General features: G+C 38.9%; 94 protein-coding genes, 1 tRNA gene and 1 riboswitch (1 of these 96 cut by a window edge). Of the genes, 47 read left to right on the top strand and 48 right to left on the bottom strand.

What is annotated here, in order from left to right; translation table 11 throughout:
- Positions 1-76 precede the first annotated feature (76 nt).
- Genes HMPREF0014_RS18535 through HMPREF0014_RS18525 form a run of 3 tightly spaced genes read left to right on the top strand, consistent with a single transcriptional unit; the run spans position 77 to position 1,829 of the window.
- Positions 77-973 (top strand): alpha/beta hydrolase, encoded by an 897-nt coding sequence (locus HMPREF0014_RS18535; protein ID WP_004711915.1) that lies wholly within the window; start codon positions 77-79, stop codon positions 971-973.
- Positions 974-1,411 (top strand): thioredoxin TrxC, encoded by a 438-nt coding sequence (gene trxC, locus HMPREF0014_RS18530; RefSeq protein ID WP_002051446.1) that lies wholly within the window; start codon positions 974-976, stop codon positions 1,409-1,411.
- A 1-nt stretch (position 1,412) separates the two neighbouring features.
- A complete protein-coding gene (locus tag HMPREF0014_RS18525; RefSeq protein WP_002051216.1) occupies positions 1,413-1,829 on the top strand; it encodes an acyl-CoA thioesterase in 417 nt (138 codons plus the stop codon).
- 66 nt (positions 1,830-1,895) lie between these two features.
- On the opposite strand, the gene HMPREF0014_RS18520 is transcribed toward HMPREF0014_RS18525, so the two are convergent.
- The 3 genes from HMPREF0014_RS18520 to HMPREF0014_RS18510 all read right to left on the bottom strand — a co-directional run bounded on the left by HMPREF0014_RS18520 (position 1,896) and on the right by HMPREF0014_RS18510 (position 3,496).
- A complete protein-coding gene (locus HMPREF0014_RS18520; RefSeq protein ID WP_002051498.1) occupies positions 1,896-2,402 on the bottom strand; it encodes an ester cyclase in 507 nt (168 codons plus the stop codon).
- A gap of 75 nt (positions 2,403-2,477) precedes the next feature.
- Positions 2,478-2,972: a DUF4442 domain-containing protein gene (locus HMPREF0014_RS18515; protein WP_002051154.1), complete on the bottom strand. Its 495-nt coding sequence runs from the start codon at positions 2,970-2,972 to the stop codon at positions 2,478-2,480.
- 35 nt (positions 2,973-3,007) lie between these two features.
- Entirely contained in the window at positions 3,008-3,496 is a 489-nt protein-coding gene (locus HMPREF0014_RS18510) for a YajQ family cyclic di-GMP-binding protein (protein ID WP_006580288.1), read from the bottom strand.
- A gap of 91 nt (positions 3,497-3,587) precedes the next feature.
- Between HMPREF0014_RS18510 and HMPREF0014_RS18505 the strand changes: the two genes are divergently transcribed.
- Positions 3,588-3,902, top strand: coding sequence for a rhodanese-like domain-containing protein (locus tag HMPREF0014_RS18505; RefSeq protein ID WP_002051246.1), 315 nt, complete (start codon positions 3,588-3,590; stop codon positions 3,900-3,902).
- Positions 3,903-3,953: 51 nt separating this feature from the next.
- Here HMPREF0014_RS18505 and mnmC read toward each other — a convergent pair whose 3' ends face one another.
- The 4 genes from mnmC to HMPREF0014_RS18485 are packed head-to-tail and all read right to left on the bottom strand — an operon-like array spanning position 3,954 to position 7,284.
- Positions 3,954-5,825 carry an FAD-dependent 5-carboxymethylaminomethyl-2-thiouridine(34) oxidoreductase MnmC gene (gene mnmC, locus HMPREF0014_RS18500; RefSeq protein WP_020992286.1) on the bottom strand — a complete coding sequence of 624 codons (1,872 nt, stop codon included), beginning with the start codon at positions 5,823-5,825 and terminating at the stop codon, positions 3,954-3,956.
- Between the two features lie 23 nt (positions 5,826-5,848).
- Entirely contained in the window at positions 5,849-6,328 is a 480-nt protein-coding gene (locus HMPREF0014_RS18495) for a hypothetical protein (RefSeq protein WP_020992285.1), read from the bottom strand.
- 4 nt (positions 6,329-6,332) lie between these two features.
- A complete protein-coding gene (locus HMPREF0014_RS18490) occupies positions 6,333-6,635 on the bottom strand; it encodes a YciI family protein (RefSeq protein WP_002051453.1) in 303 nt (100 codons plus the stop codon).
- A gap of 34 nt (positions 6,636-6,669) precedes the next feature.
- Entirely contained in the window at positions 6,670-7,284 is a 615-nt protein-coding gene (locus tag HMPREF0014_RS18485; protein WP_002051143.1) for a septation protein IspZ, read from the bottom strand.
- Between the two features lie 44 nt (positions 7,285-7,328).
- On the opposite strand from HMPREF0014_RS18485, the gene HMPREF0014_RS18480 reads away from it, so the two are divergent.
- On the top strand, positions 7,329-8,180 hold the full coding sequence (locus tag HMPREF0014_RS18480; protein WP_002051475.1) for a PHP domain-containing protein: 852 nt from the start codon (positions 7,329-7,331) through the stop codon (positions 8,178-8,180).
- Positions 8,181-8,187: 7 nt separating this feature from the next.
- Here HMPREF0014_RS18480 and HMPREF0014_RS18475 read toward each other — a convergent pair whose 3' ends face one another.
- Together HMPREF0014_RS18475 and radC are read right to left on the bottom strand one after the other, a co-directional pair.
- Complete coding sequence (locus HMPREF0014_RS18475) at positions 8,188-9,099, bottom strand: bestrophin family protein (protein ID WP_004711921.1); 912 nt, start codon at positions 9,097-9,099, stop codon at positions 8,188-8,190.
- Positions 9,100-9,161: 62 nt separating this feature from the next.
- Complete coding sequence (radC, locus tag HMPREF0014_RS18470; RefSeq protein WP_082187630.1) at positions 9,162-9,881, bottom strand: DNA repair protein RadC; 720 nt, start codon at positions 9,879-9,881, stop codon at positions 9,162-9,164.
- A gap of 100 nt (positions 9,882-9,981) precedes the next feature.
- Here radC and coaBC point away from each other — a divergent pair, with 100 nt between their 5' ends.
- Positions 9,982-11,235, top strand: a complete 1,254-nt coding sequence (coaBC, locus tag HMPREF0014_RS18465; protein WP_004711924.1) for a bifunctional phosphopantothenoylcysteine decarboxylase/phosphopantothenate--cysteine ligase CoaBC — start codon at positions 9,982-9,984, stop codon at positions 11,233-11,235.
- A gap of 65 nt (positions 11,236-11,300) precedes the next feature.
- Here coaBC and secF read toward each other — a convergent pair whose 3' ends face one another.
- The 7 genes from secF to queA form a co-directional block, all read right to left on the bottom strand.
- On the bottom strand, positions 11,301-12,266 hold the full coding sequence (secF, locus tag HMPREF0014_RS18460; protein WP_006580293.1) for a protein translocase subunit SecF: 966 nt from the start codon (positions 12,264-12,266) through the stop codon (positions 11,301-11,303).
- A gap of 8 nt (positions 12,267-12,274) precedes the next feature.
- Positions 12,275-14,176: a protein translocase subunit SecD gene (secD, locus tag HMPREF0014_RS18455; protein ID WP_004711928.1), complete on the bottom strand. Its 1,902-nt coding sequence runs from the start codon at positions 14,174-14,176 to the stop codon at positions 12,275-12,277.
- A 51-nt stretch (positions 14,177-14,227) separates the two neighbouring features.
- Positions 14,228-14,557, bottom strand: coding sequence for a preprotein translocase subunit YajC (gene yajC / locus HMPREF0014_RS18450; RefSeq protein WP_000051669.1), 330 nt, complete (start codon positions 14,555-14,557; stop codon positions 14,228-14,230).
- A 98-nt stretch (positions 14,558-14,655) separates the two neighbouring features.
- The gene (gene tgt / locus HMPREF0014_RS18445; protein ID WP_000667232.1) at positions 14,656-15,789 is read right to left on the bottom strand and encodes a tRNA guanosine(34) transglycosylase Tgt; all 1,134 of its coding nucleotides are present in this window, start codon (positions 15,787-15,789) and stop codon (positions 14,656-14,658) included.
- A 243-nt stretch (positions 15,790-16,032) separates the two neighbouring features.
- The gene (locus HMPREF0014_RS18440) at positions 16,033-16,602 is read right to left on the bottom strand and encodes a LemA family protein (RefSeq protein WP_004711932.1); all 570 of its coding nucleotides are present in this window, start codon (positions 16,600-16,602) and stop codon (positions 16,033-16,035) included.
- Positions 16,603-16,686: 84 nt separating this feature from the next.
- Positions 16,687-17,715 (bottom strand): hypothetical protein, encoded by a 1,029-nt coding sequence (locus tag HMPREF0014_RS18435; protein ID WP_004711934.1) that lies wholly within the window; start codon positions 17,713-17,715, stop codon positions 16,687-16,689.
- Positions 17,716-17,868: 153 nt separating this feature from the next.
- On the bottom strand, positions 17,869-18,906 hold the full coding sequence (gene queA, locus HMPREF0014_RS18430; protein ID WP_004711935.1) for a tRNA preQ1(34) S-adenosylmethionine ribosyltransferase-isomerase QueA: 1,038 nt from the start codon (positions 18,904-18,906) through the stop codon (positions 17,869-17,871).
- A gap of 182 nt (positions 18,907-19,088) precedes the next feature.
- On the opposite strand from queA, the gene HMPREF0014_RS18425 reads away from it, so the two are divergent.
- The 5 genes from HMPREF0014_RS18425 to HMPREF0014_RS18405 all read left to right on the top strand — a co-directional run bounded on the left by HMPREF0014_RS18425 (position 19,089) and on the right by HMPREF0014_RS18405 (position 25,675).
- Positions 19,089-19,175: transfer RNA gene (locus tag HMPREF0014_RS18425), tRNA-Leu, on the top strand.
- A gap of 509 nt (positions 19,176-19,684) precedes the next feature.
- A complete protein-coding gene (locus HMPREF0014_RS18420) occupies positions 19,685-20,953 on the top strand; it encodes a HAMP domain-containing sensor histidine kinase (RefSeq protein WP_002051341.1) in 1,269 nt (422 codons plus the stop codon).
- A 68-nt stretch (positions 20,954-21,021) separates the two neighbouring features.
- Positions 21,022-23,772, top strand: a complete 2,751-nt coding sequence (gene glnE / locus HMPREF0014_RS18415) for a bifunctional [glutamate--ammonia ligase]-adenylyl-L-tyrosine phosphorylase/[glutamate--ammonia-ligase] adenylyltransferase (RefSeq protein WP_020992284.1) — start codon at positions 21,022-21,024, stop codon at positions 23,770-23,772.
- 24 nt (positions 23,773-23,796) lie between these two features.
- Complete coding sequence (locus HMPREF0014_RS18410) at positions 23,797-24,723, top strand: branched-chain amino acid transaminase (RefSeq protein WP_002051336.1); 927 nt, start codon at positions 23,797-23,799, stop codon at positions 24,721-24,723.
- A gap of 67 nt (positions 24,724-24,790) precedes the next feature.
- Positions 24,791-25,675, top strand: a complete 885-nt coding sequence (locus HMPREF0014_RS18405) for an ELM1/GtrOC1 family putative glycosyltransferase (protein ID WP_004711944.1) — start codon at positions 24,791-24,793, stop codon at positions 25,673-25,675.
- Here the strand turns inward: HMPREF0014_RS18405 and HMPREF0014_RS18400 are convergent.
- Positions 25,660-27,234, bottom strand: a complete 1,575-nt coding sequence (locus tag HMPREF0014_RS18400; RefSeq protein WP_006580296.1) for a phosphoethanolamine transferase — start codon at positions 27,232-27,234, stop codon at positions 25,660-25,662. The two genes, HMPREF0014_RS18405 and HMPREF0014_RS18400, sit on opposite strands and share 16 nt — an antisense overlap.
- 125 nt (positions 27,235-27,359) lie before the next feature.
- Here HMPREF0014_RS18400 and HMPREF0014_RS18395 point away from each other — a divergent pair, with 125 nt between their 5' ends.
- From HMPREF0014_RS18395 to HMPREF0014_RS18380, 4 genes are read left to right on the top strand one after another with little or no spacing between them, the layout of a single operon-like run.
- Positions 27,360-28,388, top strand: coding sequence for a glycosyltransferase (locus HMPREF0014_RS18395; RefSeq protein ID WP_006580297.1), 1,029 nt, complete (start codon positions 27,360-27,362; stop codon positions 28,386-28,388).
- Positions 28,385-29,140, top strand: coding sequence for a polysaccharide deacetylase family protein (locus HMPREF0014_RS18390; protein ID WP_004711949.1), 756 nt, complete (start codon positions 28,385-28,387; stop codon positions 29,138-29,140). The genes HMPREF0014_RS18395 and HMPREF0014_RS18390 overlap by 4 nt, the downstream gene beginning before the upstream one ends.
- Positions 29,137-29,901, top strand: a complete 765-nt coding sequence (locus tag HMPREF0014_RS18385) for a glycosyltransferase family 2 protein (protein ID WP_006580298.1) — start codon at positions 29,137-29,139, stop codon at positions 29,899-29,901. The genes HMPREF0014_RS18390 and HMPREF0014_RS18385 overlap by 4 nt, the downstream gene beginning before the upstream one ends.
- 11 nt (positions 29,902-29,912) lie before the next feature.
- Positions 29,913-30,926, top strand: a complete 1,014-nt coding sequence (locus tag HMPREF0014_RS18380) for a glycosyltransferase (RefSeq protein WP_006580299.1) — start codon at positions 29,913-29,915, stop codon at positions 30,924-30,926.
- Here the strand turns inward: HMPREF0014_RS18380 and HMPREF0014_RS18375 are convergent.
- On the bottom strand, positions 30,923-31,813 hold the full coding sequence (locus HMPREF0014_RS18375; RefSeq protein WP_006580300.1) for a hypothetical protein: 891 nt from the start codon (positions 31,811-31,813) through the stop codon (positions 30,923-30,925). The genes HMPREF0014_RS18380 and HMPREF0014_RS18375 overlap by 4 nt on opposite strands.
- A gap of 68 nt (positions 31,814-31,881) precedes the next feature.
- On the opposite strand from HMPREF0014_RS18375, the gene HMPREF0014_RS18370 reads away from it, so the two are divergent.
- Genes HMPREF0014_RS18370 through glf form a run of 4 tightly spaced genes read left to right on the top strand, consistent with a single transcriptional unit; the run spans position 31,882 to position 35,433 of the window.
- Positions 31,882-32,649, top strand: coding sequence for a glycosyltransferase family 25 protein (locus HMPREF0014_RS18370; protein ID WP_006580301.1), 768 nt, complete (start codon positions 31,882-31,884; stop codon positions 32,647-32,649).
- Positions 32,650-32,667: 18 nt separating this feature from the next.
- Entirely contained in the window at positions 32,668-33,444 is a 777-nt protein-coding gene (locus HMPREF0014_RS18365; protein ID WP_006580302.1) for a glycosyltransferase family 25 protein, read from the top strand.
- A gap of 31 nt (positions 33,445-33,475) precedes the next feature.
- On the top strand, positions 33,476-34,315 hold the full coding sequence (locus HMPREF0014_RS18360) for a DUF707 domain-containing protein (protein ID WP_006580303.1): 840 nt from the start codon (positions 33,476-33,478) through the stop codon (positions 34,313-34,315).
- Complete coding sequence (gene glf, locus HMPREF0014_RS18355) at positions 34,312-35,433, top strand: UDP-galactopyranose mutase (protein ID WP_006580304.1); 1,122 nt, start codon at positions 34,312-34,314, stop codon at positions 35,431-35,433. Before HMPREF0014_RS18360 ends, glf begins: the two co-directional genes overlap by 4 nt.
- A 50-nt stretch (positions 35,434-35,483) precedes the next feature.
- On the opposite strand, the gene HMPREF0014_RS18350 is transcribed toward glf, so the two are convergent.
- On the bottom strand, positions 35,484-35,699 hold the full coding sequence (locus HMPREF0014_RS18350) for a hypothetical protein (protein WP_006580305.1): 216 nt from the start codon (positions 35,697-35,699) through the stop codon (positions 35,484-35,486).
- Between the two features lie 203 nt (positions 35,700-35,902).
- Here HMPREF0014_RS18350 and HMPREF0014_RS18345 point away from each other — a divergent pair, with 203 nt between their 5' ends.
- Positions 35,903-36,931 carry a stealth conserved region 3 domain-containing protein gene (locus HMPREF0014_RS18345; protein ID WP_006580306.1) on the top strand — a complete coding sequence of 343 codons (1,029 nt, stop codon included), beginning with the start codon at positions 35,903-35,905 and terminating at the stop codon, positions 36,929-36,931.
- Positions 36,932-36,989: 58 nt separating this feature from the next.
- Here HMPREF0014_RS18345 and aspS read toward each other — a convergent pair whose 3' ends face one another.
- Together aspS and HMPREF0014_RS18335 are read right to left on the bottom strand one after the other, a co-directional pair.
- Positions 36,990-38,774: an aspartate--tRNA ligase gene (gene aspS / locus HMPREF0014_RS18340; RefSeq protein ID WP_006580307.1), complete on the bottom strand. Its 1,785-nt coding sequence runs from the start codon at positions 38,772-38,774 to the stop codon at positions 36,990-36,992.
- 169 nt (positions 38,775-38,943) lie between these two features.
- Complete coding sequence (locus HMPREF0014_RS18335; protein WP_006580308.1) at positions 38,944-39,708, bottom strand: DUF4184 family protein; 765 nt, start codon at positions 39,706-39,708, stop codon at positions 38,944-38,946.
- A gap of 125 nt (positions 39,709-39,833) precedes the next feature.
- Here HMPREF0014_RS18335 and znuD point away from each other — a divergent pair, with 125 nt between their 5' ends.
- The gene (znuD, locus tag HMPREF0014_RS18330; protein WP_006580309.1) at positions 39,834-41,846 is read left to right on the top strand and encodes a zinc piracy TonB-dependent receptor ZnuD; all 2,013 of its coding nucleotides are present in this window, start codon (positions 39,834-39,836) and stop codon (positions 41,844-41,846) included.
- 74 nt (positions 41,847-41,920) lie between these two features.
- Positions 41,921-43,384, top strand: coding sequence for a phospholipase D family protein (locus tag HMPREF0014_RS18325; protein WP_006580310.1), 1,464 nt, complete (start codon positions 41,921-41,923; stop codon positions 43,382-43,384).
- 226 nt (positions 43,385-43,610) lie between these two features.
- Here the strand turns inward: HMPREF0014_RS18325 and HMPREF0014_RS18320 are convergent, their stop codons facing one another.
- The gene (locus HMPREF0014_RS18320; RefSeq protein ID WP_002051512.1) at positions 43,611-44,057 is read right to left on the bottom strand and encodes a hypothetical protein; all 447 of its coding nucleotides are present in this window, start codon (positions 44,055-44,057) and stop codon (positions 43,611-43,613) included.
- Between the two features lie 163 nt (positions 44,058-44,220).
- On the opposite strand from HMPREF0014_RS18320, the gene HMPREF0014_RS18315 reads away from it, so the two are divergent.
- The gene (locus HMPREF0014_RS18315; protein ID WP_002051261.1) at positions 44,221-44,595 is read left to right on the top strand and encodes an RcnB family protein; all 375 of its coding nucleotides are present in this window, start codon (positions 44,221-44,223) and stop codon (positions 44,593-44,595) included.
- Positions 44,596-44,639: 44 nt separating this feature from the next.
- On the opposite strand, the gene HMPREF0014_RS18310 is transcribed toward HMPREF0014_RS18315, so the two are convergent.
- From HMPREF0014_RS18310 to HMPREF0014_RS18295, 4 genes are all read right to left on the bottom strand, one after another.
- On the bottom strand, positions 44,640-45,122 hold the full coding sequence (locus tag HMPREF0014_RS18310) for a phosphate-starvation-inducible PsiE family protein (RefSeq protein WP_004885289.1): 483 nt from the start codon (positions 45,120-45,122) through the stop codon (positions 44,640-44,642).
- Between the two features lie 118 nt (positions 45,123-45,240).
- Entirely contained in the window at positions 45,241-47,022 is a 1,782-nt protein-coding gene (locus HMPREF0014_RS18305) for an acyl-CoA dehydrogenase C-terminal domain-containing protein (RefSeq protein ID WP_006580311.1), read from the bottom strand.
- A gap of 167 nt (positions 47,023-47,189) precedes the next feature.
- On the bottom strand, positions 47,190-48,992 hold the full coding sequence (locus tag HMPREF0014_RS18300; RefSeq protein ID WP_004711974.1) for an acyl-CoA dehydrogenase C-terminal domain-containing protein: 1,803 nt from the start codon (positions 48,990-48,992) through the stop codon (positions 47,190-47,192).
- A 291-nt stretch (positions 48,993-49,283) separates the two neighbouring features.
- Positions 49,284-49,661, bottom strand: coding sequence for a hypothetical protein (locus HMPREF0014_RS18295; RefSeq protein WP_004711976.1), 378 nt, complete (start codon positions 49,659-49,661; stop codon positions 49,284-49,286).
- Between the two features lie 131 nt (positions 49,662-49,792).
- Between HMPREF0014_RS18295 and baeS the strand changes: the two genes are divergently transcribed.
- Both baeS and HMPREF0014_RS18285 read left to right on the top strand, forming a co-directional pair.
- On the top strand, positions 49,793-51,454 hold the full coding sequence (gene baeS, locus HMPREF0014_RS18290) for a sensor histidine kinase efflux regulator BaeS (RefSeq protein WP_006580312.1): 1,662 nt from the start codon (positions 49,793-49,795) through the stop codon (positions 51,452-51,454).
- A gap of 19 nt (positions 51,455-51,473) precedes the next feature.
- Entirely contained in the window at positions 51,474-52,160 is a 687-nt protein-coding gene (locus tag HMPREF0014_RS18285) for a response regulator (protein ID WP_002051374.1), read from the top strand.
- A gap of 63 nt (positions 52,161-52,223) precedes the next feature.
- On the opposite strand, the gene HMPREF0014_RS18280 is transcribed toward HMPREF0014_RS18285, so the two are convergent.
- Positions 52,224-53,666: a YdiU family protein gene (locus HMPREF0014_RS18280; RefSeq protein ID WP_006580313.1), complete on the bottom strand. Its 1,443-nt coding sequence runs from the start codon at positions 53,664-53,666 to the stop codon at positions 52,224-52,226.
- Between the two features lie 113 nt (positions 53,667-53,779).
- On the bottom strand, positions 53,780-54,952 hold the full coding sequence (locus HMPREF0014_RS18275) for an acyl-CoA desaturase (RefSeq protein WP_020992283.1): 1,173 nt from the start codon (positions 54,950-54,952) through the stop codon (positions 53,780-53,782).
- 208 nt (positions 54,953-55,160) lie between these two features.
- On the opposite strand from HMPREF0014_RS18275, the gene HMPREF0014_RS18270 reads away from it, so the two are divergent.
- Positions 55,161-55,691 (top strand): META domain-containing protein, encoded by a 531-nt coding sequence (locus tag HMPREF0014_RS18270; protein WP_002051369.1) that lies wholly within the window; start codon positions 55,161-55,163, stop codon positions 55,689-55,691.
- A 27-nt stretch (positions 55,692-55,718) separates the two neighbouring features.
- Here the strand turns inward: HMPREF0014_RS18270 and HMPREF0014_RS18265 are convergent, their stop codons facing one another.
- From HMPREF0014_RS18265 to HMPREF0014_RS18255, 3 genes are all read right to left on the bottom strand, one after another.
- Positions 55,719-56,432, bottom strand: a complete 714-nt coding sequence (locus HMPREF0014_RS18265; RefSeq protein WP_004885303.1) for a glycerophosphodiester phosphodiesterase — start codon at positions 56,430-56,432, stop codon at positions 55,719-55,721.
- A 73-nt stretch (positions 56,433-56,505) separates the two neighbouring features.
- Complete coding sequence (locus HMPREF0014_RS18260; RefSeq protein ID WP_004885306.1) at positions 56,506-57,084, bottom strand: cob(I)yrinic acid a,c-diamide adenosyltransferase; 579 nt, start codon at positions 57,082-57,084, stop codon at positions 56,506-56,508.
- Positions 57,085-57,180: 96 nt separating this feature from the next.
- Positions 57,181-59,088 carry a TonB-dependent receptor gene (locus HMPREF0014_RS18255; RefSeq protein ID WP_082187629.1) on the bottom strand — a complete coding sequence of 636 codons (1,908 nt, stop codon included), beginning with the start codon at positions 59,086-59,088 and terminating at the stop codon, positions 57,181-57,183.
- Positions 59,089-59,111: 23 nt separating this feature from the next.
- Positions 59,112-59,319, bottom strand: a riboswitch (cobalamin riboswitch).
- 126 nt (positions 59,320-59,445) lie between these two features.
- On the opposite strand from HMPREF0014_RS18255, the gene HMPREF0014_RS18250 reads away from it, so the two are divergent.
- The 5 genes from HMPREF0014_RS18250 to HMPREF0014_RS18230 all read left to right on the top strand — a co-directional run bounded on the left by HMPREF0014_RS18250 (position 59,446) and on the right by HMPREF0014_RS18230 (position 63,466).
- Complete coding sequence (locus HMPREF0014_RS18250) at positions 59,446-60,105, top strand: phosphoribosylanthranilate isomerase (protein ID WP_004711989.1); 660 nt, start codon at positions 59,446-59,448, stop codon at positions 60,103-60,105.
- Positions 60,089-61,318, top strand: a complete 1,230-nt coding sequence (gene trpB / locus HMPREF0014_RS18245) for a tryptophan synthase subunit beta (RefSeq protein WP_004711992.1) — start codon at positions 60,089-60,091, stop codon at positions 61,316-61,318. Before HMPREF0014_RS18250 ends, trpB begins: the two co-directional genes overlap by 17 nt.
- 10 nt (positions 61,319-61,328) lie before the next feature.
- Positions 61,329-61,838 (top strand): DUF1543 domain-containing protein, encoded by a 510-nt coding sequence (locus HMPREF0014_RS18240; RefSeq protein WP_002051570.1) that lies wholly within the window; start codon positions 61,329-61,331, stop codon positions 61,836-61,838.
- 152 nt (positions 61,839-61,990) lie between these two features.
- Entirely contained in the window at positions 61,991-62,203 is a 213-nt protein-coding gene (locus HMPREF0014_RS18235; protein WP_002051387.1) for a hypothetical protein, read from the top strand.
- A gap of 267 nt (positions 62,204-62,470) precedes the next feature.
- Positions 62,471-63,466, top strand: a complete 996-nt coding sequence (locus tag HMPREF0014_RS18230; protein ID WP_006580318.1) for a DUF2804 domain-containing protein — start codon at positions 62,471-62,473, stop codon at positions 63,464-63,466.
- Positions 63,467-63,474: 8 nt separating this feature from the next.
- On the opposite strand, the gene HMPREF0014_RS18225 is transcribed toward HMPREF0014_RS18230, so the two are convergent.
- Positions 63,475-64,350 (bottom strand): metal-dependent hydrolase, encoded by an 876-nt coding sequence (locus tag HMPREF0014_RS18225; protein WP_006580319.1) that lies wholly within the window; start codon positions 64,348-64,350, stop codon positions 63,475-63,477.
- Positions 64,351-64,472: 122 nt separating this feature from the next.
- Between HMPREF0014_RS18225 and HMPREF0014_RS18220 the strand changes: the two genes are divergently transcribed.
- The 5 genes from HMPREF0014_RS18220 to HMPREF0014_RS18200 all read left to right on the top strand — a co-directional run bounded on the left by HMPREF0014_RS18220 (position 64,473) and on the right by HMPREF0014_RS18200 (position 69,797).
- A complete protein-coding gene (locus HMPREF0014_RS18220; protein WP_006580320.1) occupies positions 64,473-65,522 on the top strand; it encodes an AraC family transcriptional regulator in 1,050 nt (349 codons plus the stop codon).
- Positions 65,523-65,765: 243 nt separating this feature from the next.
- Entirely contained in the window at positions 65,766-66,569 is an 804-nt protein-coding gene (trpA, locus tag HMPREF0014_RS18215) for a tryptophan synthase subunit alpha (RefSeq protein ID WP_002051145.1), read from the top strand.
- Positions 66,566-67,462 (top strand): acetyl-CoA carboxylase, carboxyltransferase subunit beta, encoded by an 897-nt coding sequence (accD, locus tag HMPREF0014_RS18210; protein ID WP_002051365.1) that lies wholly within the window; start codon positions 66,566-66,568, stop codon positions 67,460-67,462. The genes trpA and accD overlap by 4 nt, the downstream gene beginning before the upstream one ends.
- The gene (gene folC / locus HMPREF0014_RS18205) at positions 67,459-68,745 is read left to right on the top strand and encodes a bifunctional tetrahydrofolate synthase/dihydrofolate synthase (RefSeq protein ID WP_006580321.1); all 1,287 of its coding nucleotides are present in this window, start codon (positions 67,459-67,461) and stop codon (positions 68,743-68,745) included. Before accD ends, folC begins: the two co-directional genes overlap by 4 nt.
- Positions 68,736-69,797: an SPOR domain-containing protein gene (locus HMPREF0014_RS18200; RefSeq protein ID WP_004712006.1), complete on the top strand. Its 1,062-nt coding sequence runs from the start codon at positions 68,736-68,738 to the stop codon at positions 69,795-69,797. The genes folC and HMPREF0014_RS18200 overlap by 10 nt, the downstream gene beginning before the upstream one ends.
- 28 nt (positions 69,798-69,825) lie before the next feature.
- Here the strand turns inward: HMPREF0014_RS18200 and HMPREF0014_RS18195 are convergent, their stop codons facing one another.
- The 3 genes from HMPREF0014_RS18195 to HMPREF0014_RS18185 all read right to left on the bottom strand — a co-directional run bounded on the left by HMPREF0014_RS18195 (position 69,826) and on the right by HMPREF0014_RS18185 (position 72,193).
- Entirely contained in the window at positions 69,826-70,404 is a 579-nt protein-coding gene (locus HMPREF0014_RS18195; protein ID WP_006580323.1) for a dual specificity protein phosphatase family protein, read from the bottom strand.
- Positions 70,401-71,213, bottom strand: a complete 813-nt coding sequence (locus tag HMPREF0014_RS18190; RefSeq protein WP_176563846.1) for an MBL fold metallo-hydrolase — start codon at positions 71,211-71,213, stop codon at positions 70,401-70,403. The genes HMPREF0014_RS18195 and HMPREF0014_RS18190 overlap by 4 nt, the downstream gene beginning before the upstream one ends.
- Positions 71,214-71,542: 329 nt before the next feature.
- Positions 71,543-72,193 carry a peroxiredoxin gene (locus HMPREF0014_RS18185; protein ID WP_006580325.1) on the bottom strand — a complete coding sequence of 217 codons (651 nt, stop codon included), beginning with the start codon at positions 72,191-72,193 and terminating at the stop codon, positions 71,543-71,545.
- A gap of 406 nt (positions 72,194-72,599) precedes the next feature.
- On the opposite strand from HMPREF0014_RS18185, the gene secA reads away from it, so the two are divergent.
- Together secA and HMPREF0014_RS18175 are read left to right on the top strand one after the other, a co-directional pair.
- Positions 72,600-75,323 (top strand): preprotein translocase subunit SecA, encoded by a 2,724-nt coding sequence (gene secA / locus HMPREF0014_RS18180; protein ID WP_006580326.1) that lies wholly within the window; start codon positions 72,600-72,602, stop codon positions 75,321-75,323.
- A gap of 130 nt (positions 75,324-75,453) precedes the next feature.
- Entirely contained in the window at positions 75,454-75,897 is a 444-nt protein-coding gene (locus HMPREF0014_RS18175) for a hypothetical protein (protein ID WP_002051244.1), read from the top strand.
- Positions 75,898-75,963: 66 nt separating this feature from the next.
- Here the strand turns inward: HMPREF0014_RS18175 and HMPREF0014_RS18170 are convergent, their stop codons facing one another.
- Both HMPREF0014_RS18170 and HMPREF0014_RS18165 read right to left on the bottom strand, forming a co-directional pair.
- Positions 75,964-77,274 (bottom strand): MFS transporter, encoded by a 1,311-nt coding sequence (locus HMPREF0014_RS18170; RefSeq protein WP_004712018.1) that lies wholly within the window; start codon positions 77,272-77,274, stop codon positions 75,964-75,966.
- 134 nt (positions 77,275-77,408) lie between these two features.
- Positions 77,409-78,050, bottom strand: a complete 642-nt coding sequence (locus HMPREF0014_RS18165) for a hemolysin III family protein (RefSeq protein WP_006580327.1) — start codon at positions 78,048-78,050, stop codon at positions 77,409-77,411.
- 127 nt (positions 78,051-78,177) lie between these two features.
- Between HMPREF0014_RS18165 and HMPREF0014_RS18160 the strand changes: the two genes are divergently transcribed.
- Positions 78,178-79,389 (top strand): SAM-dependent methyltransferase, encoded by a 1,212-nt coding sequence (locus HMPREF0014_RS18160; RefSeq protein ID WP_031944336.1) that lies wholly within the window; start codon positions 78,178-78,180, stop codon positions 79,387-79,389.
- Positions 79,390-79,401: 12 nt separating this feature from the next.
- The gene (locus tag HMPREF0014_RS18155; RefSeq protein ID WP_006580329.1) at positions 79,402-79,821 is read left to right on the top strand and encodes a GNAT family N-acetyltransferase; all 420 of its coding nucleotides are present in this window, start codon (positions 79,402-79,404) and stop codon (positions 79,819-79,821) included.
- Positions 79,822-79,850: 29 nt separating this feature from the next.
- Here HMPREF0014_RS18155 and HMPREF0014_RS18150 read toward each other — a convergent pair whose 3' ends face one another.
- The 5 genes from HMPREF0014_RS18150 to HMPREF0014_RS18130 all read right to left on the bottom strand — a co-directional run bounded on the left by HMPREF0014_RS18150 (position 79,851) and on the right by HMPREF0014_RS18130 (position 85,688).
- Positions 79,851-80,711, bottom strand: a complete 861-nt coding sequence (locus HMPREF0014_RS18150; RefSeq protein WP_006580330.1) for a patatin family protein — start codon at positions 80,709-80,711, stop codon at positions 79,851-79,853.
- Positions 80,712-80,726: 15 nt separating this feature from the next.
- Positions 80,727-80,981 (bottom strand): hypothetical protein, encoded by a 255-nt coding sequence (locus tag HMPREF0014_RS18145; protein ID WP_020992281.1) that lies wholly within the window; start codon positions 80,979-80,981, stop codon positions 80,727-80,729.
- Between the two features lie 164 nt (positions 80,982-81,145).
- Positions 81,146-83,281 (bottom strand): 3-hydroxyacyl-CoA dehydrogenase NAD-binding domain-containing protein, encoded by a 2,136-nt coding sequence (locus HMPREF0014_RS18140; RefSeq protein WP_006580332.1) that lies wholly within the window; start codon positions 83,279-83,281, stop codon positions 81,146-81,148.
- A 20-nt stretch (positions 83,282-83,301) separates the two neighbouring features.
- Complete coding sequence (locus HMPREF0014_RS18135) at positions 83,302-84,507, bottom strand: acetyl-CoA C-acetyltransferase (protein ID WP_006580333.1); 1,206 nt, start codon at positions 84,505-84,507, stop codon at positions 83,302-83,304.
- A 170-nt stretch (positions 84,508-84,677) separates the two neighbouring features.
- Positions 84,678-85,688 (bottom strand): AraC family transcriptional regulator, encoded by a 1,011-nt coding sequence (locus HMPREF0014_RS18130; RefSeq protein ID WP_002051267.1) that lies wholly within the window; start codon positions 85,686-85,688, stop codon positions 84,678-84,680.
- Between the two features lie 210 nt (positions 85,689-85,898).
- Between HMPREF0014_RS18130 and HMPREF0014_RS18125 the strand changes: the two genes are divergently transcribed.
- The 6 genes from HMPREF0014_RS18125 (at position 85,899) to HMPREF0014_RS18100 (ending at position 93,702) form a co-directional block, all read left to right on the top strand.
- The gene (locus HMPREF0014_RS18125; protein ID WP_006580335.1) at positions 85,899-87,017 is read left to right on the top strand and encodes a CaiB/BaiF CoA-transferase family protein; all 1,119 of its coding nucleotides are present in this window, start codon (positions 85,899-85,901) and stop codon (positions 87,015-87,017) included.
- A gap of 155 nt (positions 87,018-87,172) precedes the next feature.
- A complete protein-coding gene (locus HMPREF0014_RS18120; RefSeq protein ID WP_079377139.1) occupies positions 87,173-88,405 on the top strand; it encodes a carbohydrate porin in 1,233 nt (410 codons plus the stop codon).
- Positions 88,406-88,579: 174 nt separating this feature from the next.
- Positions 88,580-90,985 (top strand): glucose/quinate/shikimate family membrane-bound PQQ-dependent dehydrogenase, encoded by a 2,406-nt coding sequence (locus HMPREF0014_RS18115; protein WP_002051504.1) that lies wholly within the window; start codon positions 88,580-88,582, stop codon positions 90,983-90,985.
- Between the two features lie 163 nt (positions 90,986-91,148).
- The gene (locus HMPREF0014_RS18110; RefSeq protein WP_004712033.1) at positions 91,149-92,792 is read left to right on the top strand and encodes a nitrite/sulfite reductase; all 1,644 of its coding nucleotides are present in this window, start codon (positions 91,149-91,151) and stop codon (positions 92,790-92,792) included.
- Positions 92,785-93,270 carry a DUF934 domain-containing protein gene (locus HMPREF0014_RS18105; RefSeq protein ID WP_020992280.1) on the top strand — a complete coding sequence of 162 codons (486 nt, stop codon included), beginning with the start codon at positions 92,785-92,787 and terminating at the stop codon, positions 93,268-93,270. Before HMPREF0014_RS18110 ends, HMPREF0014_RS18105 begins: the two co-directional genes overlap by 8 nt.
- 78 nt (positions 93,271-93,348) lie before the next feature.
- Positions 93,349-93,702, top strand: a complete 354-nt coding sequence (locus HMPREF0014_RS18100; protein WP_002051463.1) for an SMR family transporter — start codon at positions 93,349-93,351, stop codon at positions 93,700-93,702.
- 52 nt (positions 93,703-93,754) lie between these two features.
- On the opposite strand, the gene HMPREF0014_RS18095 is transcribed toward HMPREF0014_RS18100, so the two are convergent.
- The 3 genes from HMPREF0014_RS18095 to HMPREF0014_RS18085 all read right to left on the bottom strand — a co-directional run bounded on the left by HMPREF0014_RS18095 (position 93,755) and on the right by HMPREF0014_RS18085 (position 96,123).
- A complete protein-coding gene (locus HMPREF0014_RS18095; protein ID WP_006580337.1) occupies positions 93,755-94,198 on the bottom strand; it encodes a VOC family protein in 444 nt (147 codons plus the stop codon).
- Between the two features lie 125 nt (positions 94,199-94,323).
- Positions 94,324-95,499 (bottom strand): thiolase family protein, encoded by a 1,176-nt coding sequence (locus HMPREF0014_RS18090; RefSeq protein ID WP_004712038.1) that lies wholly within the window; start codon positions 95,497-95,499, stop codon positions 94,324-94,326.
- Positions 95,500-95,607: 108 nt separating this feature from the next.
- Entirely contained in the window at positions 95,608-96,123 is a 516-nt protein-coding gene (locus tag HMPREF0014_RS18085; protein ID WP_006580338.1) for a GspH/FimT family pseudopilin, read from the bottom strand.
- A 379-nt stretch (positions 96,124-96,502) separates the two neighbouring features.
- Between HMPREF0014_RS18085 and omp38 the strand changes: the two genes are divergently transcribed.
- Positions 96,503-97,555 carry an outer membrane protein Omp38 gene (gene omp38 / locus HMPREF0014_RS18080; protein WP_006580339.1) on the top strand — a complete coding sequence of 351 codons (1,053 nt, stop codon included), beginning with the start codon at positions 96,503-96,505 and terminating at the stop codon, positions 97,553-97,555.
- Positions 97,556-97,682: 127 nt separating this feature from the next.
- Here omp38 and HMPREF0014_RS26105 read toward each other — a convergent pair whose 3' ends face one another.
- The 3 genes from HMPREF0014_RS26105 to HMPREF0014_RS18065 all read right to left on the bottom strand — a co-directional run.
- Positions 97,683-97,841: a hypothetical protein gene (locus tag HMPREF0014_RS26105; RefSeq protein WP_004712046.1), complete on the bottom strand. Its 159-nt coding sequence runs from the start codon at positions 97,839-97,841 to the stop codon at positions 97,683-97,685.
- Positions 97,842-97,844: 3 nt separating this feature from the next.
- The gene (locus HMPREF0014_RS18070) at positions 97,845-99,050 is read right to left on the bottom strand and encodes an RtcB family protein (RefSeq protein WP_006580340.1); all 1,206 of its coding nucleotides are present in this window, start codon (positions 99,048-99,050) and stop codon (positions 97,845-97,847) included.
- Positions 99,051-99,327: 277 nt separating this feature from the next.
- Positions 99,328-99,533, bottom strand: partial view of an amino acid permease gene (locus tag HMPREF0014_RS18065; RefSeq protein ID WP_006580341.1) — the end only. 1,255 nt of this gene lie beyond the right edge of the window; only the last 206 of its 1,461 coding nucleotides appear in the window; the start codon falls outside the window, past its right edge — the gene reads right to left on this strand; it ends in the stop codon at positions 99,328-99,330.

Genomic DNA, 99,533 nt, shown 5'->3' with positions numbered 1-99,533 from the left:
TAAGCCCTGAAGCCTTTGAGAAGAAATATTTTAAGAATTTAGAGGGATTTGTTGTCCACGATACTGTCTAGGATCAATGCACGCTTATACGGTTGAGCCTTTATATGTTCCATGTGATCAGGAAATGATCGCAGCTGACTTTTATATTCCAAAAACAAATAATAAATCTGCGGTAATTATCATGGCACATGGTTTTGCTGGATTGCGTCAATTCAAGCTTATCCAATATGCACAGCGTTTTGCACAGGCAGGCTATGCTGTGATTTTATTTGATTATCGATATTGGGGTGGGAGTACAGGTAAGCCCCGAGAAATGATTTCTATCAATTCTCAATTAGAGGATTGGAAGACCATAATTCAATACGCCTCCACCTGTAAGCTTATCGATAATAGACGGATTGTATTGTGGGGAACATCTTTAAGTGGTGGATATGCTCTAAGTTTAGCTTCTGAATTAAAAAATATTCAGGCCATTATGGTACAAATTCCATATGTAGACGGTGCTGAAACAGCAAAACTATATCCATTACAGCGTTATCCCCAAGCTTTAAAATTGTCGAGCCAAGATTATATGGGCTCTAAGATGGGCCTTAATCCCAAGAGATTACCTGTTGTTGACCAATTTAAATTATGTTTTATGCCAACAGCAGATAGTTACTATGGATATTTGTCGATTGTGAATCCAGATTATTATTGGAGTGGCGAAGTCCCTGCGCGTGTTTTTTTTAATTTGATGCGTTACCGTCCAATTCAACTCGTCCGTCAGATTAATATCCCAGTTTTATTTATTGCTGCTCAGCATGATTCTTTAATTCCAATTGAGTCTAGTCGTGAAGCTGCGACCAATATTGCTCCTTTTGTGAGTTATCATGAGTGGGATATGAAACATTTTGATATCTATCACGGCGCATGGTTTGAAAAAGCAGTGACGACCCAATTAGAATTTTTACATCAACATATAGGAGTGATGTAAATGATTATTGTATGTGCATCGTGTGGTGCAAAAAATAGAGTTCCAGAGGAAAAACTTAGTGCGCAACCGAGTTGTGGCCAATGCCATCAGCCATTACTTCCGCTTGCACCGATTGAGTTAAATGAACAAAACTTTAGTAACTATATCACGAATAGTGATCTGCCTATTTTGATAGATTTATGGGCAGAATGGTGCGGACCTTGTAAAATGATGGCGCCACATTTTGCGCAAGTAGCAAAACAGAATCCACGTGTTATTTTTGCCAAGATTAATACTGAAGAATCTCCTCGCTTAAGCCAAGCATTTAATGTGAGAAGTATTCCTACCCTTGTATTAATGAATAAAACCACAGAAGTTGCTCGAATGAGCGGCGCATTACGTGCTCCTGAATTGCAGCAGTGGCTAGATCAACAACTTCAAACGAATTTCGGGAGCTAAGGTGTCAGAAGCTTATACCAAACCAGAAGGAATTTTATCCTTACAAACGATTGCCATGCCAGCAGATACAAACTGGAGCGGTGATGTATTTGGTGGGTGGATCGTGTCACAAATGGACTTGGCTGGAGCAATTCACGCTGAGCGTTTTAGTCGTGGACGTTGTGCCACGATTTCCATTAATCAGATGACCTTTTTGGTTCCGGTAAAAGTAGGCTTTGTGATTAGCTGCTATACCAAAATCTTAAAAGTAGGTAATACCTCTATTCAAATGCAAATTGAAGTTTGGGACAGTCATGATGATTCTCGTGCCCCAATTCGTATTACCGAAGGGGTGTTTACCTTTGTTGCTGTTGATGTAAAAGGTAATAAGCGACAAATTCCTGAAGAAGCGAAGCAGAAGTTTTTAGAAACTCAATAAAACATTTAAAGCCTGAATATCAGTATTCAGGCTTTAATTTTTTAATAAATAGTTTAATTTTTAAAACTAAAACATTGTATTAGAGTTTTTACTTTGTTCGGGAATGTTTTGTATAACATCCCAGTGCTCTACAATTTTTCCATTTTCTACACGGAAAATATCAACAATTGCTCTGCCTCTATCTTTGTCATTTTCCGTAGAGTGGACGTGTAAAACCACCAGATTACCTTCAGCGATTGCGCGCTTAATTTCATTTTTTGCTTGTGGATTTTTTTGGAATTTCTCAGTAAAGAAATTCACGAAAGGAGCCTTCCCATCAGGAACATTAGGATTGTGTTGGATATATTGATGACCAATATAACGGTCGGCATATTCTTTAACTTGATGTTTTAAAAACACACCTTCATAAAAGTCGACTACTATTTTTTTATTTTGAGCACTTATTTTATCGATTGACTCAGTTTTTGTTTGAACAATTTTATTGGTTTTATTTGTGGGTTCGGCAGCGTGAGTCGTCACAGCTGTAAATATAAAACTGGTAAATAACGAGGATAGGATCAGTATTTTTTTCATTGTGACCTCAAGATATAAAGTTATAGTTTTATATCTTGAGGTAAATATCAATCTAAAAATATTTTAGATTAGTTATCATTTCTTACGTTTAGGTAACCATGCCCACAGCATTTGACATTGAATCGGTTCATTACCCGCATCATCAATAACGGTAACCGGAATAACAAGTTCACCTTTCTCATGATCAGCAATATATTTTTGCTGTTCTGCAGAGAGAGTCGCTGTTGCTGTCAAACCACCTTCAACAACTTTTAAATAATCAACATGTAATGATTTGATTAATAAAATGCGGTTATCAGGAATATGTAAACCCGTTAAAAAACCTGTTGCAGTCTCTGCTAAAAGTGCCATTGCTGCCGCATGTACACCTTTAATATGATTCTGCATGTTTTTCTGGTTCTCTAAGCGAACAGTTACATGGTTTACATCTACTTCTAGATAGCGAATATTTGCTGTACCCACCATTGGCACAATACGGCCAAATGCCTTGCTCCAAAGCGTACTTCGAACACCTTTAGGAAATTTTGAAGTTGCTTTTACCAGTTTTAATAGTCGATTGGATTGAGACATGGGATTACCTTAACTTTGAATGTCGCTGAAAGATATTAATCTTTAAAGTTATTAAACTGTAATGGCACACCGAATTGTTGTTCACGTAAAAAAGTCATGACTTGTTGCAAAGTGTCACGCTTTTTATCAGTTACACGGATTTTGTCGCCCTGAATAGAAGATTGCACTTTAATGCCGCTTTCTTTAATGGCTTTATTAATTTTTTTTGCTGTATCAGAGTCAAGACCATCTTTAAGCTTAATGACTTGTACAAAATTTTTACCTGACGCAGCAGCTTTTTGTGGATCAAGTGCCTGCACATCAATCTTACGTTTATAAAAATGATTTTCTAACATGTTATAAACTTGTTCACACTGGAAATCACTTTCTGTGCTGATTTTAATCTCTTTATTTTTTTCATTTAATTCGATAGAAACATCGTGACCACGGAAGTCAAAGCGTGTTGCAATCTCTTTTTGTGTGTTTTGAACCGCATGATTAACTTCAAATAACTCTAATTCAGAAACAATATCGAAAGAAGGCATAGTTTAGACCTTTACAAAGTGAAAGAATATTTGAGATGCTAAGAGGGTTTTCTTCATTTGCCAAGTGTTGTTTACATCAAAGGAGTGCACAATGATCCGTAAACAAGAAATTACAACATTTGAGTTCCCAGAAAACGCTGTTATCTGGGATGTCCGTGATTCAAGTGCTTATGCAGAAGGGCATGTTAAAGGTGCGGTAAGTCGCCCGATTAATGATTTAAATGCTGATATTTTGAACCAGGTCGCTGCGGATCAGCCGATTTATATTTTATGTGGTGGTGGTAGCAAAGCTCCTCGTGCAGCTGAGAAACTAGAAGACTTAGATGCCTCGCGTGAATATGTCGTGCTGATGGGGGGGACGCGTGCAGCTCGTGATGCAGGTTTACCTCTAGAGCAGGGCGCATAAAAAAAGCACCTTCGGGTGCTTTTTTATTGGAACAAAATTTTCTCAAGTACACTATTGAGATTGGAAATAAGGTTTCTTAGGTTTAACTTTCTTTTGAAAGCGCTCGGCACTTAATTTCTTTAATAGGCTTTTTGGAACAGGACAAGCTTCACCTAAAATTTGGGCCACTAAAACTTCACTACAAAGCGGCGCAAATAAAAAACCTTTTGAACCTAGACCTGCAAAGGTAGAAATATGGCTTTCACTCTGCATTTTGCCTACAAGTGGGAAATAATCTGGACTTTGAGCACGCACAGCTGCCCGACCTTGCCATTGTTCTACAGGTGGTAATTGTTTTGCATAAGTAGGGAAGACACTGTGGATTAATTCAAAGTTATGCACATGATCGTCAAGCTGTACTTCTTGATCTTCTCGGTTCGGATAGAAAGATGCTCCTAAAATGAGTTGAGAAGAGTTAAGCTGCATGCAGTAGCCACCATAGCTATACGCTTCATGCAAAGGTAGAGGTCCAAAAGAATTATCAACCCAGCTCACTTGTCCACGTATTGGCTTTAAAGGGGGATAGTTCTCAAATAAAGCGGCACTTTCTCGGGCACAGCACACCACAACATGATCTGCCTCTGCAATGATTTCGTCATTCGTTTTTAATTGAACTTTATTTTCAAAAGAAACAAGTGCTGTGATATTGGCAATTTTTAACTCAATACCTGAATGCTGCAAAATTTCATCACGTAACTGGTGTGGAGAAACTGCTCCGGCCTCACTTAATACAATGTGTGGATAGTCCGATTCAAGTGAGCTTGTTTGATGTGTAACAATATCAGCAGGATATTGATCAGCAAGATCGAGAAGATCTTGGGCATTTTTTAATGCCATTTGCTGTATTTGAATTGGGCGAAATGCTTGAAAGTTTTTATAGAAATTCAACGCATGTTGCCAGCTTAAAGTCATTAGATGTTCATGACTTTGTTCAATTGGGCATAATTTAGGATTGAGCAGTGCTAAAGGGTTGCCAGAAGCCCCTGCTAAAGGCGCTGTACGCTCGAATAGGGTAACTTGATGCCCACGTTCGGCAAATGCCCAAGCTGTGCTTAAACCAGCAATCCCTGCGCCAATCACGGCGATATGCTGCTGTGTAAAATTGAAAGTATGGTTATCTGGTTCTAGTGCAGTGTCTTCACTTAAAGGTGCTTCCCAAACTGCTTTAAGCATTTCACGTTTATGACCGAAACCGCGAGGACGTGAAATATCAATGCCATGAGCTTTTAGTCCACGTTTGAGAATACCAGCTACACTAAACGAGGCAAAGGTAGTGCCATAGTCAGAAAGACGTACAATATTGTTTAAAACGTTTTGTTCCCACATATCTGGATTACACGAAGGTGCAAATCCATCTAGGAACCAAGCATTCACTGCTTTCGTTTTTACCATACTTGGAAAAATATCTTGCGCATCTCCTAGCCATAGATCGATGCTAAAACGTTCTTCTGGAAAATTTAAACGATGGCAACCTGCGATAGGCAAGGGATATTGTTCAATAAGTTGTTTCGCAAGTGGCTTAAGTTCATCCCATACATCGAGTGCGCGGATGAGATCTGCTTTACTTAAAGGAAATTTTTCTACGCTAATTGCATGTAAATGGCTGTGGTTATTGGGACGGACCTGCTGCCAAAGCTGCCAGAGTGCAAGAATATTTAAACCGGTACCAAACCCGGTTTCTCCTACACTAAAATATTCAAAGTCTTGTAAATTAGCTAATCGTTCTGATAGGTCATTGCCATTTAAAAATACATGTCTTGTTTCGAGCAGACCATTATCTTTAGAAAAATAGACATCACCAAATTGTTTGGAAATGGGAACCTCAATACCATCAATAGATTCCCAATCCAGCTCAGCAGTTTGTATACGGTTTGATTTGTTCATTCGGTTTAATAAGTCGCTCAGAATTACCACTGACGACGACGTTTGGTGTAAACATAACTAGCGATAAAGAAACCAAGTAGTACGCCGCCTGCTAGTGTTACTGCGCCATATAAGAACATTTGAGCACTACGTTCACTTTGTAAAACTTGTACCTGAACAGACAAGTTATCGTTCTTTAGCTGTAACTCTTGGTTTTGTGCAAGTGCTTCAAGATTTGCATGTTCTAGCTGTTTAAGACGAGATGCCTGATCTTGAACTAAAGCTTTGATTTTTGCATCTTGCTGTTGCTTATTTTTTGCGATTTGTTCTGCGGTAAGTGGCTGTGATGTAGTTGCCGCCGTTGTAGCGGTCGGTTTGGCTACAGTTGCAGAAGTAGGCGCTGGTTTAGGCGCCTGAGTTGAAGGCACAGTAGACGGTGTTGCTGGCGTCGCAGCAGGTTCAACTGCTCCGGCAGTTGAACATATCAAACACAAGCCAAGAAAGCTTTTGGTTGCAAACTGCATGCGTTTACCCTTTTGGAAATGCTTTATTAAACGGTTTGACATCAATATGGCTATAAATGCCTTCTTTCAAAAATGGTTCTTCTTTTAACCATTCATCTAAAGCTTCACGGCTATCAAACTCTACAATCATAGTACTACCGTAAAAACCAGCCTGTGGATCATTCGGATCTTTTGGCATAGCTCCAGCGGCAACAAGACGACCTTCATCATCAAGTTTTTGTAAACGTTCGATATGTTGAGGGCGTACTGCTAAACGTTTCTCTAGAGTTCCTTCGTTATCGGTACAGCTTAGAACAAAAAAAGGCATGTCATCGTATCTCTATAATCAAACCGAAATCACATTAAGCATCTGTTGACTTAAAATGTTTGCGTAAAATAATGAACTGAATAATGATAAATGAAAACATGACGATCATGTCACCAAATGCCGTAAATTCACCCCAATATTTTCCGCCATGAAATAAAAACGCGAAGAAGATATGTAAACCGGACATGACGACAAACATAGCTGCCCAAGCGAAATTTAAATTTTTCCAACCTTTTTCACTTAGCTCTAAAATTGGATCGAATAAACGTTTAATGAGAGGTTTACGTTCCTTACCAAACCAAGGTGAAACTAAGAAAGCACCAGCAAATACTAAGTTCAAAATTGCAGCTTTTAAACGAATATAAAAATCATCGCTTAACATGAGTGTAATGCCACCAAAAATAACTGTCATAAACAGTACAATCCACTGCTGTTTATCTAGGCGGAATTTTTGAATGATGAACAAAGCACCATACACGATAAGCATTGAAATAATTAAGCCTGTTGTAGCGACCAGAATATTATTGTTATTTACACCGCCAGCGGAACCGATCAATTTTAGCAACGGGTGATGAGCATTCGCAGGATCAACGGTTTTATATAAATAGAAGAAAATAATTAATGGAACAAAGTCCAGAAGTGCTTTCATGTTAGAGTATCTGATCAGGTTTGGTGAATGGCATAGTATAAAAGATGCAAGGCATAGATTTACATACACATAGCAATATTTCTGATGGAACTTTGTCTCCGGAATTGCTGGTGCAAGCTGCTGTGGATGTGAAGTTGCATACCTTGGCGCTTACTGATCACGATACAATGGATGGCTTGCAGCGTGCAAAGAAAGCAGCACAAGCCCATGATTTAAAAATTATTTCTGGTGTCGAGATCTCAAGCCAATGGTCTAGACCAAGCACAAAAAAAAGCTATGGCGTGCATATTGTGGCTTTAAACATGCAAGATGAAGCACCAATTTTGGAAGCATTAGAACAACAAAAAAGAATTAGAGCACAAAGAGCAGAAGTTATTTGTGAACTATTAAAAAAGTGTATTGGCTTTGATATTTATCAGGATGTGCTTGATAAAGTTGAAAATCAACCAGACCGTATTACCAGAACACACATTGCCAAAACCTTAGTTGAAAAGAATGTAGTGAGTCGTCCTCAACAAGCTTTTGACCGTTTTTTAAAAGAAGGTAAGCGTGCTTTTGTAAAGTTTGAAGGCTTGGGCTTAAAAGAAACGATAGAGGTTATTCATAATAGTAAAGGCTTGGCAGTTTTAGCTCATCCAACTCGTTATGATTTATCTGCAACTAATACACGCTATTTGATTGAGTTATTTGCGAGTTGTGGTGGCGACGCCGTAGAGTTGCCGCCACCTGTAGATCCTTTATCTACTCGCCAAATGATTGATCGTATGATTGATCAGCATCATCTGGCGGTTTCAATTGGCAGTGATTTTCATGGTGAAAATATGCCATGGATTAAATTAGGTAATACGCCTAAGCCAAAAAGTGATCAGTTGGGTATTTGGGAACGTTTTCTCTAATAATGTCCTAGAGTAAGTTGTTATCTTGAGCTTGAATTGGAGGAGGTGTTGGTTTACCCAGCGTTCCTAAAAGTTCAATTTCGATACTCCGGACCATTGCATCTAATGGTAAATCATTACTTTGAGTACCAAAAGGTTCTTCAATTTCAGAGCTTAGAGCATCTAGACCTAAGAAGGTATATGCCAAAATTCCAACCAGTAAAGGGGTTGCTAAGCCAAGCAAAGAACCTAAGCTAAATGGCAACATAAAACAGAAAAAGTAAACAGTGCGGTTGAGCAAGACTGAATAAGCAAAAGGAATAGGAGTATTTGCAATACGGTCACAGCCAGTCTGTACAACACTTAAATCTGCAACATTTTTATTCATTTGAGCATAAATAATATCTGAGATTTCACCTTCTTTAAGCGCTTGTAATAACTCCCATTGAATAAGACTGAGCGTATATTGCGGCGCATTATTTTGTTGGTATAGCTGAGTCAATGCTTGTTGACTCATACCACTGGTTTGTATTAACTCGGTTGGGTTGGCCGTTTGGCGGCGTAAACGGTCACGTAACACATTTGCAAACACAATAACGTGATGAATGACTCGTTCACGACGGGCTTGAGTTAAAATACGACAGTCGCGGTCAAAGTGACGTGAAGTCGCAATGAGTACACCCCATAGTTTCCGTGCTTCCCACCACCGGTCATAACACGCCGTATTTTTAAAGCCTAAAAAAATAGAAAGTACAACGCCAATTAAGGTGAAGCCAACTAAAGGAATTTCTGGAAAACGGTAGAGATTAATATATTCAACCCCACCAATGATTGCCGAAATCAGCATTACCACCCCTAAAGAGGGCAAAATTTTTGGTAATATCGTCCCTCGCCAAGAGAATAAAACTTTAAAAATACTGGGCTGTTCACGAACAATCATTTTATTTTAAACGTCGCTATTTTTGTTTTTGATATTCTAAGCTTAGTGATGCTTTGTCAATATCATTGAACGGCTATTGAAGTAGGGTTGAGCAGTTGTTGTTCAGCAAATGAAAAGCTACCTTCTGGCGAGATAATAAAATGGTCCAGTAGACGAATTTCTAAAAGCTGACAGGCCTGTTCAAGTTGCTTTGTGAGTTTAATATCTTCGCGAGAGGGCTGTGCGGAACCAAAAGTATGGTTATGTGCGATTACCAATTGGCAAGCATGCTGTTGTAAAGCATAACGTAAGGTTTGATTCACTGAAACGGCGCAGTGTTGAACTGAACCAAAAAATAACTTTTTAAAATGTATTTTTCTCAACTCGGCATCTAAGCAAAGTACCGCAAAGACTTCCTGTTTTTCACCTTTTAACTCATAACGCAGATAATCTAGAACTAAATGAGATGAATGAAGGCTTAGTTCAGTTTGACTAAAATGATAGTCGAGATAACGCCGTCCAAGTTCTTTTACGGCCAATAATTGGGAATACTTCGTAGCTCCAATACCATTAAATTGAGCTAATTCATTGAAAGAAGCATCGAAAACAGCATTGAGGCTTCCGAATTGTTGAATCAGTAAGCGGGCGAGTTCAACAGCCGAATGTTGACGTGAACCTGAGCGAAGAAAGATCGCGAGTAATTCAGAGTCAGAGAGACTTTGAGGGCCTTGTTGTAATAACCGTTCTCTTGGCCGTTCTTGTTCTGGCCAATTTTTAATAGAAGTATTCATATTCCCCAGCAATATTCTGCTTAAAAATTTATTTTGTTTGCCCAATCAATCTTGGGTCTGCGCGTATTTAATGCTATTGTGAGCGCCACTGCAACAGAAAGGTATCCTGTTCGTGAGCTTTGATTTAAGTGTTATTCCTCATAAAAACATTGTTTTAGCTGTTACAGGTGGGATTGCTGCCTATAAGAGTGCCATTTTGGTCCGTCGTCTTAAAGATTATGGTTTTGACGTTCGGGTTGTGATGACACACGGAGCTCAAGCATTTATTACCCCTCTAACGTTTCAGGCTCTTTCTGGAAATCCTGTACATACCGAGCTTTTAGACCCAGAAGCTGAAGCTGGAATGGGCCATATTGAATTGGCTCGTTGGGCTGATTTGTTACTGGTTGCTCCGGCAAGCTGTGACACGCTGGCTAAGTTTGCTAATGGTTTGGCAGATGACTTACTGAGTACTTTATTTTTAGCAACTAAAGCACCTGTGTGGGTTGCACCAGCAATGAACCAGCAAATGTGGGCTGCAAAAGCAACCCAGCGTAATTTGCAAACTCTGGTTGAAGATGGCGTACATGTGATTATGCCAGATTCAGGTGAACAGGCTTGTGGAGATGTTGGTTTAGGTCGTATGCCAGAACCGGAAGAAATTGCAAGGCAAGTGGCGGGTTATTTCCATCAAGCCCAACGTGCGATTGCTGAAAAATTTGGTTTGTTGGCTGGTAAGCGAGTTGTGATTACTGCTGGACCAACACGTGAAGCGATTGATCCTGTTCGTTATATTTCAAACCATAGTACTGGAAAAATGGGCTTTGCTTTAGCGGCTGCATGTTATGCGGCGGGCGCAAAAGTGACTTTAATTGCTGGTCCTGTAAGTTTAGATACGCCAAATGGTGTTCAACGTGTAAATGTTGCATCTGCACGACAAATGTTAGATGTCAGCATGAGTTCACTTGAGACCGGATGTGACATTTTCATTGCTACAGCGGCAGTAGCTGATTATCGCGTTGCTGAAGTGGCTGAGCACAAGATTAAGAAAGCAGGGGATGAGCTGAATGTTTCCCTTGTAAAAAATCCGGATATTGTGGCAACTATTGCCGCTCAGGAAAAACGTCCATTTATGGTGGGTTTTGCTGCCGAAACGCAAAATGTTGAAGAATATGCAGCGGGTAAACTGGTTGCTAAAAAACTAGATATGATTGCGTGTAACGATGTTTCTCGTGCTGATATTGGTTTTGCTTCGGATGAAAATGCGATGACTGTTTTCTTTGCCCAAAGCTACCATATGAAAAAGCGTGAGTTAGAAAAAGCATCGAAGCAAGAAATTTCTCAACAATTGGTTGAAGCAATTTCGGATGCATTACGCCGTAAATAATTTTTGCACCAAATAAAAAAAACCGCGAATAAATCGCGGTTTTTTTAATAGTCTTATTTAGACAATCAAGGAATTTCATCTTCAAATTCAGGTTTAACCTGAACGATAAAGTCCTGACGGTTAAGACCACGCCACAATGCAAATGCTGTACCGATATAAATCGAAGAATAAGTACCGACAAAGACACCTACAAACATTGCAACAGAGAACCAGTGTAAGCCATCACCGCCTAAGAACATCATTGCAAGTACTACAAGCAATAATGTCATTGAGGTATGAATAGTACGACGTAAAGTCTCAGTTAAGGCAATATCCACGATTTCACGTGGAGTCGCGCCGCGAATTTTACGGAAGTTTTCACGTATACGGTCTGATACCACGATGTTATCGTTAAGCGAGAAACCAATCACCGCGAGTACAGCAGCTAAAACTGTAAGGTCAAATGGCCATTGGAATAATGCAAAAGCACCAATAATGATGATGATGTCATGGAATAAAGACATTACAGCACCCATCGCGAGTTTAAACTCAAAGCGAATGGTCACGTAGATCAACATTAAGATAAGTGCAAGAGCAACCGCTCCAGCTGAACGAACATAAAGCTCATTACCCACTTGACCGCCTACAGAGTCCACTTTATGAACTTCGGCAGCGTTATTTGGTAATTGCACAGCTTTGGTGATCGCGTTATTAAGATCTTCAACCTTAACTTCTTGTACCGGCATACGCACGAGTAAGTCTTTATTACTACCTAGCGTTTGTACTACGGCATCTTTAAAACCAGCTTTGTCGAGAGCCTGAATAACTTCAGACTGATTTGCTGGTTGCGCATAGTTAAGTTCGGCAGAAACACCGCCTGTAAAGTCCAAACCTAAGTTAAGACCTTTAGTCGCGATAAAGAAAATACTCGCTAAAGTAATAAGGATCGAGAAGATTGCTGCTGGTTTAGCAATCTTCATAAACGGGATGATTTTTGCATCATCCGGACGACCATATTGTTTTGAAGGCTGTTGAGTCACTTTAGTCATCATAGATCTCCTTAAATGCTCAACTTTTTCAAATTACGGCGTTTGCCATAAATGATTTGTACAATTGCGCGTGTTACTGTAATTGCAGTAAACATCGAACATACGATACCAATCATTAATGTTACGGCGAAACCTTTAATCGGACCTGTACCAATTGCAAACAGAATGAATGCAACGAGGAACGTAGTTAAGTTCGAGTCAAAGATCGTGTTATAGGCTCGATCATAACCTGCCACAATGGCCTGTTTGGGTGAGGCACCCCAGAGCATTTCTTCTCGAATACGCTCACATATCAGTACGTTGGCATCGACTGCCATACCAATAGTAATAACGATACCAGCAATACCCGGTAAGGTGAGTGAAGCCCCTATCCAAGACATAACGGTTAAAATCATTGCCAAGTTAAATACAAGTGCAAAGTTCGCAATCAAGCCGAATACGCGGAAGAACACGACCATCCAGATTGCAACGAGCAAGAAACCGATTTGAGTTGAGAGTACACCTTTATCAATGTTTTCTTGACCAAGGCTTGGCCCCACCACACGTTCTTCAACGAAGTACATTGGCGCAGCTAAAGCACCAGCGCGTAGCATCAATGCAAGTTCAGATGCTTCTTGAGGTGAACTTAAACCGGTAATACGGAAAGTTGAACCTAAAACAGCTTGAACTGTTGCAGCATTAATGACGACAGATTCGGTATATGGTGTACGAACTTCTGTTTGAGCACCAGTTTTTGGATCTGTAACGTAACTAATCTTTTGCTTGTTTTCGATGAACAATACCGCCATGCGTTTACCAACAGCATTACGGGTTGCATCTGACATGAGCTTACCACCAGCACTGTCGAGCGTAATATTTACTTCGGCACCGCCAGAGTCTTGGCTAAAGCCAGAACTTGCATTTTGAACACGTTCACCAGTCAAGATACGGTTACGTTGCAACAGAAGTTGACGACCGCTATCTAAAGATTGATAAGCGAAAACTTCTGTACCCGGAGGTAAAGGTTGACCGTTATATTTACCCGTATATGGGTCAATATATTGATCATTTAAGTCAGATACCAAACGGAATTCGAGGTTAGCAGTACGTCCTAAAACGCGTTTAGCTTCTGCTGTATCTTGAACACCCGGTAATTCAACGACAATACGGTTGCTACCCTGACTTTGTACTAATGCTTCTGCAACACCAAGTTCGTTAATACGGTTACGTAGTGTTGTTAAGTTCTGATTGACTGCATATGCCTGAATTTCTTGACGACGTACATCAGTATAAGTGAGTTTTAAGGTCGAACCTGTCGCGCTCGCTAATGCCTGTTGGGTATATTCATTACCATTACGGCGTAAAAAATCCATTGCTGCATCACGATCAGCATTGTCAGCAAATTGAACAGTGATCACATTATTATTTAACGCAAGGTTGTTAAATTTAATTTTGTTTTCACGGAACTGACGACGCAAATCAGTTGCAGAGGTTTCCATACGTTGGGAAATGGCTTTGTCCATATCTACTTCTAGCAAGAAGTGAACACCACCACGTAAGTCCAAACCAAGTTTCATTGGTTTAGCCCCAATTTTTTGCAACCATTCTGGTGTAGTTGGTGCAAGGTTTAGGGCAACAACGTATTGATCACCTAAGTCACGGCGTAATACTTCTTTTGCTTTTAACTGCGCTTCAGAAGAGCTGACACGCAAGAGAGCAGCATTATTTGTAAAAGTATTATCGTGGCTTGCAATATTTGCTGTTTTTAAAATTTGCTCTGCTTTTTGCACCACACTTTGATCAATTTGGGTACCAGCTTTGGCACCGGAAATTTGAACTGCGGGCTCATCCGGATATAGACTAGGCAGTGCGTATAATGTACTGACTACCAGAACAACCAGAATCAGTAAATATTTCCATGCAGGGTAACGCATTCGCTTTCTTCTTAAATGAAAAAGCCGTGCTAAAGCACGACTGTTTTATGATTAAAGGTTATTTAGAGTGCCTTCAGGTAATACAGAAATTACGCTGGCACGCTGAATTTTTACTTCTACACCACGGTTAAGTTCAACAACCGCATAGTCACCTTCAAGTTTGGTTACTTTGCCCATTAAACCGCCAGCAAAAACAACTTCGCTACCTACACCTAAGCTTTCGATTAAAGAACGGTGTTCTTTTGCGCGTTTTGCTTGAGGGCGCCAGATTAAGAAATAGAAGATTGCAACGAATACAACAATCATCAAAATGTTTGGCAAAAGACCAGGGCTTTGGGCTGCTGCTGGAGCTGCATGTGCAGTAGAAATGAACAAGCTCATTTTAATTTCCTAAAGTTAAAAAATATGAGTCAGATATCTGACATAATCCTAATTCGTTTTGCAATTTACCTTGTCTTGAGGTTGAGCGCAAATCTCACTTATTCATCGACAGGGCAAGGTGGAACTTCTAATCCACGGCGGGCATAAAAGTCCTGAACAAATTCATCAAAAGTGCCATTATCTAATGCGTCACGCATACCTTCAGTTAAACGTTGGTAATAACGTAAGTTATGAATAGTACCGAGCATAGACGCCAACATCTCTCCACATTTTTCAAGGTGGAACAGATAAGCACGGGTAAAGTTCTTACATGTGTAGCAATCGCAGTGTGGGTCAAGTGGTCCTTGGTCATGGCGATATTTACTATTACGAATACGTACCAGACCATCAGTGACAAAATAATGACCATTACGTGCATTACGTGTTGGCATTACGCAGTCAAACATATCGACACCACGGCGCACCGCTTCAACGATATCTTCAGGTTTACCTACGCCCATTAAGTAGCGTGGCTTGTCATGTGGCATTTTGTTTGGAAGATAATCTAAAACTTTGATCATCTCTTCTTTTGGTTCGCCTACAGATAAACCGCCAATTGCATAACCATCGAAACCAACTTCAAGAAGGCCATTTAAAGACTCATCACGTAAGTCTTCATACATACCGCCCTGAATAATGCCGAATAAGGCATTTTTATTTTTAAGCTCATCGTGGTGATGCGTTTTACAACGTTTTGCCCAGCGCAAAGAAAGCTGTAATGATTTTTGTGCTTCTTCATGTGTTGCAGGGTACGGTGTACATTCATCAAAAATCATGACGATGTCAGAGTTCAATACATGCTGAATTTCCATTGAAATTTCAGGCGATAAAAACACTTTTGAACCATCGATCGGGGAACGGAAAGTAACACCTTCTTCCTTAATTTTACGCATAGCGCCAAGACTAAATACTTGGAAGCCGCCAGAGTCAGTTAAAATTGGCTTATTCCATTTAATAAAGTCATGTAATCCGCCGTGTTGCTTGATTACTTCAAGGCCCGGACGCAAATATAAATGGAAAGTATTACCTAAAATAATTTGTGCCTGAATATCTTCGATATCACGCGGCAACATACCTTTGACTGTACCGTAAGTCCCCACTGGCATAAAAACAGGTGTTTCAACAACACCATGTTCTAAAGTTAAACGACCACGACGGGCACGACCCGACTGACCTAATTTTTCAAACTTCATCTAAAAATCCTGAACAATAGCAAGCAATGCCGCAGGGCAGTGCAAGGGCGAAAAAACAGTTCGCTGCTAAATAGGGGCTGTAATATGAGGAGTTTTTAAACAGGAAGACCAATTTAAAAACACAAATAGCCCTAAAAATAAGAGGGCTATTTTCCTTGATTCTGCGACGTAGTTCTACTACTAAATGTAGCTGGCTATAAAATAGGTCAATTTCCCGATTGAATGGCCACTTTTTTATTAAGACTAAAAGTTAGGTTTGTAGTCAAAATTGTCTGTAGCCAAATTATCGCGAAAAGGACGAATTGCTTTTTTAGATAAAGTCATCGTATTAATCAGATTATTTGGAAATACTTCAATCTGGTTGTTAAATACTTCGACATTGCGGTTAAAAATGCTGATTGCAGCGCCAACATTTTCGTTTTGTTCCTGAATATCATCCATCATTTTACTATAGAGTGTATCTGCTTTTAATTCAGGATAGTTTTCAACTATAACATTTAGGCTGCGGATCAGCTCTTTGCTCATTTTTTCAATCTGCTGTAATTGAGCAATATCAGTATGATCGACATTTAAACTGAGAATTTGCTGACGTAAGGCAGTCACTTTTTCTAGAGTCGACTTCTCGAACTGAGTATATTGATTGAGAGTAGTTTCTAATGCTTCAAGTGTTTTTACTTTTTGGCGTTCGAAATTTGCAACCTCAGCCCAAGCGCGTTTGGTCGCGTTAAAATAACGCACAATGCTGTTACGAATGTGAATGCCCCATGCAATCAGTACAACGAATATCCCCAAGAAAATGAATAAACCTTTCATTTTCACTCCTCTTATTTTTATTCTCTCATTGAACCTTTTAACTTCTTATTTTTTATAAGTTGCCAGTTGGGCACTACGAGAGATTTATTTAATTAAATTAAGCATTAATTGTTGAAATTTTTCATATTGCGGCATGGTCATGGTACGTAAATGTCCACGTAATGCTGGAATATCATGAATTTCACTACGTTTGCTGGTGGTTTGAAAAAGATCTTGCTCACCGAGATAACATAATATTTGCTCTTCATGATGATAAATTAAATCACCGGTAAAATGTTGAAAAAAATCATGAAGTTTTAAAGTTAAACTTGGACTAATTTCTTTAGCTAATTGATGTTGATCAGTACCGAAGATATTGAGCTTTTGGTTAATCAGAATATCAGTACTTTGCCATTCGCTTAAGTAGGGTGCAAAAAAGCGAGAACGTTGATTACTTACAGCAATACCTAAGGCTGGCATCTGAAAAATAAAAGCACCCCATAAGTCTTTATGAATCTCTTTTACTATTTTTTTATCGCTGTTTTGATCTTGAAGAATAGGTAAATTATTTACATAGTGGTATTTAAATAGCAGGACTTGATGATCTGTAATGCCATCATTCCATGTCACTGAAGCAAACTCTGTAATTTCATTCGCTTCATTGCCTCGATTAAACAATGGGAAATATTGCTTTAGTCTGCTTAAGACTAAAATGGGTTGGGCTTGAATAGGAAGATAAGCTGGTAAATGTTGAAACTGTAGGCCATAACGTAAAGCAGTCATACGCTTTTCTAAATAGTGAATGACTTCGGCTAGAGGTTTTTGCGGTTCATAGAGCAAATAGGCCAGAAAACCCGTTAAAAATGCCCATAACAGACTCCAAATATATTGAATATGAGGATGAAGAAAGTATCCAAATAATAAAGTCGTAATACTGCAAATACCTAACAAATGCGGTAATACATTAACAAAACGCAGGTTATGATCTTCACGCCATGGATGTAATGCATTTAAGAGTTCTTGATCTGTTTGTGACTTTTGTCCCGCATCCCAAAGTCGAGCAATATTACGAAAGACCTGTGTATTTTTTTTACGTCTTATATGAAGTGCTTGTTGTACGGTATCAATTGGCATGAAGGTAATGAGATGATTATCATAAAGTGCTAAACCTAGACTATCCTTTAAATTGAAAGAGATAAATAGAAATACCAAGACTATTTTTATTTTAATTATAGATACTGGGTTAGACCTCAAATTAACTAATAAGATTTAACCCAGCTTTAATTTTTAAACTTCTAATTTATCAATCAGCATTGCATCGCCATAACTAAAGAAGCGATAGCGGTCTTTAACTGCATGTTCGTAAGCAGCCAAAATATTGTCTCTATTTGACAATGCTGAAACTAACATGAGCAGGGTAGACTCAGGTAAATGGAAGTTGGTAATTAAACGATCTACGATACAGAACTCATAACCCGGATAAATAAAGATTTGCGTATCACCAGTCCATGCTGCGATTTTTCCGCCATGCGCTTGGGCTGCACTTTCTAATGCACGCGTTGCGGTTGTACCAACAGCAATTACTTTATTGCCACGTGCTTTAGTCGCTAAAATTAAATCAATGGTTTCTTGAGGAACATCACACCATTCACTGTGCATGACATGGTTGGTAATGTCATCAGTGCGTACAGGCATAAAAGTACCTGCACCGACGTGAAGAGTCACAAACGTTTTCTTAACCCCTTTTTGATCTAACTTTGCTAACAACTCTTCATCAAAGTGCAAGCTTGCAGTTGGTGCAGCCACACTGGCAATTTTTTCTGGGTTATGGAAGACCGTTTGATAGCGTTCAGTGTCAATTTCTTCTGCTTCACGGTTAAAGTAAGGCGGAATAGGTAACTGACCATATTGCTCAAGTACAGGTAAAATTGGCTGTGAAAACTCAACGACAAATAAGTTTTCGTGACGGCCTCGCACAATTACAGGAATATTGTCTGCACCGACAAAAAGCTCAGCTCCTGCTTTAGGCGAGTTACTCGATTTAATATGGCAATACGCTGTGGTGTGGTTCAGCATACGCTCAACCAGAATCTCAATAGCCCCACCTGTGGCACGTTTTCCTTTAAGACGAGCCTTCATGACCTTGGTATCGTTGAGTACCAACAAATCACCTTCTTCAAACAGATCGATAATATCTGTGAACATGTGATCGTGATATTGACCCTTTGCGTCTAAATGCAATAAACGTGAAGCACTACGTGATTCGAGAGGGTAACGGGCAATAAGTTCATCGGGTAATTCAAAGGAAAAGTCAGACAGTTGCATATTTAGGAAAAAACACCGCAAAAATTGGGCCTAGTATAAACTTTTTCGCTTTTTTATGGCTGTGCTTCTGCCCTAAATTATGAAAAATGTTTAAATGATCTAAAAGTGAACGATAATATTCACTTAGGGTTTGACAAGTTTTACAAACGCGCTAATATACGCAACACAAACATACTTCCTCTCCCGAGGTGGTGAAATTGGTAGACGCGGCGGACTCAAAATCCGCTGTCAGAGATGACGTGTCGGTTCGAGTCCGACCCTCGGGACCAAGATTCAGAATCTTATGATTCTAAGAAAACCCCTAAGCTAACGGCTTAGGGGTTTTTTGTTGGATAAAAAAGTTCATAGACTTCAAGAAATTGTGAACTACTTACTTTAGTTCTGACGGTTGGGTTTGAATCTTTTATACATTTATAACTTAAAGATTTTTTTAATTTAAGAAGACTTTATTTAAATATGAAATGCATTTATTAAAGCTAAAATTTAAGTCGAAGCTAAGCGGTAATACTTATAAGAAGATTTAAGATAATTTTTACCTTTTTGAATCTCTATTTCTTATTACTTACAACTCCTCACCTTCAAATAATTGTTGTATTTTTCTAAAGCATACCCACTTTATGTATCTGAAAACCTTTAATTGAAACTTCACATTTCTATTTCGAAAAGAAAGTTGCTCTTTTAATGTACTGTGTTAAAGTTTGTATTAGATCATAATGATTATAAGTACATTTCTCAAAGAGCGGTTCCGACTAACAACGACAAAATCTGTGAGGCGGGCATGACACAGCGATTAGAACTACATCAGGTCGAGCAATTAAGTGCTTGTAGAATATCACTATTACTTGGATTAAATGCCGAGCAGAACTATATTGAGCAATTTTTCCGGTTTAGTGTTCGCCTGTTGAAGTGTCAAAAAGCTTTGCTCACTTTTAATCAGGAACCTTATTTCTGGCATCATTGTCCTGAAGGCATGACTGCTATTTCATTTAAACCTTCAAGACACTTAAAACAATGTTTTGCTAAACAACAGGTGATTCATCACGATCATCCTTCTTATCAAAATTTAATCAACTATTTAAAAGAGCTAAATATTGAGTGTGGTCGTGCCTTAGCTGTCCATTTGGTGCAGCCTGACCAGACTTCTATGGGGTTTGCTGTTTTCTTTGATGACGGTGAAACCACTTTTGAAAATGATCAAATTCAGTTGTTGCTCGATTACTGTTCTAGTTTTATGCAACAAATCGAGTTGAAATTTAATTATGAAGAATTAAATGAACTCTATGAGCAACAAGTCGCCCTTAATTCGAGTAAAACAAAGTTCTTTTCTATTATTTCACATGATTTGCGGGCACCATTTCATGGTTTGTTAGGTTTCTCCGAAGTGTTGGCTAAAGAGCGTGAAACACTGGATGAATCGAGTATTCAAAATATTGCCGACTATTTATATGACACTTCTCAATCGACATATAACTTACTGGAAAGTTTGCTGACATGGGCGATGGCAGAGGGTGGGCGTTTTGTTTATCACCCTATTAATTTTAAACTTAGACAAGTGAGCAATATTGTCTGTGATGTGCTGCATACGTTGGCTTTAAAGAAAAATATTGAATTGGTAAATGCGGTTTCCGAAGATTTAAAAATCTATGCCGATATCAATATGATGACTTCGGTGATCCAAAACTTGGTCTCAAATGCATTGAAATTTACTGATGTTGATGGTTCTGGCAAAGTATTCATTGAGGCTAAGCAAGCGGGCACAAATGTCGAAATCACTGTACGTGATACAGGTCTTGGCATGACCGAACAACAAATGGCAAATTTATTTCACCCACGCATTACAGCCAGTTTTAAAGGTACTGCAGGGGAAAAAGGTGCGGGCTTAGGATTGAGTCTCTGTAAGCGTTTTATTGAGATTAATCAGGGCCAAATTAGTGTGAGTTCCAAAGAAGGTGTAGGAACAACATTTAAAGTTTTATTACCTTCAGCTCAAGAAAGTCATGAGACGCTTATTGAGCATCATGATTCATCTGAAGCAAAATTGGTTTAATCCCTTTTCCTATTACTACGTGAACTGCTATAACTAAAAAGAGAGTCTGAGGAAAAGAGCTTTTTTATATGAATGCGGAGCAGTTACAAAAAACATTGCGTGCCAGCCAATATGCTGAACAAGTTTTAGGGTTACATCAGGCTGTTTTAGAACAAGATTATCAAATAGATCAATTTGCTGCACCGCTCTCAATAGAACAAATTTACCAGCTTGTAGACACCACGCTCGAAGGCATTGCCGATGAAACAACTTGGATGCGTGCGCTTCGTGTATTACGCAGTCGTTTAATGTTTCGCTGGATTTGGCAAGATGCCAATCAGCTTACCGATGTTGTGACACTCACTCGTGAACTTTCAGACTTTGCCGATGCAAGTATTTGTGCAGCAAAGGCTTTTGCTCGTGTTGCACTTGTGGCTAAACACGGCGAACCATTAAGTTATTCAGGCAAAGTTCAAGATTTGATTGTGGTTGCCATGGGTAAGCTTGGGGCACAGGAATTAAATCTATCAAGTGATATTGACCTGATTTTTGCTTTTGATGAGCAAGGCGAAACCAATGGTCGTAAATGTATTGATGTACAGCAGTTCTGTATTTTGTGGGGACAAAAACTTATTTATTTACTCGAACATATCACCGCAGATGGTTTTGTGTTTCGAGTAGACATGCGCTTACGGCCTTGGGGGGATGGCTCGGCATTAGCGATTAGTCATGCAGCTTTAGAAAAATATTTAAGTCAGCATGGTCGTGAATGGGAACGTTATGCATGGATTAAGGCACGCGTTGTCACTGGGGGTAAAGAAGGGCAAGATTTATTAGAAATGACACGTCCTTTTGTATTCCGCCGTTATGTCGATTACACCGCTTTTGCTGCCATGCGTGATATGAAAGCGATGATTGAACGCGAAGTTTTACGTCGCCATATTGAGGATGATATTAAACTCGGGGCAGGCGGTATACGCGAAATTGAGTTTATTGTTCAGGTTTTTCAGCTGATTTACGGTGGCTCTAAACGTGAGTTACAAGACCGCCAGTGTTTGGTCAGTCTAAAGCATATTGGTGAGGCAGGCTTGTTGGAAAAACAGGCCGTATTAGAGCTTGAAGATGCTTACCTGTTTTTACGCCGTGTTGAACATGCAATTCAGGCTCTTAACGATCAGCAAACGCAATTATTACCCGAAGAAGCAGATTTACGACAACGCATTATAGATACCTTGGGTTTTACGAGTTGGAATGAATTTATTGATGTTCTTAACGAGAAACGCCAAAAAGTAAAAGTTCAATTTAAACAGCTGATTGAAGATACTAGCTCTAATGCTGCAACTGAGAACTTTGGACAGTTAGAGCAGCAGTTAGATGAAGTGTTAGATGATAATGCGAAAAATCTGATTCATGAGTTTTGGCATGGTCATGCACTTAAAAAACTTCCTTCAAATGCCGTGCAGCGTTTAAAAACCTTTTGGCCTCATTTGATTGAAGCGATTTTGCAGTCCGAACAACCACAAACTGCACTGTTACGTTTAATGCCGCTGATTGAGTCAGTCATGCGCCGAACAGTGTATTTGGTCATGTTGATTGAAAGTAAGGGCGCATTACAGCGCCTAGTGAAAATGGCGACAGTAAGTCCGTGGATTTGTGAAGAGCTAACTCAGTATCCAGTACTATTGGATGAGTTCTTATCGATGGATTTTGAGTTACCAAAACGTAAGGACTTGGAAGATTCTTTACGTCAGCAATTGCTTCGTATCGAAATTGATCAAGTCGAAGATCAAATGCGGGTACTTCGCTTGTTTAAAAAGAGCAATGTGCTCACGGTCGCTGCAAGTGACGTCTTAGCTGAAAGCCCTCTTATGAAAGTATCTGATGCATTAACAGATATTGCTGAAGTTAGTGTTAATGCAACTCTCCATTTAGCTTATCAGACCGTAGCAAAACGTCATGGTTACCCAAAAGATGTCGAGGGAAAACGTTGCTCTCTTGACTATAAAGCCTTTGCTGTCATTGGTTATGGCAAAGTAGGTGGCATTGAGCTGGGCTATGGTTCTGACTTGGACCTTGTCTTTATTCATTATCTAGATGAACAAGCTGACACCGATGGAACTAAGGCTATTAGTGGGTTTGAGTTTGCCATGCGTGTCGCTCAAAAGTTTATGTCTTTAATGACCACTCAAACGCTTGATGGCCGCGTCTATGAAATTGATACACGCTTGAGACCTTCTGGTGAGGCTGGTTTATTAGTGACCAGTCTAAAAGCCTATGAACACTATCAGTTGAAAAGTGCATGGCTTTGGGAGCATCAGGCATTAGTTCGTGCCCGCTCTATTGCTGGTGATGAAACGCTTTGCCAAAAATTTGAAATATTTCGCCGCGAGATATTGACTCAATCTAGAGATGAGGCTTATGTTCGTGAAGAAGTGTTGAAAATGCGTCAGAAAATGAAAGACCACTTAGGTTCGTCTTCTGAACAAAAAAAACATGGTATTTTTCATTTAAAACAGGACGCAGGTGGTATCGTAGATATCGAATTTATGGCACAGTATGCTGTACTTGCATGGAGCGGGACGAAACCCGATCTCGCCCATTATTCTGATAATGTAAGAATATTAGAAGATGCTGCTAAAGCAGACTGCTTATCCAGTGAAGATGCCACAGCATTAATTCGAGCCTATCTTAGTGAACGTGCCGAAAGCCACCGCTTAGCCCTTGCGAATCAATCCATGCAAGTCAGCGCAGCGGACTGGCGTAGTACCCGTGAGGTCGTTTGCAATTTATGGCAAAGATTAATAGACCCAACCGCCTCGGTTGAGTTGGATAGTGAATGATTTTATAACAATTTGGAGTGTTCCATGAATTTGGCTGATCGTGATGGTTTTATTTGGCAAGATGGACAATTAATTGATTGGCGTGATGCAAAGATTCACGTTTTAACTCATACTCTACACTACAGTATGGGCGTATTTGAGGGTGTTCGTGCTTATGAAACTCCTAAGGGTACAGCAATTTTCCGTCTTCAAGACCACACAAAACGTTTGTTAAATTCAGCAAAAATTTATCAAATGAAAGTACCGTTTGACCAAGCAGCGCTTGAGCAAGCACAAATCGATGTTGTTCGTGAAAATAAATTAGCTTCTTGCTATTTACGTCCGCTTATTTGGATCGGTTCAGAAAAACTAGGCATTGCTGCAACAAATAACACTATTCATGCCGCAGTAGCAGCATGGGCGTGGGGCGCATATCTTGGTGATGAAGCAATGGCTAAAGGTATTCGCGTTAAAACTTCATCATTTACTCACCACCATCCAAACGTGACCATGTGTAAAGCAAAAGCATCTGGTAACTACACATTATCAATTCTTGCTCACCAAGAAGTTGCGCACTCTGGTTACGATGAAGCAATGCTTATGGACCCACAAGGTTATGTGTGCCAAGGTTCTGGTGAAAACGTATTCTTGATTAAAGATGGTGTTTTACATACTCCAGATATCGCTGGTGGTGCACTTGACGGTATTACACGTCAAACTGTGATGACGATTGCTAGAGATCTTGGTTACCAAGTTGTTGAGCGCCGTATTACACGTGACGAATTCTATATTGCAGACGAAGCATTCTTCACAGGTACTGCTGCTGAAGTTACGCCAATCCGTGAATACGATGACCGTCAAATCGGTGCGGGTTGCCGTGGTCCAATTACCACTGAAATCCAAAAGACTTTCTTTGATGCAGTTCAAGGTAAAAATCCAAAATATGAACACTGGTTAACTTACGTAAAATAAGTTAATCCGTTAACATGAAAAGGCGAACATTGGTTTCGCCTTTTTATTTTTTAGTTAGGGAGCTTTTATGCATATTGTCTATGTCTCTGATGGTAAAGCAGGGCATCGTTCACAGGCTTTAGGCTTGTTTCAGGCAATGCAAAGACAGCAGGCAAATGCAACTTTTGAAGAAGTTTCTATTAATGACTTGCCTATTATTTCCTTAATTAAAGCGCTTTTCTCTTCAAAAAATTCTCTACTTCAGCAAGCACCCGATTTCATATTTGGTGTCGGGAGCCATACGCACTTTCGTGTCTGGTTGCTGGGTAAAATTTTTAAAAAGGCGAAGACTGTTATTTTAATGAAGCCAAATTTACCTATTGCTTGGTTTGACTATGCTGTGATTCCAGAGCATGACGGTATTCTTTCAAATGAGCGTGTTATTGTTACGCGTGGAGCATTGAATCCAATTCGTAATGAAAACCGACATCAGGCAGGCAGAATTTTAATTGCATTGGGTGGTTCATCTAAACGACATCAGTGGAACCATGAAAAAGTATTATTAAGTGTCCAAAAAATTGTTGAGTGTAATTCAAATTCTGAGATTATCCTGACCACCTCACGTCGTACTCCTGTAGGTTTCATTGATATTTTAAAACAACAAAGCTTTGCTAAGTGTTTGCAGATATTTCCAGTGGAGCAAACTCCTCAAGGCTGGATTTTTGAGGAAATGCAAAAGGCAGAAGCTGTGTGGGTAACCGAAGATAGTGTTTCTATGATTTATGAGGCACTTACTGCAGGTTGCCGAGTCGGTGTGATTGCAATGGACAGACTCAAACAAGATCGTATTACCAATTCGGTTGATATACTGCTAGAGAAAAAGTTAATAGCAAATGTGTTTGATATAAATTTGCTTCCTGAAGGGCAGGTCCTGCAGGAAGCGGATCGGGTCGTTTATCAGCTCACTAAATGACATTGGCTGTCATCGTGACCTTTATCATAGTTGATGGTTTCTGATGTTGCTAAAATTTCTCTTGGATATGTTTTGAACTTCGAATTAAATAACGATCTCTCTTGAGAAATGTTTTTACAGTGAATACCTCTCATATCTAAGAGTGTAGGTAATATATTAATTGAGCTGATTGCACTGCTTTGTTCTTTAGAAAGAGTATTCGCCATTTCTGGATGATGTTGCTTCCATGAGTTTGAGCTCCACATAATTAACGGAACATCGAAGTTATTTTTCATGTCTAAATGCAGTGAACTATTTTCTTTACATTCTCCAAGATTAAGACCATGGTCAGATGTGTAAATTAAGTTGGCGTCCACATTGGTTGCTTTTAATTTTTGAATAACTTCACTGAGCAGATAGTCTGTATAAAGTACCGTATTGTCATAGGTATCTTTAAACTTATTAAATTGCGGTGGATAGCGTTTTGTAAAATCAGCATGTGAGCCATAAAGGTGTAACACGATGAATTTATGATGTGTTTTTTCTGCCAATGCTCGATCAAATGATTTGAGTAGCTCCTCATCATAATGAGTTTCTAGTGAGGCTGAATATGAATGTTGCGTCAAAAATTGGGTTTCTTGAGCAGAAGAGGCATACGCTGAAACAAGAGAATCATATTCTCCATATTGAGATTGTGCGCTAAACCAGTAAGTTTTGTAGCCTGCTGCATTGAAAGCATTCACAATAGAAGGGCTTAAATTATCAGTCCCGTTTAACTTTCCTGTTAATAAGGTCGGTACAGACTTACTGGTCATATAAGAGCCTGAAATCGTATTATTAAATAACCATAAATCTTTCTTATATTTTTCTAGATAAGGCGTTGTATTATTTTTGGTATAGCCAAACAAACTTAAACGGTCGCGTCGAGCACTTTCCCCAATAACTAGTACTGTAATGGTAGGGCGAGTTTCCTTAACTTGTGTACATTCAATTTCGTTTTGTGTGGCTATGAAATCTTTTACTCGATTTACTTCAAGACTCGCTGCTGGTAAACCAAGAAGTAAATTTAAGGGGTAAGATTGTTTAAAATGGCGATATACATTTAGAAACCCTTGCTGATGATCAGGTGCTTTAAGGTAGCGTTGAATTGGCGAAAAAATAAGACATAACGCTAAAATGCGTAGCCATATTGGAGTGCTTAGTCTTTGATTTGGAATGAAATAATAAAAGAAAATCAAAGGAATGATGTAAGCAATAATCAAACCAATTGCTAAAGGAAGATCTAATGTCGATAAATAAACTTTGCCTTCAGTTGTAGAGCTGCCTAAAATTGTGAGCCACACTGAAATTTCAGTTGGGGCGTTATAGGTAATTTCATAGTACAGTGCAAAAGGGCTTAAAAGATAAATAGGTAAACTAAGCCAGAAAAAACGGCGGTAATGATAAATTAAAAAAACGAAAAAAATAAGCGGATATAAAGCTTTGAAAAAACCATCACTGGAAATAATGCATGATGGAACAAGCAGCATAAAGCAATAAATAAAGAACCATAACTTTCCTGTTTTGAATCGAAAAATCACGCCAAGCTGTTCCAGGTGTAAAAGCGCGATATCATCCTATATTTTGATAACACGGTCTACATAAATTAAGGCATGATATAATATTTTAGTTCATCTCCAGAATTGATGGAATTATAGAGTTTAGAATGAAAATATTGCATATCGCAAATTTTGGCTTTAATAAACAAGGCGCGCATTTTTACTGTACAGACCGTAAAATTTCTGCCGGATTAATTGAAAATGGCCATTTCGTTTATGATTTTAGTTTTCGTGATATGGCACGAATGGGGACGATTTTTAAAACAAAAAAATTGGGTGCCAATTGGGCCAACAAAGAAGTATTAAAAGTCGTCAATAACATTGAACCCGATTTGGTGCTCATTGGACATAGTGACTTGATGAGTCCAGATGTTCTAAGACAAATTAAAGAATCTTATCCAAATACTAAAATTGCATTTTGGTATGTTGATCCGCTTTATTTAGAGAGCAAACTTGGCTTTGTAAAAGCATTCTCCCCGTATTTAGACGCTATCTTTTGTACGACGGGTGGTGAGTATTTACAGAAGTTAAAGCAGCCTCATTTAAGCGTAGCCTATCTGCCTAATGTGGGTCATCGTAACGTTGAAACACTACAGCAATTTTCAAACTCTCAAACGGATAAAACTTTTATTTTCTGCGGTGTGGTCTATAAAGAACCTGAACGTGAAAAATTCTTAAAAGATTTGGCAGATGCCCTGCAACAAGGTCATGTAAACTATCAATATTATGGTTGTTTTGAGCAACCTGGTGTTTACGGTAAAGCTTATTATAAGGTTCTGTCTGAAACAAAAATGGGACTTAATTACTCACGTCGTAATGATGTAACCTTGTATAGTTCTGACCGTATTGTACAGTTGACTGGTAATGGTTTACTCACCTTTAGTCCAAGAATTCCGGATTTTGAGAAACTCTACACTGAGCAGGAAGTGGTTTACTTTGATGATCAGTTTGACTTGGCCAAGAAGATCCAATTCTTTGATCAAAATCCAGAGCAGGCTGAAAAAATAGCGAAAGAGGGCTGGGAGAAAACGCGTAAATCTTTCAATGCTAAACGTATCACTCAATTTATGGTTGAGGTGACATTTAAGCAGCCCCTTTCAGAAAATTATGAATGGTCACATGAGGTTTATGCATGATGTGGTTTTTGTACGTTGCGGTAGGCCTATTAATACTTGCTGCACTGTTATATGTGCTGGGTAATTATACATTCTGGCTTCCGTTCCGTTCGAACAAACTACCACGCATAGTGATGTTGCATCAGGTTACCCCTAAGGATGCTGCCTCTGGTATGAACATGCCCCCTGAAAAGTTTGAACAACTCTTACAGTTGTTGACGCGTAAAGGGGCTATCTTCTGCTTTGTTTCTGAGCTTGAACAATATCGGAATCAAAAGAATGTGGTTGCTTTAAGTTTTGACGATGGCTTTATGGATAATTATCTTTATGCCTATCCATTACTTAAAAAATATAATGCAAAGGCAACCATTTATTTGGCAACGCAAATTGAAGGTATTGAAAAGCTCACTCACGATCAAATCCATGAAATGGCGAACTCTGGTTTGATTGAGTTCGGTGCGCATACTCAACATCATGTGAACTTGCTTAAGCTTGATGACCAAACGGCTTACAATGAGATGCTTCAGTCTAAGCGTGATGTTGAAGCATTAGTTGGGAAGTGCCCTAGCTTTGCTTATCCATTTGGTCGTTTTAATGAAAAGCACCAGAAAATGGCCCAAGATATTGGCTTTAAAAATGCAGTATCGACTCGTAAAAAAATCGAAGCGTATGAAGCAGATAACCAATTTAATATTCCACGTGTCAGCACGCATGGTGCCATGAATGCTTTACAGATGCGTATCGCCCTTGCTAAAGGACGTTATAAGTTATGAATAAAATTCCATGTAGTGTTTATATTGTCACTTTAAACTGTGGTGCTTGGTTAGAGCGAACTTTGCAAAGTGTCAGTGAGTTTGATGAAGTTATTATTTTAGACTCAGGTAGTACTGATAATACTTATGAAATTGCAAAGCGCTTTGAAAATACCCAAATTTCTCATCAAGACTGGCAGGGTTATGCTGGGCAAAAAAGTTTGGCCTTAGCAAAATGCCGAAATGATTGGGTACTCAATTTAGATGGCGACGAAGTCTTATCTAAGGAGTTAAAACAAGAGATTGTTGAGACTATTCAGCAGAACAAGCTTGATGCATTAATCACTCCAATTAATGATGTATTTTTAGGTGTCCCGAACAGTAAACATACTAAAAAACATGCAAAGGTGCGTTTTTTCCGTAAGTCTAAAGGGCATTATGATCTTGCCAATAAAGTCCATGAAAATGTAATTGTAGATGGTGAATCTCAGCGCGCTCAACACGATATTTATCATTATGGTGAGTCGAGTATTTTCGTTAAAGTCGAAAAAAATAACCAATATTCCAACTTAAAAGCATTAGAGAAATTCCAAAAAGGAAAGTCTCCAAGCATTGCAAAATTGGTTTTGGTGATGCCAGTGACTTTTATGAAGTCTTATTTTATTCGCCGTAGTTTCTTAAATGGTTGGCGTGGTTTCGTAAATAGTATGATTAACGCGTTTTATGCATTTCTAAAAGAAGCCAAACTGTTTGAACAGACGATGAATAAAGATAAAAAATAAGTAGGCAAGCTATGAAAATTGTTCAGATTATGGCGACAGATGGTGGGAAAATCGGTGGGTTAGAAAAGCATACTTTCCAACTCTGTGCAGAATTATCACAAAAGCAAGAAGTCCATTTATTTTTAGACTTAAACTATCAAAATACACTACCTAAAATAGAGCATCTTCATTGTCATTATTTTGATTTTTCCAAAGGAAGAATGAATATCGGTCTTCTCTATTCTCTTTTTAAAGAAATTAGAAAAATTGCTCCTGATGTTGTCCATGCTCAAGGTGGAAAAGCTTCAAAAATTTTGAGTTTTCTTCTACCGTTTTTAAAAGTACCAAGTGTGGCAACCATTCATGGTATGAAAAATAATATGCGTAGCTATCGGCATTTTAATGAGGTAATAACTGTAAGTCAGGCGGTTGCCGATAAAGTGAGTGAGTATCGACCGGTTCATGTTGTTTATAATGGTGTGGCTCAGGAAAAAAGATTGACTGCTGATATACCTAGAACAACTCTAAAAAAAGTTATCGCAATTGGCCGATTAGATCCAGTAAAAGGCTTTGATCGACTTATAGAAGCATGGCAAGGTTTGGAGATTCAGCTAGAAATATTAGGTGAGGGACCAGAGCAGGAACATTTAAGTCAGTTAATTCAAGAGCTGCATTTACAGGATAAAATTAAATTAGTTGGTTATCAGCAAGATATTTATCCCTACTTGGCAGCAAGTGATTTAGTGGTGGTATCTTCCTTGAGAGAAGGAGGGCCTTTAATTGTTGCAGAAGCATTATTGGTACATAAACCTGTAATTGCCACTGATGTTGGTATGGTAAGAGAATTTATTCCAGAAAAATATATAGCAAAAGATAATACCGTATTAGAAATTAATAATTTAATTAAAGTTGCGATTAAAAACTTTGAGCATATTCATCATGACTTTAAGCCTGCATTTGATAAAGCTGAGGCTGAATTGTCTTTAAATGCAATGGTTAATAAAACACTAGATATTTATAAATTAGCGTTGAGACAACAACGCTAATTATCTTTTTCTGTCAAACGGATCGCATCCATAACAATGAAGTTTGAATGTACATCAATAGTGTGACATCCATCATCATCTTTGTTCCATTCAGGATATATTGTTTCGTACAGTTTTTCTTCATATTCCTTTGGACTTAATTTTATGATTTCCTTAAGTTCAATATGTCCACCATAACGTTTTAGAGAGTCTTGACTTGGGCGAACCAGTTTATTCTGATAGAAAAAAGGTTTTCCAGCCATCCTAAATTGAATTTTTCCTTTACACACTGGGTTCATTGGGTGTTCTTGCCAGTTAGGATTTAAAATATCCTCGGTAAAGAATAAATCTAAACGATCACCAAATTTCTTACAGTCACGACGTGTAGAAGTAAAAAGATACCATAAACCTTCATGATAAAAGGGTGTGGTGTCAACTGCTTCAATATTCTCTAAAAGATTAGAATGCTTTTCCCATTTTAGTGGAAAATCAGTACATTTCCAAAGTTCGATTGTTTTGTTGCTAAAAGTCTCTGGTACCATGTACCAAGTATTATCTATTTTAAATACACAAGGATAAGATAGGTGATAGTCAAGCTTTAAAATAGCTTCAGGTGATGTGTATGTACCATCTTTAAAAACTTCTAAAACAGAAAGAAAGCCTACAGGATGTTCATCATCAACTTCTTCAAAAAAAATAAAATGACGATCATTTTCATAAGCATAAAAGCTATCTGCAAATGTAAATTTTCTAGGAGAGTGAATTTCAAATAGAGAGTCTAATTGTTCAAGTGATGTAAAAGGTTGTTCTAACCAACCAAAACGCATATACCAATGAGAGTCAAAAGATTTTGCTTTTTTTGCTTGTTGGTATTTGTACCATTTTTTTTGGATTAGGCGATTTAGCATTAAATTTTACACTCGATATAACTATAATTAGATAGACTATCCCTGACTCATTTTAACATTTGAATGAAATGAAAAAATATTTAATCAGTATTGAATCTACGAATAGTGAACGTTTAAAAAAGCTGTACTCTCAGCCAACATTTTACAAATACCGCGATGAATTTAAGCAATTTGGGGTTATAGGAAAAAATTTAAGTGTTAGTGAGTATTTTCAACAGGGTGTAGCAGGTAAGAAGAAACCGATGACACCGGGTGAGCTTGGTTGTACCATGTCACATATTGCTGCATTAAAAGATTTTTTGAGCTCTGACGATGAATATGCCATTATTTTCGAAGATGATGTGATCGAACGTTTTGAAGTCGATTTTAATGAATTAGAAGAACAGGTCAAAAGGATAGGGCTGACTACTCCCTTATTTTTGAGTCTCGGTGGCATCCAGATGAAAATCTGTCGTAAAGTAAAAGGGAAATATCAGCCAAATTTTTTATTAGATCAGCATGTTCTAAAAGTTGATCCTTTCTTTTATGAAAATTTGGCATATGCATATGCATATATTGTAGATCGCGAGATGGCTCAAATATTAATTGATTTCCATCGCTCCCCAAGAGTTTATGATCAATGGGCTGATCTAATAATATTTAAACAATCAATTAATATTTATGTTTCATATATATTTGATCACCCTGAAATCGAAAATGAAAAAGATAAGAGTTATCTAGAAAATGAAAGAGATATGTTAACTAAAATAACAAAAAATAAATTAGAATTTGATTTTTCTTATATTGTAAAAAAAATCAAAGGTTTTTTTCTTCAGAATTACAAATTAAATACTTAACTAAATAGGCGGTTTATTTTGAAAAAATATCTTATTAGCATTGAAGCAGATAATAGTCCAAGGTTACAAAATTTTTTTTCTCAAAGTAATTTTCAGCCATATAAGGGTGACTTTAAAAAAATAGGCATCAAGGGTAAAGAGCTTACAGTAAAAGAATATTTTGACTTGGCCGTCGCTACACAAAAGCAACCCTTAAGCCCAGGAGAGTTAGGTTGTACTTTATCCCATATGCAGGCACTTCGAGATTTTATTACAAGTAACGAAAAATATGCATTAGTATTAGAAGATGATGCTATTCAAATTATGGATATTGATTTAAATCAATTTAAGTCAGAAGTAGTAAATTTGAATTTACAGAATTGCTTCTTTATGAGTTTGGGTGGTATTCAACTTAAAGTAAATGATCGTATTTATGGAAAAATTCAGCCCAAAAAAATTTATAATAGAAATATTTTAAAATTGCATCCCTATAGTATTGCTGATTTATCTTACACTTATGCTTATGTGGTAGATAAAGAAATGGCTAAAGTTCTATTAGATTATCATCATAAACCACATGTATGCGATCATTGGGATGAGTTGTATAAGTTCTATCCCAAAATTAATTTTTATGCGACATTCTTATTTGATCATCCTGAAATCATATTTCATACTCATTCCACTAGCAGTATAGAGTTAGAACGGAAACTGCTTTCAGAAAAAAATAAAGTAGAAAGAAACATCTTCGAAAAGCTCAATCGATCCTTTAAAAAAAGGTGGTTAAAATTATTTTATGAGCAATATCGTGAATTTTAAATTAAGTGTTAAAATATAGTTAGAGTAATTTATGAAGAATTTAATTGTTGTAAGATGTGGTGATAAATCGCTGCATGAAAAATGGGTTTCAACTGATGCAAATTATGATATTGCATTAAGTTATTTTGGAGATAATCCAAAATTTGATATAGAGAAAATTAAATTTTTTCATCCTTATAAGGGCTCAAAGTGGGAAGGGTTATATAATTTTTTTACTACTACTGACTTTTGGAAAGAATATGACGCAATATGGTTGCCAGATGATGATATAGATACAGATACACAAACTATTAATCAATTTTTTGATTTATTTCACTATTATAAATTTGATTTGGCTCAACCTTCCCTTGATGAAAGAAGTTATTATTCATGGGGAATTTTATTAAATAATAAATCATTTAAGTATCGTGAAACAAACTTTGTAGAAGTTATGATTCCTTGTTTTAATAAAAAGTCTTTTGAGTCTTTATATCTCACCTTCAAAGAAAATAAGTCAGGGTGGGGATTAGATAACTTATGGCCAAAACAATTAGGAGATTCTTCTAAAATTGGTATTATTGATGAAGTAAAAGTCTTTCATACTCGACCTGTAGGCTCTGCTGGTAATGGAGTTGGTAAACAGAGTTTTAAAAAATCGTCCCTTTTTTCAAAAGCGAAATTAATTACCCCACTCGATGAACTAAATACCCTACTAAAAAAATATGATTTGAGTCAGGAAACAATTTGTAAAGGTGGCTTAGATCAACAGAATATTTATCTAAATACTGAGAATGTTGAATTTATAAAAAAAATAATTGCTGGATGTGATAGTCGTTTATTAAACGGAACATCAATTTCTTTTGGATTAGATAAAGTTGGACTAAGTAAATGAAATTTTTAATTGTAGGATGTGGATTTACAGGTGCTGTTATTGGAAGGGAGCTTGCAGAGAAAGGACACTCTATTGTTATTATTGATCAACGGCACCATGTAGGTGGAAACTGCTATACGGAACGTGACAGTCAAACAGGAATCATGGAACATGTTTATGGGCCGCATATTTTCCATACAGATGATGAGCAAGTGTGGAAATATGTCAATTCACATGGAAATTTTAAACCCTTTACGAATAGGGTTAAGTCAATTGTAAATAATGAGGTTTATTCACTTCCAGTTAATTTACACACAATTAATCAATTTTTTAAGACTAGATTTTCTCCTGATGAAGCAAAAGAATTTATTAAAAAACAAGGTGATAGAAGTATTGTTGAACCAGTAAATTTTGAAGAGCAAGCTTTAAAATTTATTGGCAAAGATCTATATGAAGCGTTTTTTAAAGGATATACAAAAAAGCAATGGGGACTAGAACCTAAATTATTGCCAGCAAGTATCTTGAAAAGATTACCTGTCCGATTTAATTATGATGATAACTATTTTTCACATAAGTATCAGGGGATGCCTGAAAATGGATATACATCAATTATTGAGTCTATTTTAAATCATAACAATATCTCAGTAGAGCTAAATAAAAGTTTTTCTAAAGATTTGGTAGCTGAATATGATCATATTGTTTGGACTGGAAAACTGGATCAATGGTTTGATTATTCTGAAGGAAAGTTAAATTATCGGACTTTAAAATTTGAAAAAAATTATTCGGAAGGCGATTTTCAGGGAAATGCAGTCATCAATTATGGGGATGAACATGTACCTTATACTAGAATTTCTGAACATAAACATTTTGCTCCTTGGGAAACGCATGAGCAAACTATTTATTTCAAAGAATATAGTGCAGATTGTACCGATGACGATATCCCTTACTATCCTGTACGATTAGCTGATGATAAAACAGTATTAGATAAGTATTTGGCCTTGGCAAAGGTAGAAAAGAAAGTAACATTTGCTGGTCGCTTAGGAACTTATAGTTATATGGATATGGATGTGACTATCAGACAGGCTTTAGATATATCAAAAGAGCTTATTAATAAAGCTCATTCTTTTGATCATTCCTAGTGATTAAAAAGGCAACATTATTTATCGAAATATTAATGTTGCCTTTAAAATTATTTATCCGCATTTCCTTTAAGCACCATATAAATGAGTGCTACAAAAATAAGTAATGCACCTGCGAGGCTGCTTACACAGAAATAAAGAATGCGTTGGTTGGTCGTTAAATTAAATAGTTCATGTGAAAGGATATAGCGCATGAAAAACCATTGCGCAAGAGAGAATACAATCACGACTAAAGCATGTCGACGAACGTCAGGACGCATTGCCATAATCAATTACCATGCGGGAGAAGAGAGCAGCTATTATGCCATTTGCCCACTGTCACCTCAATAGACTATGAATTAACGAAATTGTTTAGAAATAATAAAAATATGAAGGAATTGTGAACTTTAATTAACATTAATAAATAGTAATATCCCTCTTATTTGCTAAAACTTTCATTATCTTGTTGAATTTAGCTTAGGGGAGAATAATGCAGCCTATTGATTTTGTAATGATTTGGGTCGACTCAACTGATACTAAATGGCAGCAAGATTATAAATATTATAAATCTAAAGAAGCAAATACACAGGTGACTGAGGTCATTGATGAATGCCGTTATCGTGATTGGGATAATCTTCAATATTGGTTTAGATCTGTTGAAAAATTCTGTCCTTGGGTACGAAAAATTCATCTAGTAACTTGTGGTCATTTTCCAGAATTTTTAGTACAAAATCATCCAAAATTAAACTTGGTGACCCATGATCAAATTATAAATCCAGACTATTTACCTACTTTTAACTCTCATGCTATCGAAATTAATATTCATAAAATAGATGGTCTTGCAGAGCAATTTGTCTATTTTAATGATGATACTTTTATTAATAGCCCCCTAGAACCGGAGTTTTTCTTTAGAAATGGTCTACCTTGCGATGGAGTTAGACTACAGCCTTTAATGGTAGTGGGAGAAGAGAACTTTTTAGGTGCTGTTGCTTTGACCGATGTTGCGATTATTAATAAATATTTTGATAAGAGAAAATTATTTCGAAAAAATCCTTATGCACTTTTTAATCATCGTTATTCAATCAGTAATAATTGGGGTAACTTTTTAAGTTTATATAATCGAAAATTCTCAAGCTTTTATAGTAATCATTTACCTCAACCATTTTTGAAATCGATATTTGAAGAGGTTTGGGAAAAAGAAGAAAACTACTTAAAGGAAGTATCAAGTCATCGATTTAGACAGCCTTTAGATGTTAATCAGTACTTGTTCAGATTGTGGCAGTTATGTTCTGCTCGTTTTTGCCCCGTAAATATATTTGAGCGTGGTCAAAATTTTAATTTAAGAATCCAAAATCTTCCTGAAATTAATCATGTTATTAAAAATGAGTACCTTCCACAGATTTGTTTAAATGATGATGAGCAAGTGGTTGATTTTGAAAAACTAAAAAAAGAAATTATTCAGATTTTTGAACAAAAATTTAATACAGTTTCGAGTTTTGAAAAAGAAATATCTCATTAAAAATTATTTATTAAAAAACCCTGCATAAGCAGGGTTTTTTAATTTCACAATCTAATAATTATTTAGATTCTTCAGCTTTTGGCTTTTCACGTAAGCGGATGCCCAAGTCACGAAGTTGGTTTGCTTCAACAGGAGCAGGTGCTTGAGTAAGTGGACATTCAGCAGTTTTCGTTTTAGGGAATGCAATAACGTCACGAATTGAAGTCGCGCCAGTCATAAGCATTACTAAACGGTCAAGACCAAATGCCAAACCACCGTGAGGAGGGGCGCCATAACGAAGTGCGTTAAGCAAGAAGCTGAATTTCTCTTCTGCTTCTTCATCAGAAATACCAAGCGCTTCAAAAATCGCTTTTTGCATTTCTAATGTGTAAATACGAAGAGAACCGCCACCAACTTCAGTACCATTCAATACCATGTCATAAGCAACAGAAAGTGCTTCGCCTGGATTGCTCTTCACGTCTTCTACGCTAGATTTAGGTAGTGTGAATGGGTGGTGAACAGAAGTCCATTTGCCATCGTCAGTTTCTTCAAACATTGGGAAGTCAACAACCCAAAGTGGAGCCCACTCACAAGTTGCAAGGTTCAAGTCATGACCGATCTTGACACGAAGTGCACCCATAGCATCGTTTACAACTTTGGCTTTATCAGCACCGAAGAATACGATATCGCCATTCTCTGCACCAACACGCTCAAGTAACTTCATTACGATTGGTTCAATGAATTTAACGATAGGAGATTGAAGACCTTCAATTCCTTTTTCGATTTCATTGACTTTGATGTACGCCAAACCTTTCGCACCGTAGATGCCAACAAATTTAGTGTATTCATCAATTTGGCTACGACTTAATGAACCTGCACCTGGGACGCGAAGTGCTGCAATACGGCCTTTAGGGTCTTTTGCAGGACCAGCAAATACTTTGAACTCAACTTCTTGCATTAAATCTGCAACGTCAACGAGTTTCAATGGAATACGCAAATCTGGTTTATCAGATGCATAGTCACGCATCGCTTCGCTATATGGCATGCGGCGGAACTTTTCAAATTTTACGCCAAGCAAGTCATTAAATAGTTTAACAGTCATGCCTTCCATCAAATCCATGATTTCATCGTCATTTAAGAACGATGTTTCAATGTCGATTTGAGTGAATTCTGGCTGACGGTCAGCACGTAAGTCTTCATCACGGAAACATTTCGCGATTTGGTAGTAACGATCGATACCACCAACCATCAATAATTGTTTAAACAATTGAGGTGATTGTGGAAGTGCGTAGAAGCTACCATTTTGTACGCGACTTGGTACTAAATAGTCACGTGCACCTTCAGGAGTTGCACGAGTTAAAATCGGAGTTTCAACGTCTAAGAAACCGTGATCATCTAAATAGTTACGGATCAAGTTAGTTACTTTAGAACGGAAACGTAAACGCTCTAACATTTCAGGACGGCGAATGTCCAAGAAACGATATTTTAAACGGTGTTCTTCTGACACGTTAATCGTGTCATCATTTAATGGGAATGGAGGAGTTTCAGAAGCAGCAAGAACTTCGATTTCTTTGCCTAAAACTTCGATTTGACCACTCACCATATTTGGGTTTTCAGTACCTTCATAACGGCGACGAACACGACCTGTAATTTTTAATACATATTCAGAACGTGCTTTATCTGCAGTTGCAAATGCTTCTGGAGTATCTGGGTCAATAACCACTTGAACGAGACCATCACGGTCACGCATATCAAGGAAAATAACACCGCCATGGTCACGGCGACGATGTACCCAACCGCATAATGTAACGGTTTGGTCGATTTGGGCTTCAGTTAAAGAGCCACAGTAATGAGTTCGCATCATGATGAAGATTATCCAAACTATATTGGCTGAAAAGACGGATGCGTAAACCGCGCATCGTCAAAAAAGTAAGTTTTCGATTATGCCCTGTTGAATGGCATGCCACAAGAACTAGATCAAAAAACAGCTATAATTTAGCTAAAAATGAGCAATTTGGCAGCAAGTTTACCCTTTAGCCCATTCTTTGTTGTCGATCTAAAAACAGGAATAATAAGCACCCTAAACTAAAAGTGCTTAACCAGCCTTGCATGAATTCATTAATAGATCGACCTGTAAAGTAATAGGTGTCGGTATGCCAAACCTCATGAGGAATGTAACGGGCATAATCCCAAAGTGAAAATAAGCCCAAAAGGGTAGATAACATAAACAGAGACCATGCAAAAATTTTAATTTTATGACTTATTTTCCAGTGCTGTTTATGTTTTTGATAGTAATGAATACTCATCCAGCCTAAAAAAGGTAATGCTAGAGCAGAAGAACCGAGTTGAAGTAGTCGATGCAAAGGATAGGGACGACCAAAGAAATGAACCGTTTGGGATAAAAAATCTTGGAAGATAAAAGTTCGAAAGTCAGAATGAGTAAGACCATCCCAAATGAGATGAGTGGCAATACCGATAATGAGTGCAAATATAATTTCAATTAAAAAGTAGATAAAACGTTTAAAAGAGTCTAATTTCAAATCATGCTGAATACCAAAAAAACGGTAAACCACAGGTCGATAAAGTAAATACCAAATGACGCAAAACAATAAACCTAATGCAAGGTTTGGGTAAAGCAAACCCTTCCATTGATGAGTCAGCATACCTGACTGAACTGTAAATAAGCGGTAAAGGTCAGGTGTCATGCTGCCAATAGCTAGGGCAGCAACAGGCAAAGTGTTTCGACTTAGTTTAGCAATCGGTGGAGCAAGAACAGCATGAGAGATTGTAAAAGGCATTGGAAAACGAAGCTTCTCACATCATCAAAACAACGAGTCTAACGAAACATGCCTTTGGTTAATGTTTTTTATTGCAAAACATTTGGAATGTTATAATATAACGTAAAAAATATGGGGCATTGACTATGCAGCTCAAAACACAGCTTTTTGTTCTCTTATTATTATCACTTTCTATTCAGCAAGTGATGGCAGCGGATGACACAAATACTAAGGAAGAGAAACCTGCCGAATTGGCAACAATTACGGTTAAAGCAGAACCCACAGCACCAGCCAATAATACGTCTTTAGCAGAAGGTGCAACGAGTATTGGTAATGCCTTAAATGGTCAGGCAGGGGTTTATTCAGCTCAATATACAGGAGGGGCGAGCCGCCCTGTCATTCGTGGTCAAGACGGTACACGTGTCAAGATCGTACAAAACGGTGGAGATGTAATGGATGTTTCATCTGTATCGCCAGACCATGCCGTTACGGTTGATCCAAACTCTGCCCAAGATATTCAGATATTAAATGGTGCTGAAGCATTATTATATGGTGCAGGCTCTGTGGGGGGACTGGTAAATGTTGTTGATGAAAAAATTCCAACCAGCATGCCAGACAAGGGCTATCAAGGAAAAGCCGGTGTCCGCTACAACTCAGGTAGTGATGAGCTACTATATTCAGGGCAAGCGACAGTCGGTTTAGGGGACCATGTTGCGCTACGTGTCGGTGGTTTAAAGCGCGATGCGAATGACTATATTTTGCCTAGAGATTTACAAACAGACGAGCGTCGTCAGGATAGCACTTTTGCCGACTCTAAAAATTATAATGCTGGATTATCTTGGATTGGGGATCGTGGTTTTATCGGTGCTTCATTTAGCCAGCGTCATGATCAATATGGTATTCCTGCCGATAATGAGCTTTTTGGTTCATGTGAACGTGATGGCTTGCACCTTGTGTGTGGAACTGACGACCCATCAACCGATCATGAGCATGAGCACGAACATGATGCCTCATGGATTAATCTCAAAGAAAAGCGTTACGATTTAAAAGGTGAGTTAAGAGACCCGTTTGCAGGTTTTGCTAAAGTTGCAGCGCAAGCAAGCTATACCGATTATCAACATGAAGAAATGCATAATACTGATGTCGGAACAACTTTTAAAAGCAAAGGGATTGATAGCCGAGTTACATTAGAAAATAATGCTTGGGCGGGTTGGACAGGACAAATTGGCGCGCAATATACCCAACAAAAACTGAATATTGTTGGTGATGAGTCGATTATGGATCCAAGCAAAACCCAACGTTATAGCGTATTTGGTTTGCAACAAAAACAAATCAATAACGTCAATCTTGCAGTTTCTTCGCGTATTGATCATCAAACTATCGACATTGAGTCAGATCAAAAGAATTACACGGGTACTGGATATTCGGTTGCTGGTACAGCAAGCTGGGAATTTATTCCGCAATACAAATTGTCCCTCACAACATCACACCAAGAACGTTTGCCATTTGCTCAAGAGTTGTATTCGGACGGTGTGCATATGGCGACCAATACTTATGAGTTGGGTAATGATGACCTGAAGAAAGAGCGCTCAAATAATGTTGAGTTAGGTTTGCACTTTAATAATGATCTTTTGAAATACAACGTAAGCGTGTTCCATAACCGTTTTGATAATTTCATTTATGCTAATACATTGGATGATTTCCAAGGCTTCCGTCTTATTCAATATAGTCAAGATGCAGCTAAGTTCTATGGTGTCGATGCTGACCTAAGCTACCAAATTTCACCTGTATATAATTTAGGGCTATTTGGTGATTATGTTCGCGGCAAAATTGATAATGAAAATGCACCACGTATTCCGGGTGGGCGTTTAGGTACTAAAGTTAAAGCAGATTTTGGTGATGGATGGGATGGTTCTGCCGAGTATTATCATGTATTCAAACAAGATGATATTGCTAATTATGAAACCAAAGGGCAGAGCTATAACATGCTGAATTTAGGCGTTGGTTATAACGGCAAATATAGCAATATTGGTGATTATCGAGTGTTCTTGAATGCCAACAACTTGCTTGATAGCCGAATTTATCAACATGAGTCTTTCCTTGCAAATGTTCCACAAGTCGGACGTAATTTTACTGTCGGTGTAAACTTTAGTTTCTAAGGCCTAACACGAAACTAAACTTGAAAAATCAAGCTAAAAGACCTAATTTGGAATGATCAAGTTAGGTCTTTTTTATGCGTATTTTTCAGCGAATTCATCAAAAAATAAATTGGTCAGGGCGTCGTTATATGGCGGTATTACTTTGCGTTGTTGCTATTGCATATATTGCATCGGCAATTTACCACACAGTAAAACCATTACCACAGGGCATTAACTTTAGTGGCAAGCTTAGACATGCCGATGTCAAATTTTTAGCAGATAAAACTTATCTGGATGCCAATGGTCAACAGAAGCTTGATCAACATATTTTTGATGAAATTTTAAAAATGATTGATGAGGCAAAGACTACTATTGTGGTCGATATGTTTTTATTTAATTCAGAGGTGGGTGATTCAAAAATAAAGCAAAGACCATTGATGCAGGAACTTACTAATGCGTTGATTAGTAAAAAAAGACAAAACCGTCAAATCCAGATTGTATTAATTACTGACCCGATTAACTCAGTTTATGGCGGTTTAAGTCCGGAGCATTATCGGCAATTACGACAAGCCGGTGTTGATGTTATCGAAACGAATCTGGCACCTTTACGTGCTTCAAATCCACTTTGGTCTGGTTTTTGGTATATTTGTTGCCAAAATATCGGAAATAATCCAGACAAAGGTTGGTTACCCAATCCTTTTGGTAATGAACAAATTACATTACGCAGTTATCTGAACCTATTTAATTTTAAAGCGAATCACCGTAAAACCTTGGTTGTTGATACTGACGCTGGTTGGAAATCATTGGTCACCTCAGCAAATCCACACGATGGTAGTTCGAGACACTCTAATGTGGCGTTGGTTGTAACAGGAGCCACAGCTACTGATATTCTTCAAACAGAAGCTGCTGTTGCGCAGATGTCTGGAAGTAGCTCACCATCACTCATTTTAGGTGACTTCGAAAAAGATATAACCAAGCCTCAGGTTCAAGTGTTAACTGAGGGCGCAATCTATGAATCTGTACTGAAACTAATTAATTCGGCTAAACCCAAAGAACATCTCGATCTAAGTATGTTCTATCTATCTGAACGCAAGATTATTCAAGCTCTAAAAAATGCACAAGCACGAGGGGTTATGGTTCGGGTTCTGCTTGATCCAAATAAAGATGCGTTTGGAAGACAAAAGAATGGTATTCCAAACCGTCAGGTTGCTTCAGAACTACATACTGCTGGTATACCAATTCGCTGGTGTGACACGCATGGTGAACAGAACCATAGCAAAATGATTGTGAAATATAACGACCAGCAAGCTGAGTTGATTGTAGGTTCTGCCAATTTCACTGCTCGTAATTTAAAAAATTACAACCTTGAAACGGATATGTTGGTTATAGGCAAAGTTCAAGATCAAGTTTTTAAAGATGCTCAGGATTACTTCAATACTTCTTGGTCAAATCTACAAGGTAGACAGATGAGCGTCGATTATGCGAAGTATGCAGACGAGTCTAAAGTGAAGTATTGGATTTATCGCTTTATGGAATGGTCAGGGTTATCCACTTTCTAATTCTATTTTTTATATAAACTTTGAGCTTATCCGTTGCCGTGATTTTGTACAAAATTGGAAAGATAATTGGCGACATGGATGTCGCCGTTTCACTGTGTTGCAGGGAAGCAACATCAGTGAAACAAAGGTTTTTGTCACTTTTGACCTCTCAAAAGTGAGGCATTAGCCTATACAAAAGATATTAGAACATCACTGTAAGTAAAGGCTGTGCTATAAGTCCGATGATTTAAGGTGCTGGCGGAATCAATTGATCCAAAGCCTTATCATCTAACTTTTCTATTTCACTCAAATCAGTCTTAATCTTCCACTGCGATTCATCATCTACCGGATTAGGTAAACGTGCTTCAAGCCAATCACATACGGCATCAGGGTTAAACTCAGGATGATTACATTGAATAATCCATGACAAAAAGTCTTTTGCTTCGCCATTCATATAAGGCGGTGGTGACACTGGAAAAAATAACGTAGGTAGACGTTCATTCGTCGATAGATAGTTTAAAACATGGCCGAGTTCTTGCACGGTTTGCCATGCAAGTGGGTGTTCTACATCAATACTGAACTTAAACCACCAAGCGTGTTCGCCATCTGCTCCATGCGCCATAATGCGGGCTTCTTGTACACTTGGAACTTTGCAGAAAAATTGATGAAGACGTTCAAAACTGATTTCAGACACAGCAATTGACCTAGCTTAGAAAATGCTAATGGTAGCACAGATACAGATTCTTCATATTTTCTTTATAGTCATTACAAACAATATCAATCAAGCCGGTTTTATTCATGGTTTCTCCTTGACTCTCTTTTAATCTAGCTCTATATCAAGACAAAAGGGATGCACCATGAAAAAGCCAATCGTTCTTGTACTTTCAACTTTAATGTTGGGTATGTCTGCTACTGCGATGGCGGATTCAAATAATCGCTGGGATAACTATCACGGTAAAGACTATCGACATTATGAACAACGCTACGATCATCGTTATGATCGACGCGATGACCATAGACCACCGGTTTGGTCAAATGCAAACCGTGGCCATGAATATGTTGTGTTCAAGCGAGGGGAGCGTATTCCTGTAGAATACCGTGATAACCGTTATTTTGTTTCGGACTGGCGTGCCCATCGTTTATATGAACCACCACGTGGATATCACTGGGTGAAAACACCGAATCAATATTTATTAGTTGATTCACATCACCAAGTTTATCGTGTGCGTTAAAACTAAAATATAAAAATGAAAAGGCCTCAATATTGAGGCCTTTTTTATGCTAATTCATCATCTTGTGGTTGAGGAGTTTTTAAAGAGTTGGGTGTTTTTGAATGCTTTTCTTTCATTACAGATGGGTAGTGCCAAGAAGCAAAACGAACCACTAAAATTGAAATCGCTAAAATTAAAATTGAACCAGTAATAATCACTTGATCGATATCTGCTTTATGGTCATGTTGAATATCTGAAATCAGTAAACGCGTTAAGGCTGTAATCGCCACATAAATAAGAAAACGTACAGGCATATGATTGGTTTTAAAATAAATACCGACCATTGCGCCGAGTTCCAGATAAATAAATAACAATAAGATGTCATCGATTGAAGCATACTTTTTGACAGTTAAAATTTCATAAACTGTATGTGCTGCTGACCATGCCACCATACAACCGATAATGAATAAAGCCAAATAATGAAAAGCTTCAACGGCATAGTGACCAAACCGGTCGAGCGTTCTTTCAAACTTTTTCGGATCAGGCATAGTAAAATCTTTTTAATATGAGTATGCCTAGAAAATAAACAAATTTTATGCCAATAGAAATAGTAAATACAAAATAAAAAACGCCTGATTACTCAGGCGTTTTTTATAAAAATCTTAATTATGCTTGGTTTGTAAAGTAGTCTTCACTAAAGCCCATAATTAAGTCTGAACCAGCTTTGATTTTAGCAATACGTGCATCAATATCTGGCAAGATACGTTCAACATAGTATTGAGCTAAAGCAAGTTTGTTTTGGTAGAAATCACCAGATTTATCTTTAGCAGCAGCTGCAATTTTTGCAAACATATAAGAGAAGCTGAGTAAGCCAACTGCATGTAAGTAATCAACAGCAGCAGCATTTGGGAAATCTACATTTTCAGCAGCTTGTTCAATAATAAACTGAGTGATTGCTTCAATTTCAGTTGCAGCATCTAAAGTTGCATCTTTAATGAAGTTCAAATCGGTGTCTAAATCATTTGCAAAGTCACGGATTTCTGTAATGTATTCAGCAATGAATGCACCGCCACATTTAATAGTTTTACGACCAATTAAATCTTGAGATTGAACGCCGTTGGTACCTTCGTAGATTTGCGCAATACGAAGATCACGAATACATTGTTCCATACCCCATTCACGAATATATCCATGACCACCAAATACCATCTGAGCATCTAAAGTTGCTTGGAATGCGGTATCTGTAAGGTAAGCTTTTGCGATTGGTGTTAAAAGCGCAACGCGATCATTCGCTTTTTTCACAGCTTCTGCATCAGTTGAGAACTTAGTGATATCTAGCTGTTGACCTACATAGACTGCAAATGCACGAGAAGCTTCGTTGTTTGCACGTACATTTAACAACATACGACGTACATCACCATGTACTAAAATGCTATCAGCAGGCTTGCTTGGTGATTGGACACCAGCTGCACTACGGCCTTGTAAACGGTCAGTCGCATATTGAGCAGCATTTTGATAAGCAAATTCAGAAGCACCTAAACCTTGAATACCCATTGATAAACGTTCGTAGTTCATCATAACGAACATCGCAGCGAGACCTTCATTTTCTTTACCAACGAGGTAACCTTTTGCGCCATCAAAGTTCATTACACAAGTAGCAGATGCTTTGATCCCCATTTTATGTTCAATAGAACCTGGGCCAACATGGTTGCGGTCACCTAAAGAACCATCTTCTTTTACAAGGTATTTCGGTACGATAAATAGCGAGATACCACGTGAACCAGCAGGAGCATCTGGAGTTTTAGCAAGTACCAAGTGAATGATGTTTTCTGCTAAATCGTTGTCACCGCCAGTGATGAAGATTTTAGTACCTGTAATGTTATAAGTACCGTCTTCATTACGTTCTGCTTTAGTTTTAATAATACCTAAGTCAGTACCTGCATGTGGTTCAGTCAAACACATGGTACCTGACCATTCACCGGAATAAATCTTAGGTAAATAAGTTTCTTTTTGCTCTTGAGAAGCATAGCTACTTAAAGCCATACCAGCACCTACTGAAAGAAGCGGGTAGAGCATGAAAGATGGGTTTGTCGCAAATAACATTTCATCGGCAAGAACGGTCAGCATTTTTGGCATGCCTTGACCACCCCATTCTTCATCTGCGCCTAAGCCAATCCAACCACCTTCTGCATATTGACGAAATGCATCTTTAAAGCCAGTAGGCGTAAAGACTTCGCCGTTTTCATAGCGAGCGCCTTCTTCATCACCAGTACGGTTTAATGGATGAGTCACGTTCTGAGCAAATTTAGCCATTTCTTCTAAAATTGCTTCAGCTGTTGCAGCATCTACATGAGCGAGTTTCTCATTAGACTGCCAAAATTGTTCTGCTTTAAATACATCTTTTAAGATGAATTTCATATCAGCTAAAGGAGCATTGTAAATTGGCATAATCGTTCACCTTTTTTATGCACATCAACTTGTGCTAGATATCCTGTAAAACGAAATGGATATTGAATTTAAAGTCTAAATTTATCACTGATCTTATAAAAAAAGGACCGTCAAAACTGAGCAGTCCTTTTTTAGTTTTTAACATTGCATATCGCAACTAACTATGGTTAGAAAGCGAAATGTTCAGCATCTAATGACATCAATGGGTCTAAACCACCAGCAATAACGTCTACGTGAGAACGTACGCGTGGCAAGATTTTCTTGAAGTAGAAGCGAGCAGTCGTAACTTTCGCGTTATAGAAATCAACGTCAGTTGTACCTTCTGCTAATTTCTCTTGTGCTACAAGCGCCATACGAGCCCATAGATAAGCTAAAGTAACGTAACCAGCGAAGTAGAGGTAATCTACAGCAGCAGCGCCCACTTCATCCGGATTTTGCATTGCACGCATACCGATTTGCATAGTGAGGTCGCCCCATTCTTTGTTAAGCGCAGCAAGTGGCTCAACAAATTCTTTCATGGCAGCATTGTCTTTATTTGCTTCTACAAACTTGTGAACAATCTTAGTGAAATCACGAAGCATTGCACCTTGAGTTTGTAAAACTTTACGGCCTAATAAGTCTAGTGCTTGAATTTCAGTTGTACCTTCATACAAGCAGGCAATACGTGTATCACGTACGATTTGTTCCATGCCATGCTCAGAAATAAAGCCATGACCACCGAAGACTTGAACACCGTGCTTAGCAGACTCAGAACCTGTTTCAGTTAAGAATGCTTTTGCAATTGGAGTCAATAAAGACAAGATGTTGTCAGCAAACTTACGCTCTTCTTCAGTTTCGCCTTTTTCAACGATATCTGCATATTGAGCAAGTAAGTAAACAAGTGCACGACCGCCTTCAGCAAATGCTTTTTGAGTTAAAAGCATGTTGCGAACAGCAGGGTGAACAATAATTGGATCTGCTTCTTTTTCTGGAGCTTTAGGACCAGAAAGTGAACGCATTGCTAAACGCTCTTTCGCGTAAGCTAAAGCACCTTGGAAAGATGACTCAGATGCAGATAAACCTTGAACCGCAGTACCAATACGTGCTGTATTCATGAAGGTGAACATACAGTTCAAACCACGGTTTTCAGGTCCGATCAAGTAACCTTTAGCTTGGTCAAAGTTAATGACACAAGTTGCGTTACCATGGATACCCATTTTGTGTTCAATAGAACCACAACGTACTGCATTACGCTCGCCAATCGTTCCGTCTGCATTGACATTGAACTTAGGAACGATAAATAACGAAATACCTTTAGTCCCTTTTGGTGCACCTGGAAGGCGAGCAAGAACGATATGGATAATGTTTTCAGCCATATCATGTTCACCAGCAGAGATAAAGATTTTCTCGCCAGAGATTGCATAGCTACCATCTGCATTTGGTTCTGCTTTAGTACGGATAATACCTAAGTCTGAACCTGCATGAGATTCAGTTAAACACATCGTACCTGTCCAAACACCTGAAACAAGGTTTGGTAAGTAAGTATTTTTTTGTTCATCAGAACCATGATGTTCTAATGTACGTACTGCTCCGTGAGACAAGCCAGGGTACATACCCCATGCCCAGTTAGAGCTACCTACCATTTCTGAAATTGCGATACCTAAAGAGTTAGGTAAACCTTGACCGCCGTATTGTTCTTCTGCTGATAAAGACGGGAAGCCAAGTTCGATGTATTTTTGATAAGCTTCTTTAAAGCCTGTTGGTGTAGTAACAACACCATCATTCCAAGTACAACCTTCGCGGTCGCCAACTTGGTTTAAAGGAGAAAGTTCATTTTCACAGAAGTCTGCCGCAGCTTCTAAATATTGATCAACCAATTCACGGCTTACGTTACCTTGAAAGTCAGGTAATTTTGCATAGTGTTCTTCAGCATTTAATAATTCATGCAAAACAAATTGCATATCACGTAAGGGCGCTTTGTATTGTGGCATATCGGGTTCCTCAATACTGGTGAAACCAGAGTTATAATCCTAATCTACGATAATGTGCCATAAGAGGCACCTTGAACCATTACATCGTGCAACAACTTGCATAACTGTACAAGCACCTCAGGGCCTTTACTTTGTGACTGCAAAGTCAAGAAAAAAATACTTGAACTATGTAAGTGCTTTGAGTGTAAACACTTTTGGTGAAGTTTAGATGAGACAAATAGTCAAAATCGTAAGTAGTTATGTACACAAAAAAGGCGCCTATAGGCGCCTTTTATTGCAGTATTTTTAAAATTATTTTGCTTGTGGTGCTACTGGAGCTGGAGCATTCATTGGAGGTTGAGGACGCTTTGGCTCGAAACGAAGATTACAAGTCCCTTCAAGTGTTCTATCTCCAACTTGGACATTTACAGCTTGACCATTTGCCTTGCCTTCACATGCTTTTTGAATCTGTTCAAAACGAGCTTGACGTTCTGCGCGGTGCTGTTCCCACGCTGCTTTTTGCTCAGGTGTAAATTCACGATGTTTCATGCGGTGATGACCATCACGTGGACCATCTTTCATCATATGATGGTCTGAATTAGGCGTTTGAGGGTTTGATTGACAAGCTGCCAAACTGCCCATAGTTACAATTGCTGCACTGAATAATGCGATTTTAGCCGTCATTTTCATGTTTAAAGCCCTTTAATGTTTGTTTTAAGATGACTTAAAGATTAGATAATAAAGATGAAGAAACAATGGAGAGTTTTTCTTTTCGTTGTTGGTTACAATGCAAAATATAGGATAAAAATGAGAGAGTGCTTTTGAACGTTCTACGTGTTCCCATTGCATTGCGGCTATTTTTAACGGTCTTGCTTACCACGCTGTTAATTGCAACCGCAAGTTTGAGTGTTCTGCACTGGACAATGCAAAAGAACTTTGCCAAATATGTGGCCGATGTTGAAATGCAAAAGCTAGATCGGCTCATGACCAATCTTGGAAATGTTTATAACGTTTATCATGATTGGGGAAACGCGATTCAGGCCCAAATCTTACAAATTGAAGGAACAGCCGCTCCAGATGATTACGATCGTCTTTCACAGTGGTGGTTAAGACGCCAATATGACATTGCCATTCAGCAGCATTCTTTCGATGAACACACTCTCATTAATGTTTCTCCAGATGGTGCATCTCCAAATAAAAATTCTATTTTTAGCGATGAAGAGTTACGCACACTAGAAAAAAACTTACCTTCTGAATATCAACCATTTGAAGGTTTAAAATTCCCGTTAAGTGCTAACCAGTTTCGTCCACGTGATGACAATAAAAACAAGTCAAAAAGAGGAAGTCTCAAAGATATTGAGACACAAAATGGTAAGAAGCGCTTTATTGCTTTACCAGACCGTTTAGGCTTAAGTTCTCGTTTATCCTTATATGATGCCAAACATCAGTTTGTAGTGGGTGAACCGCCATCTTCAGATCAAATGTCGTACCGTCCCATCATCATCAACAATGAGGTGGTAGGGTACTTAGGACTAAAACCAGTCCTAGATAAAGAAGATGCTTTAAGTATTAATTTCTTTAGTAATCAAAAGCGTTATTTACTTTTAATTTATGCCTTAACATTGCTGTCGAGTTTAGTTGCAGCACTTTTAATGGCAACTTATTTTAAAAAGCCAATTCAGCGTTTATTAAATGCAACAAATGAATTAACTAAAGGTAATTATCAGCATCAAGTTGTGATTAAACGAAATGATGAGTTAGGTGACTTATCAACTCAACTAAATCATTTAGCCGAGATTTTACATCAACATGAAGAATCACGACGACAATGGGTTGCAGATACATCTCATGAGTTAAAAACACCATTAGCTGTATTGCAAGCGCAAATCGAGGCAATGCAAGATGGTATTCGAAAGGCGACTCCTGAACATCTCGATGCCATGATGCGACAAGTTTCAAGCTTAAAGAAACTCACTCAAGATCTTGCAGACTTGGCACAGGCCGATGCCCAGCAACTTAAATGCTATTTAAGTTCGGTCAACCCTTGGGATGTTGTACTGCAAGAAGTCGAAAATTTCAGACCTAAACTCGAACAGGCAGAGCTGGAAATTGAGGTGGAAGGTGAGGGCGTTCCATTATTATTAGACCGTGATCGCTTTAAACAAATTATTGTTAATTTAATTAGTAATAGTATTCGTTATACCGAAACAGGTGGAAAGATTCATATTCATACAAGTCAAACGTCTCAGGAGTGGACTTTATATGTCGATGACAGTCCGTTTGGTTTAAGTGATGAGCAATTATCACGTTTAGGTGAACGTTTTTATCGTGTAGATGATTCGCGCACACGTAGTACAGGTGGAACAGGACTAGGCTTAGCTTTATCTTGTAAAATTGCGCAAGCGCTTGGTGGTACACTAAGTTTTGAACACTCACCATTAGGTGGTTTACGTTGTGTACTTACCTTTAAAAAGCAGAGTTAAATAAAAGGAAAAATGGCCCATGAAACATGTAATGTTGGTTGAAGATGAAGTCGAGTTAGCGCATCTGGTGCGTGATTATCTTGAGGCTGCTGGTTTCGAAGTAAGCATGTTTCATGATGGTCAAGATGCTTATACGAGCTTTCAACAACGTAAACCTAATTTAATGATTCTGGACTTAATGGTTCCAAGAATGGATGGTTTAACGATTTGCCGTAAAGTACGTGAACAGTCAGACTTACCAATTATTATGGTAACTGCACGTACTGAAGAAATTGACCGTGTTTTAGGGCTAAATATGGGAGCAGATGATTATGTGTGCAAACCTTTTAGTCCAAAAGAGTTAGTTGCCCGTGTACAAGCAGTTTTACGCCGTTTGGAACGTAAGGCTGAGCCAGAACAAAATGATTCGTTCCGCATCGATAAAGCCCAACAAAGAATTTGGTATCAACAAAAATCTTTAAGTTTAACGCCGACAGAATTTCGCCTACTTGAGCTATTTTTAGAACATGTGGGGCAAGTTTATTCACGTGCACAATTATTAGACCATATTAATCCGGATAGCTTTGATGTTGCTGACCGAGTTATTGATAGTCATATTAAAAACTTGCGTCGAAAAATCACGGAAGTGGCGGAAACTGGTAACCGTCATGAGTGGATTCAAGCTGTTTACGGTGTAGGGTATCGCTTCGAATATCCTGAAGAATAATTGCTTAGAAAAGTTATTCTGTGGATAACCACAATGTTATCCACAGAAAATGTGGATAAAAAATTAAGACGAACAGCTCACTGCTACATCAGGTACATCGCTTGGCAATGGCCCTAAGTCTTCAGGTTTTTCCAAATCTGGTTGTCTTGTATAAGGATGATTGAGTAACTTAAACAAACGGTCTACTTCACTAAAATCATCTCGCTCCGCTGCTTCAATCGCTCGCTGTGCCATATGATTACGTAAAATATAAATCGGATTTGCTTCTTGCATGTTCGCATCAAGTTCATCGGTATCTTGATGTTCACGAATATTTTCATATTGCGTAAGGAAAGCATCAAATTGTCGAATATCAAGGCAATCATCACGTAAAACCTTATATTCTTTATTTTGAAGGCGAATAAAGCTTTGAGTGTAATCAAGTTGCTCTGTTTGCAAAATACGTAAAAAGCTTAAGCCGCATTCAGTACTGTCTTTATGAAAATGAGGAAGGCCCATTTTTTTGCATAAACCAGTGGTGTAATGCTCAATAAAAGTTGGTTCAAATTCTTCTAGACAAGCGGCCAACGATTCTTTGAATTGCTCCTTTTGCTCAGGCTCAGCAAGTGGAATGAGATTATTTAACCAAGTCCATAAATTCCAGTGCGCAATACTCGGTTGGTTTTGATAGGTATAACGTCCTTGGTAATCAGAATGGTTGTTAATCCAGTTTGGACGAAAACGTTCCATAAAACCGTATGGGCCAAAATCGAGTGTAGAGCCCGTAATATTCAAGTTATCGGTATTCATCACACCGTGAGCAAAACCGACCAGCTGCCATTTAGCAATCATAATGGCTGTATTTCTAATCACAGCTTTAGCAAAAGCTAAAATAGGCTGTTCTTCTTGTTGGCATTCTGGATAGTGCCATTCAATGCATTTTTGAGTGAACTCGGCCAATAACTCAGGCGCATATTGATTGATCCATTCAAAATGCCCTAAACGAATATGACATTCAGATGTCCTAAGCAATATTGCACCGGGTTCTAGTTTTTCACGTTGTACACCTTGGGTAGAGCTTGTAAAACCTACTGCATGACTCGAGGCGACTCCTAGAGCATTTAAGGCATGACCTGCTAAATATTCGCGAATAACTGAACGTAAAACTGCTCGGCCATCTCCCATGCGTGAATAAGGGGTAGGGCCTGCACCCTTCAAATGCAAATCGATGGTTTGACCTTTTTTATTCAGAATTTGTCCAATGAGTAAACCGCGTCCGTCGCCTAGCTGACCTGCCCATTGTCCAAATTGATGGCCTGCATAAACCATTGCCAAAGGTGGAAACTCTGGGAAAGTCCGCTGACCACTACAGATCTCAACCCATGCTTTTTTTTCTTCATCTGTCCATTGTAATTCTTCGGCTAAAGCTAGATTAAAGTGTCCAGCCTTTGCACCGCGAAGAGGGGAAGGCTGCTGTATATGAAAAAGCTTAGAATTGAGTGATGAATAAAGCGGATTAAATTGCATAGGCTGGACTAAATATTTGAGGCGAACTTCACTATACCATAGTTAAAAACGAGCCAAAAAAATAGCGCCTGCAAAGCATGGCTTTACAGGCGCTATTTCGAACTAGAGACGTATTAGTCTGGTACGACGTTTGTGTTCTTTTTAATGTTGCGCATTAAAGTTTCTAGACACTCACGGTGATGACTCAAACGATGTTCAAGCAATTGGAAATCAACTTTTAACTTATGATCCATTTTATGAATCTTTTCAGCCATTGCTGCTTTCTTTGCTTGTAACTCTTGTTCTTTGAGTTTCGCCCAGTCATTTAAAGTATGCGTAAATGCTTCATATTCTTGAGCAATACGTTGCTTCATTTGACTAATGTCGGCATTTACATCGTGGCCATAAATAGCTAGATCTTGTTCAGCATATTTAAACTTCATTGCCAATTCTGCTTTTTTAATATTAAAGCTTGGAATACGACGTAGGTTCTTTGCTAAACCAACTTTAGAGCATGTCCAGATTAACCATTTAGTTGGGTCATATTGCCACCATTTCACACCATTACGATAATCGTATTGGAAAATATGGTGATAGTTGTGATAACCCTCGCCCCATGTTGCAATCGCTAACCAGAAGTTATCGCGTGCTGAGTTTTCATCGGTATAAGGACGTTTACCAAACATATGGCAAAGAGAGTTAATGAAGAAAGTTACTTGATGGCTAATGATTAAACGTACTAAACCACCGAGAAGAACAACTCCCCATAAATCGCCAGTTGCCCAGCCGACTAAACCTAAAATACCAACGTGAACTGCTACGACAAGTAAAGCATAGTATTTATGCTGGAACATCACCAGTTTGTCATTGAGTAAATCAGGCGCATTTTTAAAGTCTGGCTCAGATGGAGAATGATCGCGAATCATCCAACCCATATGGGCATACCAGAATCCACGTTCAATTGAATATGGATCTTCATCTACATCGTCAACATGGCGATGGTGGGTACGGTGACCAGATGCCCAAAACAGAATACTGTTTTGTACAGCAAATGTGCCGCCAATCATTAAAAGAATTTTAAGAGGTAACGACGCTTCATAAGCACGATGTGCCCAAAGACGGTGATAACCAGCAGTAATCCCCATGCTACTTAAAGCTAAAAGAAAAAATAAGCTTACCCATGCGCTTACACTAAAATCATAATAATACGCGTAAATCGGGATTATGATTGCAGCAAGAATTGGTAAACCAATTAAGGTAATGCTAGCGGTCCAGTTAATTGGGGCCTTGAGTGGGGCGGAAGTCATATCCGGCAGCGCTCCTAGAAACCTTGTCATACAAGGTAAAAAGACAAAACGACATAGCAAAACCAATCATCAAGATTTATTGCTATTTTGCACACCATATTAGCACGTGCATAGTGAGAATCACTAACATTATTGTACAGATGTATCGAAAGAACCGTAACAGAATTAAACCATGCTTGGCAACATTTCAGATAGGAGAAGTTGTGTAATGAAAATACAGCGATTGAGAAAAAAGAATAGCATTGATATTGCAGGAAAATTGCCATTGAAATGTCTTTTCATCGCAATCAGCCTTGTATTGGCAGCATGTCAAAGCGCGCCGCAACAAAATGTTCAAAAAGGCCATGTAAAACCCATACACCATGCACAAACTCCGGTAGTTAAAAAGAAAGTGAGCCCGGAAGGTGTTCAAGATATTGATTGGCAAATCACTCAGATTAATGGTCATAAGGCAAAATTCTTTAACCAATGGCCGACTCTTTCACTGAACTCAGCAGTCAAAACTGTAACTGGCCATACCGGATGTAACCGTATTTTTGGACGATACACATTTGATTTCAACCAAAAGAAACTTGATATGGAAGTTAATGCGGGACATTCAAGTTGTGATGGTGCTTTGGCTCAAGAAGCAGAACTAGTTGATTCCTTACAACGTATTCAACGCTTCCAGTTGGTAGGTAATACCCTATATTTACTTGATCAGAATGGACAACGCCTGATTCAGGCCGAGAAAAAATAAAAGGTGGTTAATACCACCTTTTTTCATTTAAAGTGTTTCGAGCATTGTTGTAGGAATATCTGTAATTAAGCCCTGAATATCTAAATCACGGAGCTTCTTCGCTCTTTCTACATCATTTACTGTCCAGACACTAATGTTTAAACCTGCTTGGTGAGACAATTGAATCATTTCATCTGTAGCAAGCTGGTCATACCAACCAATATGACAGCAACCAAATTGATGAGCGAGTTCAATCGCTGTAGCTCCAACCGGAAGTTCAACTAACAAACCGCGTTTAAATTGAGAGTTGATATCACGTAAGGCAGTTAGAATTTGAAGATCGAAACTTGTAATAGTCACGACTTTTTCATACCCCTGTAATTCAGACTCAAGCTTTTGAACTAACTTTTCTGCAAATGCCATATCTCTGACAGCTTTAACCTCAACTTCAATATGATCAAAGTTATCAAGTAAATTTAAAACGCCTGTAAGAGTAGGAGTTGGCTCTGAATTTGGCCAGTTGGGCCAGTTTTGTCGATGATCAAATGATAAAGCTTGAGCCAAAGTAGATTGCTCAACAATTTGGTCGACTCCAGCTGTACGTAAAAAATTATCATCATGAATAACGACCAGTTCTTGGTCCTGAAGCTGGCGAATATCAAATTCGACACCACGAATACCTAAATTTTTTATGTGCTGAAAACCACCTAAAGTATTTTCAGGAGCTTCTCGGCGTGCACCACGATGACCAATAATGCGCATAATTTTCTTCTATTCAGTTATTGTTGATTATGGCCTCTTCAAAAGTAGAGACCATACTTAAATTAGTCTATTTTTAAATAATCTCATTAATATTTTTTTGCCAAAGCACTTCTTGTCCACCTTCTGCACGTTGTAAAGCACGAGATGCGACAAATAACCAGTCAGATAGGCGGTTTAAAAGTTGGAGTGCTGTGGCTTGAATATTTTGGTCACGAGTCTGTACCGACATAAGTGATCGTTCTGCACGACGGCAAACAGCACGCGCTTGATGAGCGTAACTGCAAGATAAAGAGCCAGATGGCAGAATAAACTCTTTCAGCATAGGCAAATCTTCATTCATACGATCAATTTCTTTTTCCAGAAATTCAATACAAATGGGCTGAAGCAAATTGTAATTGGGAATACAAACTTCGCCGCCTAAGTCAAAAAGCCAATGTTGGATCAAGCTCAGGCTTTTGTCCCAATCTGCTTTATTAGTCACTTGGCTGGCTGTGATTTGTGCACGGAGCACACCAATAATGGCATTGAGTTCATCGACATCACCAAGTGCCGCAATTCGTAAATCATCTTTGGCAACACGAGAGCCATCGCCTAAACCTGTGGTACCTGAATCGCCTGTGCGTGTATAGATTTTGCTTAAACGGTGTCCCATGATGGATATCCTGAACATAAAAAAGGGGGTAATGTCGGTCAGAACATTACCCCGAAACTGGAGTTAAGAAAATATTTTTATAATGAGGGTGAAAAATTAATAGCGGAAAGTTACGCCAACAGAAGCTTGGCGACCTCCATCTACATACCAATTTCCAAAGTTGTAAACTGTTTTGTAATCTACATCGCCTACATTTTGAATATTGGTAAATAATTTTACGTTTGGATTGATATTCCAGTAAGCATTTAGATCGACAGTAGCATAGCCAGGGACTTTCTGCGGATTAGCGCTATTCTGAGCATTAGAGCTAGAACGGGCAATAAGTGAAGCGCTAATACCGTAAACGGTATTTTCTAACCCAGTAGTTAAGGTAAGGGTTTGCTTAGGACGATACGCAATTTCTAAACCAGATTCTTTATTCTCTGTTTTTACATAGGCATATTCAGTTGATAAGAACAGATCTTGCTGTTTCCATTTTAAACCGACTTCACCACCTGTAAATTCTGCTTTATTTATATTTTCATAATTAGCAACGGTAGCAAACGTTACAGGATTAAATACAGTATTGGTTGTGATTAAGTTTTTAACTTTAGTTTGATAAGCAGAAATCGAACCAGATAAATGACTATTAAATTGATGATCTGCACCAATTTCATAAGAGAAACTTTCCTCTGGTTTTAAATTTTGATTACCGTATGAATAGTAATTCCATGCTGGATTTTCATAAAAATAATAGAGTTCTGATAAGGATGGTGCTCTAAAGGCGGTTCCGATATTGGCATAAATACTAGTTGTCGGAAGTAGGAAGTAACGGATAGCACCTTGACCAACAGTATGTGTTCCGAACTTTTCATTGTCCTCTAAGCGAACGCCTAATTGTGTACTAATCTTATCAGTTTTATATTGGTGTTGAAGATAATAACCAGCAGAATCAATATCTTGTTTTCCATTTAATATGGACGCATCTTTATATTCAGTTTTATCAATACTTGTACCAGCTAAGATGTTTTGTGTTGGTGTAAATTGCCATTTGATATTTAAATCCCCTTCATTACGTTTAGTATCTGCGTGATAAGGTGAGGATTCATGGTACTCTTCGTTATCTTTGAAATTAGAATAACGTGCATTAATTGTGACATCAGATGTCGCTTTATATTCAACTTTTGTTGTGATTAATTGATTATCAAACTCTCTTCTTGCAGCATTATTCACACCACTATTTTCTGAGTAGTTGTTATTACCCTTATTTTGGCTGATTTCAACGCTGGCATTTAAGTCATTTTTATTGTTGTAACCTAATTTTGCACTATAACCTTTTTGGTCATAAGCTGCTTTCATATTCTCTGGTTGACTATCGAATATACGAGTACCATCGCTTTCCAAACGTTGTCCGCGAATTTGAGCATAGAATCCTTCATCACTGACTAAATCTGTCCCTACAATTGCTTTATAGGTTTTATTTTCACCATAAATACCTGTAATAAATGCAGAGTTCTTTTGAGGGGTAGCCGTAATCATTTGAATTACACCCCCGATAGCATCACTACCGTATTGTACAGATGATGGGCCTTTTAGAACTTCAATGCGCTCAACATCAGTTGTATCCAAGAACTCAGGATAGATAGGAGATAGTGTATTTGGTGTATTTAAGCGAGCACCATCTTTAAGTAATAAAACATGATTTGGGTTAGTGCCTCGAATAGAGAGGTTTGTACCTTGTCCAAGACCGCCATTTTGTTTGATATAAACAGAAGCATCTTTTTGGATGAGATCAGATAAATTGAGTGCGGGATTCTGCTCAATGGTTTTTTCATCAATCACTGAAATGCGCGCCGGAACTTCACTCGCTTTTTCTGCGCTTTTTGAAGCAGTCACTACAATTGGATCGAGCTGAGTTGCGGTAGTTGTATCTTCAGCAAAAATAATAGGTGAACACCCCATCGCAATAGCGATAGCCCCTACCAGACGAGTAGGTTGAAAAGACTTAGACATAACATGCTCCATACATTCACCCCACGTGAATGATCGGGTAGATAGATGAAACAAGCAGGTCTCCGGACTTCAGCGCCATAATTCATTTATGGACATATTCACCTTCCCACATCACTGCAGTGGTGTAAGTCGATCTCGACTTAAAAAATATGCTTTACATTGTTACCGTTGCGGGGGCAGTGCCGGATTTTCACCAGCTTCCCTAAAGCATCAATTGCTTACACTTGCTTCCATTTGAACGCAGTATAAAGTGCCGAATTACTTCCTACAATGTCATTTCGAGCAATTCCCGGAGAACTTTTACGCAAGGGACTAAAATTGCATTACAATGACGCTTATTTTAAAAAATGGTTGTAGTTTAGGCAGATCATGAGCCCATCAAACCAAAAGCGTACTCGAGCAAAAATTTGTGGAATTACTCGTAAGCAAGATGTTCAAGCAGTGGTCACAGCTGGAGCAGATGCGATAGGTTTTGTTTTTTTTCCGCCAAGTCCAAGAAACGTAACAGTTGAACAGGCAGAAGAATTGGCAAAACTTATTCCACCTTATGTACAAATGGTTGGTTTGTTTGTTAATGCAAGTGCCACTGAAATTCAGGATGTACTTGATTGTGTTCCCCTAGATGTATTACAACTACATGGCGATGAAACTCCAGAACAATGCCAAGACATCGCTCGCCATTGTAAACGTCGTTGGTATAAAGCAATTCAGGTTAAACCTGATCTGGATGTAGTTGCTGAAATTCAAAAATATCAGGCAGCTGGTGCCAGTGCTGTATTGCTCGATGCATGGCATCCTGAGCTTAAAGGGGGCACAGGACATCAGTTTGACTGGTCTAAATTCCCGAAACTTGATATTCCATTAATCTTGGCAGGTGGTTTAACCCCTGACAATGTCATTGACGCTATTCATACTACCGGTGCTTTTGCAGTAGATGTGAGCGGAGGCGTAGAGTCCGCAAAAGGTATAAAAGACCAACAACTCATTGAAAGATTTATGCAAGGAGTCCAACGTGGATCAGCAAAATAATGTGATTGACTATACCCAATTCCCAGATGCAAATGGGCATTTCGGTATCCATGGCGGACGTTTTGTGTCAGAAACTTTAATGGCGGCATTAGAAGATTTAGAAAATCTCTATTCCCGCATGAAAAATGATGAACAGTTTCTGGCAGAATTCGACCGTGACCTCGCCTACTATGTAGGTCGTCCTAGTCCACTTTATTATGCTGAGCGATGGTCAAAAGAGTTAGGTGGTGCACAAATTTACCTTAAACGTGAAGACTTGAACCATACAGGCTCACATAAGGTAAACAACACGATTGGTCAAGCACTACTTGCAAAGCTTTCTGGTAAAAAACGTATTATTGCCGAGACAGGTGCAGGCCAGCATGGCGTTGCAACAGCAACAATTGCGGCACGTTTAGGTCTTGAGTGTGTTGTGTATATGGGTGCTGAAGACGTTAAACGTCAAGCCATGAACGTTTACCGTATGCGTTTGCTGGGTGCAACAGTTGTACCTGTACAAAGTGGCTCTAAAACGCTTAAAGATGCCATGAATGAAGCAATGCGTGACTGGGTAACTAACGTTGATACGACTTACTATGTCATTGGTACAGTTGCAGGTCCGCATCCTTATCCTCAACTCGTTCGTGATTTCCAGTCGATTATTGGCCGTGAAGCACGTAAACAGATTTTGGAGCAAGCAGGTCGCTTACCAGATGCATTAGTTGCATGTGTAGGTGGTGGTTCAAATGCAATGGGCTTGTTCTATCCGTTCTTAAACGATGCCAATGTGAAAATGTATGGTGTTGAGGCTGCTGGCTTCGGTATTGAAACTGGTAAACACTCCGCGCCTTTAAATGCAGGTCATGTGGGCGTATTGCATGGTAACCGTACTTACCTCATGAGTGATGCACAAGGCCAAATTATCGAGACACATAGTATCTCGGCAGGTTTGGACTATCCGGGTGTGGGTCCTGAACATAGCTTCTTAAAAGATATGAAGCGCGTTGAATACGTGCCAATTAATGATACTGAGGCGCTGCAAGGTTTCCGTGACTTAACCAAAATTGAAGGGATTATTCCTGCGCTTGAAAGCTCACATGCTATGGCATATGTATCTAAGCTTGCACCAACCATGTCTAAAGATCAGATTATTATTGCGACTGTTTCAGGCCGTGGCGATAAAGATTTAATGACAGTTGCACGCATTGATGGCGTAGAAATGGTTGAGATGTAAGAGGAAAAAAATGCCAAGTTTGTTTATGGTAATGTTGGGTGGCCGTCATGCGCGTGCCAATACAGAAGTCCATGACATCGTTATGGCTGTAGGGGATACTTTAGAAGAAGTTTACCCTCAACTTAAACAGGCTTGGTTTGGTGAGGCTCAAGGGTTACATATCGATGCTTGGGCCAAGCTTTCAGGGGTTAGCTCTCAAGGGCAAAACTATCAAATCCAGTTTACCGATGCAGCCCCATCAGCTTCAGATCTAAAGTTATATTTGATTAATCTGGGTGGATATACACCCCAAGCTTTTGGTGAGTTGCATAGTTATCATTTGGTTGTTGCACCTGATGCGGTAAGTGCAAAACAATTAGGTAAACAGTTTATAGATCAAGAGTGGCATAAACCACACACTGACCGTGTAGTGGATATTGATGATTGTATTCCTATTGACCATATTGCGGGTCGTTATATACAGTTAGTGCAAGGTGAGTTCAATCCAACACGTTGGGAAAATACTTATTTACTTCTTTAACTGTTCTTAAAAAAAGCTTAAAGGCAAAAATAAAATATAAAAAGTTGCTGATCTCATGTATAGCTCGCTCAAATCGCAACTTTTTTGTACCACTATTTACAATTCATCTGCTTAGACTAGAAGCTCAACATAAGCTCTTTGGAGTAATCAAAATGGGTCTTCTAGATGAAGTAGGTAAAATTGCTGGTGCAATTATCGCGGAACAAGGCGTCGATAAATTAGATCCAGATGCAGGTTTTCTAGAAAAAGCAGCTGGTGCTTTTGCTGGATATGAAGCAGCAAAAATCGCTGAGAAAAAATTGGAAAATCAGGACAGTAACGAGCAAGAATCAGAGCCAGAACAGGCAAGTGACGATGATGCTTAACTTTTAGAAATTGAATTACACTTAAATCGAGAGTTGAATTTGATTTTGTTGATGGAGTGGGTCATAGCTACTGAAATAGACCCTCAAAGAGTTTAAGTTATCGTATATAGATTTAAGTGAATATCAGAAAAAAGAGCATATCAATATGCTCTTTTTTTATGGCTAAATAAAAGTCATTTGAAGATCAAAACAGATAAGTAGCCAACTGGTCAGTGATCAGTCTATTATTAGTCAATAGATGAACAGGAAATCAACGGATAATAAATAATGGATTTAATTCAAGAAAATGGACAGCCTCGTTATGGGCGTTTTGAATCTGTACCGTCGACTATTCATGTACAACGTTATATCTATAAAACGCCTTATGGTAAGGTTTTAAAGGGCTGGCGTAAGCAATTAAAGTATAAAAAATTTAAATTCTGTGGCATTCAGCATAAACACTACAGTATTGGTCTAGCCATTGCAGATATTGGTTGGGTTGGACATGGTTTTTTCTATATTTTTGATCATGAAACAGGACAAGTCATTGAGTGGAACGCCATTCAACCTTTAGGTCATAAAACTCATCTTGATGAACAGCCATTATTTAATCAAAGTTATTTTTCTAAATCGCCTTATCAACTAGATATTCAACATGCTAATGGTGTGCGATATATTCGGGTAACTAAATATGGGGAAGTTTGCCTGAGTGCCCGTATTTTTTGTGCTGGAACAGATATTTTAAGTTTGTGTACCCCAACAGGTATCAATGGTTGGACATATACCCAAAAGCAGACCACTTTAGCTGTAGAGGGAATGTTCATGAATAAACAGAATCAACTTATACAATTTGATGAAAAGACATTTGCATCGCTTGATGATACTTGTGGATTTTTACGTCCCGAGACAGCGTGGTTCTGGCTTTCATGTAATTTTTGGGATGAACAGGGGCGACGTATTGGGTTGAATTTGGCTTCTGGGGTCAATGAAAGTTTTGGTAATGAAAACTGTTTATGGGTAAATGGGGTTTTATTTCCACTCACTGATGTTTTGTTCGAAAAAATAAATGATGAAAAATGGAAAATTAGCTCTTTAGATCAAAAACTTAATCTAGAAGTGCATATTGGTTGGTGCCGATACGAAAATATAAATTTAAGAATGATTGGCAGCCAATTCAACCAGTGGCAAGCTAAAATTACTGGCACTATTGAACACGAGGCAATTGATATGATTACTTGTAATGAGCAATACGGTCTATTAGAACAACATTATGCAAAATGGTAACAAGCAGGTTATAAACCTGCTTGCCAAAATGCCTCACCCGCTGCGATAGGGTCATTTGTTTTTTCTAAAGTCTCAATCCAAACAGGGTACTGACGAATAACTGGATGTTGGCTTGGGTGAAAATCTTTTTTAAACCAGTCCAGATATTGCTTTTTCATAGCCGTTAATGTGCCATTTCTGCCAAAGAACCAAGGTAAACCTTTGAGTGTCATCGATAACCTTTCTTTAGGGCTAAACCCATCACATTTCAACATGATGTTGGTTCTATAGAGGGTAAAACCAAACATGAGTACAGTTGTTAAAACAAGTACAAAGCGACGGGTTGACTCTGGAACTTCACCCACCTGTCTCATGACATCAAATGCCACATCACGATGCTCCATTTCTTCGATAGCATGCCATGCAAATAATGCGCGAACGTAAGGATGAGCATTTTCCAAGGTTTTTTTATTGCTATAAAAGGTTTCTGCCATTAATGCTGTTAAATGTTCAGCCGCGGCCGTCATTGCAATATTGTATTGTGGTGAACGTTTGGTGAGCTCAAAACGGAAAATTTTTTTAAGTGTGCTTGTGAACTCATCCACAGGCATACCTTGTTCTTTCATGAGCTGATTCATTTTGTCATGGGCAATACCATGTTGAGCTTCTTGTTTAATAAAATCTGCAACTCGCTTTTGTAGTTCCGGGTCATCAATTTTGTCACGGAACATTCGCACACATTCAATGAAGTAACGCTCTCCGTCGGGAAAGGTTAAGCTGAGTGCATCAAACATGCGAGTCAAAAAAGGATCGTTATTAAACCAAAAGCGTGGTGCTTCGTTTAAATGAAAATCTAGATCTTTGCGAACCACTGGCTCGACCTGATAAGAAACATGTGCGTTCATCTTTGTATTTCTCGCAACTAAGCTTTTCATTAGTATGTCGTGAATGGTCGGCTTTGTTTTGACAGTTATCGCCAATTTTTATACAGTTTGCGACAATATGGCAGTAAAAAAAAGGAAACGCCATGCAAGAGTTTACGATCTCAAATGGATACTTTTACCTTTGGAATACGTATTTAAAAGAAAAGGGAATAGCGTGGCAGTCACTCAATTTAAATGACACTCAAACTCGGCAAATACAAAATATTTTATCTGCCTCTATTGATGCTCAGTCCTCCTTACATCTTTTTACTGAGCTTTTAGAACTAACCGAATCTCGATTACAAGTGACCAATTTGGCTTTAGAAATGGCAGCCTGTATTACACCTGCCAATTTTGGCGTGTTGGGTTATATGGCCTCCAGAAGTGATACCTTAGGTCAAGTGGTTAAATATATTGCTAAATTTCATCGCCTAGTAATAGATGGGGAGCAAGTTGTACCTATACAAATCGAGCAAGATGCTTCCAAAATTCGCTTGTATTGGCCTTTGGTTGATGACAGTAATATTGTACTTAGCGAGTTAACCTTAGCCGCAATGGTACAGCTTGCTAAAGAGATTGCTCCCTTACATGATTTTCTTTTACAGCATGTCGAATTTGTACACCGAGCTCGGGGGCCTTTGGTTCTTTATCAACGCTTCTTTCAGTGCAAATTGTCATTTGACCGACCGTACTATGCATTAACTTTTTCAAGTGAAAGTTTAAATGTTCGTCCCCAGCATGCAGACCCGACTTTAGTGCAGCTTTTAGTAAAACAAGCTGAAGAAGCTTTGGTTCAACGGAAAATACATACCGATTTAGTTCAGCAAATACATTGGATCGTACAAGAATATTTAAAGCATAAGCAGCAGGCTCCAAAAATAGAAGATATTGCCATCGAACTTAATGTTTCAGTACGAAGCTTGCAGCGTCAACTACAGGCATTAAACACTTCATTTAAATTAATTTTAGATACTGAGCGTATGAAGCGCTGCGAGATATTGTTAAGTCAAAATGAAAGTCTTACTGCGATTGCTGACCAGTTGGGTTATTCCGATCAGTCTGCACTTGCGAGGGCACATAAAAATTTAACAGGGCAAACATTATTAACTCGTAAAAAGCAATTGCAACTCACCCATAAAAATACGGAGAAATAGATTTTTGATGATTTTTTATTCACATTGCAAACGAATAATGGCTCAAAAATAGGAAGCTTTGATCATTGAGAAAAGTTTCAAAATATTGATAAATGTACGCCATGGGTTGTATGAATCATACAATCGAATATCGCCATAACGTTAGGCCTGTTCAATGAGCAAAAAATAGCGTTAAAATGCGGTGTTCTTGTATTTCTACAAACAACTCCTCAATTTTAAATAATTCAAGGAAAGCACAACCCTATGTCACGTCTTGCCACCCGTTTTGAAAAGCTGCAGTCCCAACAACGTAAAGCGCTTGTATCTTATGTCATGGCGGGTGATCCACAGCCACAAGTAACAGTTCCGTTACTTCATAAAATGGTTGCGGCAGGAGTAGACGTTCTTGAGCTTGGTTTACCATTTTCAGACCCGATGGCTGATGGTCCGGTTATTGCGCTTGCTGCGGAACGCGCGCTTGCGGCAGGGACGAACACCTTAGATGCATTGAACATGGTAAAAGAGTTTCGTGAACAGGATCAGGAAACACCTGTTGTTTTGATGGGTTATCTCAATCCTGTTGAAGTGATTGGTTATGAGAAGTTTGTTTCTTATGCGAAACAATGTGGTGTAGATGGCTTATTACTTGTGGATTTACCACCAGAAGAGTCAAAAGAATTTGGTGCGATCTTAAAACAGCATGATATGGACCAAATCTTCTTACTTGCACCAACTTCAACTGATCAACGTATTCAACACGTAGCAAATCAGGCAAGCGGTTTTATCTACTATGTTTCACTTAAGGGTGTAACAGGTGCAGCGACTTTAGATACTTCTGAAGCGGCTGCGCGTATTGAAAAAATCAAAAGTATAACTAACGTTCCTGTTGGCGTTGGTTTCGGAATTAGTGATGCTGCATCAGCGAAAGCGATGGGTAGCGTTGCCGATGCCGTGATTGTAGGTAGTGCTTTCGTTAAATCTTTTGCAACGTTAACAGCTGATGAAGCTGTTGAACAGACGGTGAATAAAGTCAAGGAGCTTCGAGCAGCGCTCGATGAGTTAGTATGAATCAAGAAGTGAAATCAGGGAAAGTTCTTAGCCCTTCGACGCCATGGACACAGCGTCCAGTTCCAGGTATTGAAGTTGCAGATGAGCAACAGACTCTTAAAGCAACATTTACTGAGCCGACTATTGAGTGCCCTGAATGTCATGCTTTAGTGACACGTACAGCTATATCTTTCAATGCGTATGTATGTCCACAGTGTGACGAACACTTAAAAATGAAAGCTCGCGATCGCTTAAACTGGTTCTTCGACAATGTTGTAGCTGAATTAGGTCAAGAATTTAGCGCGAAAGATCCTTTAAAGTTTGTCGATAGCAAACCTTATCCAGAACGTATGCGTGAAGCGCAAACTAAAACTGGTGAAACGGAAGCCCTCATTGCTATGCAAGGAAACTTAAATGGCGTAGACATGATTGCATGTGCTTTTGAGTTCGACTTTATGGGTGGCTCAATGGGTACTGTAGTAGGTGACCGTTTTGTTAAGGCGGCTGAGCTTGCAATTGAAAAACGCCAACCTTTAATCTGCTTTGCAGCTTCTGGTGGTGCACGCATGCAAGAAGGTATGTTGTCACTTATGCAAATGGCGCGTACTTCTGCTGCAATTCAAAAATTAAAAGATGCAGGTTTACCTTATATCGTAGTGTTAACACACCCAGTTTATGGTGGTGTAACTGCTTCTTTAGCAATGTTGGGCGATATCCATATTGCAGAACCTAAAGCAATGATCGGCTTTGCTGGTAAACGTGTAATTGAGCAAACTGTACGTGAAACATTGGAAGAACCGTTCCAACGTGCTGAATATTTGCTTGATCATGGTGTAATCGATCAGATTGTTCATCGTCATGCTTTACGTGATACTGTATCTCGACTTGTATCGAAATTGATGAACTTACCTTGAAACAACAAGCTCCACTTTCAACAGACTCTTTAGATACATGGCTCAATTATTGGAGCCATGTTCACGTTACAGGGATCGATCTTGGTCTGGAACGTGTTATTCCCGTAGCAGAAAAATTAGGAGTGACAAAACCCACTGCTAAAGTTTTCACTGTTGCCGGAACAAACGGGAAAGGTTCAACTACAACAACACTTGCGTCTATATTAAAAGCACAAGGTTATAAAGTTGGGTTGTATCAATCGCCGCATATCTATCGGTTTAACGAACGAGTCAAATTAGGTGGAGTCGAGGTTGATGATCAAAGCCTGATTGATGCTTTTGTACAAGTTGATCAGGCTCGTCGCGATTGCGATTTAAGCTTATCGTTTTTTGAAGCAACCACTTTGGCTGCTTTTGTCATTTTTAAACAGCAACAATGCGATGTATGGGTGCTTGAAGTCGGTTTAGGCGGACGTCTGGATGTCGTCAATGTCATTGACCCTAATATTGCTGTGATCACCAATATTGGTCTTGACCACACTGACTGGTTAGGCGATACCATCGAGAAAATTGCTTTTGAAAAAGCAGGTATCATTCGCCCTGATATTCCAGTCATTTTTGCAGGCGAGCAAGTTTTACCTCAAGCCATTCAAGATAAAGCCAATAGTTCAAAAGCGACACTATATGCGATTAACAGAGACTATTTCTATAAACTCGCAAATGATGGAAAACACTGGTATTTTGCAAGTGAAGGAACTACTTTAAAACTGCCATTAGGGTCACTTGCAATTGAAAATATTGCAGGAGCGGTTGCTGCTGTCTTAAATAGCGGACTTGAAATCTCCCAATCTGCGCTAGAGAAGGGCATTGAAAATGCTCGCTTGGCAGGACGCTTTGAAGTGCGTCAAGTCAATGGAAAAACCATAATTTTCGATGCTGGACACAATCCACATGGTGTTGAATTTTTGTTAAAGCAATTGCGAAATTTCTTAGAATACAATAAACAGTACACAGAAGTTGTCGCAGTATTTTCAATGCTGGCAGATAAAGATATAAAATCAGTAGTCGATTTATTGAAACCTACTGTTTTACATTGGAAAATTGCTGAGTTGAATGTGCCGCGTGCTGCACCGATTCAGCAATTGAATGACGCCCTACAAGGCCAGACAATACAACAATTTGGCAATATCAAAGAGGCTTTTAAATCAGCGCTTGAGCAGACAAATAACAATCAGCTGATTTTAGCCTGTGGTTCGTTTCATACTTTAGAAGCGATTTGGGAGTATTTGGAAGAATGTCAATGAATAACAAACAACGCTGGATGGGTGGCGTTGTTTTATTAGGTGGTGGTGTTTTATTGGCAGCATTACTTCTAAAAGGAAATGAAGAAATAAAACATGTGGGCGCTGAACCACAAACCTCTACATCACCGAAGCCACAAGCTAAGCCAAAGCCATCCGCACAAGAAGGGCAGATGGTACAGCTACAGCCGCTTGCAGTAGATGTGGAAACAGAGAAACGTCTTCTGGAAGAACAACGCCGTTCCCGTGAAAAAGCTGTCGCGGAACAAGAAGCTCGTGCTGCTCAGTTCTTGGCAATGCAACAACAAGCAGAAGCAGATGCAGCGCGTAAAGCCGCTGCAGAATATGCTGCGATTAATGCACGCCGTGCTGCTGCGCAGGAAAGTTCAGATAATATCCCTCCTGAAGTTGCAGGTGGTGAAGGTAAGACAAAAGGACAGCAGACTGATACAAAAAAGCCAGTAGATACAGCTAAAGCAGATGCAGATAAAAAAGCTGCTGAAGCGAAGAAGCAAGCAGAAGCCGACAAAAAAGCCGCTGAGGCAAAGCGTCAGGCCGAAGCTGATAAAAAAGCAGCAGAAGCTAAGAAACAAGCCGAGGCAGAAAAGAAAGCTGCTGAAGCTAAAAAGCATAAGGCTGAAGCAGAGAAAAAGGCTGAAGAAGCTAAACATCAAGCTGAGGCGGAAAAGAAAGCTGAAGCTAAGAAACATGCTGAAGCAGAAAAGAAAACAGCAGAAGCTAAACATAAAGCTGAAGCAGAGAAAAAAGCTGAAGCTGAGAAAGCGCGTGAATTGCTTGAAAATGGCGATAAGAAATGGATGGTACAGGTTGCATTGGCTGCTAATCAGGCAAATGCAGATGCTGTTGTTTCTAAACTACGCGCTAAAGGTTATAAGGTCACGACAAGCCCAACCAGTAAAGGTATTCGTATTATGGTTGGTCCAGCAAAAGACCGTGATACTGCAGATGCAGCTCGTAAGAAAATTACCTCTGACTCCAGTTTAAACATGAAGTCAGCTTGGGTGATTGATTGGGTGCCATTAGATCAGCGCTAATCTGATCATAAGTTTATTCAAGATCTAGTTAAGATGGATTCGACAATTGTTGTTGAATCCATTTTACATTTTCAGGGGTGAATAAAAGGTCAATATTTTTCCAAATAATATGATAACCATACCCACCTTGTTTCATTTCTTTAACAGCATCATCAATTGTCCAATCTTCAAAAATAATTCGGTACATTGCAACGCTAGCACCGGTACGGTCTGAACCATGGTAACAGTGTAATAAAACACGTTGGTGATTTTGTTTGGCAATTTTAATTTGCTGCATGACTTCTAATAGGTCTTGTCTGTTAATAGCCCATGTGTCGATAGGAATGTGAACAAGATTAAAATTTTCATTTTTAAATACTAATTCATCTGAGTCTTTAGCTCTTAAATTAATAATAGTTCCAATTTGATGGTGCTTTAACTCGGGAATCATTGCTGCATTTGGTTGTTCGCTACGAAAAACATCATTACTCACTTGATAGAAATTATGGGTTTGAGAAACTAAAGTTCCCCAATCTTTGGGTCTATGCTCATGTGCAATGCTTTCATGTTGCATACATCCTTGTAGGTTTAAACACAGAACAAAAGCAATGAGGGAGAGTTTTTTCATGTTTGATACCGTCGAAGCTCATGAGGATCATGGGCACAAATAATTTCAATCGTTGGCTCATGTTGAGCCAAATGCTGTATTTTTTTCAGGTTAACAAGACGCTTTTCATTATCTTCTGCAAATGTTTTTTCCAGAAGGGTTAGCGATCTTAATTTATTTTTAGGATTTAACTCTAGGTGTGAGTAGTAAGCATCTCCGCAGAACAATAACCACTGATTTTGCTGTTTGATAGCAATTCCACAATGTCCGGCAGAATGACCTAATAATGGCACCATTAAAATTTCGTCTTGGAATAACGGGAAACCTTTGACTTTTTCAAGATTAAACCATTTTTCACCCTGCTGATATTCAACAAAATTCCAGTATCGATGATGATTATATTGATTGGTTCTATAACGAAGCTTACCTTTAAAATTAGGCAATTGTGCAGCATTATATTCAGCGGCTAATACATGAACTGTGGCATGAGGAAAATCCGAAATGCCACCTGCATGGTCAAAGTCGAGGTGAGTCACAAAGATGTGTTGTACATCTTTAGGATGAAATCCTAATTTTTGTATTTGCTGAATCGCGCTGAATTCAAGATTCGGCTCAATTTTCCCCAAACGTTTGACTAAAGAGCCAAGGCGCTGTTGCATGTGTAAATAGTCTTGCAGACCAAATCCGGTATCAATGAGCACAAGGCCTCGATCAGTTTCTACCAAAAGACAATGGCATACAACGTCAGCTTTCCAGCCTTTCTGCCCAAATAAAGGTGCGCAGACAGGACACATACTGCCGCATTTCAAATGATGAATTTTATGGATCATGATTGTTGTTTTTTGCACAAACTCCTTGGGAGTTATAACTGATCTCGACAGTAAAAACCATGCGTATTCAATAATGCAAAAAAAAGCCATCGGTTGAGATGGCTTGGAGATGGAAACATTCGTTTATGAGCTTTAGTTAGTTTTCTTTACTTTTTCTCATTATTGATTACGCGCTTTATTGTTTTTTTAGGCAACTTTTCAAATGCCTGTCTACGCGCTTGTCTTGCAGAGAACTTTTCAGATGCTTGCCTACGCGCTTCGCTTATCTTGCAGGGAACTTTTCAGATGCTTGCCTACGCACTGCGTTTGTCTTGCAAGTGATAAAGCCTTTATTCGGCTTTATCACTTTCAGGCTGTGGTGTGAGGCGTAAATAAGGTTTCACCGCAGTATAGCCTTTAGGGAAACGTTGTTTAATTTCTTCTTCATCTTTCAAAGAAGGAACAATCACAACATCTTCGCCTTGTTGCCAGTTCGCTGGAGTAGCTACTTTATGCTTGTCGGTTAATTGTAATGAATCTACTACACGTAAGACTTCGTTGAAGTTACGACCAGTCGAAGCAGGGTAAGTAATAATTAAACGAACTTTTTTGTTCGGATCAATAATGACCAAAGAACGAACTGTAAGCGTTTCACTAGCATTTGGATGAATAAAGCCATATAGCTCAGATACTTTGCGGTCTTTGTCGGCAATAATTGGAAAATTAACTGTAGTATTTTGAGTTTCATTAATGTCATTAATCCAGCCTTTATGCGACTCCACGTCATCTACAGATAGGGCAATCGCTTTGACATTACGTTTTTCAAATTCATCTTTTAGTTTTGCTGTATAGCCTAATTCTGTTGTACATACAGGGGTATAGTCAGCGGGATGCGAAAATAAAATACCCCAACTATTACCTAAAAAATCATAAAAACTAATTGTGCCTTCGCTTGATTCTTGTTGAAAATCAGGGGCAGTGTCTCCTAATCGTAATGTCATGATCTGTCCTCAGTTGCTTAAAATTTGTTATATGTTGAAATGACTATGCCGCAATTTATTTATTATTAAAATTATTGTTTTTGTATTTTATTATGAACTTTTTATATAAGTGTAAATATATATGACTAAAACTCGTTAATTTATGGACTGAATCAATGTAACTTTAAGATAAATTTGCTAAATTAGATTTCTCGGAAGTTGTGTTCAATAGATAAGCGTTAATGTTGAGTTTTGGGTGCCAGATGCATTAAAGGGGCTTAGATAAAGGGTAAAACCGTTTATCTAACTATCAGATTTTTTTTATGGGTTTTGTGCAAACCCCTTGTACTTCAAATTTCTGACACCATAATAAACGACTGAGAAAAAATTTATTCATTTGACCAAGCAAGATTTAGAGAGTTTATCCATGTTGGCAAGTCTGATCGGAGGTATCTTCGGTACAAAAAATGAGCGTGAACTCAAACGCATGCGCAAAATTGTTGAGCAAATCAATGCGCTCGAGCCGACGATATCAGCTTTAAGCGATGCAGACTTATCTGCAAAAACTCCAGAATTCAAACAACGTTATAGCAATGGCGAAAGTTTAGATAAGTTACTCCCTGAAGCGTTTGCAGTTTGTCGTGAGGCAGCAAAACGTGTGATGGGCATGCGTCACTACGATGTACAATTGATTGGGGGTATTACTCTCCACGAAGGCAAAATTGCCGAAATGCGTACCGGTGAAGGTAAAACCCTTATGGGTACTTTGGCGTGTTACTTAAACGCATTAAGTGGCGAAGGCGTTCATGTGATTACCGTGAACGATTACTTGGCACAGCGCGACGCTGAGTTAAACCGTCCATTATTTGAGTTTTTAGGTTTAAGCATTGGTACAATTTATTCAATGCAAGAACCGTCAGAAAAAGCAGCGGCTTATCTTGCTGACATTACTTATGGTACCAATAACGAATTTGGTTTTGACTACTTACGTGACAACATGGTGTTTTCTTTAGCAGAAAAGAAACAACGTGGTTTGCACTATGCCATTATCGATGAAGTTGACTCAATCTTAATTGATGAAGCACGTACCCCATTAATTATTTCTGGTCAAAGTGAAGACTCTTCACATCTCTATACGGCAATCAATACAATTCCACCAAAACTACGCCCGCAAAAAGAAGAAAAAGTTGCGGATGGTGGACATTTCTGGATTGATGAAAAGCAACGTTCAGTTGAAATGACTGAAATCGGTTATGAAACTGTAGAGCAAGAACTTATTCAAATGGGCTTGTTGGCTGAAGGCGAAAGCTTATATTCGGCAACAAACCTAAACCTTGTTCACCATGTATCTGCAGCTATTCGTGCGCATTTCTTATTCCAACGTGACGTTCATTATATTATTCATGATGGTGAAGTCATCATTGTTGATGAGCATACTGGCCGTACAATGCCGGGTCGTCGTTGGTCAGAGGGTCTGCACCAAGCAGTTGAAGCAAAAGAAGGTTTGGAAATTCAGCCTGAAAATCAGACCTTAGCGACAACTACATTCCAGAACTATTTCCGTCTTTATAAAAAGCTTTCAGGTATGACAGGTACTGCTGATACTGAAGCTGCGGAAATGAAGGAAATTTATGGTCTTGATGTTGTTATTATTCCGACACATCGTCCAATGATTCGTAATGACCAAAACGATTTAATCTATTTAAACCGTAACGGCAAATATAATGCGATTATTCAAGAAATTATGAATATTCGTGAGCAAGGTGTTGCACCGATTCTAATTGGTACAGCAACCATTGAAGCCAGTGAAATTCTATCTTCTAAGTTGATGCAAGCTGGTATTCACCATGAAGTGTTGAACGCTAAACAGCACGAGCGTGAAGCAGACATTATTGCTCAGGCGGGTAGCCCGAATGCAGTAACAATTGCAACCAACATGGCTGGTCGTGGTACAGATATTATCTTGGGTGGTAACTGGAAAGCGAAACTTGCCAAGCTTGAAAACCCAACAGCAGAAGATGAAGCACGTCTAAAAGCACAGTGGGAGCAGGACCACGAAGATGTATTGCAAGCAGGTGGTTTGCACATTATTGGTTCTGAGCGCCATGAATCACGTCGTATTGACAACCAGCTGCGTGGCCGTGCGGGTCGTCAAGGTGACCCTGGTGTTTCTCGTTTCTATTTATCTCTTGAAGATGACCTCATGCGTATTTTCGCAGGTGACCGTGTTGTTGCCATGATGCGTGCAATGGGCTTACAAGAAAATGAAGCGATTGAACACAAAATGGTAAGTCGCTCTATCGAAAATGCTCAGCGTAAAGTTGAAGCACGTAACTTCGATATTCGTAAGAACTTATTGAAATACGATGATGTGAATAATGAACAACGTAAGATCATTTATTCACAACGTGATGAAGTGTTAGCTGAAAATACTTTACAAGATTACGTTGAAGAGATGCATCGTGAAGTCATGCAAGCCATGATTGCCAACTTTATTCCACCTGAGTCAATTCATGACCAATGGGATATTGAAGGTCTAGAAAATGCTTTACGTATTGATTTAGGTATTGAACTTCCGGTTCAGGAATGGTTAGAACAAGACCGCCGTCTTGATGAAGAAGGTCTGGTTGAGCGTATTAGCGATGAAGTGCTCGAACGTTATCGTCAACGCCGTGCGCAAATGGGTGATGAGTCAGCAGCAATGCTTGAGCGTCATTTCGTTCTAAACTCTCTTGATCGCCACTGGAAAGATCATTTAGCTGCAATGGATTATTTGCGCCAAGGTATTCACTTACGTGGCTACGCGCAAAAGAACCCGGAGCAGGAATACAAAAAAGAAGCGTTTAACCTGTTTGTGAACATGTTAGGCGTCATTAAAACTGATGTTGTGACTGATTTGTCTCGTGTACATATTCCAACACCAGAAGAACTTGCAGAAATGGAAGCTCAACAGCAGCAACAAGCTGAGTCGATGAAGCTTTCTTTTGAGCATGACGATGTGGATGGCTTAACAGGTGAAGTGACTGTCTCTCAAGAAGCACTCAATGAGCCGGCTGGTGAACAACAAATGTTCCCAGTACCAGAAAGTCGTAATGCACCATGTCCATGTGGTTCTGGTTTAAAATATAAACAGTGTCACGGCAAAATTTAATTTTCGTGATAAAAAAAGCAGAACAATCGTTCTGCTTTTTTTTCATTTGTAGTAAGCCTGTGAATAATGTTTGCAGTTTTAAGTATTAAATGCTATTTACTTCTCATCCAGAGTGTATGTTGGAAAGACAATGAAAAAAGTATTACAACCTTTATTTTTAACTGTTCTTGCTGTACCAAGTTTTGTTTTCGCAGCAGAAACAGCTTCAGCACCTCAAACCACAACGGTTGATAAGGTTCTTGCGGCAAAAGGCCCAACTTCGGCTCAGGCTGTAGTGAAACAAGAGAATACGACGGTAATTAGCCCTCGTACAGGTATTCGTTATACATTGGGTAATACAGGTAATCGCCCAATCATTTTACAAACTGCTGCGATTGCTCCAGCAAACTCTGCAAACATTAATCGTATTGTGGCAACTAACCCAGCTCTATCTGCAAAAAGCCAAGAAAAAGCAAAAATTGCATTAATTGGTGAAGCAGCAGTTGCGGGCGCAGCAGCTGTGGCGGCAAGTAATGTAACTGCTCCTGCAGCGACAAACAGTGTTGCACCAGCAAACCCTGCATCAATGAATTAATTTTCATATATAAAAAAGCCGGTCAATTTTGAACCGGCTTTTTTATGTTAGGGTGTTTGAAAATACTTAAATCTGATTATTCACATCTTCATTCTTGGTTTCACGAATAAGTAAAAAGGCAACCAATGATAAAAGTGATGCCGCTGTAAGATAATAACCTACAGCATACAAACCATAAGTTTCAGCAAGTTTTGTGGCAATTAATGGCGCAAACGATGCACCAAAAATACCAGCTAAGTTAAAGGTTAATGCTGAACCTGTATAACGAACTGAAGTTGGGAAAATCTCAGAAAGAACCGTACCAATCGGGCCATAGGTCAAACCCATAATTGATAGGCCAGTACATAAGAAAAGAAAAACGATAAGAGTATTTCCAGACTCTAACATGCTAGAGAAGAATAATCCGAAGATCGCAGCAGCGATACATACACCAACTGAAGTTGCTTTACGTCCAAATTTTTCTGCAAAAATAGCAGATAAAGGTATGAAGGCTGCAAAACAAAGTGTGGCAAAAAGTTGAAGTTCTAAAAACTCACCACGTGCATATCCCAGTTTTGTCGTTCCCCAGTTAAGTGCAAACACTGTGGTCAAATAAAACACCACGAAAGTACAAATTGCGGCAATTGTGCCGAGAATAAGCTTTCCAGTGTGTTTCGTGACAACTTCTTTAAATGGAATATTAACTTCTTTTTGCTTATCTAAAACTTTCTGGAAAGCTGGAGTTTCATGGAGTTTTAAACGGATATATAAACCAACAATAACCAAAATTGCACTGGCAATAAATGGAATACGCCAGCCCCATTGCATGAATGCTTGTTCAGGAATAGCTGCACTTAAAAGTAAGAATGAACCCGTTGCTAAAATAAAACCAATAGGTGCGCCAAGCTGTGGGAACATGCCATACCATGCACGCTTACCTTCTGGAGCATTTTCAGTTGCAAGTAGTACAGCACCACTCCATTCGCCTCCTAGACCTAAACCTTGTCCTAGACGGCAAACCGCTAATAGTAATGGTGCGACAATCCCGATTTGGGCATAAGTCGGAAGTAAGCCAATACATACTGTTGATATACCCATAGTAAGCAAGGCTGCCACTAGGGTTGCTTTACGGCCGATTCGATCCCCTAAATGACCAAATAGCGCTGCACCAATAGGGCGGGCAATAAAAGCAATCGCAAAGGTTGCTAGTGACTGTAAGACTGCGGCACTGCCACTGCTAGCAGGGAAAAACAGATGTGGAAAGATAATCACGGCAGCAGTTGCATAGATATAAAAGTCGAAGAACTCAATGGTTGTACCGACTAAGCTTGCAAACAAAACCCGTGTTTTTGAATTGGTGGCTACTACAGGAGCAGCTGTCGCAGAGGTTGACTCCATATAAGTCCTTATATCAGTTAAAATTTATTTTTAGTTTACTATTCTCATTAAAGGCATATTTTTCTTCAAAGAATAGTGTGAAAGAACATCTTCCATGACTCTTTCAGGATCACTGAATATGAGTGAAAAATGGATTAAACAACGTACCAATAGATTGCAAGAAAGTGTGCACCTGCACCTAAAAGTACAAAAATATGCCATATCGCATGGGTATATCTTACCTTTTTTAACGCGTAAAACAATGCTCCAACGGTGTAAGCTAAACCTCCAGTAATCAATAACATCAAAGCGTCTTTACTTAAATAGGTACGCATATCATCCATTACAAAAACGGCAAGCCACCCCATAAGAACATAAGCGAGCAAAGAGATTTTCTGAAAACGATGAATAAAAACTAACTTGAAAAGTGTACCAATTGCAGCAATGCTCCAGAGTGCAATAAGCAGAATATGAGCTTTTTGTGTAGGTATCGCAATACTCAAGAACGGGGTATATGTCCCAGCAATTAAATAATAAATAGCAGTGTGGTCGAGTTTCTTATACCAGTAACGTAAGTTTTGGGTCTGGGCAAAATGATAGAGAGTCGAACTGGTAAAAACGAGAATAAGGCTAAATGAATATACCCACAAACCTACCCACTGTGCCGTGGAAAGATAAGAACCTTTTATAATTAAAAGGATAGATGCAATCACGGCCATAACAACGCCAGCACCATGGCTATAGGCATTAAAAAGTTCTTCTTTAGGATCGTAAGTTTCTAACACCGATTTGCTCATAAGTTTATTTTTTTGATTAAAAATACAAATGTATAGAAATACAAAACAGTCGTAAAGTTATTTTATTTTTAATCCTATACCCTTTAAACTTTCACTTTATATGAGTCACCATTCTTTAGGTATATCTGTGTCGGTTTTCTCCTTTGAGCAAGAACAGCAATTCTTTCATGAAATCAAACAAATGCTTGATGAGCAAAGTTTTGAGCGTTTGATTTTGAGCCAATATAAAGGAGAGATGGCACAGCTAGAAAAAATCACTTTCCGTATTGTGGAGTTAAATGGGAAAAAACAGCTTTCAGCTTTATATCATTATACTACTCAAGATGTGACCAAAAACTATACCTTTGAAGAGGGTTTAGAACAGATCGCAACACTGATTGTTCAATGCAAACAAGCAAATTTATTTTCAACTCTGCAAGAAATTCAGCTTAAAAAAAATAAGAAAAAAGCCATGCTTAATATGGGTAAAAAGCAAAGTACGAATACGACTCCAACAGTACAAGCGCATGATCGTGAAAAACAGCGTTATGTACAGCAAGGTAGTGCATTTTTAAAAGAGCTTGGTATTACCGATGAAAAAGCTCAAATCATTCCAAGCATGGCTCGTAAATGGAAGCAAATTAATAAATTCATCGAAATTTTTGCGAGTGCGTATGAGCAGATCGATGCAGAGCAAAAAGAGTTACGCATTGTCGATTTTGGTTCAGGAAAAGGTTATTTAACTTTTGCTTTGTATGATTATTTACAGGAACAACAAAAGATACCGCTCATTACAGGTGTAGAGCTGCGTCGTAACTTGGTTGAGTTTTGCCAGAATGTGGCAGACAAAGTACATTTTAATCATTTGGACTTTTTTGAAGGCGATGTTCGTAGTTATCAGCCAGAAAAACTGGACGTTATGATTGCTTTGCATGCGTGTGATATCGCGACTGATTTTGCCATTCATACCGGAATTCGTTTGAACGCTTCAATGATTATGTGCGCGCCGTGCTGTCACAAAGAATTACGTCCACAACTACATAGCCCTGAAATTTTACAACCCATGCTACAGTTTGGTATTCATGCTGGACAGCAAGCTGAGATGTTGACCGATACTTTGCGTGCGTTACTTTTAAAAGCATATGGTTATGAAACCAAAGTTTTTGAGTTTGTATCGCTTGAACATACCAGCAAAAATAAAATGATTTTGGCAACAAAACGCAAAGATGTTTCTCAACCTGATGCGAAGATTATGGCTCAAATTCAAGCATTGAAAGAAATGTATGGGATTAAAAAACAGACCTTGGAATTGTTGTTACAAGATCAGTTGCCAATCGAAAATATTGGTTGCAAATGCTAGGACGGTGAGTGGATGTATAAAATTATAGTGGGTGATTGGAAACAGCTTGAGAAGGACGCCAAATACATCCGTAAACAAGTTTTTATTCAAGAGCAAGGTATTGCACCCGAAGACGAGTGGGATGATTTTGATGCCACTGCTGTGCACTTTATGGTGTATGACAAAGAGCAGCCTATCGCTACAGCACGCTTGTTACCGCAGCATAGTATAGGACGTGTTGCTGTTTTAATGCCTTATCGAAAGCAGGGTATAGGTAAAATTTTAATGCAGCATATTATTGACTATGCGCGTAATCAAAAATTGCCTTATTTAAAGCTTTCCGCGCAAACTTATGTGACAGCTTTTTATGAAGCTCTAGGTTTTAAAGTGCAGGGTGAGGTTTACCAAGATTGTGGTATTCCACATATTGATATGACTTTAGCGTTAAGTTGAGACTCCTTTTTAGAAATCTCAACTTTGAATTACTTCATCGCATTCCAGTTTTCGATGGCTTGTAAGCCTGTTTCCAAACCAACTTCATAGCTGTAACGAAGCTTTTTCGGATTTGTCGTTAAACGACCTGCCATATTTTTAAGAGGCGGTGGACATACCTCTAAAATTTGCTGTTCAGGGTTACTGCTACGAACAAATTCAACTGAAGCATTATAACGGGCACAGCGGTTACGCAAACTATTTGCAAAACCGTAATGGTGTTTAAAAGCATATTTCGCAAGGAATTGGTCGCCTCGACTACTTGCTTTAAAGTAGTTCTTCGGACGAGTACGTAAAACTAATAGCTTTTTGACACCACTTTGCTGAGCCGTCCAGCGAACGGGTAGAGCATCTGCAACGCCGCCATCAAAGTAGGGTTCACCCATAATATCGACGGGATGACGAGTTAAAACCGGAATTGAGCTAGAAGCACGCAGTGCATTTAGCAAATTATCTTTACCAGCACGAAGATACTCAGCATGACCAGTTTTAGCATGCGTCAATACCATATAAAAATCTGGATTTTTGGCAAAAAGGCTCTGTTGATCAAGAGGATGTTCTTGTTCGCCAATTTCCCACATCCATTTTAAATCAAGTAAATCGCCACCTTTAAAGAAGCGCTTATAATCGATAAATTCAGGACGGAGGGAATGATCAATATAGAAGGTTAAAGTCCGACCTTGTTGACCTGCCAAGTAGTTAGCCACATTGGTCGAACCAGAAGATACACCAACGTATAAGTCAAAAGGATTGAACTGTTGTTGTAGAAAAGCATCAAGTACACCACTGGTAAAGGCACCACGCATGCCTCCACCTTCTACAACCAGTGCGTTGCGGGAAAAATCTGTCATTTGAAAAATATCTGATTACTGATGTGAATGCTGATGTTCTTGCATGTCCATTTCAGGCATGTTGTCATGATGACTTTGTTGATCTGTCGATTTTTCAACTTTTTGTTGCATTTCGTGCTGTTGAGCTTTGCGCTGAGCACCTGGCATATAGTCAGGTTCATTACTCATTGCTAAATAGAAAAAGCCAAGGAAAATCGCACTTAAAACACCAACGATCAGAACAAATTTCCAGCCTAAAACTGCTGACTCGGAAGAATTTTTATCGGACATAAGGATTTCTCGAATGTGCTGTAGAAGCACAAAAATGAAGTCTATTTATAGCATATTTAGGCAGTAGGCTGAAATCTTAAAGGTCATAAAGAAAAACCCATATAAATAAAATATATTTATATGGGTAAGGTTTATGCAGTTTTTAAATATTTAATAGATTTAAATTATTGAATATTTTGTTTCTGCTCAGCTTTGGTTTTGAGTAACGCTGGGGGCGTGAAGCGCTCACCATATTTGGCAGCCAACTCTTCAGCACGTTTCTCTGCTTTATCAATACCATACTGATTTAGGAATTGAATCGCTCCGCCAGTCCAAGGTGCATAACCAATTCCAAAAATAGAACCGACATTGGCATCAATAACCGACTCCAACACACCTTCTTCGTAACAACGTAAGGTATCTAAAGCCTGTACAAACAAAATGCGATCTATCATATCCTGCTCAGAAATATCATGATCTTTTTGCCAACGGTTTAAGCCTTCCCATAAGTGTTTTTTACCATTTTCAGGATAGTCATAGAAACCTGCGCCAGCAGCTTTACCTTTACGGTTTAACTCATGAATCATGGTATGAATCACTTCATCTACTGGTGTTTTCGGTAGCTCTTTGCCTTCGGCTTGCAGCGCTTTACGTGCTTCATTGGCAACATGCTCTGTCAAAGTTAAAGACACTTCATCTTGAATCGCAAGTGGTCCCACAGGCATGCCTGCTTTCAGTGCTGCCATTTCAATACGTGCTGGGTGGACACCTTCTGCAAGCAAGCGCATACCTTCTTGAATAAAAGTACCAAACACACGACTGGTAAAGAAGCCACGGCTGTCATTAACAACGATTGGCGTTTTTCCAATTTGCTGTACAAAGTCGTAGGCTTTAGCAAGCGTCTCTGCCGAGGTGTTTTTACCTTTAATAATCTCAACCAACTGCATTTTGTCGACAGGGCTAAAGAAATGCAGACCAATAAACGCTTTATCATCTTTACTTGCTTGAGCTAAACCTGTGATTGGCAGGGTCGATGTATTCGATGCCATTACGCCATTAGATACTAAATATTGTTCAGCTTCTTGAGTGACTTTGGCTTTGAGTTCTTGATTTTCAAATACCGCTTCAATAATTAAGTCACAGCCTTGAAGGTCTTGAGCTGACGCTGTAGCCGTAATGAGCGATAAAACCTGATCGCGTTTTTCTGCGGTCATACGGCCTTGTGAAACACGTTTATCTAAGAGTTTTTGTGAGTAAGCTTTGCCTTTCTCAGCATTTTCAACAGATACATCTTTAAGGATAACAGGAATACCTTTAATTGCGGTTGAATAAGCAATGCCCGCACCCATCATGCCCGCACCTAACACACCAACTTTAGTCGCTTGCCATTTGGCAACATCGGCAGGGCGGCTTGCACCAGACTTAATTGCATTTAGGCCATGCCAGAACGTGCCAATCATATTTTTAGAAATTTGGCCAGTTGCTAGTTGAGTAAAATAGCGAGACTCGATGCGCAACGCTGTATCAACATCAACTTGAGCGCCTTCCACTGCGGCAGCCATAATCGCTTCAGGAGCAGGGTAGCAGCCCTTGGTTTTGTCTTTTAACATGGCTGGTGCAATCGCAAGAACTTGTGCAACTGCCGGAGTTTTTGGATCGCCACCCGGAATTTTATAACCCTTCACATCAAAAGGCTGTTGAGATTTTGGATTTGCCTTAACCCATGTAATTGCTTTATCTAAAAGTTCTTGCTCACTTTCAGCAGTATCATGAATTAAGCCTAAAGATTTTGCTTTATCAACACCGAACTGCTTACCTTCCATTAAAAATGGAAATGCATTTTGAAGGCCAAGCAGACGTACCATACGTACAATACCACCGCCACCCGGAAGTAAACCTAAAGTAACTTCTGGTAGGCCAAATTTGCTTTTTGGGTCATTGATTGCAATACGGTGATGGCAACTTAATGCGATTTCCCATCCTCCGCCCAGGGCCGTGCCATTCAATGCTGCAACAACTGGAACTCCTAGTGTTTCAATCGTTCTTAGATGTCCTTTTAACTTCTCAACCATATTGAAAAAGTCAGTTGCATGCTCAGGTTGAACTTGAATCAGTTCATCTAAATCACCACCAGCAAAGAATGTTTTTTTAGCTGAACGGAAAATAACGCCTGAAAGTTCCGTTTCTGCTTTAAGTTTCTGAGTGACCTCATCAAGCGAGTCACGAAACTCAGCATTCATGGTGTTTGCAGATTGTCCAGTTGAATCAAGCGTTAAAATGACAATATTGTCGGCATTTTTTTCGTATTGAATTGCACTCATCTTTATCTATCCCTAAATTTTTATACACGTTCAATAATGGTGGCAATACCCATACCACCGCCGACACAGAGCGTCGCTAAACCACGCTTTTTATCTTGTCGTTCAAGCTCATCAAGTAGTGTGCCCAAAATCATGGCACCTGTTGCGCCTAAAGGATGTCCTAAAGCAATTGCACCACCATTTACATTGACTTTTTCAGCAGGGACGTTGAGTTCATTAATAAAACGCATAACAACTGCTGCGAATGCTTCGTTGACTTCAAATAGGTCAATATCATCAATCGTAAGGCCTGCTTTTTCTAAAGCTTTGCGTGCGGCAGGCGCAGGGCCAGTCAGCATGATGGTTGGGTCAGTACCGACTAATGCGGTCGCCAAAACTTTAGCGCGTGGTTTTAAATTTTGTTCTTTTACTGCTTTTTCTGAAGCTAATAAAACGACAGCCGCTCCATCGACAATGCCTGATGAGTTACCTGCGTGATGAACATGATTTACTTTTTGTGCTTCTGGATATTTTTGTAAAGCAACTGCATCAAAACCCATTTGCCCCATCATTTCAAAACTTGGGTTGAGTTTTGCAAGGCCTTCGAGTGTGGTATTGCCTTTAATAAATTCATCTTTTTCTAAAATCACCACACCTGAATGATCTTTGACTGGTACGACTGAGTGATTGAAATAACCATTTGATTGAGCTGCTGCCGCTTTTTGTTGTGACTTCACCGCAAAATTATCAACATCTTCACGGCTATAGCCGTCTAAGGTTGCAATAAGATCAGCCCCGATACCTTGTGGAACAAAAGATGATTTAAGGTTTGTTTCGGGATCTAGTGCCCATGGTCCGCCATCAGAACCCATTGGAATGCGTGACATTGATTCAACACCACCAGCAACCACTAAATCTTCCCAACCAGAGCGGACTTTCATTGCTGCCATGTTGACGGCTTCTAAACCTGAAGCACAAAAGCGGTTAATTTGTACGCCAGCAACATCATCATTCCAACCAGCAGCAATTGCTGCGGTTTTGGCAATGTCCCCACCTTGATCGCCAATTGGTGTTACGCAGCCCAGAACAATATCGTCCACTTTAGATGTATCAAGCTGATGGCGCTGTTGCAATTCGTTTAATAGGGTGGTGAGTAATGATATTGGTTTTACTTCATAAAGAGAGCCGTCTTTTTTTCCTTTTCCGCGTGGTGTGCGAATGGCATCAATAATATAAGCCTCGCTCATAACAGTTCCTTTTTTATTGCTTAAAATTTATTTGTGCTTTGAGTGTACTGGTTTTAATAGCGAGCGCAATGACGATAAGCGCACCAGTCAGGTGATGATTTTTGCCAATAGAGATATAAAAAAGCCCAAGTTGAACTTGGGCTAGATGTGAATATAAAGAGATTTAAGAATTAGTGGTAACCATGTAGTTGGCGATATAAGCCAGGAGTTACACCAGTCCACTTTTTAAATGCACGGTGGAATGTACTGGTTTCACTAAAACCAACTTGCTGAGCAACATCTTCAAGTGTTAATTCAGGGTTGAGCAACAAGTGAATCGCAGCATCACGACGTAGAGCATCTTTTACGCCTTGATAGCTTTTACCTTCAGCAGCTAAGCGGCGGCGTAAAGTTTGCGGAGATAAATACAGCATTGATGCAACGTCGTTAAGCGTTGGCATTTCTTCACCAATTTGACTCTTGAGTACGTCACGAATACGAGAAGTCAGCGAATTGGTGTTCTTGAATTTTACTAAAAGCTGAGCAGGGGCTGCTTTCAAGAACTCTTCTAGCGTTTTTTCATCTTGACGGATTGGTAAATCAAGATAATCAGCTGCAAAGGTTATTTCAGTACGTGGTGCATCAAACTGCATAACTGGCGCAAAGAATAAAGCATCATATTCATCTGCATGTGCAGGGCGCGGATAGCTAAAATGAACACGTTCTAATGGTAAGCGGCGTTCAATCAGCCAAGATGCCAAACCATGCCAAATCATGAGCATACTTTCAGTAATGAAATGATCTGGATCTAATGTTTTTGGAATGAGAGGTACTAAACGCGCTTCGTGTTTGTCACGCTCTAGCGTTACTGACCATTCATCACCAAATAATTTATAAAACTGAGATGAGAGTTCAAGGGCTTGGCCCAAGGTTTTTGCATGAATAATCAACTGACACATAATGGCAAAAGTGCCCAAGCGACGCGGCTGTACATCAAAGCCGACGTGTTCATCTTGTGTGACCATCCATAACATTTTTATAAAACGGGTATATTGTTCTGGTGAGATTCGAGCTTTAGGTTGACGTAATAGTTCCGCTTCGATACCCACATGTGAAAGTAACGTCTCGACATCCATGCCAAGGCGTTTTACGCCTGTCAAAGCCGCATTCACGAAGTGGATGCTAATCGTATCGCGACTCATATTGAATCCTTCAGTCTCTTTGATGTTCACTTTAAATTGACCTAAATGACCGTCTAAAAAAATAAATTGGCGATTTACAACAGTGTAAAAGCACTTTTTACATGTTAAATTGCCGAAATGATCAAGGTAAATGGCTGAACATGACATTGTTTTAGAATATTTGCTTAACTAATATAAAAGAAAATTCGAATAATAGTGGTTAAAAATACGATGACGACAGCATTAAATGGACTTAAAGTTCTCGATTTCTCAACGCTCTTACCTGGACCTTTTGCCACAATGTATTTGGCCGATATGGGGGCAGAAGTCATCCATATCGAATCTCCATCCCGTCCAGATCTCATTCGGATAATGCCGCCATATGCCAATGGACAGGCGACTGCACATAGTTATCTAAACCGAAATAAACAGTCGATTGTTCTCGATTTAAAAGATGCTGCCAGTATTGATCTGATAAAAGCCAAGATTTCCGAGTTTGATATTGTCATAGAACAATTTCGACCAGATGTCATGCGCCGTTTAGGATTGGACTATGCAACGCTTGCAGAAATTAACCCGCGTTTAATTTATTGCTCAATTACAGGTTATGGACAAACAGGAAACTACAAAGATCGAGCTGGACACGACATTAATTACTTAGCTTTAGCAGGTATTGCTGGATATAGTGGCCGACAAGATAGTGGTCCACCACCGCTTGGCATTCAAGTTGCCGATATTGCAGGTGGATCATTACATGCAGTTATTGCTATTTTGGCTGCGGTCGTTGAGCGCAGCCGTATTGGTATAGGCCAATATATTGATATTTCCATGACGGATTGTGTGGCGAGTCTAAATAGTATGGCTGCGTCAGCTACGCTTGCAGGACAAGTTGAACAGGCGCCAGAACAGGGAATGCTTAATGGAGGTATTTTCTATGACTATTATATGACTCAAGATGGTCGTTATCTTTCCATTGGCAGTCTTGAACCGCAGTTTATGGCTGGCTTATCTGCTGCATTAGATTTACCTGTGTTATTGCAAAAAGGCGCATCATTAGATGCCGAAGATCGACAGGAAGTTAAACAAGCCATTCAGGAAAAAATTAAAACCAAAACATTTAAAGAGTGGCATGAAATTTTTGCAAATCTTGATGTGTGTGTAGAGCCAGTATTGAGTTTAAGTGAGGCTTTAAATTCACCGTTAGCACAACAACGTGGATGGATTGTGAATGTACCTTTGCAAAATAATATGGCAGATACAGAACCTCAAATTGCATGCCCAATTAAGTTCTCACGTTCCCAAATGCGATATTCCTTTGTAGGTCAAAAACTTGGCGAGGGGCAGTGGTAAGGTTAGAGGGCTATTTCTTATACAGTAAGTACTAAGATTATTATCTGATTAATCAATTGATTAACATTTTGAATAATTTCTTTACATAAAATTAGCGTAACCTTTATAAACAAAGACATAAAAGGTTCGTAAACATGAAAACGCATAAATCTTTGATGGTTTCCTGTTTATCCGTTTTATCAATTACTCTTTTTGTTCAGCATGCACAAGCTGCTGCTGCATTTGACCCAAATAGTTCTTGGATGTTGGGTGATTGGAACGGGCAACGTACAGCGTTACAAGCACAAGGTTATGATTTTTCTTTTGGATATACCGGTGAATATGCCGGTATTTTAGATTCAAAGAATACTTCTACACACGGTAGCGCTTATACAGGGCAACTTGCTTTAGGTTCGCATTTGGACCTAGGTAAAATTTTAGGGTGGCAAGATACTGAAGCTCAAATCACTTTAACTTATCGTGATGGGCAATCGCTTTCTGAACATTCTCCAGCTTTAGCTGGACACATTAGTTCTGCACAAGAAGTGTGGGGGCGTGAGCAAACTTGGCGTTTAACAGACTTGTGGATTAAGAAAAAATTCCTTGATCAGAAGTTAGATGTGAAAGTTGGTCGTTTTGGTGAAGGTGAAGACTTTAATAGCTTTGACTGTGACTTCCAGAACTTGGCCCTCTGTGGTTCACAAGTGGGTAACTGGGTAGGCGATCAGTGGTATAACTGGCCGGTTAGCCAATGGGCAATGCGTGTTAAATATAATGTGCAACCCGATTTATATACGCAAATTGGTGTATATGAATATAACCCAGAGAACTTGGAGCGTGGCAAAGGTTTCAACCTAAGCACAGATGGTTCTCACGGTGCAATTATTCCGGCAGAGGTCGTTTGGTCACCTAAATTAGGCGTGCAAAGCATGCCTGGTGAATACCGTTTAGGTTATTACTACAGCACTGCTGATGCAGAGGAAATTACTAATCCAACCAAAACATCTCATAAGCAAGGTGTTTGGGTAACTGCGAAACAAAAATTATTCCAGCCAGCTGATCAAACTGATCGCGGTTTAACAGGTTTTGTGAACCTTACTTTCCACGATTCAGATACTAATAAAGTTGATAACATGCAAAATGTAGGCTTAGTCTACAAAGGTTTGCTCAATCAACGTCCACAAGATGAGTTGGCACTTGGCGTTGCTCGTATTCATATCAATGATGACTGGAGCGATATTCAAGCCAAAGAATACGACACTGAATACAATACCGAGCTTTACTATGGTATTCATGCCACTAACTGGCTAACTATTCGTCCAAATGTGCAATATGTTCGTCATGTTGGTGCATTAAAAAATGGTGATAACACTTGGGTAGGCGGTATTAAATTCTCAACCGTATTCTAAGTAATTATTCCGAAAAACGGATTGTCGAGGGCTAAATCATTGATTGAAGTATCCAGACCTTCCGTTTTTTTCTTTATGCCTGAATTTTGTTTTATATGTATTGGTGATGCCATTTTCCTATAAGGTTTTTGGCACATCTTTCCGATAAAAATGATGATTGATAAGAGGTGGTTTATGAATCAACCTTCTTCAAGATCAGGATTAACGACATTTACCGTAATCATTATTGGGTTATTGGCGTTATTCCTGTTAATTGGAGGTATTTGGCTCGCTACACTAGGCGGTTCAATTTACTACATTGTAGCTGGAGTCTTACTTCTCATTGTTACATGGCAACTCTACAAGCGCGCTTCAACTGCTTTGTGGGTTTATGCTGCATTAATGCTAGGTACTATTATCTGGAGTGTCTGGGAAGTTGGAACAGACTTTTGGGCGCTTGCACCTCGTTTAGATATTTTAGGTATTCTTGGTTTATGGTTATTGGTTCCGGCAGTGACTCGTGGAATCAACAACCTTGGATCAAGTAAAGTTGCCTTATCTTCAACTTTAGCGATTGCAATCGTGTTGATGGTTTATTCTATCTTCAACGATCCACAAGAAATTAATGGTGAGATCAAAACTCCTCAACCAGAAACTGCTCAAGCCGTTCCAGGTGTAGCAGAGAGTGATTGGCCAGCTTATGGTCGTACTCAAGCTGGTGAGCGTTATTCTCCGCTCAAACAAATTAATGACCAAAATGTCAAAGATTTGAAAGTAGCATGGACACTACGTACTGGTGATTTCAAAACAGATAATGATTCTGGTGAAACAACCAATCAGGTTACGCCAATTAAAATTGGTAATAACATGTTTATCTGTACGGCTCACCAACAATTAATTGCGATTGATCCGGCTACTGGTAAAGAGAAATGGCGTTTTGATCCTAAACTTAAAACAGATAAATCGTTCCAGCATTTAACTTGTCGTGGTGTAATGTACTACGATGCAAACAATACTACTGAGTTTGCAACGAGTCTCCAAAGCAAGAAATCTAGTTCTACACAATGTCCACGTAAAGTCTTTGTTCCAGTTAATGACGGGCGCTTAGTGGCTGTGAATGCTGACACTGGTAAAGCATGTACTGACTTTGGTCAAAATGGTGAAGTGAACTTACAAGAGTTTATGCCATATGCTTATCCAGGTGGTTATAACCCAACATCTCCTGGTGTTGTGACAGGTTCAACAGTAGTTATTGCTGGTTCTGTGACAGACAACTATTCAAATAAAGAGCCATCTGGTGTGATTCGTGGATATGACGTGAACACTGGTAAGCTTCTTTGGGTATTTGATACTGGCGCAGCAGATCCAAATGCTATGCCAGGTGAAGGTACAACATTTGTTCATAACTCTCCAAATGCTTGGGCACCTTTAGCATACGATGCCAAACTTGATATCGTTTATGTTCCAACAGGTGTAGGTACTCCAGATATTTGGGGTGGTGACCGTACCGAGTTGAAAGAACGTTATGCGAACTCTATGTTAGCGATTAATGCTTCAACTGGTAAATTGATTTGGAACTTCCAGACAACCCATCACGACTTATGGGATATGGACGTACCGTCACAACCATCTTTGGCAGATATTAAAGACAAATCTGGTAAAACTGTTCCAGCAATTTATGTATTGACTAAAACAGGTAATGCCTTTGTTCTTGATCGCCGTAATGGTCAGCCAATTGTTCCTGTAACTGAGAAACCAGTTCCACAAACAGTTAAACGCGGACCACAGACTAAAGGCGAACATTATTCAAAAACTCAGCCATTCTCTGACTTGAACTTGGCACCACAAGATAAATTGACTGATAAAGATATGTGGGGTGCCACAATGCTTGATCAGCTCATGTGTCGTGTGTCATTCAAACGTCTCAATTACGATGGTATTTATACACCACCATCTGAAAACGGTACTTTAGTTTTCCCTGGTAACTTGGGTGTGTTTGAATGGGGCGGTATGTCAGTTAACCCTGATCGTCAGGTTGCTGTCATGAATCCGATTGGCTTGCCATTCGTAAGTCGTCTAATTCCTGCTGATCCAAACCGTGCGCAAACTGCAAAAGGTGCAGGTACTGAGCAAGGTGTTCAGCCAATGTATGGCGTACCGTATGGTGTAGAAATCAGCGCATTCCTATCTCCGCTTGGTTTACCTTGTAAACAACCAGCTTGGGGATATGTGGCTGGCGTAGATTTGAAAACTCATGAAGTCGTTTGGAAAAAACGTATTGGTACTATCCGTGATAGCTTACCAAAACTGTTCCAATTACCAGCTGTTAAAATTGGTGTTCCTGGTTTAGGTGGTTCAATCTCTACTGCCGGTAATGTTATGTTTGTTGGTGCAACTCAAGATAACTACATCCGTGCCTTTAACGTCACGAATGGTAAGAAATTATGGGAAGCACGTTTACCAGCAGGTGGACAAGCAACACCAATGACTTATGAAATCAACGGTAAGCAATATGTTGTGATCATGGCCGGTGGTCATGGTTCATTTGGTACAAAAATGGGCGACTATTTAGTGGCTTATGCATTGCCAGATAACAAATAAACGTTTGCTATCAAAAAAGCCCAGATTTATCTGGGCTTTTTTATATCGATGTATATAAGCTTATCAATAAAATCGTTATTAAATATGCAAAAAAAGCATTTTATTGATGAATAAAAGCTCGCTATGCTATCCGCCTTAATAATGAATCTACTAGCCATACGCCATGTATTTATATACCGATTTCGACCAGCAGCTGGTTAATGAACGAGTTGCTCAGTTCCGTGATCAGACTGAACGCTATTTAGCTGGCAAACTTTCTGAAGATGAATATCGTCCATTACGTTTGCAAAATGGTTTATATGTGCAACGTTATGCGCCTATGCTGCGTATTGCTGTGCCGTATGGCTTAATGAATTCAAAACAATTACGTAAAGTTGCTGAAGTTTCAACAAAATATGATCGTGGTTATGCACACGTATCAACACGTCAAAACATTCAGTTAAACTGGCCTGCACTTGAAGATGTGCCAGATATTTTGGCAGAACTTGCAACTGTACAAATGCATGCTATTCAAACTAGTGGTAACTGTATTCGCAACACGACAACTGACCAATATGCGGGTGTGGTTGCTGGTGAAATTGCAGACCCTCGCCCAACATGTGAATTGATTCGTCAGTGGAGTACATTCCACCCTGAATTTGCATTCTTGCCACGTAAGTTCAAAATTGCTGTTTCTGCACTTGAAGAAAAAGATCGCGCAGCAACTGCATTCCATGATATTGGTGTTTATATCGTGCGTAATGAGGCAGGTGAAATTGGCTATAAAATTATGGCTGGTGGTGGTTTAGGCCGTACCCCAATCATCGGTAGTGTCATTCGTGAGTTTTTACCACGTGAAGATTTAATTGCTTATTTAGAAGCAGTTCTACGTGTTTATAACTTGCATGGCCGTCGTGATAACAAATATAAAGCGCGTATCAAAATCTTGGTTAAAGCATTAACGCCTGAAGTATTTGCACAGAAAGTTGAAGCTGAATTTGAACACACACGTGAAGCATTAAAAATTCAGCCAGAAATCTTGAAAAAACTGGATGAAGAGTTCACTCCGTTTGATTATCAAGATTTGGCAGATGAAGATTTCACGGATTTATTCGCTGAGCATCCAAAATTCAAACAATGGTTCAATATCAACACGCATGCACATAAAGTGAAAGGCTATCGTATTGTTACGATTTCTCTAAAACGTGCAGGCATCGCACCGGGTGATATGACCACCGAAGAAATGAATTTTATTGCAGATCTTGCTGATAAATATACGTTCGGTGAGCTTCGTACCACTCACGAACAAAATATTGCTTTGGCAGATGTGCCTCAAAAAGATTTGTTTGATGTATGGCAAGCGCTTGAACAACACAATATGGCACGTGCACATATTGGTTTTATTACCGATATTATTAGCTGCCCGGGTGGTGATTTCTGCTCACTTGCAAATGCGAAATCAATTCCAATTGCTGAAGCGATTACACGTCGTTTTGAAGACTTAGACAAAGTTTATGATCTTGGTCATTTAGATCTAAATATTTCTGGTTGTATGAATGCTTGTGGTCACCACCACGTGGGTAACATCGGTATTTTAGGTGTAGATAAAAAAGGCGCTGAGTTCTACCAAATTACATTAGGTGGTAATTCAGACCATGATGCCTCTATCGGTGACATCTTAGGCCCATCATTTGCAGCAGATGCTGTTCCAGACGTTATTGAAGAAGTATTAAATACTTATCTTGATTTACGTACTGAAGGTGAGCGTTTCGTCGATACATATCGCCGTGTAGGAATTCAACCATTTAAGGAGCGTGCATATGCTTAATACAGCTCTACCAGTGCTTTATAAAGACGGCACGATTGCAGACAATACTTATCAAATCATTGCTGAAGATGGTGTGGTTCCTCAAGGTGATGTTGTTGTAACAACAGCTCAACTCGATCAATTAACTAATGTTCAAGGCAAAAAAGCTTTGTATGTGACTGTGAGCGATTCACCAGAAGATCATACATTCCCACTTAGCGAACTCAATGCGATCTTTATTGAGTTTGCCGGCTTTGGTGATGGTCGTGGATATTCATTTGCAGCGTTATTACGTCGTCAAGGTTTCCAAGGTGAACTGCGTGCAACTGGCGATGTGTTTAAGGATGTCTTAAACTACTTAAAGCGCTCAGGTTTTGATAGTTTTGTAATTAAGGAAGGTAAAGATGTGCAAGAGGCGGCAGCTGGTTTGCAAGACTTTACCAACCCGTACCAAGCTTCAACAGCCGTACCGCAAGCAAGTTATCAAACTGGTGCTTAAATAATTTTGAATGAAGAAGCTGAACTTAGGTTCAGCTTTTTTTATAATTACTTTTTAATAAATGAATGAAGAATAAGAATGTTAGGCTTAATTTCAAAAATAAATCCTGGTGCTTGGTGGTTAATATTTGCTATTGCGACAGATGTGCTCTCAACATTTTATTCGGCTAAAGGCAATGGATTAGTTAATAAAACTGCTCAAGGAATTGCTCTAGTTTTATATATTGGGTCTTTTGCATGTGCAGCTATTGCTTTGAAATATATGCAGGCGGGAATTTTATATGTGCTTTGGTCTGGAATAGGTGTATTAGCAACTGCTTTTCTTGCAAAGATTTTTCTTGGGCAGAATATTGATGTAGCTGGATGGGTAGGTATAGGTTTTATTACCGTTGGTTTAATGATTATTGCGCAGTATTCTAATATTAATGTTTAAGCCCCTTATAGAAATAGTAAGTGTCTCTATAAGGGGCTGATCTTAAAAAATATTATGTATCAAGCTGACAGTTAACCATCCACTTTATGCCAAACTGATCGGTAAATGCACCGTATAATGCACCCCAGAAAGTTTTTTCTAATGGCATTTCAACTTGTCCATTTACAGATAGAGCATCGAACAGCTGTTTTGCTTTTTCTTGCTCATCTTTTTCAAGGTTAATTGCGATGTAATGATTATTACCTTTAGTAAATACACTATTCGGGGTACAGAATTGATCGATAGTGTCTGATGCCATGAGTACTGTGTACTCATTAATCGGTAGAGAAACGTGCAGCACTAAATTTTTTTCGGCTTCCGATAATGTTACACCCTCATTAGATGGCATGTCGCTATAACGGCTCAGCATAGCAAATTCACCACCAAAGACCGATTTATAAAAATTAAAGGCTTGTTCTGCCTGACCTTGGAAATTGAGATAGTGATTGAGTTGCATTGTTATTGTCCATTGTTGTTTTCGTTTAAAGGAATAAGTTAAAACTTAAAAGTGATTTTGTGGGTCTTTTTTTGTAAATTTTTCATAAAAAATCCCACCGAAGTGGGATTTTAAACAGGTTTTAATTAAAGAATTTCAATGGCAACAGCTGTTGCTTCACCACCACCAATACAAAGTGCGGCAATACCTTTTTTACCGCCAGTACGTTTAAGCGCATGAATAAGTGTAAGAATAATGCGAGAACCTGTAGAACCTACCGGATGACCTAGGGCACAAGCCCCCCCATTGATATTTACTTTCTCTGCATCAAGTTTGAAATCATCAATTGGGCACATGGTAACCATAGCAAATGCTTCATTAATTTCCCAAAGGTCAACGTCCTGAGCATTCCATCCAGCTTTTTTAAGTACTTTTTCAATAGCGCCAACTGGAGCAATTGTAAATTCTGAAGGATGCTGAGAATTTGAAGCTGTCGCAATAATTTTAGCAAGCGGTTGTAAGCCGCGCTGTGCTGCAACTTCACTCGATGTTAAAACTAGTGCAGAAGCACCATCAGAAATTGAACTCGCGTTTGCAGCGGTAATTGTACCGTCTTTTGCAAAAGCTGGTTTAAGTGAAGGAATTTTATCAATCTTCGCATTTAAAGGTTGTTCATCTTGGTCAACAATCACATCGCCTTTACGTGTAGAGACAGTAACAGGGACGATTTCATCTTTGAAATAGCCTTCAGTAATTGCAGTTTGAGCACGTTTTAAAGAGCGAATGGCAAAGTCATCCATTTGCTCACGTGTATAACCACGTGTATTTGCCATATCTTGAGCAAATGAACCCATTAAACGACCTGTTTCAGCATCTTCTAAACCGTCGAAGAACATATGGTCTTTAATTTCGCCATGACCCATACGGTAACCAGCACGTGCTTTGGGCAATACATAAGGAGCATTAGTCATTGACTCCATGCCACCTGCAACCACAATTTCAGCACTGCCTGCTTTGATCATGTCTGCTGCTTGCATCACGGCTTTCATGCCTGACCCACAAAGCTTATTAATCGTCACTGCACCTGTAGAATCAGGTAAACCAGCTTTACGCATCGCTTGACGAGCAGGGCCTTGTTTTAAACCCGCAGGTAGTACACAACCCATAATGACTTCTTCGACATCAGTAGGTTGCAAGCCTGCTCGTGCGATTGCTTCTTTAATTGTTACTGCACCTAGTTCAGGAGCAGTTAAACCAGATAGTGATCCTTGAAAACCACCCATAGCAGTACGAGCACCATTAACAATTACGATGTCAGTCATTGTTGTAATCTCCGATTGTTCTTTATCTCAAATTAAGAAAACATTAAAACTTAAGCAGTATATTGCAAAATGAGGGATGTATTGGTCTCGGCATTAGACTGTAGAGTTCTAACAATTTTTTAATTCTTCGACACGCACATGCCCCATTTTGCTAAGAACTAATTTAAAATTTTTAAGCTGATCATAAGAACAGTACATAAAACTACCATTAGACTCGATTGGAAGTCCCGAGCTACCTTGAAAAACAATACTATTTTGTTTTTTACCAAAACGTTGTAATTTCATAGAACCATAAGTATGGTTAAGATCTATAGAGGTTAATAATTCTTCATTTAAATCATGCTGTAGATTGCGGTTACTATCTACGAAGCTGATTAAGTGTTTATTCCAATCTGTATTACAGATTACCTGATCTGAACTTGGACACAGAACAATGTTCTTATGCTGAATAATTGCGTCCGATTTGGCTTTTTGTATATGAATTGTGAGTACGCGCGAAGTATTTTTTAATTCTACAGATGCCATAAATTGATGGTATAAAGGAATGGCTATAACTGACATAATCACAAGAATTACGAGGGTTATAGAGAGCTCAACTATAGTAAAACCAGGAGATCTAAACATTAAGAAACCTTAATATATGTATAAATAGAGCAATTTTATGTTTTCTGACAATGATTTATATTATTTTTTATAATAAGGAAACACAAAATTAAATAAGGGTTATCAGTTGGCTAGAATACTGGTAAAATCACCGCAAGCGAAACAAAGAAGTTATTCATTTTTGCTAGTTGAGTAAAAAATTACCGAATTACAACGGAAATTGTAAGTAATTTTGTCAATAATTTACTTGATTAAAATTATCAAGCACTTGGAAAGTTTATCAAGTGTTTGTATGATTCAAATGTGAATAGCTTAAAAATAATACTGGGGTAAAAATATCTCAGGGGCCAATAAATTTAGGCTGAGCTTGAACAACAATTGTTATCTCTGGAGGATATCCATGAAATTGAGTCGTATTGCACTTGCTACTATGCTTGTTGCTGCTCCATTAGCTGCTGCTAATGCTGGCGTAACAGTTACTCCATTATTGCTTGGTTACACTTTCCAAGACAGCCAACACAATAACGGTGGTGACAAAGGTAGTTTAACAAATGGACCTGAGCTACAAGACGATTTATTCGTTGGTGCAGCTCTTGGTGTTGAATTAACACCATGGTTAGGTTTCGAAGCTGAATATAACCAAGTGAAAGGCGATGTAAACGGCGCTTCTGCTGGTGCTGAATACAAACAAAAACAAATCAATGGTAACTTCTATGCTACCTCTGATTTAATTACTAAGAACTACGACAGCAAATTTAAGCCGTATGTATTATTAGGTGCTGGTCACTACAAATATGACTTTGATGGCGTAAACCGTGGTACACGTGGTAACTCTGAAGAAGGTACTTTAGGTAATGCTGGTATCGGTGCGTTCTATCGCATCAACGATGCTTTATCACTTCGTACAGAAGCTCGTGGTACTTATAATTTTGACGAACAGTTCTGGAACTATACAGCTCTTGCTGGTTTAAACGTAGTTCTTGGTGGTCACTTGAAGCCTGCTGCTCCTGTAGTAGAAGTTGCTCCAGTTGAACCAACTCCAGTTGCTCCACAACCACAAGAGTTAACTGAAGACCTTAACATGGAACTTCGTGTATTCTTTGATACTAACAAATCAAACATCAAAGACCAATACAAGCCAGAAATCGCTAAAGTTGCTGAAAAATTATCTGAATACCCTAACGCTACTGCACGTATCGAAGGTCACACAGATAACACTGGTCCACGTAAGTTGAACGAACGTTTATCTTTAGCTCGTGCTAACTCTGTTAAATCAGCTCTTGTAAACGAATACAATGTTGACGCTTCTCGTTTGTCTACTCAAGGTTTCGCTTGGGATCAACCGATTGCTGACAACAAAACTAAAGAAGGTCGTGCTATGAACCGTCGTGTATTCGCGACAATTACTGGTAGCCGTACTGTAGTAGTTCAACCTGGTCAACAAGCTCAATAATTTGAGTTTCTGAACAGTAAAAAAGCGACTCGTTAGAGTCGCTTTTTTTATTGCGATTTTTAAAATATTTTTTCATTTCTCTATCTCCTTGATAATATGTACTCAGTTGTTCATGGTTAGATCAGTTTTACCAAACACCTTTTTTTAATTGCTGTTTAGTATCTTGTCTATCTCGACGATGCTGTGCACGAGGTTTTTCTGTCTCATGCATGCCACCTTTTTGAAGTAAAGGTGAAAGGGCTACGTGGTTGCGAGCCTTAATTTTTGGCATTTCTTTAATTTTCATGTTTTAACCTTTAATACATAAAACTTGTTTAAGTGTATGGACCACTTCAATAAGATCTGACTGGTTCGCTATAACTTCATCAATGTCCTTATAAGCGCTTGGAATCTCATCGACAACACTACTGTCTTTACGACATTCAATTCCTTGCGTTTGTTCAATTAAGTCTTGTTGATTAAAAAGTATTTTTGCCTTGCTTCGGCTCATTTTGCGGCCAGCTCCGTGAGAGCAAGAACAAAAAGACTCAGGATTAGCTTTTCCTCTAACAATATAAGAGCGTGCTCCCATAGAACCTGGAATAATTCCTAACTCATCTAAACCCGCTCTAATCGCTCCTTTTCTGGTAACTAAAAGATTTTCACCAAAATGGGTTTCTCGACTTACATAATTATGATGGCAATTAATTGCTTCTTTTGTCATTTGAAAAGAGGGTAGAAGAGGTCGAATTGCTTCTAAGATTAATCGCATCATTTCTTTGCGATTTTCGAAAGCATATTCTTGTGCCCATTCCACAGCTTCTACATAATCATTGAAACTGTTTGAACCTTCAGCAAAATAACTTAGGTCTTTATCAGGTACATGCCCGAAGCGATGTTGTGCTTCTTTCTTGGCGAGTTCAATAAAATAAGTACCAATGACATTACCAAGACCGCGACTACCTGAATGGAGCATGACCCATACATCTTGATTTTCATCAATACATAACTCTATAAAATGATTACCACCTCCTAATGTCCCTAATTGTTTTTGCCAAGTTGCATCAAACTGCCGAAGCATACGAACTAGACCTGGATGTTTCTTTATAATCGGTTGTAAACGCTTTTCGAGTGGAATAATACTCGACGCTTTAGCTTTGATCTGTTTATGTAAAGCAAAACCGACGGGTACTTTACGTTCGATTGCATCACGTAAACGGCTTAAGTTATCTGGAAGTTGTGACGCTTTTAGACTCAAACGAATTGCATTCATTCCACAACCAATATCTACACCGACTGCAGCTGGAATAATTGCATGTTTAGTCGGAATAACACTACCTACAGTCGCGCCTTTTCCTACGTGAACATCTGGCATAACAGCAATATGTGAGTATATGAATTGCAGTTGTGCCATTTTCTTTAGTTGTTCGATACTTTCACTATCTATATCTTGAGTGAAAATTTTAACCGGCACACCATACAGTGCCTCTTCGTTTAATATTTTTTGTATGCCCATAATTTTTCTCTTATTTTTCTGTCCGAATAGGCATAAAAAAACCTAGCGAATGCTAGGTCTTAAATTCGAGCATTCGGACAAGTGAATTAAATTTGTACACTTGTCCGTGAGCTGACATCGTGCCAAATCGTTACTGTGTTTTACCTTGTAGTGTTGGCATGATGTCCTCCTTTTTTAAAAAGTGCCGTTGAAAATCTGAACGGCATTTTACCTGTTTTTAACTAAAGATCAAGTTTTTGACATTTAGATATTTTTGATTAGCTCTTTAAGCTTACTATTAATCTTGCTCTGGTTTTACATCCATTTGATCGTAAGGTATTAATTTAGTCTTATTTTTCCATTTATATCCGAGCCAAATTACTAAGAATAAAGGCAAGCTAATATAGGTAGAAAGTAAGCCCATCCAGTCAATTTTTCCACCTAAAACAGCTTGATAGTTCTGGCCAAGGATAATGACAGAACAAAGAATAAAGGCAAACCATG

Source organism: Acinetobacter sp. RUH 2624 (assembly GCF_000162375.2).
GTDB classification, from domain to species: domain Bacteria; phylum Pseudomonadota; class Gammaproteobacteria; order Pseudomonadales; family Moraxellaceae; genus Acinetobacter; species Acinetobacter nosocomialis.
The sequence above is the reverse complement of the archived record's forward strand: the minus strand, read 5'-3'. Positions and strand labels throughout refer to the sequence as shown.

Excerpts from the sequence above, each read along its gene's own strand:
- HMPREF0014_RS18535 (WP_004711915.1), top strand. The coding sequence starts at position 77 with ATGCACGCTTATACGGTTGAGCCTTTATATGTTCCATGTGATCAGGAA.
- trxC (WP_002051446.1), top strand. The coding sequence starts at position 974 with ATGATTATTGTATGTGCATCGTGTGGTGCAAAAAATAGAGTTCCAGAG.
- HMPREF0014_RS18520 (WP_002051498.1), bottom strand. The coding sequence starts at position 2,402 with ATGAAAAAAATACTGATCCTATCCTCGTTATTTACCAGTTTTATATTT.
- HMPREF0014_RS18515 (WP_002051154.1), bottom strand. The coding sequence starts at position 2,972 with ATGTCTCAATCCAATCGACTATTAAAACTGGTAAAAGCAACTTCAAAA.
- HMPREF0014_RS18510 (WP_006580288.1), bottom strand. The coding sequence starts at position 3,496 with ATGCCTTCTTTCGATATTGTTTCTGAATTAGAGTTATTTGAAGTTAAT.
- HMPREF0014_RS18505 (WP_002051246.1), top strand. The coding sequence starts at position 3,588 with ATGATCCGTAAACAAGAAATTACAACATTTGAGTTCCCAGAAAACGCT.
- mnmC (WP_020992286.1), bottom strand. The coding sequence starts at position 5,825 with ATGAACAAATCAAACCGTATACAAACTGCTGAGCTGGATTGGGAATCT.
- HMPREF0014_RS18495 (WP_020992285.1), bottom strand. The coding sequence starts at position 6,328 with ATGCAGTTTGCAACCAAAAGCTTTCTTGGCTTGTGTTTGATATGTTCA.
- HMPREF0014_RS18490 (WP_002051453.1), bottom strand. The coding sequence starts at position 6,635 with ATGCCTTTTTTTGTTCTAAGCTGTACCGATAACGAAGGAACTCTAGAG.
- HMPREF0014_RS18485 (WP_002051143.1), bottom strand. The coding sequence starts at position 7,284 with ATGAAAGCACTTCTGGACTTTGTTCCATTAATTATTTTCTTCTATTTA.
- HMPREF0014_RS18480 (WP_002051475.1), top strand. The coding sequence starts at position 7,329 with ATGCAAGGCATAGATTTACATACACATAGCAATATTTCTGATGGAACT.
- HMPREF0014_RS18475 (WP_004711921.1), bottom strand. The coding sequence starts at position 9,099 with ATGATTGTTCGTGAACAGCCCAGTATTTTTAAAGTTTTATTCTCTTGG.
- secF (WP_006580293.1), bottom strand. The coding sequence starts at position 12,266 with ATGATGACTAAAGTGACTCAACAGCCTTCAAAACAATATGGTCGTCCG.
- secD (WP_004711928.1), bottom strand. The coding sequence starts at position 14,176 with ATGCGTTACCCTGCATGGAAATATTTACTGATTCTGGTTGTTCTGGTA.
- yajC (WP_000051669.1), bottom strand. The coding sequence starts at position 14,557 with ATGAGCTTGTTCATTTCTACTGCACATGCAGCTCCAGCAGCAGCCCAA.
- tgt (WP_000667232.1), bottom strand. The coding sequence starts at position 15,789 with ATGAAGTTTGAAAAATTAGGTCAGTCGGGTCGTGCCCGTCGTGGTCGT.
- HMPREF0014_RS18440 (WP_004711932.1), bottom strand. The coding sequence starts at position 16,602 with ATGAAAGGTTTATTCATTTTCTTGGGGATATTCGTTGTACTGATTGCA.
- HMPREF0014_RS18435 (WP_004711934.1), bottom strand. The coding sequence starts at position 17,715 with ATGCCAATTGATACCGTACAACAAGCACTTCATATAAGACGTAAAAAA.
- queA (WP_004711935.1), bottom strand. The coding sequence starts at position 18,906 with ATGCAACTGTCTGACTTTTCCTTTGAATTACCCGATGAACTTATTGCC.
- HMPREF0014_RS18420 (WP_002051341.1), top strand. The coding sequence starts at position 19,685 with ATGACACAGCGATTAGAACTACATCAGGTCGAGCAATTAAGTGCTTGT.
- glnE (WP_020992284.1), top strand. The coding sequence starts at position 21,022 with ATGAATGCGGAGCAGTTACAAAAAACATTGCGTGCCAGCCAATATGCT.
- HMPREF0014_RS18410 (WP_002051336.1), top strand. The coding sequence starts at position 23,797 with ATGAATTTGGCTGATCGTGATGGTTTTATTTGGCAAGATGGACAATTA.
- HMPREF0014_RS18405 (WP_004711944.1), top strand. The coding sequence starts at position 24,791 with ATGCATATTGTCTATGTCTCTGATGGTAAAGCAGGGCATCGTTCACAG.
- HMPREF0014_RS18395 (WP_006580297.1), top strand. The coding sequence starts at position 27,360 with ATGAAAATATTGCATATCGCAAATTTTGGCTTTAATAAACAAGGCGCG.
- HMPREF0014_RS18390 (WP_004711949.1), top strand. The coding sequence starts at position 28,385 with ATGATGTGGTTTTTGTACGTTGCGGTAGGCCTATTAATACTTGCTGCA.
- HMPREF0014_RS18385 (WP_006580298.1), top strand. The coding sequence starts at position 29,137 with ATGAATAAAATTCCATGTAGTGTTTATATTGTCACTTTAAACTGTGGT.
- HMPREF0014_RS18380 (WP_006580299.1), top strand. The coding sequence starts at position 29,913 with ATGAAAATTGTTCAGATTATGGCGACAGATGGTGGGAAAATCGGTGGG.
- HMPREF0014_RS18375 (WP_006580300.1), bottom strand. The coding sequence starts at position 31,813 with ATGCTAAATCGCCTAATCCAAAAAAAATGGTACAAATACCAACAAGCA.
- HMPREF0014_RS18370 (WP_006580301.1), top strand. The coding sequence starts at position 31,882 with ATGAAAAAATATTTAATCAGTATTGAATCTACGAATAGTGAACGTTTA.
- HMPREF0014_RS18360 (WP_006580303.1), top strand. The coding sequence starts at position 33,476 with ATGAAGAATTTAATTGTTGTAAGATGTGGTGATAAATCGCTGCATGAA.
- glf (WP_006580304.1), top strand. The coding sequence starts at position 34,312 with ATGAAATTTTTAATTGTAGGATGTGGATTTACAGGTGCTGTTATTGGA.
- HMPREF0014_RS18350 (WP_006580305.1), bottom strand. The coding sequence starts at position 35,699 with ATGGCAATGCGTCCTGACGTTCGTCGACATGCTTTAGTCGTGATTGTA.
- HMPREF0014_RS18345 (WP_006580306.1), top strand. The coding sequence starts at position 35,903 with ATGCAGCCTATTGATTTTGTAATGATTTGGGTCGACTCAACTGATACT.
- aspS (WP_006580307.1), bottom strand. The coding sequence starts at position 38,774 with ATGATGCGAACTCATTACTGTGGCTCTTTAACTGAAGCCCAAATCGAC.
- HMPREF0014_RS18335 (WP_006580308.1), bottom strand. The coding sequence starts at position 39,708 with ATGCCTTTTACAATCTCTCATGCTGTTCTTGCTCCACCGATTGCTAAA.
- znuD (WP_006580309.1), top strand. The coding sequence starts at position 39,834 with ATGCAGCTCAAAACACAGCTTTTTGTTCTCTTATTATTATCACTTTCT.
- HMPREF0014_RS18325 (WP_006580310.1), top strand. The coding sequence starts at position 41,921 with ATGCGTATTTTTCAGCGAATTCATCAAAAAATAAATTGGTCAGGGCGT.
- HMPREF0014_RS18315 (WP_002051261.1), top strand. The coding sequence starts at position 44,221 with ATGAAAAAGCCAATCGTTCTTGTACTTTCAACTTTAATGTTGGGTATG.
- HMPREF0014_RS18310 (WP_004885289.1), bottom strand. The coding sequence starts at position 45,122 with ATGCCTGATCCGAAAAAGTTTGAAAGAACGCTCGACCGGTTTGGTCAC.
- HMPREF0014_RS18305 (WP_006580311.1), bottom strand. The coding sequence starts at position 47,022 with ATGCCAATTTACAATGCTCCTTTAGCTGATATGAAATTCATCTTAAAA.
- HMPREF0014_RS18300 (WP_004711974.1), bottom strand. The coding sequence starts at position 48,992 with ATGCCACAATACAAAGCGCCCTTACGTGATATGCAATTTGTTTTGCAT.
- HMPREF0014_RS18295 (WP_004711976.1), bottom strand. The coding sequence starts at position 49,661 with ATGAAAATGACGGCTAAAATCGCATTATTCAGTGCAGCAATTGTAACT.
- HMPREF0014_RS18285 (WP_002051374.1), top strand. The coding sequence starts at position 51,474 with ATGAAACATGTAATGTTGGTTGAAGATGAAGTCGAGTTAGCGCATCTG.
- HMPREF0014_RS18280 (WP_006580313.1), bottom strand. The coding sequence starts at position 53,666 with ATGCAATTTAATCCGCTTTATTCATCACTCAATTCTAAGCTTTTTCAT.
- HMPREF0014_RS18275 (WP_020992283.1), bottom strand. The coding sequence starts at position 54,952 with ATGACTTCCGCCCCACTCAAGGCCCCAATTAACTGGACCGCTAGCATT.
- HMPREF0014_RS18270 (WP_002051369.1), top strand. The coding sequence starts at position 55,161 with ATGAAAATACAGCGATTGAGAAAAAAGAATAGCATTGATATTGCAGGA.
- HMPREF0014_RS18265 (WP_004885303.1), bottom strand. The coding sequence starts at position 56,432 with ATGCGCATTATTGGTCATCGTGGTGCACGCCGAGAAGCTCCTGAAAAT.
- HMPREF0014_RS18260 (WP_004885306.1), bottom strand. The coding sequence starts at position 57,084 with ATGGGACACCGTTTAAGCAAAATCTATACACGCACAGGCGATTCAGGT.
- HMPREF0014_RS18255 (WP_082187629.1), bottom strand. The coding sequence starts at position 59,088 with ATGGAGCATGTTATGTCTAAGTCTTTTCAACCTACTCGTCTGGTAGGG.
- HMPREF0014_RS18250 (WP_004711989.1), top strand. The coding sequence starts at position 59,446 with ATGAGCCCATCAAACCAAAAGCGTACTCGAGCAAAAATTTGTGGAATT.
- HMPREF0014_RS18240 (WP_002051570.1), top strand. The coding sequence starts at position 61,329 with ATGCCAAGTTTGTTTATGGTAATGTTGGGTGGCCGTCATGCGCGTGCC.
- HMPREF0014_RS18235 (WP_002051387.1), top strand. The coding sequence starts at position 61,991 with ATGGGTCTTCTAGATGAAGTAGGTAAAATTGCTGGTGCAATTATCGCG.
- HMPREF0014_RS18230 (WP_006580318.1), top strand. The coding sequence starts at position 62,471 with ATGGATTTAATTCAAGAAAATGGACAGCCTCGTTATGGGCGTTTTGAA.
- HMPREF0014_RS18225 (WP_006580319.1), bottom strand. The coding sequence starts at position 64,350 with ATGAACGCACATGTTTCTTATCAGGTCGAGCCAGTGGTTCGCAAAGAT.
- HMPREF0014_RS18220 (WP_006580320.1), top strand. The coding sequence starts at position 64,473 with ATGCAAGAGTTTACGATCTCAAATGGATACTTTTACCTTTGGAATACG.
- trpA (WP_002051145.1), top strand. The coding sequence starts at position 65,766 with ATGTCACGTCTTGCCACCCGTTTTGAAAAGCTGCAGTCCCAACAACGT.
- accD (WP_002051365.1), top strand. The coding sequence starts at position 66,566 with ATGAATCAAGAAGTGAAATCAGGGAAAGTTCTTAGCCCTTCGACGCCA.
- HMPREF0014_RS18200 (WP_004712006.1), top strand. The coding sequence starts at position 68,736 with ATGTCAATGAATAACAAACAACGCTGGATGGGTGGCGTTGTTTTATTA.
- HMPREF0014_RS18195 (WP_006580323.1), bottom strand. The coding sequence starts at position 70,404 with ATGAAAAAACTCTCCCTCATTGCTTTTGTTCTGTGTTTAAACCTACAA.
- HMPREF0014_RS18190 (WP_176563846.1), bottom strand. The coding sequence starts at position 71,213 with ATGATCCATAAAATTCATCATTTGAAATGCGGCAGTATGTGTCCTGTC.
- HMPREF0014_RS18185 (WP_006580325.1), bottom strand. The coding sequence starts at position 72,193 with ATGACATTACGATTAGGAGACACTGCCCCTGATTTTCAACAAGAATCA.
- secA (WP_006580326.1), top strand. The coding sequence starts at position 72,600 with ATGTTGGCAAGTCTGATCGGAGGTATCTTCGGTACAAAAAATGAGCGT.
- HMPREF0014_RS18175 (WP_002051244.1), top strand. The coding sequence starts at position 75,454 with ATGAAAAAAGTATTACAACCTTTATTTTTAACTGTTCTTGCTGTACCA.
- HMPREF0014_RS18170 (WP_004712018.1), bottom strand. The coding sequence starts at position 77,274 with ATGGAGTCAACCTCTGCGACAGCTGCTCCTGTAGTAGCCACCAATTCA.
- HMPREF0014_RS18165 (WP_006580327.1), bottom strand. The coding sequence starts at position 78,050 with ATGAGCAAATCGGTGTTAGAAACTTACGATCCTAAAGAAGAACTTTTT.
- HMPREF0014_RS18155 (WP_006580329.1), top strand. The coding sequence starts at position 79,402 with ATGTATAAAATTATAGTGGGTGATTGGAAACAGCTTGAGAAGGACGCC.
- HMPREF0014_RS18150 (WP_006580330.1), bottom strand. The coding sequence starts at position 80,711 with ATGACAGATTTTTCCCGCAACGCACTGGTTGTAGAAGGTGGAGGCATG.
- HMPREF0014_RS18145 (WP_020992281.1), bottom strand. The coding sequence starts at position 80,981 with ATGTCCGATAAAAATTCTTCCGAGTCAGCAGTTTTAGGCTGGAAATTT.
- HMPREF0014_RS18140 (WP_006580332.1), bottom strand. The coding sequence starts at position 83,281 with ATGAGTGCAATTCAATACGAAAAAAATGCCGACAATATTGTCATTTTA.
- HMPREF0014_RS18135 (WP_006580333.1), bottom strand. The coding sequence starts at position 84,507 with ATGAGCGAGGCTTATATTATTGATGCCATTCGCACACCACGCGGAAAA.
- HMPREF0014_RS18130 (WP_002051267.1), bottom strand. The coding sequence starts at position 85,688 with ATGAGTCGCGATACGATTAGCATCCACTTCGTGAATGCGGCTTTGACA.
- HMPREF0014_RS18125 (WP_006580335.1), top strand. The coding sequence starts at position 85,899 with ATGACGACAGCATTAAATGGACTTAAAGTTCTCGATTTCTCAACGCTC.
- HMPREF0014_RS18120 (WP_079377139.1), top strand. The coding sequence starts at position 87,173 with ATGGTTTCCTGTTTATCCGTTTTATCAATTACTCTTTTTGTTCAGCAT.
- HMPREF0014_RS18115 (WP_002051504.1), top strand. The coding sequence starts at position 88,580 with ATGAATCAACCTTCTTCAAGATCAGGATTAACGACATTTACCGTAATC.
- HMPREF0014_RS18110 (WP_004712033.1), top strand. The coding sequence starts at position 91,149 with ATGTATTTATATACCGATTTCGACCAGCAGCTGGTTAATGAACGAGTT.
- HMPREF0014_RS18105 (WP_020992280.1), top strand. The coding sequence starts at position 92,785 with ATGCTTAATACAGCTCTACCAGTGCTTTATAAAGACGGCACGATTGCA.
- HMPREF0014_RS18100 (WP_002051463.1), top strand. The coding sequence starts at position 93,349 with ATGTTAGGCTTAATTTCAAAAATAAATCCTGGTGCTTGGTGGTTAATA.
- HMPREF0014_RS18095 (WP_006580337.1), bottom strand. The coding sequence starts at position 94,198 with ATGCAACTCAATCACTATCTCAATTTCCAAGGTCAGGCAGAACAAGCC.
- HMPREF0014_RS18090 (WP_004712038.1), bottom strand. The coding sequence starts at position 95,499 with ATGACTGACATCGTAATTGTTAATGGTGCTCGTACTGCTATGGGTGGT.
- HMPREF0014_RS18085 (WP_006580338.1), bottom strand. The coding sequence starts at position 96,123 with ATGTTTAGATCTCCTGGTTTTACTATAGTTGAGCTCTCTATAACCCTC.
- omp38 (WP_006580339.1), top strand. The coding sequence starts at position 96,503 with ATGAAATTGAGTCGTATTGCACTTGCTACTATGCTTGTTGCTGCTCCA.
- HMPREF0014_RS26105 (WP_004712046.1), bottom strand. The coding sequence starts at position 97,841 with ATGAAAATTAAAGAAATGCCAAAAATTAAGGCTCGCAACCACGTAGCC.
- HMPREF0014_RS18070 (WP_006580340.1), bottom strand. The coding sequence starts at position 99,050 with ATGGGCATACAAAAAATATTAAACGAAGAGGCACTGTATGGTGTGCCG.